The 115,343-nt window shown below is 71.5% G+C and carries 98 protein-coding genes and 2 pseudogenes (2 of these 100 cut by a window edge); 69 read left to right on the plus strand and 31 right to left on the minus strand.

Annotated features, from left to right (window positions below; all coding sequences use genetic code 11):
- The 8 genes from ACFY1L_RS15185 to ACFY1L_RS15220 form a co-directional block, all read left to right on the plus strand.
- A protein-coding gene (locus ACFY1L_RS15185) for an aldehyde dehydrogenase family protein (RefSeq protein ID WP_388823384.1) crosses the window boundary here: on the plus strand, positions 1 to 483 show its end. 918 nt of this gene lie to the left of the window's left edge; only the last 483 of its 1,401 coding nucleotides appear in the window; its start codon lies beyond the left edge, outside the window; the stop codon is at positions 481 to 483.
- A gap of 129 nt (positions 484 to 612) precedes the next feature.
- The gene (locus ACFY1L_RS15190; protein ID WP_388823386.1) at positions 613 to 1,614 is read left to right on the plus strand and encodes an Lrp/AsnC family transcriptional regulator; all 1,002 of its coding nucleotides are present in this window, start codon (positions 613 to 615) and stop codon (positions 1,612 to 1,614) included.
- A 385-nt stretch (positions 1,615 to 1,999) separates the two neighbouring features.
- Positions 2,000 to 2,815, plus strand: coding sequence for an SAM-dependent methyltransferase (locus ACFY1L_RS15195; protein WP_388823388.1), 816 nt, complete (start codon positions 2,000 to 2,002; stop codon positions 2,813 to 2,815).
- Positions 2,816 to 3,025: 210 nt separating this feature from the next.
- On the plus strand, positions 3,026 to 4,036 hold the full coding sequence (locus ACFY1L_RS15200; protein WP_388823390.1) for a substrate-binding domain-containing protein: 1,011 nt from the start codon (positions 3,026 to 3,028) through the stop codon (positions 4,034 to 4,036).
- A 151-nt stretch (positions 4,037 to 4,187) separates the two neighbouring features.
- Positions 4,188 to 6,530, plus strand: a complete 2,343-nt coding sequence (locus ACFY1L_RS15205; RefSeq protein WP_388823392.1) for a nitrate- and nitrite sensing domain-containing protein — start codon at positions 4,188 to 4,190, stop codon at positions 6,528 to 6,530.
- 14 nt (positions 6,531 to 6,544) lie between these two features.
- Entirely contained in the window at positions 6,545 to 6,976 is a 432-nt protein-coding gene (locus tag ACFY1L_RS15210) for a roadblock/LC7 domain-containing protein (protein ID WP_361260879.1), read from the plus strand.
- 1 nt (position 6,977) lies between these two features.
- A complete protein-coding gene (locus ACFY1L_RS15215) occupies positions 6,978 to 7,334 on the plus strand; it encodes a DUF742 domain-containing protein (protein ID WP_388823394.1) in 357 nt (118 codons plus the stop codon).
- Positions 7,321 to 7,932 carry an ATP/GTP-binding protein gene (locus ACFY1L_RS15220; RefSeq protein WP_361260875.1) on the plus strand — a complete coding sequence of 204 codons (612 nt, stop codon included), beginning with the start codon at positions 7,321 to 7,323 and terminating at the stop codon, positions 7,930 to 7,932. The genes ACFY1L_RS15215 and ACFY1L_RS15220 overlap by 14 nt, the downstream gene beginning before the upstream one ends.
- On the opposite strand, the gene ACFY1L_RS15225 is transcribed toward ACFY1L_RS15220, so the two are convergent.
- A complete protein-coding gene (locus ACFY1L_RS15225; protein WP_388823396.1) occupies positions 7,913 to 9,421 on the minus strand; it encodes a M81 family metallopeptidase in 1,509 nt (502 codons plus the stop codon). The genes ACFY1L_RS15220 and ACFY1L_RS15225 overlap by 20 nt on opposite strands.
- A 14-nt stretch (positions 9,422 to 9,435) precedes the next feature.
- Positions 9,436 to 10,632: an ROK family protein gene (locus tag ACFY1L_RS15230; protein WP_388823398.1), complete on the minus strand. Its 1,197-nt coding sequence runs from the start codon at positions 10,630 to 10,632 to the stop codon at positions 9,436 to 9,438.
- Between the two features lie 183 nt (positions 10,633 to 10,815).
- On the opposite strand from ACFY1L_RS15230, the gene ACFY1L_RS15235 reads away from it, so the two are divergent.
- From ACFY1L_RS15235 to ACFY1L_RS15260, 6 genes are all read left to right on the plus strand, one after another.
- A complete protein-coding gene (locus tag ACFY1L_RS15235; protein WP_388823400.1) occupies positions 10,816 to 12,570 on the plus strand; it encodes a peptide ABC transporter substrate-binding protein in 1,755 nt (584 codons plus the stop codon).
- A 3-nt stretch (positions 12,571 to 12,573) separates the two neighbouring features.
- A complete protein-coding gene (locus ACFY1L_RS15240) occupies positions 12,574 to 13,533 on the plus strand; it encodes an ABC transporter permease (RefSeq protein ID WP_388823402.1) in 960 nt (319 codons plus the stop codon).
- The gene (locus ACFY1L_RS15245; RefSeq protein WP_388823404.1) at positions 13,530 to 14,414 is read left to right on the plus strand and encodes an ABC transporter permease; all 885 of its coding nucleotides are present in this window, start codon (positions 13,530 to 13,532) and stop codon (positions 14,412 to 14,414) included. The genes ACFY1L_RS15240 and ACFY1L_RS15245 overlap by 4 nt, the downstream gene beginning before the upstream one ends.
- A complete protein-coding gene (locus tag ACFY1L_RS15250) occupies positions 14,411 to 16,054 on the plus strand; it encodes a dipeptide ABC transporter ATP-binding protein (protein WP_388823406.1) in 1,644 nt (547 codons plus the stop codon). Before ACFY1L_RS15245 ends, ACFY1L_RS15250 begins: the two co-directional genes overlap by 4 nt.
- On the plus strand, positions 16,051 to 16,995 hold the full coding sequence (locus ACFY1L_RS15255) for an ROK family protein (RefSeq protein ID WP_388823408.1): 945 nt from the start codon (positions 16,051 to 16,053) through the stop codon (positions 16,993 to 16,995). Before ACFY1L_RS15250 ends, ACFY1L_RS15255 begins: the two co-directional genes overlap by 4 nt.
- 122 nt (positions 16,996 to 17,117) lie before the next feature.
- Positions 17,118 to 18,500, plus strand: coding sequence for a glycoside hydrolase family 43 protein (locus ACFY1L_RS15260; protein WP_388823410.1), 1,383 nt, complete (start codon positions 17,118 to 17,120; stop codon positions 18,498 to 18,500).
- Positions 18,501 to 18,536: 36 nt separating this feature from the next.
- On the opposite strand, the gene ACFY1L_RS15265 is transcribed toward ACFY1L_RS15260, so the two are convergent.
- The gene (locus tag ACFY1L_RS15265; RefSeq protein WP_388823412.1) at positions 18,537 to 19,496 is read right to left on the minus strand and encodes an ABC transporter substrate-binding protein; all 960 of its coding nucleotides are present in this window, start codon (positions 19,494 to 19,496) and stop codon (positions 18,537 to 18,539) included.
- A 313-nt stretch (positions 19,497 to 19,809) separates the two neighbouring features.
- On the opposite strand from ACFY1L_RS15265, the gene ACFY1L_RS15270 reads away from it, so the two are divergent.
- From ACFY1L_RS15270 to ACFY1L_RS15285, 4 genes are read left to right on the plus strand one after another with little or no spacing between them, the layout of a single operon-like run.
- Positions 19,810 to 22,569 (plus strand): ATP-binding protein, encoded by a 2,760-nt coding sequence (locus ACFY1L_RS15270; protein WP_388823414.1) that lies wholly within the window; start codon positions 19,810 to 19,812, stop codon positions 22,567 to 22,569.
- Positions 22,566 to 23,045 carry a roadblock/LC7 domain-containing protein gene (locus ACFY1L_RS15275; protein ID WP_361260858.1) on the plus strand — a complete coding sequence of 160 codons (480 nt, stop codon included), beginning with the start codon at positions 22,566 to 22,568 and terminating at the stop codon, positions 23,043 to 23,045. Before ACFY1L_RS15270 ends, ACFY1L_RS15275 begins: the two co-directional genes overlap by 4 nt.
- A 47-nt stretch (positions 23,046 to 23,092) precedes the next feature.
- Positions 23,093 to 23,512, plus strand: coding sequence for a DUF742 domain-containing protein (locus ACFY1L_RS15280; protein ID WP_388823416.1), 420 nt, complete (start codon positions 23,093 to 23,095; stop codon positions 23,510 to 23,512).
- Positions 23,499 to 24,101 (plus strand): ATP/GTP-binding protein, encoded by a 603-nt coding sequence (locus tag ACFY1L_RS15285; protein ID WP_388823418.1) that lies wholly within the window; start codon positions 23,499 to 23,501, stop codon positions 24,099 to 24,101. The genes ACFY1L_RS15280 and ACFY1L_RS15285 overlap by 14 nt, the downstream gene beginning before the upstream one ends.
- Positions 24,102 to 24,165: 64 nt before the next feature.
- Here the strand turns inward: ACFY1L_RS15285 and ACFY1L_RS15290 are convergent, their stop codons facing one another.
- Genes ACFY1L_RS15290 through ACFY1L_RS15300 form a run of 3 tightly spaced genes read right to left on the minus strand, consistent with a single transcriptional unit; the run spans position 24,166 to position 26,671 of the window.
- Positions 24,166 to 24,834, minus strand: a complete 669-nt coding sequence (locus ACFY1L_RS15290) for an ABC transporter permease (RefSeq protein WP_388823420.1) — start codon at positions 24,832 to 24,834, stop codon at positions 24,166 to 24,168.
- Positions 24,831 to 25,544, minus strand: a complete 714-nt coding sequence (locus tag ACFY1L_RS15295; RefSeq protein WP_388823422.1) for an ABC transporter permease — start codon at positions 25,542 to 25,544, stop codon at positions 24,831 to 24,833. Before ACFY1L_RS15295 ends, ACFY1L_RS15290 begins: the two co-directional genes overlap by 4 nt.
- Positions 25,541 to 26,671, minus strand: a complete 1,131-nt coding sequence (locus tag ACFY1L_RS15300) for an ABC transporter ATP-binding protein (RefSeq protein ID WP_388823424.1) — start codon at positions 26,669 to 26,671, stop codon at positions 25,541 to 25,543. Before ACFY1L_RS15300 ends, ACFY1L_RS15295 begins: the two co-directional genes overlap by 4 nt.
- A 631-nt stretch (positions 26,672 to 27,302) precedes the next feature.
- On the opposite strand from ACFY1L_RS15300, the gene ACFY1L_RS15305 reads away from it, so the two are divergent.
- The 4 genes from ACFY1L_RS15305 to ACFY1L_RS15320 all read left to right on the plus strand — a co-directional run bounded on the left by ACFY1L_RS15305 (position 27,303) and on the right by ACFY1L_RS15320 (position 32,565).
- Entirely contained in the window at positions 27,303 to 29,411 is a 2,109-nt protein-coding gene (locus tag ACFY1L_RS15305) for an ArnT family glycosyltransferase (RefSeq protein ID WP_388823426.1), read from the plus strand.
- 149 nt (positions 29,412 to 29,560) lie between these two features.
- Positions 29,561 to 30,514, plus strand: coding sequence for an ATP-binding cassette domain-containing protein (locus ACFY1L_RS15310; protein ID WP_388823428.1), 954 nt, complete (start codon positions 29,561 to 29,563; stop codon positions 30,512 to 30,514).
- Positions 30,511 to 31,305, plus strand: a complete 795-nt coding sequence (locus ACFY1L_RS15315; RefSeq protein ID WP_388823430.1) for an ABC transporter permease — start codon at positions 30,511 to 30,513, stop codon at positions 31,303 to 31,305. Before ACFY1L_RS15310 ends, ACFY1L_RS15315 begins: the two co-directional genes overlap by 4 nt.
- Before the next feature lie 33 nt (positions 31,306 to 31,338).
- Positions 31,339 to 32,565, plus strand: a complete 1,227-nt coding sequence (locus ACFY1L_RS15320) for a cytochrome P450 (protein ID WP_388823432.1) — start codon at positions 31,339 to 31,341, stop codon at positions 32,563 to 32,565.
- Here ACFY1L_RS15320 and ACFY1L_RS15325 read toward each other — a convergent pair.
- The 4 genes from ACFY1L_RS15325 to ACFY1L_RS15340 all read right to left on the minus strand — a co-directional run bounded on the left by ACFY1L_RS15325 (position 32,555) and on the right by ACFY1L_RS15340 (position 38,813).
- The gene (locus ACFY1L_RS15325) at positions 32,555 to 35,695 is read right to left on the minus strand and encodes an ATP-binding protein (protein ID WP_388823434.1); all 3,141 of its coding nucleotides are present in this window, start codon (positions 35,693 to 35,695) and stop codon (positions 32,555 to 32,557) included. The two genes, ACFY1L_RS15320 and ACFY1L_RS15325, sit on opposite strands and share 11 nt — an antisense overlap.
- 271 nt (positions 35,696 to 35,966) lie before the next feature.
- Entirely contained in the window at positions 35,967 to 36,716 is a 750-nt protein-coding gene (locus ACFY1L_RS15330) for an FAD:protein FMN transferase (protein ID WP_388823436.1), read from the minus strand.
- Positions 36,717 to 36,721: 5 nt separating this feature from the next.
- Positions 36,722 to 37,456, minus strand: a complete 735-nt coding sequence (locus tag ACFY1L_RS15335; RefSeq protein WP_388823438.1) for an FMN-binding protein — start codon at positions 37,454 to 37,456, stop codon at positions 36,722 to 36,724.
- Between the two features lie 19 nt (positions 37,457 to 37,475).
- The gene (locus ACFY1L_RS15340) at positions 37,476 to 38,813 is read right to left on the minus strand and encodes a ferric reductase-like transmembrane domain-containing protein (RefSeq protein ID WP_388823440.1); all 1,338 of its coding nucleotides are present in this window, start codon (positions 38,811 to 38,813) and stop codon (positions 37,476 to 37,478) included.
- Between the two features lie 153 nt (positions 38,814 to 38,966).
- On the opposite strand from ACFY1L_RS15340, the gene ACFY1L_RS15345 reads away from it, so the two are divergent.
- The 3 genes from ACFY1L_RS15345 to ACFY1L_RS15355 are packed head-to-tail and all read left to right on the plus strand — an operon-like array spanning position 38,967 to position 42,153.
- A complete protein-coding gene (locus ACFY1L_RS15345) occupies positions 38,967 to 39,656 on the plus strand; it encodes a response regulator transcription factor (protein ID WP_388823442.1) in 690 nt (229 codons plus the stop codon).
- Entirely contained in the window at positions 39,653 to 41,110 is a 1,458-nt protein-coding gene (locus ACFY1L_RS15350; RefSeq protein WP_388823444.1) for a sensor histidine kinase, read from the plus strand. Before ACFY1L_RS15345 ends, ACFY1L_RS15350 begins: the two co-directional genes overlap by 4 nt.
- 53 nt (positions 41,111 to 41,163) lie before the next feature.
- On the plus strand, positions 41,164 to 42,153 hold the full coding sequence (locus ACFY1L_RS15355) for an NAD-dependent epimerase/dehydratase family protein (protein ID WP_388823446.1): 990 nt from the start codon (positions 41,164 to 41,166) through the stop codon (positions 42,151 to 42,153).
- 4 nt (positions 42,154 to 42,157) lie between these two features.
- Here the strand turns inward: ACFY1L_RS15355 and ACFY1L_RS15360 are convergent, their stop codons facing one another.
- Positions 42,158 to 43,270: a sensor histidine kinase gene (locus ACFY1L_RS15360; protein WP_388823448.1), complete on the minus strand. Its 1,113-nt coding sequence runs from the start codon at positions 43,268 to 43,270 to the stop codon at positions 42,158 to 42,160.
- A 2-nt stretch (positions 43,271 to 43,272) separates the two neighbouring features.
- A complete protein-coding gene (locus ACFY1L_RS15365) occupies positions 43,273 to 43,983 on the minus strand; it encodes a response regulator transcription factor (RefSeq protein WP_388823450.1) in 711 nt (236 codons plus the stop codon).
- 112 nt (positions 43,984 to 44,095) lie between these two features.
- On the opposite strand from ACFY1L_RS15365, the gene ACFY1L_RS15370 reads away from it, so the two are divergent.
- From ACFY1L_RS15370 to ACFY1L_RS15380, 3 genes are read left to right on the plus strand one after another with little or no spacing between them, the layout of a single operon-like run.
- Positions 44,096 to 44,824, plus strand: coding sequence for a glycosyltransferase family 2 protein (locus ACFY1L_RS15370; RefSeq protein ID WP_388823452.1), 729 nt, complete (start codon positions 44,096 to 44,098; stop codon positions 44,822 to 44,824).
- Positions 44,821 to 45,432 (plus strand): DUF2064 domain-containing protein, encoded by a 612-nt coding sequence (locus tag ACFY1L_RS15375; RefSeq protein WP_388823454.1) that lies wholly within the window; start codon positions 44,821 to 44,823, stop codon positions 45,430 to 45,432. The genes ACFY1L_RS15370 and ACFY1L_RS15375 overlap by 4 nt, the downstream gene beginning before the upstream one ends.
- Entirely contained in the window at positions 45,429 to 46,274 is an 846-nt protein-coding gene (locus ACFY1L_RS15380; protein WP_388823456.1) for a class I SAM-dependent methyltransferase, read from the plus strand. Before ACFY1L_RS15375 ends, ACFY1L_RS15380 begins: the two co-directional genes overlap by 4 nt.
- Positions 46,275 to 46,581: 307 nt before the next feature.
- Here ACFY1L_RS15380 and ACFY1L_RS15385 read toward each other — a convergent pair whose 3' ends face one another.
- A complete protein-coding gene (locus ACFY1L_RS15385; RefSeq protein WP_388823458.1) occupies positions 46,582 to 47,802 on the minus strand; it encodes a molybdopterin-dependent oxidoreductase in 1,221 nt (406 codons plus the stop codon).
- A 113-nt stretch (positions 47,803 to 47,915) separates the two neighbouring features.
- On the opposite strand from ACFY1L_RS15385, the gene ACFY1L_RS15390 reads away from it, so the two are divergent.
- Positions 47,916 to 49,232 carry a hypothetical protein gene (locus ACFY1L_RS15390; RefSeq protein WP_388823460.1) on the plus strand — a complete coding sequence of 439 codons (1,317 nt, stop codon included), beginning with the start codon at positions 47,916 to 47,918 and terminating at the stop codon, positions 49,230 to 49,232.
- Positions 49,233 to 49,239: 7 nt separating this feature from the next.
- Here the strand turns inward: ACFY1L_RS15390 and ACFY1L_RS15395 are convergent, their stop codons facing one another.
- A complete protein-coding gene (locus tag ACFY1L_RS15395; protein WP_388823462.1) occupies positions 49,240 to 52,080 on the minus strand; it encodes a SpoIIE family protein phosphatase in 2,841 nt (946 codons plus the stop codon).
- Between the two features lie 209 nt (positions 52,081 to 52,289).
- Here ACFY1L_RS15395 and ACFY1L_RS15400 point away from each other — a divergent pair, with 209 nt between their 5' ends.
- From ACFY1L_RS15400 to ACFY1L_RS15410, 3 genes are all read left to right on the plus strand, one after another.
- Positions 52,290 to 54,656: a beta-galactosidase gene (locus tag ACFY1L_RS15400; protein WP_388823464.1), complete on the plus strand. Its 2,367-nt coding sequence runs from the start codon at positions 52,290 to 52,292 to the stop codon at positions 54,654 to 54,656.
- 434 nt (positions 54,657 to 55,090) lie between these two features.
- Entirely contained in the window at positions 55,091 to 56,155 is a 1,065-nt protein-coding gene (locus ACFY1L_RS15405; RefSeq protein WP_388823466.1) for a LacI family DNA-binding transcriptional regulator, read from the plus strand.
- Between the two features lie 117 nt (positions 56,156 to 56,272).
- Complete coding sequence (locus ACFY1L_RS15410) at positions 56,273 to 59,359, plus strand: beta-N-acetylglucosaminidase domain-containing protein (protein ID WP_388823468.1); 3,087 nt, start codon at positions 56,273 to 56,275, stop codon at positions 59,357 to 59,359.
- 80 nt (positions 59,360 to 59,439) lie between these two features.
- On the opposite strand, the gene ACFY1L_RS15415 is transcribed toward ACFY1L_RS15410, so the two are convergent.
- Complete coding sequence (locus tag ACFY1L_RS15415; protein WP_388823470.1) at positions 59,440 to 60,204, minus strand: sugar isomerase domain-containing protein; 765 nt, start codon at positions 60,202 to 60,204, stop codon at positions 59,440 to 59,442.
- 170 nt (positions 60,205 to 60,374) lie between these two features.
- On the opposite strand from ACFY1L_RS15415, the gene ACFY1L_RS15420 reads away from it, so the two are divergent.
- From ACFY1L_RS15420 to ACFY1L_RS15445, 6 genes are all read left to right on the plus strand, one after another.
- Positions 60,375 to 61,259, plus strand: coding sequence for a MurR/RpiR family transcriptional regulator (locus tag ACFY1L_RS15420; protein WP_361260800.1), 885 nt, complete (start codon positions 60,375 to 60,377; stop codon positions 61,257 to 61,259).
- Between the two features lie 134 nt (positions 61,260 to 61,393).
- Positions 61,394 to 65,611, plus strand: a complete 4,218-nt coding sequence (locus ACFY1L_RS15425) for an NEW3 domain-containing protein (protein WP_388823472.1) — start codon at positions 61,394 to 61,396, stop codon at positions 65,609 to 65,611.
- Positions 65,608 to 66,234, plus strand: a complete 627-nt coding sequence (locus ACFY1L_RS15430) for a peptidyl-prolyl cis-trans isomerase (RefSeq protein ID WP_388823474.1) — start codon at positions 65,608 to 65,610, stop codon at positions 66,232 to 66,234. The genes ACFY1L_RS15425 and ACFY1L_RS15430 overlap by 4 nt, the downstream gene beginning before the upstream one ends.
- 129 nt (positions 66,235 to 66,363) lie before the next feature.
- A complete protein-coding gene (locus tag ACFY1L_RS15435; RefSeq protein WP_388823476.1) occupies positions 66,364 to 67,734 on the plus strand; it encodes an extracellular solute-binding protein in 1,371 nt (456 codons plus the stop codon).
- A gap of 2 nt (positions 67,735 to 67,736) precedes the next feature.
- Positions 67,737 to 68,753 (plus strand): carbohydrate ABC transporter permease, encoded by a 1,017-nt coding sequence (locus tag ACFY1L_RS15440; RefSeq protein WP_388823478.1) that lies wholly within the window; start codon positions 67,737 to 67,739, stop codon positions 68,751 to 68,753.
- A complete protein-coding gene (locus ACFY1L_RS15445; RefSeq protein WP_388823480.1) occupies positions 68,750 to 69,628 on the plus strand; it encodes a carbohydrate ABC transporter permease in 879 nt (292 codons plus the stop codon). Before ACFY1L_RS15440 ends, ACFY1L_RS15445 begins: the two co-directional genes overlap by 4 nt.
- Here ACFY1L_RS15445 and ACFY1L_RS15450 read toward each other — a convergent pair.
- Positions 69,618 to 71,885, minus strand: a complete 2,268-nt coding sequence (locus ACFY1L_RS15450; protein ID WP_388823482.1) for a glycoside hydrolase family 3 N-terminal domain-containing protein — start codon at positions 71,883 to 71,885, stop codon at positions 69,618 to 69,620. The genes ACFY1L_RS15445 and ACFY1L_RS15450 overlap by 11 nt on opposite strands.
- Positions 71,886 to 71,931: 46 nt before the next feature.
- Entirely contained in the window at positions 71,932 to 73,002 is a 1,071-nt protein-coding gene (locus ACFY1L_RS15455; RefSeq protein ID WP_388823484.1) for an N-acetylglucosamine kinase, read from the minus strand.
- Positions 73,003 to 73,010: 8 nt separating this feature from the next.
- Here ACFY1L_RS15455 and ACFY1L_RS15460 point away from each other — a divergent pair, with 8 nt between their 5' ends.
- Entirely contained in the window at positions 73,011 to 74,297 is a 1,287-nt protein-coding gene (locus ACFY1L_RS15460) for a glycosyl hydrolase (protein WP_388823486.1), read from the plus strand.
- 26 nt (positions 74,298 to 74,323) lie between these two features.
- Here ACFY1L_RS15460 and nagZ read toward each other — a convergent pair whose 3' ends face one another.
- The gene (gene nagZ / locus ACFY1L_RS15465) at positions 74,324 to 75,811 is read right to left on the minus strand and encodes a beta-N-acetylhexosaminidase (RefSeq protein WP_388823488.1); all 1,488 of its coding nucleotides are present in this window, start codon (positions 75,809 to 75,811) and stop codon (positions 74,324 to 74,326) included.
- Positions 75,812 to 75,905: 94 nt separating this feature from the next.
- Complete coding sequence (locus tag ACFY1L_RS15470; RefSeq protein WP_388823490.1) at positions 75,906 to 76,820, minus strand: LysR family transcriptional regulator; 915 nt, start codon at positions 76,818 to 76,820, stop codon at positions 75,906 to 75,908.
- 71 nt (positions 76,821 to 76,891) lie between these two features.
- Between ACFY1L_RS15470 and ACFY1L_RS15475 the strand changes: the two genes are divergently transcribed.
- From ACFY1L_RS15475 to ACFY1L_RS15495, 5 genes are all read left to right on the plus strand, one after another.
- Positions 76,892 to 77,779 carry an SDR family NAD(P)-dependent oxidoreductase gene (locus tag ACFY1L_RS15475; protein ID WP_388823492.1) on the plus strand — a complete coding sequence of 296 codons (888 nt, stop codon included), beginning with the start codon at positions 76,892 to 76,894 and terminating at the stop codon, positions 77,777 to 77,779.
- Between the two features lie 82 nt (positions 77,780 to 77,861).
- Positions 77,862 to 78,839, plus strand: a complete 978-nt coding sequence (locus ACFY1L_RS15480; RefSeq protein WP_388823494.1) for a YbhN family protein — start codon at positions 77,862 to 77,864, stop codon at positions 78,837 to 78,839.
- Between the two features lie 324 nt (positions 78,840 to 79,163).
- The gene (locus ACFY1L_RS15485; protein WP_388823496.1) at positions 79,164 to 79,571 is read left to right on the plus strand and encodes an ATP-binding protein; all 408 of its coding nucleotides are present in this window, start codon (positions 79,164 to 79,166) and stop codon (positions 79,569 to 79,571) included.
- Positions 79,572 to 79,670: 99 nt separating this feature from the next.
- Positions 79,671 to 80,285, plus strand: coding sequence for a haloacid dehalogenase-like hydrolase (locus ACFY1L_RS15490; RefSeq protein ID WP_388823498.1), 615 nt, complete (start codon positions 79,671 to 79,673; stop codon positions 80,283 to 80,285).
- Positions 80,286 to 80,412: 127 nt separating this feature from the next.
- Positions 80,413 to 81,609 (plus strand): hypothetical protein, encoded by a 1,197-nt coding sequence (locus ACFY1L_RS15495; RefSeq protein WP_388824017.1) that lies wholly within the window; start codon positions 80,413 to 80,415, stop codon positions 81,607 to 81,609.
- Here the strand turns inward: ACFY1L_RS15495 and msrB are convergent.
- The 4 genes from msrB to ACFY1L_RS15515 form a co-directional block, all read right to left on the minus strand.
- Complete coding sequence (gene msrB, locus ACFY1L_RS15500; protein WP_388823500.1) at positions 81,590 to 81,997, minus strand: peptide-methionine (R)-S-oxide reductase MsrB; 408 nt, start codon at positions 81,995 to 81,997, stop codon at positions 81,590 to 81,592. The two genes, ACFY1L_RS15495 and msrB, sit on opposite strands and share 20 nt — an antisense overlap.
- Positions 81,998 to 82,010: 13 nt before the next feature.
- Positions 82,011 to 83,399 (minus strand): UDP-N-acetylmuramate--L-alanine ligase, encoded by a 1,389-nt coding sequence (gene murC, locus ACFY1L_RS15505; protein ID WP_388823502.1) that lies wholly within the window; start codon positions 83,397 to 83,399, stop codon positions 82,011 to 82,013.
- Positions 83,400 to 83,476: 77 nt separating this feature from the next.
- A complete protein-coding gene (locus ACFY1L_RS15510) occupies positions 83,477 to 83,950 on the minus strand; it encodes an indole-3-glycerol phosphate synthase (protein ID WP_388823504.1) in 474 nt (157 codons plus the stop codon).
- Between the two features lie 133 nt (positions 83,951 to 84,083).
- A complete protein-coding gene (locus ACFY1L_RS15515) occupies positions 84,084 to 84,914 on the minus strand; it encodes a pyrimidine reductase family protein (RefSeq protein ID WP_388823506.1) in 831 nt (276 codons plus the stop codon).
- A 37-nt stretch (positions 84,915 to 84,951) separates the two neighbouring features.
- On the opposite strand from ACFY1L_RS15515, the gene zapE reads away from it, so the two are divergent.
- The 9 genes from zapE (at position 84,952) to ACFY1L_RS15560 (ending at position 92,866) form a co-directional block, all read left to right on the plus strand.
- Complete coding sequence (gene zapE / locus ACFY1L_RS15520) at positions 84,952 to 86,058, plus strand: cell division protein ZapE (protein WP_388823508.1); 1,107 nt, start codon at positions 84,952 to 84,954, stop codon at positions 86,056 to 86,058.
- 165 nt (positions 86,059 to 86,223) lie between these two features.
- Positions 86,224 to 86,616: a hypothetical protein gene (locus ACFY1L_RS15525; protein ID WP_388823510.1), complete on the plus strand. Its 393-nt coding sequence runs from the start codon at positions 86,224 to 86,226 to the stop codon at positions 86,614 to 86,616.
- Positions 86,617 to 86,700: 84 nt separating this feature from the next.
- Positions 86,701 to 87,279, plus strand: coding sequence for a carbonic anhydrase (locus ACFY1L_RS15530; RefSeq protein WP_388823512.1), 579 nt, complete (start codon positions 86,701 to 86,703; stop codon positions 87,277 to 87,279).
- Positions 87,280 to 87,287: 8 nt separating this feature from the next.
- A complete protein-coding gene (locus ACFY1L_RS15535; RefSeq protein ID WP_388823514.1) occupies positions 87,288 to 88,742 on the plus strand; it encodes a SulP family inorganic anion transporter in 1,455 nt (484 codons plus the stop codon).
- A 101-nt stretch (positions 88,743 to 88,843) separates the two neighbouring features.
- Complete coding sequence (locus ACFY1L_RS15540; RefSeq protein ID WP_388823516.1) at positions 88,844 to 89,680, plus strand: slipin family protein; 837 nt, start codon at positions 88,844 to 88,846, stop codon at positions 89,678 to 89,680.
- A 94-nt stretch (positions 89,681 to 89,774) separates the two neighbouring features.
- On the plus strand, positions 89,775 to 91,151 hold the full coding sequence (locus ACFY1L_RS15545; protein ID WP_388823518.1) for an alkaline phosphatase PhoX: 1,377 nt from the start codon (positions 89,775 to 89,777) through the stop codon (positions 91,149 to 91,151).
- Positions 91,152 to 91,184: 33 nt separating this feature from the next.
- A complete protein-coding gene (locus ACFY1L_RS15550; protein WP_388823520.1) occupies positions 91,185 to 91,739 on the plus strand; it encodes a YbhB/YbcL family Raf kinase inhibitor-like protein in 555 nt (184 codons plus the stop codon).
- Positions 91,740 to 91,816: 77 nt separating this feature from the next.
- Positions 91,817 to 92,659: a polysaccharide deacetylase family protein gene (locus tag ACFY1L_RS15555; RefSeq protein WP_388823522.1), complete on the plus strand. Its 843-nt coding sequence runs from the start codon at positions 91,817 to 91,819 to the stop codon at positions 92,657 to 92,659.
- Between the two features lie 18 nt (positions 92,660 to 92,677).
- Positions 92,678 to 92,866, plus strand: coding sequence for a hypothetical protein (locus tag ACFY1L_RS15560; RefSeq protein ID WP_361260748.1), 189 nt, complete (start codon positions 92,678 to 92,680; stop codon positions 92,864 to 92,866).
- Positions 92,867 to 92,875: 9 nt separating this feature from the next.
- Here the strand turns inward: ACFY1L_RS15560 and ACFY1L_RS15565 are convergent, their stop codons facing one another.
- Both ACFY1L_RS15565 and ACFY1L_RS15570 read right to left on the minus strand, forming a co-directional pair.
- Positions 92,876 to 93,550, minus strand: coding sequence for an ABC transporter (locus tag ACFY1L_RS15565; RefSeq protein ID WP_388823524.1), 675 nt, complete (start codon positions 93,548 to 93,550; stop codon positions 92,876 to 92,878).
- Positions 93,547 to 94,401, minus strand: a complete 855-nt coding sequence (locus ACFY1L_RS15570) for an ATP-binding cassette domain-containing protein (protein ID WP_388823526.1) — start codon at positions 94,399 to 94,401, stop codon at positions 93,547 to 93,549. Before ACFY1L_RS15570 ends, ACFY1L_RS15565 begins: the two co-directional genes overlap by 4 nt.
- Before the next feature lie 130 nt (positions 94,402 to 94,531).
- Between ACFY1L_RS15570 and ACFY1L_RS15575 the strand changes: the two genes are divergently transcribed.
- The 8 genes from ACFY1L_RS15575 (at position 94,532) to ACFY1L_RS15610 (ending at position 102,524) form a co-directional block, all read left to right on the plus strand.
- A complete protein-coding gene (locus ACFY1L_RS15575; protein ID WP_388823528.1) occupies positions 94,532 to 95,248 on the plus strand; it encodes a peptidyl-tRNA hydrolase in 717 nt (238 codons plus the stop codon).
- Positions 95,239 to 95,883, plus strand: coding sequence for a TetR/AcrR family transcriptional regulator (locus ACFY1L_RS15580; protein WP_388824019.1), 645 nt, complete (start codon positions 95,239 to 95,241; stop codon positions 95,881 to 95,883). Before ACFY1L_RS15575 ends, ACFY1L_RS15580 begins: the two co-directional genes overlap by 10 nt.
- 84 nt (positions 95,884 to 95,967) lie before the next feature.
- Entirely contained in the window at positions 95,968 to 96,576 is a 609-nt protein-coding gene (locus ACFY1L_RS15585; RefSeq protein WP_388823530.1) for a TIGR03086 family metal-binding protein, read from the plus strand.
- Positions 96,577 to 96,737: 161 nt separating this feature from the next.
- Positions 96,738 to 97,529, plus strand: a complete 792-nt coding sequence (locus ACFY1L_RS15590) for a DUF4142 domain-containing protein (protein ID WP_388823532.1) — start codon at positions 96,738 to 96,740, stop codon at positions 97,527 to 97,529.
- A gap of 124 nt (positions 97,530 to 97,653) precedes the next feature.
- Positions 97,654 to 99,006, plus strand: a complete 1,353-nt coding sequence (locus tag ACFY1L_RS15595) for a DUF692 domain-containing protein (protein ID WP_388823534.1) — start codon at positions 97,654 to 97,656, stop codon at positions 99,004 to 99,006.
- Between the two features lie 78 nt (positions 99,007 to 99,084).
- The gene (locus ACFY1L_RS15600; protein ID WP_388823536.1) at positions 99,085 to 99,864 is read left to right on the plus strand and encodes a DUF4142 domain-containing protein; all 780 of its coding nucleotides are present in this window, start codon (positions 99,085 to 99,087) and stop codon (positions 99,862 to 99,864) included.
- A gap of 106 nt (positions 99,865 to 99,970) precedes the next feature.
- A complete protein-coding gene (locus ACFY1L_RS15605) occupies positions 99,971 to 100,732 on the plus strand; it encodes a TIGR04222 domain-containing membrane protein (protein WP_388823538.1) in 762 nt (253 codons plus the stop codon).
- Positions 100,733 to 100,886: 154 nt separating this feature from the next.
- Complete coding sequence (locus ACFY1L_RS15610) at positions 100,887 to 102,524, plus strand: alpha/beta hydrolase (protein ID WP_388823540.1); 1,638 nt, start codon at positions 100,887 to 100,889, stop codon at positions 102,522 to 102,524.
- A gap of 60 nt (positions 102,525 to 102,584) precedes the next feature.
- Here ACFY1L_RS15610 and hemQ read toward each other — a convergent pair whose 3' ends face one another.
- Both hemQ and hemG read right to left on the minus strand, forming a co-directional pair.
- Complete coding sequence (gene hemQ, locus ACFY1L_RS15615) at positions 102,585 to 103,316, minus strand: hydrogen peroxide-dependent heme synthase (protein WP_388823542.1); 732 nt, start codon at positions 103,314 to 103,316, stop codon at positions 102,585 to 102,587.
- A 4-nt stretch (positions 103,317 to 103,320) separates the two neighbouring features.
- On the minus strand, positions 103,321 to 104,781 hold the full coding sequence (gene hemG, locus ACFY1L_RS15620; RefSeq protein ID WP_388823544.1) for a protoporphyrinogen oxidase: 1,461 nt from the start codon (positions 104,779 to 104,781) through the stop codon (positions 103,321 to 103,323).
- Positions 104,782 to 104,940: 159 nt separating this feature from the next.
- On the opposite strand from hemG, the gene ACFY1L_RS15625 reads away from it, so the two are divergent.
- Together ACFY1L_RS15625 and ACFY1L_RS15630 are read left to right on the plus strand one after the other, a co-directional pair.
- The gene (locus ACFY1L_RS15625; RefSeq protein ID WP_388823546.1) at positions 104,941 to 105,915 is read left to right on the plus strand and encodes a DUF4349 domain-containing protein; all 975 of its coding nucleotides are present in this window, start codon (positions 104,941 to 104,943) and stop codon (positions 105,913 to 105,915) included.
- A gap of 53 nt (positions 105,916 to 105,968) precedes the next feature.
- Entirely contained in the window at positions 105,969 to 107,357 is a 1,389-nt protein-coding gene (locus ACFY1L_RS15630; RefSeq protein ID WP_388823548.1) for an FAD-dependent oxidoreductase, read from the plus strand.
- Between the two features lie 37 nt (positions 107,358 to 107,394).
- Here ACFY1L_RS15630 and ACFY1L_RS15635 read toward each other — a convergent pair whose 3' ends face one another.
- Positions 107,395 to 107,715 carry a hypothetical protein gene (locus tag ACFY1L_RS15635; RefSeq protein ID WP_388823550.1) on the minus strand — a complete coding sequence of 107 codons (321 nt, stop codon included), beginning with the start codon at positions 107,713 to 107,715 and terminating at the stop codon, positions 107,395 to 107,397.
- A 125-nt stretch (positions 107,716 to 107,840) separates the two neighbouring features.
- On the opposite strand from ACFY1L_RS15635, the gene ACFY1L_RS15640 reads away from it, so the two are divergent.
- Positions 107,841 to 108,659, plus strand: a complete 819-nt coding sequence (locus tag ACFY1L_RS15640) for a rhomboid family intramembrane serine protease (protein WP_388823552.1) — start codon at positions 107,841 to 107,843, stop codon at positions 108,657 to 108,659.
- A gap of 1 nt (position 108,660) precedes the next feature.
- Here the strand turns inward: ACFY1L_RS15640 and hemE are convergent, their stop codons facing one another.
- Complete coding sequence (hemE, locus tag ACFY1L_RS15645; protein WP_388823554.1) at positions 108,661 to 109,737, minus strand: uroporphyrinogen decarboxylase; 1,077 nt, start codon at positions 109,735 to 109,737, stop codon at positions 108,661 to 108,663.
- Between the two features lie 126 nt (positions 109,738 to 109,863).
- Between hemE and ACFY1L_RS15650 the strand changes: the two genes are divergently transcribed.
- The 3 genes from ACFY1L_RS15650 to ACFY1L_RS15660 all read left to right on the plus strand — a co-directional run bounded on the left by ACFY1L_RS15650 (position 109,864) and on the right by ACFY1L_RS15660 (position 112,943).
- Entirely contained in the window at positions 109,864 to 110,532 is a 669-nt protein-coding gene (locus tag ACFY1L_RS15650) for a DUF3000 domain-containing protein (RefSeq protein ID WP_388823556.1), read from the plus strand.
- Between the two features lie 229 nt (positions 110,533 to 110,761).
- On the plus strand, positions 110,762 to 111,424 hold the full coding sequence (locus ACFY1L_RS15655; protein WP_030939825.1) for a response regulator transcription factor: 663 nt from the start codon (positions 110,762 to 110,764) through the stop codon (positions 111,422 to 111,424).
- Between the two features lie 202 nt (positions 111,425 to 111,626).
- Positions 111,627 to 112,943 (plus strand): HRDC domain-containing protein, encoded by a 1,317-nt coding sequence (locus ACFY1L_RS15660; RefSeq protein WP_388823559.1) that lies wholly within the window; start codon positions 111,627 to 111,629, stop codon positions 112,941 to 112,943.
- 22 nt (positions 112,944 to 112,965) lie between these two features.
- On the opposite strand, the gene ACFY1L_RS15665 is transcribed toward ACFY1L_RS15660, so the two are convergent.
- Both ACFY1L_RS15665 and ACFY1L_RS15670 read right to left on the minus strand, forming a co-directional pair.
- Positions 112,966 to 113,796 carry a carbohydrate ABC transporter permease gene (locus tag ACFY1L_RS15665; RefSeq protein ID WP_388823561.1) on the minus strand — a complete coding sequence of 277 codons (831 nt, stop codon included), beginning with the start codon at positions 113,794 to 113,796 and terminating at the stop codon, positions 112,966 to 112,968.
- Positions 113,793 to 114,002: pseudogene (locus ACFY1L_RS15670) on the minus strand (sugar ABC transporter permease); the annotation flags it as partial. The pseudogene ACFY1L_RS15670 and the gene ACFY1L_RS15665, both read right to left, overlap by 4 nt.
- On the opposite strand from ACFY1L_RS15670, the pseudogene ACFY1L_RS15675 reads away from it, so the two are divergent.
- Together ACFY1L_RS15675 and ACFY1L_RS15680 are read left to right on the plus strand one after the other, a co-directional pair.
- A pseudogene (locus ACFY1L_RS15675) lies at positions 114,000 to 114,575 on the plus strand (LacI family DNA-binding transcriptional regulator); the annotation flags it as partial. The pseudogenes ACFY1L_RS15670 and ACFY1L_RS15675 overlap by 3 nt on opposite strands.
- A 123-nt stretch (positions 114,576 to 114,698) precedes the next feature.
- A protein-coding gene (locus ACFY1L_RS15680) for a thiolase family protein (RefSeq protein WP_388823563.1) crosses the window boundary here: on the plus strand, positions 114,699 to 115,343 show its 5' portion. It continues 576 nt past the right edge of the window; only the first 645 of its 1,221 coding nucleotides appear in the window; it begins with the start codon at positions 114,699 to 114,701; its stop codon lies off the right edge, out of view.

Genomic DNA, 115,343 nt, shown 5'->3' on the forward strand with positions numbered 1-115,343 from the left:
GCCGAGCGGCTGGCGGCGGTGCCGAGCCTGCCTCCGGAGGATCCTGCGGCGGTCTTCCCCGTCCAGCCGCTCGCCACCGCGAAGGCGCTCGAGGCGCATCTGCTGCACCGGGCGGCCGGCACCCGGGCGTGGCTCGGTGGCGACGGCATCCTCGGCGACCTGGGTGACGGCAGCGCCGTACTGCGTGCCGCGGTCCACCAGCTGGGGAGCCCGGACGCGCCGCAGGCTGCCGCTGAACTGCCGTTCCCCTGTGTGTGGGTGGCCCCCTGGAGCCGCGAGGCCGGTCTCGGACCTCTCCGCAACAGCCTTGTCCTCACGGCGATCACGAGCGACGACCGGCTGGTGGCCGAGCTCGTGCAGGAGCCGTCCATCGGCAATGTGTACGTGGGGGACGTGCCGACGTACCGGATGGAGCCGGGGCTGCCGCACGACGGGTACCTCGCCGAGTTCCTGATGCGCTGCAAGTCGGTGATCAGGGACTGACCGACTGCCGTTGTCCGCGGCGGTGATTGCCCACCGCCCCCGCCGACGGGGAGATCCTGCGGGAGGGTCCTTCCCGTCGGCGGCCGTGTCCGCGCCCTGCCGGCAGGGCGCCCGAAGGATGGTGTGCGCATGCTCGACGACATCGACCGCGCCCTGATCCACGCCCTGCACATCGACGGACGCGCCTCCTTCACCCAGCTGGGCGCCGTGCTGGCGGTGTCCCCGCAGACGGTCTCCCGCCGCTACGAACGGCTGCGCGAGCAGGCGGCACTGCGCGTGGTGGGGCTGCCCGACCCGCAGCTCACGGGGCACGAGCAGTGGCTGCTGCGGCTGACCGCGGCGCCCGAGACCGCGCTCGACCTCGCGCACGCCCTGGTGCGCCGCCCGGACACCTCGTGGGTGTACCTGACCGGCGGCGGCACCGAGATCGTCGCCGTGCTGGAGACCCCGCTGGGCATGGCGCACGGCCACTCGCTGCTGCTGCACGAACTGCCGCCCAGCGTCGGCCTCACCGCCGTCTCCGCGCACCATCTGCTGCACACCTACCTGGGCTGGCGCACCCCGTGGCGGATGAGCGCCAACGCACTGACCGCGCGGCAGCAACGGATGCTGGGTGCACCGAGGTCCTACGGGTACGGCGGGCCGGGGCAGGACACGCAGGTGCAGCTGACGCCCGCCGACCACGCCCTGATGGACGCGCTGCGGCGGGACGGGCGGGCCGCCGTCGGTGAACTCGCCGCCGGCACGGGCTGGTCGCCGGCGACGGTCTCGCGCCGTCTGGACCATCTGCGCGCCTGCGGGGCGATCTTCTTCGACATCGAGCTCGACCCGGGCCTGCTGGGCGGCAGCGCCAAGACCCTGCTGTGGATGGCGGTCGCCCCGGCCCACCTCGACGAGGTCGCCACCACACTGGCCGGCCACGACGAACTCGCCTTCGTGGCCCACACCACCGGCCCCACCAACCTGGTCGCCCACGCCCTGTGCCGCGACACCACGGCCCTCTACCACTACCTCACCCACGGCCTCGGCTCGGTCAAGGCCATCCGCACCCTGGAGACCGCCCCGGTACTGCGCACCCTGAAGGCGGTGGGCACCCTCACACCCGCGGGGCCGCCGCGAGTGAGCCGGTGACCGCCGCCGTCGTCGCCGTCGCCCAAGCAGTTGCAACGCCGCGCTCAAGGCCATCCGCCCCGGGAACACGCCCGCGCTGCAGACAATGAAACCCATCGGCACGATCACACTCACGGGACAGCCGCGAGCGAGCGAGTGACCGCCACTGTCGCCCAAGCAGTTGCAACGCCGCGCTCAAGGCCATCCGCCCCGGGAACACGCCCGTGCTGCGCACAAGAAAGCCCGCCGGCGCGATCACACACGCGGGCTGACATCCCGCCGCGGGTGAGCCGGTGACTCGTGTGACTCCGGCGCCTTGGTGCTCAAGTGGTTTGCGGGGGCCGTGAGTTGGCGAAGGTGGTTGTCGAGGCTTCCGGGAGAGCGACGACGTGACGGGAGGGGCCACGTGCCCGAGGACAGTGCCCGGCCGACCGGCATCGACACCGGGACCGCGCACGCCGCGCGGATCTACGACTACATCCTGGGCGGCAAGGACTACTACCCCGCCGACCAGGAGGCGGGCGACGCCATGTGCCGCGAGTGGCCCGCCCTGCCCATCCACATGCGGGCCAACCGCGACTGGATGAACCGCGCGGTGCGCTGGCTCGCCGAGGAGGCGGGGATACGGCAGTTCCTCGACATCGGCAGCGGCATACCGACCTCGCCCAACATCCACGAGATCGCCCAGTCGGCGGCCCCCGCGTCCCGGGTCGTGTACGTCGACAACGACCCGCTCGTCCTCGCGCTCTCCCAGGCCCTGCTGAACAGCACGCCGGAGGGCCGGACTTCGTACGTCGAGGCGGACATGCGCGATCCGCAGGCCGTCCTCGACAGCCCCGCCTTCCGCGACACCCTGGACCTGGGCGAGCCCGTCGCCCTGACCGTCATCGCGATCGTCCACTTTCTGCTGGACGAGCACGACGCCGTCGGCATCGTCCGCCGGCTCCTCGAACCGCTGCCGTCGGGCAGCTACCTTGCCATGTCCATCGGTACGGCCGAGTTCGCGCCCGAGGAGGTCGGCCGGGTCGCCCGCGAGTACGCGGCCCGCGACATGCCGATGCGGCTGCGCACCTTCGCCGAGGCCCAGGAGTTCTTCCAGGGCCTCGACCTCGTCGAGCCGGGCATCGTCCAGGTCCACAAGTGGCGTCCGGACGGCGCGGACGCCGGGACGGTCCGCGACGAGGACATCGCGATGTACGGGGCGGTGGCCCGAAAGCCGTAGACACACCCCCTGCCGGCAGGAAAGGCATCATCACGATGCGGCAGCGAGAACTCACTCAATGTTGCTGATCACTTGACTACCGGCGGTCACACGCGATTGGCTCCGGCCAGCGAGAGTCACCCGCACGGCGTACGACACGTCGGACGTCGTCCGGGGGCTCCCTCTCGCCGTTCCTCCAGCTCGGCCGCACAGCGAGGTGCCGCTCCCCTCATGAACACTCCTCCCCCGCCCGCCGTCCCCCGCAGATCCCGGGCGGTCGCCGCCCTGGCCGTCGCCGGCTGCCTGCTCGCGGCCGGCTGCTCCGCCTCCGGCGGCACGTCCGCCTCCGGTGCGGACCCCCTCGGCAAGGCCGGAAACGGCCGGTTCAAGGTCACCCTGGTCACGCACGCCGACAACGGCGACACCTTCTGGAACCTGGTGAAGAAGGGCGCCGAGGCAGCCGCAGCCAAGGACGGCATCGACCTCACCTACACCAACGACCCCGACTCGGCGGGACAGGCCGAGCTGGTGCGCGACGCGGTCCGCGACAAGGTCGACGGCATCGCGGTGACCCTGGCGAAACCGCAGGCGATGAAGGCCCCGGTGGCCGCGGCGAAGGCGGCGGGCATCCCGGTGGTCGGCCTCAACTCCGGCATCGCCGACTGGCAGTCCGCCGGAATCCTGGAGTACTTCGGCCAGGACGAGAGCGTCGCCGGCCAGGCGGTGGGCGACAAGCTGGACGACCTCAGGGCCAAGCACGCCCTGTGCGTCATCCACGAGCGCGGCAACGTCGCCCTGGAGGCCCGCTGTGCCGGCGTGAAGAGGACCTTCGGCGGCCGGACCGAGATCGTCTACGTGGAGGGCAACGACGCGGACGCGACCGCCGCCGTGCTCACGGCCCGGCTGCGGCAGGACCCGACGATCGACGAAGTGGTCACCCTGGGCGCCCAGTTCGCGCTGACCGCGGTCAAGTCGGTGAAGCAGTCGGGCAGCAGGGCCCACGTGGCCACCTTCGACCTCAACCAGGACCTGGTGAAGGCGATCAAGGACGGCGGCGTGCAGTTCGCGGTGGACCAGCAGCCGTATCTGCAGGGCTATCTCGCGATCGACGCACTGTGGCTGTACCGGACCAACGGCAACATCAGCGGCGGCGGTGTCTCCCCCGTCCTCACCGGCCCGGCGTTCGTGACCAGGACCAACGTGGCCACGGTCGCGAAGTTCGCGGCGCGCGGGACGCGCTGAACGACACTTCGTACGTCAATGTCTCGAAAGATTCGCAGACCCGTGGCACGTGCGGTCACTTGTACGGATAGCATCCTGTGCACCCCATCTCTCCCCGCCCACGGCCACCCCCCGTGTTCCCCCTCCGCTCCGCTGACCGCCTAGGACGACGATGTCTCCACGGACAGGTGCCCGGCGCCGTCTCGGCTCCATACGTCTCTCCCTGATCCTGCTGGCCCTGGTGCCCAGCGTCACCCTCGCCGCCATGTGGGGCGTGACGACGACGCAGATGTTCACCGAGGGACTGCGACTGCGCGGGCAGACCGAACTGAGCCGGTCGACGGGTGCCATGGGCACGGACGCGACCCTCGCGCTGCAGCGGGAGCGCAGCCTGTCGGCGGCCTGGCTGGCCGATCCGCACGGCTCGCGGGACGCGCTGGACGCGCAGCGGAAGAAGACGGACCGGGCGGTATCCAAGCTGGTCGGCCAGACCGACGCGATCAACAAGGCACCCTCGCGCATCTCGGACCGGCTGTACTCGGTGCTCGGCTCGGTGAGCAGCCTCGAGTACTACCGCAGCCAGGTCGACGACCCGACCGACATCACCGCCGCGCAGGCGCTGGACCAGTACAGCTCGATCATCGACGACCAGATCCACGCCTTCCAGGAGCTCTCCCAGGTCGACGACGGCGACCTCACCTCGCAGGCCGGCCCGCTGGTCGCGCTGGAGCACGCGGCGGAGCTGGTCTCGCAGGAGGACGCCCGGCTCACCCTGGCCTGGCCGTCCGGGCATCTGGGCGCGAAGACGTGGGCCGACTTCGCGCAGCTGGTCAACACGCGGCGCTGGCTGGTCGAGGACCAGATCGTCCCCTCGCTGCAGGGCAGCGCGAAGACGCAGACCGAGCGGATCCTGCAGAGCTCCGAGTGGCAGACCCTCCAGGACGTCGAGGACAGGGTGCTCGCGGCCCGCGCCTCCGCCGCCGACGGGAAGATCCCGCTGCCCGCCATGCAGAAGCAGTGGACGGCCGCGCTGAACACGGTCGGCGACCGGTACACGGAGCTGATCGAGGACCAGACGACCGGCCTGCTGGACCGCAGCGCCGACAAGGCCGACAGCACGCTGCTCACCGCCGCCTCGCTGAGCGCGGGCGGGCTGATCGCGCTGCTGCTGTGCGTGGGCATGTCCTGGCGGATCACCCGCTCCCTGTCCCGGCGCCTGCGCGGCCTGAGGGAGGCCACCCTGAGCCTGGCCGAGGAGCGGCTGCCCGAGGTCGTGGCCCGGCTCGACCGGGGCGAGACGGTCGACGCGGACGAGGCGACCCCGCCGCTGGACTACGGCCGTGACGAACTCGGCCAGGTGGCGCGCGCGTTCAACAAGGCGCAGCGCACGGCCGTGCACACCGCGGTCGAACTCGCCGACACCCGGCGCGGCTTCCAGAAGGTCATCCTCGGCATCGCCCGGCAGAGCCAGAACCTGGTCAACCTGCAGCTCACCAAGCTGGACGCGCTGGAGCGCGAGCACTCCGACCCGGACGTCCTCAAGGGCCTGTACGAACTGGACTCCACGGCCAGCCAGTTGCGCCGCTACGAGGAGAACCTGGTCATCATCAGCGGCGAGCAGCCCCGGCGCAGCTGGCGGGAGCCGGTCGCGCTGATCGACATCCTGCGCAGCGCCGTCGGCGAGGTCGCCGAGTACCAGCGGGTGGACGTGCACACCGACGAGGACGTGTACCTGGCGCCGCCCGCGGTGGCCGACGTGATCCACCTGCTGGCCGAACTCATCGACAACGCGACCGCGTACTCGCCGGCGCCGGCCCCGGTCGGGGTGCGGGCCGCGATGGTCGCCAAGGGCCTCGTCGTGGAGGTCGAGGACCGCGGGCTCGGCCTGTCCGAGGAGGACTACGCCTCCTTCAACGAGCAGTTGGCGGTGGAGCCGCAGTTCGACGTGGTGGCGCTGGCCGGCGACCTCCGGCTCGGCATGTTCGTGATCGCCCGCCTCGCCACCCGGCACGGCATCGCGGTCACGCTGCGCCCGTCGCCGTACGGCGGCACGACGGCGATCGTGCTCCTCCCGCACGAGATCGTCGTACGGGAGGCACCGGTCCCCTCCGACTCCGCTGCCGAGGAGGAGCCGGCCGCCGCGGAAGAGCCCGCGGAGCCCGTACGGGAGCCCCGCCCCGCCGCCCCGGCACGCACCGCACCCGCACCCGCACCGGAGCCCGCCGCCCGGCGCGAAGGTCTCACGCCCCTCCCCCGCCGCGTCCCCCAGACCAGCCTGGCCGCCGAGCTGCGCGAGGACGCGCCGAGCGGTGAACACAACGGTCACGCCGAGGAGTTCACGGCGGAGCAGGCCGCCTCCTCGCTCGCGTGTTTCCAGCGCGGCACGCTCCGGGCGCGTGACGACGAGGCAGAAACGCAGTACGACCAGGAGGAAGCAGCCGTATCTCGGGAACCGGACGAGCACCTCCCCGCCGAAGGCACCACCGTCCCCTCGACTCCGCCCGCCGACCGCTGACGAAGGACACCGTCATGACACGCCCCATCCCCGCCACCCACACCCAGCTGGACCAGCTGCTGACCGGACTCGTGGAGCGGGTCGCGGAGGTGAACCACGCCGTCGTGCTCTCCGAGGACGGACTGGTCGTCAGCAAGTCCACCGGGTTCCTGCGCGACGACGCCGAACGCCTCGCGGCGACCGCGTCCGGTCTGATGAGCCTGAGCAAGGGCGTCAGCATGGACTTCCGCGGCGGCCCGGTGCGCCAGGCGCTGATCGAGATGGCCAACAGCTTCCTGATACTGACCTCAGCCGGTCCGGGCGCCCATCTGGTCGTCCTCACCAACGCGGGAGCCGACGTCGGCGTGGTGGCGTACCAGATGAACATGCTGGTGAAGAAGATCGGCGAGCACCTCAGCGCGGCACCGCGGGCAGGCATCGGCCCCACTGTCGACTCCGGCGCGTGAGGTGGGCGGAGGCGACACGGACGGCCGTCTGGTCCGGCTGTTCGCGCTGACCGGCGGACGGACCCGGCCCAGCCGCGCCGACTTCACGCTCATCACGACGGTGACCGCGGTGGACCCGCCGCCGACCTGGGCCACCCGGCCGCAGCCCGAACACCAGCGCATCCTGCGCAGCTGCGTCGAGCCGATCGCCGTCGCGGAGCTGTCCGCGCTGCTCGACCTTCCGGTGAGCGTGGTGGTGATCATGCTCTGCGACCTGCTGGAGGCGGGCCGCATCACCGCCCGTCCGCCGCACCCGGTCTCCCGGACCCCGGACCTGGACCTGCTGCAGAAAGTGAGGGACGGTCTTGGCCGCCTCTGACACCATCACCCGGTCGGCACCCGACACGGTGAAGATCCTGATCGCCGGCGGCTTCGGCGTCGGCAAGACCACCATGGTCGGCTCGGTCAGCGAGATCGTGCCGCTGCGCACCGAGGAACCGCTGACCGCCGCGGGCCTCGGCGTCGACGACCTCGACGGCATCGAGGAGAAGCACGCCACCACCGTGGCCCTGGACTTCGGCCGCATCACCATCAGCCGCGAACTGATCCTCTACCTCTTCGGCACCCCGGGCCAGCAGCGGTTCTGGTTCATGTGGAACGACCTCGCCCTCGGTGCCCTGGGCGCGGTCGTCCTGCTGGACGTGCGCCGCCCGGAGTCCAGCTTCGCCGCGATCGACTTCTTCGAACGCCGGAACATTCCCTTCGTCGTGGGCGTCAACGGCTTCTACGGCGAGCACCCCTATCCGCCCGCCGAGATCCGCGAGGCGCTGGCCCTCCCGGACGACGTGAAGGTGCTGCTGTGCGACGCCCGTGAGCGCGAGTCGTGCAAGGCCGTACTGATCGCCCTGATCGACCAGTTGATCGCTTCGGCGGTGCAGTCGAACGGGAACGGGCGGCTCACTCGTCCGGGCCGCTGAGCGGCTCGTTCGAGGGCGGGACGACCCGGGCCGTGAGATCGGGCTCCGGCATGTCCCGGTCGAAGGGGAACATGGGGCGACGGATGCGGTGATGGCCCAGGCGCGCCAGGTCCTGGTCGACCCCGCCCGGGGTGAGGGCCATCTTCCAGTCGGCGTGCAGGGCGAAGAGCTCGGGCTCGAGATAGCCGATCTTGACGACCACGATGTCCGCCGTGCGCGGGTCCAACTCCAGGTCGGTGAAGTCGCGTTCGAGGTGGTACGGCTTGCGCAGCCGGGTCAGGATCACGTGCACGCTCCCCACCCGCAGCACCACTTCGAGCTCGGCGTCGACGTCGCCGTGCCGGATCGCGTGGACCACGCCGGTCATGGTGAGCGGACCGGCGTCCCGGTCGTCGACCTCCGCACCGGCCGTGACGGTGACCGTCGCACCGACGCCGGCCTTCTCGGCGATCTCGACGGCGTCCGGCCCCGGCAGGGAGGCGTAGAGGACGGTCGGCCCCGAGGGGTCGGCGAACTCCGGGCGGGCCAGGATGTGTCGGAGGCTCCAGGTGACGTCGCCCGCGCCGCCCGCGGTGGGGTTGTCGCCGGTGTCGCTGATGACGTAGGGGCGGGCGGTGGAGGCCAGCGCCTCGTCGAGACACTCGTCGAGGGTCCCGGTCGGTGCGACGAAGTCGAAGTCGTGCCGGGCCGCCCAGAAGCCACGGGCGAGGTGCTCGGCGCCCGACTTCACGACGTCCGGCGAGTCCCCCGTGACCACGACCGCGGCCCGGTTGCGGGGTTCGTCCGCCCACGCGTAGCCGACCCAGATCGCGGCGTCGGTCACCGCGGGGAGCGCCTCCACGTCCTCGACCGCCGCGTACACGCTCTTCGCGGGTTCGATACGGGTCGAGGTCTGCTCCCCGGCCAGCAGCACCGGCACCGGGATCCAGGCCTTGACCGGGCGCGGCGCCCCGCTCGCCAGGAGGCCGACGAGGTTGCGGGCGGCCCGCTCCTTGGTGTCCATCGCGTCCTCGTGCGGGGCCATGCGGTAACAGGTGATCAGGTCGCTCCGGTGGACCAGTTCGCGGGAGACGTTGCCGTGCAGGTCCATGGAGGTCGACACGAGGACGTCCGGGCCGACGACCTCCCGGATGCGGTCCAGGAGTTGGACCTCCGCGTCGTCGAGGCCCTCGACGGTCATCGCGCCGTGGATGTCGTACCAGAGACCGTCGACGGGCCCCAGCTCCCGTAGCCGGTCGATGAGTTCACCCGACAGGTCGGCGTACGCGGCCGCCGTCACGATGCCGCCGGGCTGTGCCTTGCCGACCAGGGCGCCGCGCCAGTCGGCGGCGGCACGCAGCGGGGCGTCCGGGGCGAGGAACGGGTAGCGGGTGAGGACGTCGGCGCCGCGCAGGGGGTGGAAGGCGGGGGCCTCGGTACGGGCCGGGGAGAAGGTCGAGGACTCGATGCCGAGTCCGGCGACGGCGATGACGGGGCGCTGTGGCGACATGGCTGCTCCGGAGGTCAGGGGTGGTGGTTGCCGGTCACGGCGTGCAGTGCGTGCGCCAGCGCCCGCTGCAGCGCGAACTGGCCCGCGCCGGCCAGGCCCGCATCGGCGCCGAGGCTGGCCCGCTCGATCGCCAGATGCTCGGTCACCAGCGGATGGCAGCCCTCGTACAACTGGCTGCGTACGGCGGCGACGAACGGCTCCAGCGTGGAGAGGATGCCGCCGAGGTAGACGGCGTCGGGGTTGAAGAAGTTGACGTTGGCGGCGAGGACTTGACCGAGGTAGCGGCCGGCCTGCCGGACCGCGCGGGTCGCTTCCGGGTCGGCGTCGGAGGCGAGGCGTACGACGTCCTCGGTTGACGTCACCTCCAGGCCGCGTTCGCGCAGGATGCGGACGAGGGCCGCGCCCGAGGCGACGGTCTCCAGGCAGCCGGTGTTGCCGCAGGAGCAGGGGATGTCGTGGGCGGCCTCGACGCGGACGTGGGTGATCTCGCCGGCGGCGCCGGTGCCGCCGCGGTAGAGGCGGCCGTCGGCGATGACGCCGGCGCCTATGGCCGTACCGGTCTTCACCATGATCGACTGGCGGCGCCCGGCGGGCTGGACGGTGTGCTCGCCGACGGCCATGCAGTTGGCGTCGTTCTCGATGGCCGCGGGGACGCCGAAGCGGTCCTCCAGCCAGGCGCGGACGGGGAAGCGGTTCCAGCCGGGCATGCGGGAGGGGAGCGTGACGACGCCGGACGCGACGTCGACGGGGCCGGGCAGGGAGAGGCCGACTCCGCGCAGCAGGGCCCGCCCGTGCTTGTCCGCGAGCCCTTCCAGCGTCTCGGCGAGTCCGGGCAGCGCGGCCTCGGGGCCGTCGGCCGTCGGGAACGGCACCGTCGAGACGTCGGTGAGGCCGCCGCCGGGGAGCACCACGCCCACGTGCGCGTGTCTGCCGCCGAGTTCGGCCGCCACCGCGAAGCCGTCGCTGCCGCCGAGGCGGAGCACCTTGCGCGGGCGTCCGCCTGCGGAGGACACCGTGCCCTCCTCGGCGACCAGCCCGTGCTCCAGCAACTGGCCCACGGTGAAGGAGATCGTCGAGGGCGCGGCCCCGAGCAGCGCGGCGATCTCCGTACGCGTCGTGGCCTGTCCGGAGGCGAGGAGTTCGAGTACGCGCTCGGCGAGCGAGGAGACCCCGACGCCGCTCTTGCGACGTGGCGGACTTTTTTCGGTCATGGACGAAGTAACTTCCGTCGACGGCGTTCGGAGCGACGAGCGTAGGTCAACTCCGGCCTCCCCGCGCTTTTTTCAGAACAGCAGTAACAGGCTTTTTACAGCTGCACGCCTGTTTCTTCGAACACTCGGGTCGTTGACTGTCCTCGCCCCCGCCTGAGTTCCCCCCTTTCTGCGAGGAGAGCCATGTCCCCTGCCCGCACCAGACTCCTGGCCGCCGGTGTCGCCTTCTCCGCGGGCACGCTGCTGCTCGCGGGCTGCTCCGGGACGAGCGGCACGTCGTCCACGTCCAAGGACTCCATCAACTACGCGCTGCCGGCAAACTTCACGCCGAACTGGATCCTGCCGATCGGCACGGCCGCGCATCTGAACACCAACAACATCTCCATTGCGAACACGCTGTGGGAGCCGCTGATCGCGTACGACGGCTCGACCGGCAAAATCGCCTGGAACAAGGCCGGTTCGATCGCGACGGCCGCCGACTTCGCGTCCGACAACAAGAGCGTGAAGATCACCCTGGGCGACCGCCACTGGAGCGACTCAAAGCCCATCACCTCCGACGACGTGAAGTTCTGGTTCGACCTCATCAAGGCCAACAAGGCGCAGTGGGCGGGCTACACGCCCGGCAAGGCGCCCGACAACTGGACCTCCTTCAAGGCCGAGGACGACCGCCACTTCACGATCACCTTCGACAAGGCGTACAACCCGCAGTGGATGCTGGCGAACGAGCTGAACAGCATCACCCCGCTGCCCGAGCACGTCTGGGACAAGGGCAGTCCGAAGCAGACCTGGACGTACCTCAACAACGCGGCCAAGAACATCGGTAGTTACGCCTCCAACCCGCTCTGGAAGACCATCAGCGGCCCGTACACCGTGAAGTCCTTCTCGACGGCCGGCAAGGTCGTCCTGAGCGCCAACAAGAAGTACGACGGCGGCGAGAAGCCCGGCATCCCCACGGTGAACCTGCTGCCCTTCACCACGGCGGACGCCGAGAAGAACGCCCTGCGCTCGGGCAGCGTCGACTACGGCTACATCGAGGCGACCGACCTCGACCAGAAGGACAGCTTCACCGCACAGGGCTACGAGGTGAAGCCGTGGTCGGGCTGGGCGATCACCTACATGCCGTACAACTTCAACAACCCTGCCATGGGTGCCGTGTTCAAGCAGCTGTACGCCCGCCAGGCGGTCCAGCGGTCGATCGACCAGACGAGTCTCGCGAAGGTCGTCTTCAACGGGACGGCGGTACCGGGCTACGGGCCGATCCCGCAGGCCCAGACCTCCGACTTCCTCTCGCAGACGCAGAAGGACAACCCGTATCCGTTCTCGACGAGCGCGGCCAAGTCCCTTCTCACCGCCCATGGTTGGACGGAGCAGGGCGGGGTCATGACCTGCACGAGCCCGGGCAGTGGCGCCTCCCAATGCGGTGAAGGGGTCGCCAAGGGGACGAAGTTCGAGATGCAGGTGCTGTCGCAGTCCGGCTCGACCGTCACCGACAACATGATGAGCGCGATCCAGTCCTCGCTCGCGAAGACCGGCATCAAGTTCTCCATCAAGACCGCGCCGGTCAACTCGGTGCTGTCGCAGACCCCGCAGTGCACGGCGAGCCAGTCGATCTGCAAGTGGCAGCTGTCCTTCTTCGGCACGGCGGGCAGTTGGTACTTCAACGCCTTCCCGACCGGCGACTCGCTCTTCCAGTCCAAGGGCGGCTCGAACTTCGGCGGTTACTCCGACACGGCGGTGGACCAGCTCATCTCCGCGTCCACGACGTCGAGTTCGAACCAGGCGATCCAGGACTACAGCGCGGCCCTCGCCAAGGACCTGCCGGTGATCTGGCTGCCGGAGCCCGACTACCAGATCTCCGTCGTCAAGAAGGGCCTCGGCGGCTTCTCCCAGGACTCGCTCGCCAACTTCCACCCCGCACAGTGGAAGTGGACCAGCTGAGGCATGGAGACTCTCGCCTACCTGGCCCGGCGGGTCGCCCAGGCCCTCGTGGTGGTCCTCATCGTCACGGTCGTGGTCTTCTGCCTGCTGCACGCGCTGCCCGGGGGTCCCGCACGCGGGATCCTCGGCCCGCAGGCGACGGCCCAGCAGATCGCGGCCTTCAACCACGAACAGGGCCTGGACCGTCCGCTGCCGGTCCAGTACGTCTACTACCTGCGCACGCTGCTGCACGGTGACCTGGGGACGTCGTACACACTCAACGAGGCCGTGTCGCAGCTGATCGAGCAACGCCTCCCGAAAACCCTGGTGTTGACGGTCCTGTCCGCGCTCGTCGGGCTGCTGCTCGCGATTCCGCTCGGCATGTGGCAGGCGGTGCGGCGCAACAAGCCTGCCGACTATGTCATCACCACGCTGAGCTTCGTCGCGTACTCGACGCCGGTGTATTTCCTGGGTCTGATCCTGGTGCTGGTCTTCACGCAGACGCTGCGGTGGTTTCCGTCCCAGGCGCCGCAAGGGGACACCGTGGCCCAGGTGTTCGCGGATCCGGTGGCGCTCGTGCTGCCGGTCGTCACGGGGGCCGCGTCGATGGTCGCCGTGTTCAGTCGGTACATGCGGGCGGCGACGCTGGAGAACCTGTCCGAGGGTTACGTGCGTACGGCGCGGGCGGGTGGGGCGCGGCAGGGGGCGATTCTCTTCCGGCATGTGTTTCGTAACTCGCTGACGCCGGTTGTGGCGATGCTCGGGTACTACGTGCCGGTTCTGTTCGGCGGTGCGCTCGTGGTGGAGCAGCTGTTCAACTACCCGGGGATGGGGCTGTTGTTCTGGAGTGCCGCGCAGTCTTCCGACTATCCGGTGCTGCTCGGCTGTGTGCTGGTCATCTCCGTGGCGACCGTCGTGGGCACGCTGCTCGCGGACGTCGTCCAGCGGATCGTCGATCCCCGAGTGAAGGCGGCCAGGACATGAGCGCCGTACTGCAGACCACCACGCCGACGGTCGAGCCGGTCGCCAACTACCGGCTGTCCCTGAGAAGGTTCACCCGCAACAAGCTGGCGGTCGCCGGACTCACCGTCGTCGTCCTCTTCCTTCTCTTCTGCTTCATCGGCCCCCTCCTCCACTCCACCGACCAGACCCACACCGACCTCACCCAGGTCAACCTCCCGCCCGGCGGCTCCCATTGGCTCGGCACGGACGCCGTGGGACACGACGAGCTCGGGCGGCTCATGTACGGCGGGCGGGTCTCGCTGCTCGTCGGGCTTGCGGCCGGGATCCTCGCCACCGTCATCGGCACGCTGTGGGGCGCGGCGGCGGGGTACGCGGGCGGCTGGGTGGACGCGGTGATGATGCGGGTCGTGGACGCCGGGATCGCCATCCCCGCGCTGTTCATCCTGCTGGTGGTGTCGGCGATCACGACTCCGGACACGCTCGGGCTGATCCTCGTCCTCGGTCTGGTGTCGTGGCTGGTGCCGTCCCGGCTGGTGCGGGCGGAGACGCTCACGCTCAAGAGCCGCGACTACGTGCTGACGTTGCGCGCGACCGGAGGCACTCACGGCCGGGCCATCGCCCGGCACATCCTGCCCAACTCGGTGTCCACGATCGTCGTCGCGGCCACCTTCCAGGTCGCCGACGCGATCCTGCTGGTCGCCTATGTCTCGTATCTCGGCCTGGGTGTGCAGCCGCCGAAGACCGACTGGGGCGGGATGCTGTCCGCCGGTCTGACGGCGGCGTACTCCGGGCGCTGGTGGCTGATCGTTCCACCCGGTCTCGCGATCATCCTCGTCGTGTGCGCGTTCAACGCGATCGGCGACGGGCTGCGCGACGCCTTCGACGTGAGGGGGCGCGGATGAACGCGCGGGACAAGGTGCTGGAGATCGAGGGGCTCGAGGTCACGTTCACGACCGACACCGGTGACGTACCCGCGGTGTGTGACATAGCACTGCAGGTGCGGCCCGGCGAGACGCTCGCCCTGGTCGGCGAGTCCGGCTCCGGCAAGTCGACCGTGGCCCTCGCCGCGATGGGCCTGCTGCCCGGCAACGCGCGGGTGTCGGGCCGGGTGGCGATCGACGGCACGGACGTCGTCGGGGCCCGCGAAGCCGAACTCGCCCGTCTGCGCGGCCGTACGGCGTCGATGGTCTTCCAGGAGCCGGCCACCGCCCTCGACCCGCTCACCCGGGTCGGCGCGCAGATCGCCGAGGTCATCCGGAACCACCGTCCCGTCTCGCGGACGGAAGCCGCCCGTGAGGCGGTCGAGCTCCTGCGCCGCGTCGGCATTCCGGAGCCGGAGCGGCGGGCGTCCGCGTTCCCGTTCGAGCTCTCCGGCGGACAGCGGCAGCGGGTCGTCATCGCGATGGCGATCGCCAACTCGCCGGCCCTGCTGGTCGCGGACGAGCCGACGACCGCGCTCGACGTCACCGTGCAGGCCGAAATCCTCGATCTGCTACGGGAGTTGGCGGCCGACTCGGGCACGGGCGTGCTGCTGGTCACCCACAACATGGGCGTCGTCGCCGACTTCGCGGACCGCGTGGCCGTGATGCTGCAGGGCGAGATCGTGGAGACGGGCCCGGTGGACGAGGTACTGCTGCGGCCGACGCACGAGTACACACGGAAGCTGCTGGCGGCGGTGCCTCGACTGGTGTTCAGCGGCGAGGACGCTCCCCCGAAGGAGGATGCTCCGGTGGTGCAACTCCGGGACGTCTCCGTGCAGTTCGGCCGAGGCCCCCGGGCCGTACGGGCCCTCGACGGCGTGTCGCTCGACGTCCGGCCCGGCGAGACCGTCGGTCTCGTGGGCGAGTCCGGCTCCGGCAAGTCCACGGCGGCCCGGGTCGCCCTCGGTCTGGTCCCGGCGGACTCCGGCACGGTGTCGCTCTTCGGCACCGACCTGGGGCGTTCCCGGGGCCGGAAGCGGCGGGCCCTGCTGTCCCGCGTGGGCGTGGTGCTCCAGGACCCGGTCGCCTCGCTGGACGCCCGGATGAGCGTGGCCGAGTGTGTCGCCGAGCCGCTGCGGATGCATCGCCGGGGCATGTCGGCGGCCGAGCGGCGGGCCCGGATCGCGGAGGTGCTGGAACTGGTGCGGCTGCCACGGGAGTTGGCGGGACGCGGACCGCGCGAGCTGTCCGGCGGTCAGCGCCAGCGGGTGAGCCTCGCGCGCGCCCTGGCCCTCGAACCCCGGCTCCTGGTCGCGGACGAGCCGACGAGCGCACTGGACGTGAGTGTGCAGCGCACGGTCCTCGAAGTGATCGCCGAGCTGCAGCGCGAGCTCGGCTTCGCCTGCCTGTTCGTCTCCCACGACCTGGCCGTCGTGCAGGAGTTCGCCGGGCGGGTCGTCGTCATGCGGGACGGTCGGGTCGAGGAGGAAGGGCCGACCATGAAGACCCTCCTGCGTCCGGAGACCGAGTACACGCGCCGTCTCATCGCGGCCGTGCCCGTGCCGGACCCGGTGGTGCAACGGCGGCGACGCGCCGGTCACCGGACGGGGGCCACCGCGTGATCCGTGCTCCCGAGGTGGTCGTCGGCGTCGACATCGGCGGCACGACCACCCAAGTGGCGCTGTGCACAGAGGACTTGGGCATCGTCGACCGCCTGGAGGTGCCGACCCCGGCGGCCGAGGGCGGCACGGCGATGGTCGGCGCCGCCTTGGCCGCCGTACGGCATCTGCTGGACCGTACGCCCGGGCGGCCGCTCGGTGTCGGGGTCGGAGCGGCCGGAGTGGTGGACGCGCGGGCCGGGCGGATCCTGGTGGCGAGCGACTCCTTCCGCGACTGGGCCGGGTTCGAGGTGACCGCCGAGGTCGAACGGGTCCTGGGCGTACCGGCGTTCCTCGACAACGACGTCAACGCGTTCCTGCGGGGCGAGGCGACTGCCGGCGCGGTCGCGGGCGAGCCGGACGTGCTCGGCATGACGCTCGGCACCGGTGTGGGCGGCGCGCTGTGGCTGGATCACGCCCTTTACGACGGTCCGCACGGCGCGGCGGGCGAGATCGGGCACGTCCCCGGCTTCGGCGAACTGCCGTGCACCTGCGGCGGCCGCGGCCACCTGGAGACCCTCGCGTCCGGCCGCTCGATCGCCGCCCATTACGGCGAGCGCACCGGCCGGACGGTGACCGCCGAGGCCGTCGCCGCGGCGGCGGGGCTGGGTGACCCGGACGCGCTGGCGGTGTACGAGGCGGCGGGCGCGGGCGTGGCCCGGGCGGTCCTGATCACGGCGGGTCTGCTGGACGTCACCACGTTCGTGATCGGCGGGGGCGTCAGCCGGTCCTGGTCGCTCGTCGAGCCGTCGATCCGGCGGGCCCTGGCCGCCGAACCCCCCGTCAGCGGGCGCCCGGTCCGCGTCCTGCCCGCCGGGCTCGGCGGCGACGCGGTGGCGGTCGGGGCGGCGGCGCGGGCGCGGGCCGAGATCCACAGGGGAGCCGCACAGCAGACGGCAAGGTGAACGACTAAAACCAGCCAAGCGCGGCCGCATGATTGACGCGTACGCACCACTCTCCTTAGCTTCTGGTCGCTCGCTCGAACCTTGTTCGATTTACCGAACAGAGTCGCACCCCTGGAGAGCCGATGTCCCACCCCTCCCGCCGCCACTTCCTCGGCCTGGCCGCCACCGTTCCGCTGGCCACGACCGGCGCGCTGGCGCTCGGCGCCGGAACCGCTCGCGCGGCCACCAACTCGGCGTACGTGATGTGCTACTTCACCGAGTCCCCGGACATGCTGGCCGCCAACTACGGCCTGCACCTGGCCGTCAGCCCCGACGGCCTGCAGTGGACCCCGCTCAACCAGAACGACCCCGTCGCCACCCCGACCGCGGGCTCCACGGGCCTGCGCGACCCCTTCATCCTGCGCAAGCAGGACGGCACGTTCGTGGTGCTCGCCACCGACCTCAAGGGCACCGACTGGACGTACGTCAGCCAGTACATCCACGTCTGGGACTCCACCGACCTGCGCACCTTCACCGGCTACCGACGGATGAAGCTGCACGGCATGGACACCCACAGCTGGGCGCCGGAGGCCTACTGGGACGCGAGCCGCGGCCAGTACGGCGTGATCTACTCGGCCGTGAACTCCAGCGGCCACAACGTGATCATGGTGAACTACACCAGCGACTTCGTGACCGCGGGCAGCCCCCAGGTCTTCTTCGACCCCGGCTACGACGTCATCGACGGCGACCTGGCCATCGGCGTGAACGGCGTCAACTACCTCTACTTCAAGAAGAACTCGACGCTGGTCGGGGCTCGCTCCACCTCGCTGGACCCGGGCAGCTTCACGGAGTTCAGCACCGCGGTCTCGCACAACGGCACCGAGGCCCCGACCCTGGTCAAGTCACTGACGTCCAGCTCGACCTGGTACCTGTGGGGCGACACCTGGTCGCCGAACGGCGTCTTCTACGCCTGGCAGACCAGCAGCCTGGCCGCCGGCACCTGGACCGCGCTGGACCAGAAGATCTACACCCAGCCGCTCAACTCCAAGCACTGCGGCATCCAGCCGATCACCTCGACCGAGTACAACAACCTGATCGCCAAGTGGGGCACCCCCGCCTGGAATCGGCTGAAGTCCTACAACTACCCGGCCCGCTACGTCCGCCACTCCAACTTCGTCGGCCGGATCGACGAGTACGCCTTCGACCCGTACACCGACTCCCAGTGGAAGCTGGTGCCGGGCCTCGCGGACTCCTCGGGCGTCTCGTTCCAGTCGGTCAACTACCCGACCCGGTACCTGCGGCACTACAACTACGCGCTCCAGCTGGACGTGAACGACGGCACGTCGACGTTCGCCGCGGACGCCACGTTCTACAGGACCGCGGGTCTCGCCGACGCCTCCTGGTCGTCGTTCCGGTCGTACAACAACCCGACCCGCTACATCCGCCACTCCAACTACGTCCTGCGCATCGACCCGATATCGACCACCACCGAGAAGCAGGACGCGACGTTCTACGTCGGGTACTGAGAACGGGCCGGGCTCACCGCCCGGCCCGTACTCGGGTCAGCCCAGGCCGACCGACTTCAGCCAGGCCTTCGCGACGTCCAGCGGGTCCTTGTTGTCGAGCTGGACCTGGGAGTCCAGGTCCAGCAGGGCCTTGGTGTCGAGCTTGGCCGAGACCGCGTCGAGCGCCTCCTGGCCCGCCGAGGACAGACCGCTCTTGTATACGAGCGGCTGCACGTTCTCGAAGCCGAAGAGGTTCTTCGGGTCCTGGAGGACGACGTGCTGCTCCTTGACGATGGTCGGGTCCGTGGTGAAGAGGTCCGCGGCCTGCACGGTGTTCTTCTTCAGCGCCGCCTGGGTCAGCGGGCCGCCCGCGTCCAGCGCCTTGAAGGACTTGAACTCCAGGCCGTAGACCGACTTCAGGCCCACCAGGCCCTGCTGCCGGGTCTGGAACTCCGGCGAGGCGCCGATGGTCAGGTCCTTCGCGATGTCCTTGAGGTCCGCGATGCTGGACTCGGACGTCAGCTTGTACTTGTCGGCGGTGGCCTTGTTGAGCGTGACGGAGTCCTTGTCCTGCGCGGAGGCGGGCTTCAGGAGGGCCAGCTTGGAGTCCAGCTTGGCCTCGATCGCGGCCGTCGTCGCCTCGACCGTCTTCGGCGTCGCCTTGGGGTCGAGGTAGGCCAGCAGCGCGCCGTTGTACTCCGGCAGCACCGTGATGGAGCCGTTCTTCAGCAGGCCGTACGTGGTCTCGCGGCTGCCGATGTTCGGCTTGTAGGTGACCTTGACACCCTTGGCCTTCAGGGCCTCGCCGTAGATGTCGGCGAGCAGGATGCTCTCGGCGAAGTTGTTGGAGCCGACGACGACGGTCTTGCCGTCGGACTTCCCTCCGTCGAGCGGGTTGTCGGACTTGCTGTCGGAGGAGGAACCACATCCCGCCAGCAGGGCCGTGGTCGCGGCGAGCGCGACGGCCGTCGCGGAGTAGCTCTTGATGGACCTGCTGCGTGCGGCGTTGGAAGTCACGATTCCCGTTCCGGACTCGGGGGATTGATGAGAAACAAACTCTGGAACTGATCCAATCCAGCCAGTTCTCACTCAGTCAAGAGCAGCCTGGTCACCAATTGGCCTCAATGCGTGATCAGTTGTGAATGGAGCGTGAACAGGACGAGGTGGAAGCGGACGCGCTTTGTAATGGATTCTTGACTTAGGGCGACGTGCTTGATCATTCAATGTGGCGGTAGTCTCACGGCAGTTGACGTCGGTCACAGCGGTGTGCGGGGGCCGCTTCGGCGTCATGTGCACCTTTCCTCAGGTCCAGAATCGATCGGAATCAGTCATGCCCCAGACCAGGCGCGGTGGCATACGCGGCTTCGCCGACCGATGGCCGTTCCGGCGCAAGCTCAATCTCCTGGTCGGCGTGCCCCTGGCCGTGGTGGCCGTACTGCTCTCCTATCTCATCGCCGGCCAGGTCGGCCAGGCCCGGGACGCGGCGTCCGCGGCGGACCTCGTGCGCAACAGCGAGCAGGTGGCCTCGCTGGTCAACGAGATCGAGAGCGAGCACCAGCTGGCGATCCTGCTCTCGGTGCGCTACGAGGCGGGCAGCAAGGGCGTCCAGTCCACGCTGATCGCCTACCGCAAGGCGCAGAGGGCGGTCGACACGCAGATCGCAGACGTGCGCGCGGCCTTCGGCGACGGGCTGCCGGACAGTGAGGCGCAGGCGCTGAAGGAGGTCGAGGGCCTCACCAGCCTGCGCGGGACCGTCGAGCAGAGCTATCTGCCCGCGAGCAACATCGACCCCGCCTACGACAACGCCGCCAAGACCGTGATCGCCGGGCTCGGCCTGGACCGCAACCCGGAGCTGGCGGCCACCTTCACCGGCAACCTGCTGGACTCCCTGCTGCGCGCCGACGCCGCGCACGGTTCCTTCGAGACGGGCGTGTTCTCCGCGACGACCGGTGACACGAACGCGCAGATCGAGTTCACGACCGCCGTCGGTGCGTACACGCTCTACACCAACCAGGCCGAGCGCTTCGCCCGGTTCGCCACCGAGCAGCAGGCCGACGAGCTCGGCGGCATCGAGCACACCAGTGCCCAGCGGGACATCGCCAAGGCGTACGCCGAGCTCCAGGTCGCCCCCAGCACGCTCCAGGCCAGTACCCCGGCGGAGATCAAGGCGGCGTTCCAGGACGCGCTCGCCGACTACCCCGCCTACCCGAAGCAGGCGCAGGCCCGGCTGCAGATCACCTCGTCGCTCATCGACCAGATCGCCGACGGCGCCGACAGCGCGTCCACCGGCGCCTGGTGGCGCGCGGGCCTGCTGCTGGCCGCGGCCCTGCTCGGCTTCGTCCTCTGGCTCGCCTTCTCGGTGCTGGTGCGCCGGTCGGTGGTGCGGCCCGTGACGGCTCTGACCGGTGCCGCACAGGAGGTCGCCGAGGTGGCGGGCCGCGAGCTCGCCCGCGTGGCCGACGACGACGCCGAGGACGACAGCCCGCCCATGCTGCGCGAGATGCCGGTCACCGCGGACGACGAGATCGGTGAGCTCGCCCGGGTGTTCAACCGTGTGCAGACCACCTCGATCGCGCTGCTGGAACGCCAGGTGCTCAGCCGCCGCAACGTCGCCGAGATGTTCGGCAACGTCGGCCGCCGCGTCAGTAACCTGACGACGCGTCAGCTGGCGTTGATCGACGCGGTGGAACGCGGCGAGACCGACCCGGCTCTCCTCGAACGCCTCTACTCCATCGACCACATCGCCGTACGTCTGCGCCGCAACGCCGACAGTCTGATGCTGCTCGCCGGCATCCGCGAGACGGTCCTGGACTCCGGCCCGACGGCCCTCACCAACGTCGTACGCGCCGCGCTCGGCCAGATCGAGGGCTTCCAGCGGGTACGGCTGCACGCGCGCACCGAGGTCATGGTGGAGCCGGACATCATCGGCGACCTGACACTGATGGTGGCCGAACTCCTGGAGAACGCGGTGGCGTTCTCACCGGCGGGCAGCCCCGTCGAGGTGTACGTCCGGGACTCCGCCGAGGAGGAGTCCGCGGGCGGCGCCACGATCGTGATCGCCGACCACGGCCTGGGCATGGGCGCCGAGCGGCTCGCCGAGGAGAACGCCCGGCTGATCCGCCGCGAGCGCCTGGACGTGGTGCCGACGAAGGTGCTGGGCCTGTTCGTGGTCGGCGCGCTGGCGCGCCGCTGGGAGGTCGGGGTCACGCTGTCCCGCACGCCGGGTGGCGGTGTGACGGCCGAGGTGATGGTTCCTTCGTCGCTGCTGCTGGCCATGAGTCCGGTGGAGGCGGGGGCCTCCGGCGGTTCGGCGGCAAGGTCGACGGCGGGCTCGGCGGCGGGACCGACGGGGCGGGAGTTCGGTTCGCAGTCGGCACCGCTCACCGCAACGCGCCCCTCCGACGAGGCGGTCGGCGCCGCTTCCGGCCCGCGGTCCTCCGCCGAGGAAGACGCTGCCGCGCCAGGCCCGCGCCCCTCCGCCACCGCCCAGGACGCCGGCGGCCACCCCGGGCCGCTCCCCCGCCGGGTGCCGCGCCGGGAGGCGGACTCGACCGAAGCGCAGTCCTCGGAAGCGGCGGCCGCTCTGCCGTCCGAGCCCGGTTCCGAACCCGGCGCCGCGCAGACCCCGTTCATCCCGCAGGCCCGAACCGAGACGGATTCCGGCGTGACCCACACCCGGCCCGACGAAGCAGCCCCCGCCCGCCCGGCAGAGGTCGGCCGACCGGTATCGTCGTCCGAGGTCAGGCCTGGCGCGACAACGCCGTCCGCCCAGTCCCGGGCCGGCTCGGCCACCCCCGTCGCCGAGCCCGAAAGCGGCCCCCCGTCACCGGCTTCCCCGTCCCCCGGCGACCCCGCCGGCTCCCGCCCCCTGCGCCGCCGCGTACGCGGTGCCACCCTCCGTACGACCGCCGACGCCGCACGGCAGACCGCGTGGCAGGCACCGCGGCCCGCCGACGCGGACGCCGTACGGGACGCGCTCGACGAGTTCGAGGCGGCCGTGGAGCGGGCGCACCGCGACAGCGTCGGCGACCGGCCCACGACCACCGACCCGCACGACCAGAACCACCTCCCGGAAGGAGCCGAGCAGTGAGCACGTCGACAGGCGACACTCCCCCCGCGGGAGCCACCACGCCGGCCGAACTGCAGGCCGCCGCAGCCGACTTCAATTGGCTGCTCAACCGATTCGCCACCGAGACCGCGGGCGTCGTCGACGCCATCGCGGTGTCCTCCGACGGGCTGCTCATCGCCGTGGCGGAGCTGCACGAGCGCGCCCACTCCGAGCGGCTGGCCGCGATCGTCTCCGGCATGACCAGCCTGGCCGCCGGAGCCTCCGGCAACTACGGGCTCGGCGGGCTCAACAAGGTCATCATCGACCTGGAGGGCGGTCATGTCATCGTCTCCGCGATCGGCAGCGGCGCCGTGCTCGGCGTCGTCGCCGACAAGGAGGCCAAGCTGGGCAACATCGCCTACGAGATGACCCTGTTCGCCAACCGGGCCGGCAGCGCGCTCAGCCCCCAGCTCGTGCTCCAGCTCAAGAACAGCGTCGGCGTCGCTTCCGGACGCTGACCGGTCGCCGCCGCCGAGGGCGCGGTCGAGGAGGAAGAAGACAAGCCATGGCGGACGGCTCACCACCGCCGGACGGTCCGGAACCGGTCGGTCCCGCCTCCGCCGTGCGGCCGTTCCTGGTCACCGCCGGCCGGGTGGCGCCCACCGCGTCCGGTCGGCCGGTTCCGGTGGAGACCCAGGTGGTGGCCACCGCGGAGGGCCTCGCCGTGCTCGAAGGGCTCACCTTCGAGCAGTACGACATCGTCGCCGCCTGCCGTCGGCCGCAGTCCGTCGCGGAGCTCGCGGCCCGGCTGCGGCTGCACCTGAACGTGGTGCGGGTCCTCGCCGAGGACCTGCGCGGCGCCGGGTATCTGGCGGTGCACGTCCCCGACTCCGGCGTCACCCACGACGCCTCCGTCCTGCGCAGGGTGATCGACGCCCTGCGTGCCATCCCCGACTCCCGAGGGGTAATCCGTGACTCGGACTGAACCGGCCGCCCGCTACGCGGCCGCTCCGGTGGCCGCCGTATCGACGCCGCTGCCGGTCAAGATGGTGATCGCGGGCGGTTTCGGCGTGGGCAAGACCACCGCCGTCGGCGCGATCTCCGAGATCGAGCCGCTGACCACCGAGGCCGCCATCACAGAGGTCGCAGCGGGCGTGGACGACCTCAGCCACACCCCGGCCAAGACCACCACCACGGTGGCGATGGACTTCGGCTGCATCACCATCGACCCGACGCTGAAGCTGTATCTGTTCGGCACGCCCGGCCAGGAGCGGTTCGGGTTCATGTGGGACGACATCGTGGAGGGCGCGATCGGCGGCCTCGTCATCGTGGACACGCGCCGGCTCGACGACTGCTACGCGGCCGTCGACTACTTCGAGCACCGCCAGATCCCGTTCGCCGTCGCCGTCAACGCCTTCGACGGGAAGGTCGAGCACACCCTGGACGAGGTCCGCTGGGCCCTCGACGTCGCCGACCGCGTCCCGGTCGTCGTCTTCGACGCCCGCGAGCGCGGCTCGGTGCGGGACGCGCTGCTCGTCGTACTGGAACTCGCTCTGGCCCGTTCGGAGGGCTGAGCGCCGGGACAGGAGCGGGCCCGGGGCGGATGGAGGATCCGCCCCGGGCCCGCGGCTTCGGGGGTCAGTTGCTGCGGCGCACCCCGGGCGACACGGTGAACCGCGCCACCGCCCAGAAGAAGCCGAGCGTCAGCAGCGCGAGTACGGCCACCAGGGTCGCACCGCCCACCACCTTCTCGTAGTTGCGCTGGTAGAGGCCGTCGACGATGTACCGGCCGAGGCCGCCGAGGGAGACGTACGCGGCGATGGTGGCCGTCGACACGATCTGGATGGCGGCCGAGCGCAGGCCGCTGAGGATCAGCGGGAGCGCGACCGGCAGTTCGACCTGGAAGAGGATGCGCGGCTCGGCCATACCCATGCCGCGGGCCGCGTCCACCGGGGACGGGTCGACGGAGCGCACCGCCTCGTAGGTGGTGACCAGGATCGGCGGGACGGCGAGGACGACCAGCGGGATCATCACGGGCGTCAGACCGAGGCCGAGCAGCACGAACATCAGCACCAGCAGGCCGAAGCTGGGCAGGGCGCGCCCTGCGGTGGCAATGAAGGCGACCGTGTTGCCGCCGCGTCCGGTGTGGCCGGTGATCAGTCCGGCCGGCAGACCGAGGGCGGCCGCGATGGCGAGGGCGGTGAGCGAATACTGGATGTGCTCGCGCAGCCGGGTGGGGATGCCGTCGTAGCCGTGCCAGTGGGCGCTGTCGCTGAAGAAGGCGTTGATGAAGTGGAGGACGTTCATCGGACGGCGTCCTCCAGGGCGGCGGTGACGGGTTCGGGCTCGTCGACGGGGCGTTGCCTGCGCAGGCCGCCGCGCGGCATCCACGGCGTCACCAGGATGCGTACGACGACCAGCAGCGCGTCGGCGAGGATGGCGAGGACGGCCGTACCGATCACGGACAGCCAGACCAGGCGCGGCTGGTGGTAGATCATGCCGTCGTTGAGGAGGTTGCCGAGCCCGCCCTGGTTGCCGATCAGCATGCCGACGCTGACGAGCGAGATGCTGGAGACGGTCGCGACGCGCAGCCCGGCGATGATCGCGGGCGCGGCGATCGGCAACTGGACCTGGAAATAACGGCGTACGGGCCCGAGGCCCATCGCGGTGGCGGCGTCGAGCGTCTCCTGCGGCACGGACCGCACGCCGTCCACGATCGCCGGGACGAACACCACGAGGCTGTAGACGCCCAGCGGGATCATCACGGTGAGTTCGGTCTGGCCGGTGTAGTCGATGAGGACGACGAAGAAGGCCAGCGACGGAATCGCGTACAGGATCGTCGTCACCCACAGCACGGGCGGATAGAGCCAGCGCAGCCGCACGCACAACTGGGCGATCGGCAGCGCCACCACCAGCCCGGCCACGACCGGGATCAGGGCCAGCCGCAGATGCAGGCCGACCAGACCCCAGTACGTGTTCTGCAGGTCGCTCGGGATGTCGAAGATGCCGCTGTTCATCCGGCGACCTTCTCGTCGCTGCGTCCCTCGGCGTGCGCGGTGCGGATGGCCTCGCCGATGGTCTGCTGCGAGACGACGCCGGCGACCCGGCCGTCGGCGCCGACCGCGACGGCCCATCCGGTGGGCGAGAGCACGGCGCAGTCGAGCGCGGCGCGCAGCGACTCCTTGCCCTGCTCGAAGGGCCTTCCGTACGGCAGGAGTTGTGCGGGGTCGATGTCGCCGGCGATCAGGGCGGCAGGCTCGCTCCAGCCGAGCGGCTTGCCGTCCACGTCGGTGACGAGCACGTACGGCACGTCGTTGGCGCTGCGCTCGGCGATCTGCTCGGCGGTGGCGTCGACCGCGACGATCGGGGCGGTCAGCAGCTCGAGTCCGGCGGAGGAGAAGAACGACAGCCGCCGGATGCCGCGGTCCGCACCGAGGAAGTCCTCGACGAAGGCGTCCGCGGGGTCGGACAGCAGCTCGGCGGGCGGCGCGTACTGGGCGAGGTGGCCGCCGGTGCGCATCACGGCGACCATGGTGCCGATCTTCACGGCCTCGTCGATGTCATGGGTGACGAAGACGATGGTCTTGCCCAACTCCTCCTGGATACGGAGCAGTTCGTCCTGCAGCCCTTTCCTCACCACGGGGTCGACGGCCGAGAACGGCTCGTCCATCAGCAGCACCGGCGGATCCGCGGCGAGCGCCCGCGCCACGCCGACGCGCTGCTGCTGGCCACCGGAGAGCTGGTACGGGTACCGCTTGGCGAGCGCACCGTCGAGCCCGACCCGCCCCATCAGCTCCCGCGCCCGCTCCCGGGCCTTGTCCTTGCTCCAGCCGAGCAGCCGGGGCACGGTGGCGATGTTGTCGACGATCGTGCGGTGCTGGAAGAGACCGGCGTTCTGGATGACGTAACCCATGGACCGCCGCAGCGTGTTGACCGGCTGCTGCGTGATGTCCTTGCCGTCGATGGTGATCGTGCCCTCGCTCGGCTCGATCATCCGGTTGATCATCCGCAGGGTCGTCGTCTTGCCACAGCCCGACGGACCCACGAGGACGGTGATCGATCGGTCGGGTATCTCCAGGGAGAGGTTGTCGACCGCCACCGTGCCGTCGGGATAGCGCTTGGTGACTGAATCTATCCGTATCAAAACGCCGAATACCCTTCGGGTCTGGACTGTTGGAGGCCGAGTCTAGACCTGTTTTGTTTCACGACTCCTGCGGGAACTTGGCGGGATCCGATCGCCCCGTGGAACGGCCTTTCCGGGGGCCGAGCCTTGGGGTCCGGCATCACTCACCTATGGCCGACCTGTGAGTCCGCTGATTCTCACCCTTCGCTCAGAACCCGCTCAGTGATCCCACAGCCAAGCGCCCGATCGTCATGGTCATGAACGAAACGAACGCGGGAGGCGTCGGACCTGACCCTCCGCCTTCCGCAGGGCTTCCTGCCCCTGGTGGCCCCGCTGCTGTCCGGGCACAGCGACCTCGCCATCGGCAGCCGGCTGCACCGGCAGTCGGACGTGGTGCGCGGCGAGCTGCTGGTCCTGGCCCACCGCAACGGACTCCGCATCCACGAGGTCCCGGTCGACTGGGTCGACATCGTCCGTACCGCCCTCGACGACCTGAAGGGCGTGCGCCGGATGCTGCACAGCACGTCACCGGCCGTACCCGCATCGCCGTACCCCGGCAGGCCCGCACTCCGCAGGTGCCGGCCGCCCGAAAGTCCCCCGAAATCCTGCCCGCCCGGGCGGCCACCTCCCTGGACACCCTGGAGTACGCGTCATGACGACCCTCGCCCCGCCCCCCGCGCCCGCCCAGGAGGGCAGGCACCGGGCCGCCGCCCCGCCCGTCGCGTCCCGCGCGAGAAGGCTCTTCATGGGCGCCCCCGAGGACCCGAGCTGGGCCCGGCCCGCCCTGTGGGCGATCCTGGTCCTGGCCACGGCCCTGTACGCCTGGAACCTCTCCTCCATCACCGGCAACACCTTCTACAACGCGGCCGTCTACTCCGGCACCAAGAGCTGGAAGGCGTTCTTCTTCGGCGCCCTGGACGCCGGCAGCTTCATCACCGTCGACAAACCGCCGTTCGCCCTGTGGGTGATGGGCCTGTCGGCCCGGGTCCTCGGTTACGGCACCTGGCAGTTGATGCTGCCGATGGTGGCCGTGGGCACGGGATCCGTGGCCCTGCTGTACCGGCTCGTCAAGCGGGACTTCGGGGTCGTGGCGGGCACGATCGCCGCCCTGACGCTGACCCTCACGCCCATCACCGTCGCCATCAACCGCGACACCAACCCGGACCCGATCCTCGTCTTCCTGATGCTGCTCGGCGCGGCCGCGCTGCTGAAGGCCGTGCGCACCGGCCGGCTGATGCCGATGGTGTGGTCCGGCGTCGCGATCGGCTTCGCGTTCAACACGAAGATGATGCAGGCGTACGTCGTCCTGCCCGCGTTCTTCCTGGTCTACCTGTGGGCGGCTCAGTGCAGCCTGGGCAGGCGCATCCGCAACCTGGCCGTCGGCACGGTGGCGTTGATCGCCTCCAGCGCCTGGTGGATGGTGATCGTCGATCTCATTCCGGCTTCCTCGCGCCCCTACATCGGCGGCTCCACCGACAACACCGTCTGGGACCTCGTCATCGGCTACAACGGCTTCGGCCGTATCTTCGGGGCGAGTTCGTCGGTCGGCTCGCAGGGCAACGGCGCCAGCTTCGGCGGCAGCGCGAGCATCTACCGCATGTTCAACGAGATCATGGGCGGCCAGATCTCCTGGCTGATCCCCTTCGCGGCGATCGCCCTGATCGGCGGGCTGGCACTGCGCGGCCGGGCTCCCCGGACCGACGCCAAGCGGGCGGCGCTGATGCTCTGGGGCGGCTGGTTCGTCCTGCACTACCTGACCTTCGCCCTCGCCGAGGGCACCTTCCACCCGTACTACGTCACCGCCATGGCGCCCGGTATCGCTGCTCTGGCCGGCGCGGGCGGGGTCATGCTCCACAAGGCCTTCAAGGAGGGCTCGGCCGCGAAGTGGGCCTGGGTGCTCCCGGCGGCGATCGCCGTCAGCTCGGTCTGGGCGATCGTCCTGCTCCAGCGGGTCTCCGGCTCCGGGACGCTGTACACGGTCGCCGAGGTCGTGGTCGGCCTCGCGGGTGCGGCCTCTGTGCTCGGCCTGCTGGTCGGGCGGTTCATGAAGCGGCAGAAGCTGGTCGGCTTCGCCGCGCTGGCGGCGATCGTCGCCCTGCTCGCCGGTCCGGCCGCCTACTCGGTCTCGGCGGCGACCACCGCGAGCACCAACGGCACCAACCCGACGGCCGGCCCCAACACCGGTGGCGGCATGGGCGGCGCTCCGAGCGGCAGCAGCAAGGGCGGGGCGCCGAGCGGCACCAAGCCCAGCGGGACCGCACCGGGCGGCTCCAGCGGCTCCGGTAGCTCCAGCAGCCAGTCGATGGGTACGCCTCCGTCCGGCAGCTCCAACTCCTCGTCGAACAAGGGCTCTTCGTCCTCCTCTTCCTCCTCCTCGTCGAAGACCGGCGGTCAGACGGGCGGCGGTGGCGGCATGGGCGGTGGCTCCCAGGTCAGCTCCGCGATGATCACGTACCTGAAGAAGCACCAGGACGGCGCCACCTGGCTGGTGGCGGTGGCCACCGACCAGACGGCCTCCTCGATCATCCTGGAGTCCGGTCAGCCGGTGATCTCCATGGGCGGCTGGTCCGGCAGCGACAACGCGATGACCCTCGCCAAGCTGAAGAGCCTGGTGAAGTCCGGCAAGTTGCACTACATCGTCGTCAGCAGCAACGGCGGCCAGTCCACCAACTCCGAGATCTCGACCTGGGTCAAGAAACACGGCACGGCCGTGAGCGCCTACAGCGGCCTCTACCGCCTGGACGCCTCCGACGTCAGCTGATCCCCCCATCCCCCACCCACAGCGGGCGGGCCGCCGGATCCCCTACCGGCGGCCCGCCCTTCTTCATGCCACGACCGGTTTCAGCCCACCCGCCCCGCTGAAACCGCCGTGAAGCCGCCCTGAATCCGGCCCCCCGCAAGCTCTGCGGCATGAACCCGACGACAACCGCGATCGAGGCCACCGCCCTCCACAAGGCATACGGCGACAAGCTCGTCCTCGACGGCATCGACCTGCACGTCCCGCGCGGCACGGTCTTCGCCCTGCTCGGCCCGAACGGCGCCGGCAAGACCACCACCGTCCAGATCCTCTCGACCCTGATCCGCGCCGACGGCGGCGCGGCCCGGGTCGCCGGGCACGACGTGGCCGCCGCCGCACAGTCCGTACGGGCCGCGATCGGGGTGACCGGCCAATTCTCCGCCGTGGACAACCTGATCACCGGCGAGGAGAACATGGCCCTGATGGCGGACCTGCACCACCTGGACCGCGCCGAGGGCCGCCGTATCACCGCCGAGCTGCTCGAGCGCTTCGACCTCGTGGAGGCCGCGAAGAAGCCCGCCTCCACCTACTCGGGCGGTATGCGCCGCCGCCTCGACATCGCGATGACACTCGTCGGCTCCCCCGAGGTGATCTTCCTCGACGAGCCGACGACCGGCCTGGACCCGCGTTCCCGGCACACCATGTGGCAGATCATCCGCGATCTCGTCGACGGCGGCGTCACCGTCTTCCTCACCACGCAGTACCTCGAGGAGGCCGACCAGCTCGCCGACCGCATCGCCGTCCTCAACGGCGGCCGCATCGTCGCCGAGGGCACCCCGGACGAGCTCAAGCGGCTGGTCCCCGGCGGCCATGTCCGCCTCCGCTTCCTCGACCCGGCCGAACTCACCCGCGCCGCCCAGGTGTTGGACGTAGGAATGCGGGACGACGAGGCACTCACCCTCCAGGTCCCGGGCGACGGCAGCGTCCACACCCTGCGCGCCCTGTTCGACATCCTCGACGGCGCCTCCATCACCGTCGACTCGCTGACCGTCCACACCCCCGATCTCGACGACGTCTTCTTCGCGGTCACCGGCCGCCCCGACCACGAGAAGGTGCAGGCCCGATGAGCACGAACATCCAGACCCTCCACACCCGCGACTCGCTCACCATGCTGCGGCGCAACCTGCTCCACGCCCGCCGCTACCCCTCGATGACGCTCCAGGTCGCGCTCATCCCCGTCTTCCTGCTGCTCCTGTTCGTCTACGTGTTCGGCGACGCGCTCGGCACCGGGATCGGCCAGGGCGGAGGCCGTACCGCCTACCTCGCCTATCTCGTCCCCGGCATCCTGCTGATGACCGCCGGCACGGGCGCCGTGCCGACCGCGGTCGCCGTGTGCACGGACATGACCGAGGGCATCGTCGCCCGCTTCCGCACGATGGCGATCTCCCGGGCGTCGATCCTGGTCGGCCATGTCGTCGGGTCGGTCATCCAGACGGTGATCAACCTGGTGCTGGTGACCGCGGTCGCCCTCGCCATCGGCTTCCGCCCGAACGCGGGCTTCCTGGAGTGGTCGGCGGCCATCGGGCTGCTCGTCCTCTTCGTCCTCGGGCTGACCTGGCTCTCGGTCGGCCTCGGGCTGGTCAGCAAGACGCCCGAGGGGGCCAGCAACGCCCCGCTGCCGATCTCGTTCCTGCTGCCGTTCGTCAGCAGCACCTTCGTGCCGGTCGACTCGATGCCGTCCTGGATCCGCTGGTTCGCCGAGTACCAGCCCTTCACCACGGTCATCGAGACCGTACGCGGACTGCTCACCGGCACGGAGATCGGCCACAACGGCTGGATGGCCGTGGCGTGGAGCGTGGCCATCGCGGTCCTCGGGTTCGTGTGGTCGCTCCGCCTCTTCGACCGCGACCCAAGCTGAAACTCACGCCAACCACCAGGAAAGGCAAGCGACATGACCTCCGACGCCCTCCACCTCACCCCCGAACTCGTCGAGAACCCCGTCGGCGCCTACGCCGAGCTCCGCTCCCGCCCCGGCCTCGGCCACGTCGTCCTCCCCGGTCTGAACACCCCCGTACGACTGGTCACCCGCCACGAGGACGTGAAGGCCGCACTCACCGAACCGCGGCTGGTCCGGGACAGATCGACCGTCCCCGACTCCGAAATGCCGGATCCCCAGGCCGAGTTGCTGGCCCAGGGCACAGACGGCCTCCCGCCCGAGTACGCCCAGTACCTCTCCGGACACCTGGCCCTCTTCGACGGCGACGAGCACACCCGCCGCCGGAGCCCCCTCACCCGCGCCTTCACGGCCCGCCGGGTGGCCGCGCTCCGCCCCTTCGTGGAGAGGACGGCACGAGAGCTGATCGAGGCCCTTGCCGAGCGCGAACAGGCCGATCTGCTGGCCGAGTTCGCCTACCCGCTGAGCACGGCCGTCATCTGCGCGCTCGTCGGCGTGGACGCGGCCGACCAGGACAAGGTCTGCGGCTGGATCCGCGACTTCGCGTACGGCGACGGCAGCCGCGTCCTCGAGGGGCTCGGCGGAGTCGTGGAGTACACGAAGGACCTGGTCACCCGGCGCCGTACCGAACCCGCCGACGACCTGGTCTCCGCCCTGCTCGCGGACGGCGGGATGACCGACGACGAGATCGTCACCGTCTTCTTCCTGCTGATCAACACCGGCATCACCCCGCCCGCCCTGTTCCTCGCCCACGCTCTCCTCACCCTGCTGGACCACCCCGACCAGCTGTCACGACTGCGTGCCGAGCCGGCACTGCTCGGCCGCGCGGTCCCGGAACTCCTGCGCTACGTCACGCTCGTCCGCATGGGCGCCACCCTCTACGCCACCGAGGACTTCGTGTTCGCCGGCACCCGGCTGCGGAAGGGCGAGGCGGTGACGGTCGCCCTGTTCGCCGCCGATCACGACCCGGCGGCCTACGACAACCCCGAACGCCTCGACGTGACAAGGGAGTTCGGCCGCGGCGACGGCCATCTGGCCTTCGGTCACGGCCCGCACTACTGCATCGGCGCGGCGCTCGGCCGCCTGGTGACGAGCGTGGTCCTCGAGGAGCTTCTCGTACGGCGGTCGGCGGCACCGGAGTTGGCCGTGGACCGTGCCGACGTGCGGTTCGGGCACTGGCCCGGCGACGGCTTCCACCTGCTGAGCCTGCCCGTCAGGCTGTGACCCGCACCAGGCTGAGGGCGGCTTCCCGGAGCCCCTCCGCATCCAGGGCGGCGTACGAGGACACCGCGTCCTCGTACGCCGCCTTGTCGGCGTTCTCGGCGTCCTCGCGGGCGCGGGCCGAGGACATCGTCGGCTGGAAGTTGCGCAGGGCGCGGAAGCGTTCGGCGAGGGCGGTCAGACGGGCACCGCGAACGCCGTCGCCGTCGGCCAGCGCGACCGTTCCCAGGGCGAGCAGCAGCGCCCCGCAGACCGGGAAGTCGACGGTCACGTAGTGCGGGGCGGCCGTCGGGCGGGTCAGCAGGGCGGCGAGACGTCCGGGCAGCGCGGCGGCGAGCGGGGCGAGGAGGTGGGTGCGGCCGTGCCGGGCGTGCGCGATGAGGGCGACCGACTGGAGCTCCAGCACCCAGCCCTCCATGACGAGTTCGTCGCCGAAGACCGGGCTGGAGGTGCGCTCGATCCGCTCCAGGGCCCGGCGCCACAGGCCGAGTCCCGTCTCGACGTCGCCGCGCGCGAGGGCGATCTCGCCACGGGCGCCCAGGTCGGGGGTGAAGGCGTCGGCGGCGTTGCCCTCCGGCTGGTTCCGCAGGGCCTCCTCCAGCCAGTGCTCGGCCGCGTCCAGGTCGCCGATCTGCAGGTTGGCGAGCATGAGGCCCCATCGCATGCCGATCGTGTCGCTCCACTCGCCGAGGCCCTCCAGGGTGTCCAGCGCGCGCTCCATGTGCACCAGGGCCTCGCCCCCGCGCTCGGTCTGCAGGCACAGTTCGGCGAGTCGGGAGGCCGGCCAGATCCGCAGCAGCGGGATGTCCCCGTCACCGAGCGCCTCGACCATGCGGCGGGCGGCGGCGAGGGCGAGGTCCGGCCGGTGCTCGCTCTCCCACACATAGCCGGCCACGCAGTTGGCCACGCCCGCGAGCAACGGCCTTTCGCTGTCGCAGAGTTCGGCCAGCGCGTCATGGTCCGCGAGCACCCGCGGGAAGGCGCACAGCACCGTCGCGATCGCCCGGACCAGCGTGTCCGGTTCGGCGGGCGGCAGTCGGCGCAGGGTGACCAGGGTGCGGACGGCGCCCGGTCCGACGCCCAGGAACAGGTTGGCGGTCAGCAGGGCGGCGGCGGTGCGGGTGGGCTCGACGTACTCGGGGCCGGGCCGGTAGTGGGACAGGGGCCGGGCGGTGTCCTCGGTGAGGGCGATCACCCGGGGGTAGTTGGTCTCGGTGGTCCACAGGCCGCCGAGTACGGCGGTGACCGTGGCGACGGTGTCGAGGTCCTCGCGGGCGAGCGCGAGCCGTAGTGCCTGGACGAGGTTGTCCTGCTCGGCGCGGACGAGCCGCCAGGACGCGAAGGGGTCGGTGCCGAAGGGGGCGTCGTGGTGGGCGACGCCGAACTCCCTCGCCCAGTCCAGGAATCGCCCCGTGACCGCCGCCTCCTCACCGGTCCGCTCGCGATGGGCGGCCGCGAACTCCCGTACGGTCTCCAGCATTCGGAAGCGGGTGCCGTACGGGGTGTCGGTCACCTTCAGCAGGGACTGGTCGACGAGATCCTCCAGGACCTCCAACGCCTCGATGCCGCCGACGAGTTGCTCCGCCGCCTCGGCGGTGAAGCCGTCCGGGAAGACGGACAGGGCGCGCAGGGCGGACTGCCCCGGTTCGTCGAGGAGGTTCCAGCTCCAGTCGACGACTGCGTGCAGGGTGCGGTGGCGCCGGGGTGCGTCGCGGGGGCCGCCCCGCAGGAGCGTGAACCGGTCCTCCAGGCGGCGGGCGATCTCGGCGACCGACATCACCCGTATCCGGGCGGCGGCGAGTTCGACGGCCAGCGGCAGCCCGTCGAGGCGGCGGCAGAGGGCGGCCACGGTGTCGGCGGGCAGGTCGGCGTCCGGGCGGGCGGCACGGGCGCGCTGCTCGAACAGCTCGACGGTGGTGGGGAGATCGAGCTCGGGCAGCGGGTAGACGGTCTCGGAGGAGAGGCCGAGCGGGGCACGGCTGGTGGTGAGGACGCGTACGTCCCGGGTCCGGGACACCAGTACCTGCACGAGGTCGGCGACCCCGGCCACGACCTGCTCGCAGTTGTCCAGGACGAGCAGCGCGGGTCCGGAGCCCAGCGCACCCACGATCCCGGCGACCACGTCGCCGCCCGTACCCGGCCGCAGGCTCTCGCCGACGCCCAGCGCCGAGGCGACCTCGGCGGCGACATCCGCGTCGCGGCGGACACCGGCGAGCGGCACCAGGTGCACGACCCGCAGCTCGGCGTCCCGGGCGACGGCACTCGCGAGCCGCGTCTTGCCGAGGCCGCCGGGTCCGACGACCGAGGTGACGCGGGCGCTGTGCAGCAGCCGGGTCACGGCGGCGACGTCGGCGTCCCGGCCGAGCAGCGGGTTGGGCTCGTGCGGTACGCCGCGCCGCACGACCGGCGCCTCGCCGCGCAGGAGCTCCTGGTGCAGTTCCTGGAGGGCCGGTCCCGGGTCGGTGCCGAGCTCGTCGCGCAGGCGGCGCCGATGGGTGTCGTACGTGGCCAGGGCGACGGCGGCTCCCGCGGAGGCCGACTGGCAGCGCATCAGCTCGAGCAGGAGCTCCTCGTCGCGGGAGTGCGCGGCGGCCAGTTCGGCGAGCGGGCCGACGGCCTCGTCCCGGCGGCCGGTGCGGGACAGCGCAAGCGCGCGGGAGCGGGCGAGGGCGTGGTGGGTGACGGCCCGCTCGGCGCGGAGCTCGCCGACGGGATCGCCGAGGGTGCCGGCTTCGTCGACCGCCGCGCCGTCCCACAGGGCGAGCCCCTCCTCGGCCTCGGCGAGGGCGCCCGCGTGGTCCCCGGCCCGTGACTTCTCGGCGGCCGCGGCGGCGAACAGCAGGACGGCACAGGAGTCGACCTGGTCCTCGCGCAGGGTGAGCCGATAACCCGTGGGCGTACTGGCGATGACCTCGGCGCCGAGCTGCTTGCGGGCCCGCGACACCAGGATCTGCAAGGCCTTCGTCGGGTTCTCGGGCTGCTCGTCCGGCCACAGCCCGTCGACCAGCCGCCCGGCACCGCACCCCGCCCGCAACTCCCCCGCCAGCAGCGCGAGCAGCCCGCGCAGCCGGGGCGCGGTGATCTCCTGCCCCCGGTGGGAGACGGACGACAGCAGCGTCAACTCGATGGTCACCGCGCCAGGTTAGTCAGGCGCGGGAGGCTCGGGGCCGCGCCCTCGCCAGGGGACCCGCCCGGGGCAGGCCCGGCGGGCGAGTCGACCCCGGGGGCCCAAGGGGAAAGCCCGCCGCGCGGGAAACACCGGCCGGCGCCCCGCCGCCGGGAGCCTCACGCGGCTACGTGGGGCGCCGCGGCGAACGGGAACGCAGGCGGTCGGGCGGACGCCGGCTCCCCGGCCGCGCAGGCAGTCGAGCAGACGCCGGCTCCCCGGCCGCGCAGGCAGTCGGTCACGCGGCCGCCGAAGTCTCGCCCGCGACCGGAAACCCCTCCGTCCGCAGCACATGCCCGCCGGCGTCCACGGCGAACACCTCGCAGCCCGGCAGTGAGGCGGCCCACTCGATGCCCTGCACGCCCATCGCGAAGGCCGCCGTCGCGACCGAGTCCGCCTCCGTCAGGGTGGCGGCCACGACGGTCATGCTGAGCAGTCCGGTCGCAGGCTCCCCGGTGCGGCCGTCGATGATGTGATCACCGCGCTCGTAGCGCGCGGAGGTGGCGACCGCCCCGTCGGTGAGCTCGAGGACGGTGCACAGCTTGTCGGCGTGTTCGGGGTGCCGTACGCCGACCCGCCAGGGGCCGCCGGCGGCGACCACGTCACCGCCGGCGTTCAGTACGAACCTCTTCGCGCCGGCCGCCTTCAGCAGCTCCGCGGCCCGCTGCACCGACCAGCCCTTGACCACCGCGCAGGGGTCGAGGCGCCGGCCGGGCAGCCGTACGTCGAAGGCGCCGCCCGTCGCGATCCGGTAGTGCTCGCACAGCTCGAGGATCTCGACGAGGTCGTCGCTGAGCTCATGGGCCGCCAGGTCGCCCCGGTCGTGGCGGGACACCTCGCTGTCCGGCTTGAACGGGCTGAACCGGGCGTCGACCTCGCGCAGCCACGCGAAGACCGCGTCGGCGGCCGACGCCCCGCTTTCGTCGAAGCCCTCGTCGTCGACGCGGAGCGAGACGGGGAAGCTCATGACGTGTTCGACGCGGTGCATTCCGGTCAGCCCTTCGCGTCGATCGCGGCCTGGAGGGACTCCTTGTAGCCGTCGCTCGTGATCGTCGCACCCGACACGGTGTCGATGTCGGCGCTCTGCGCCTTCAGCGTCTCCGCCACCAGCTTCGGCACCGCGGCCGTCGTCTGCGGATGGTTCGGCTGCTGGAGCATCTTCACGGCCGTGATCTCGTCGCCCGTGAAGGTCACCTGGACCTGCACGGCGCCCTTGGAGGTGTTCACGGTCGAGCCCGCCACAGTCTGCTCGGCGGCGGCGGACGAAGTGGCGGAGGCCGACGGCGAAGCCGGCGAAGAGGAGGAAGACGAGGACGACTTCGCGTTCTTGTCGATCGCCGCCTGCAGGGACTCCTTGTACGCGTCGCTGGTGATCGTCGCACCGGACACCGTGTCGATGTCCGCGCTCTGCGCCTTCAGCGTCTCCGCCACCAGCTTCGGCACCGCGGCCGTCGTCTGCGGATGGTTCGGCTGCTGGAGCAGCTTCACAGCCGTGATCTTGTCGCCGGAGAAGGTGACCTGGACCTGCACGGGGCCCTTCTCCGTCTTGATCGTCGTGCCCTTGACGACCGTGCCGGAGGAGGTTCCCGAGGAGCCCGACGAGGCGGACGCGGACGGCGTCGACGCGGGTTCGGCGGTGGACGTCGTACCGCCGATCGACGGCTCGTAGCGCCAGACCGGGACCAGGCCCGCGATGCTCAGGACGACGACAGGTATGGCTCGCTTCACGATGTTTTCCCCGTCTCCCTCATCCAGCCAGGCTGAAGCGCTCGAAGTGGGTCTGCTGCTTGGGCACGCCCAGGTCGGCCAGGCTGCGCAGCACCGCGTTCATCATCGGCGGCGGCCCGCACAGGAAGACGTCCCGGTCGGCGATGTCCGGCACCAGCCGGGCCAGCTCGCGCGGCGCCAGCCGGTCGGGGACCGGCGATCCGGTGACCAGATGCAGCTCGGCACCCTTCGCCACCGCCAGCTCGCGCAGCTCGTCGTAGAGGACGGCGTCGCGGTCGGAGGAGACGCGGTAGATGACGACCGCGTGGCCCTCGATGTCCTCCAGGATGGCCCGGATGGGGGTGACGCCGACGCCTCCGGCGATGAGCAGGGACTCCGGCTTCGTGCGGTGCAGGGTGGTGAAGGCGCCGTAGGGGCCCTCCGCGAAGACGCGTGTGCCGACCTGCACATGGCGCAGGGCGGCGCTGCCGTCGCCGGCCGCCTTGGCGGTCAGGCGCAGGGTGCGGCCGTCGGGGGCGGCGGAGAGGGAGAAGGGGTTGGCCTGCCACCAGCGGTCGCGGGTCAGGAAGCGCCACATGAAGAACTGACCGGCCTTGGCGGGCAGCTTGTCGAGGTCGCGGCCGGTGATGTAGATCGAGACGACGTTGTCGGACTCGGGGACGACCGCGGAGACACGGAACTGGTGGCGGGTGTTGCGCCACAGCGGCAGGATCAGCCGGCCCAGGACGACCGCGCCGAGGGCCACCCCCCACACGCCGTACCAGTACGTCTTCGCGGCGGACGACGAGGTGAAGGTCGTACCGACCGCGACCTGGTGCGTGAACGCGAGCACCACGGCGACGTAGGTGTACAGGTGGATGAAGTGCCAGGTCTCGTAGGCGAGGCGGCGGCGGGCGTAACGGGCCGAGACGGCGCCGACCACGATGATGATGCCGAGCGCGACGATCGCGCGCAGCACGCCCTCGGTGGTCTCGGCGAGGTCGACGAGCTCGCTGATCGGGCCGACGCCCGCGCCGTCGGCGTAGCCGAAGCTGATGAAGACGGCGTGCGCGAGCAGCGTCCACAGCAGGGCGAAGCCGGTCCAGCGGTGCCAGGAGGTCAGCCGGTCCATGCCGATGCGGCGGTCGAGCCAGGGCAGCCGGGCCACCAGCACCAGCTGGAAGGCCATGACGAGGGCGCCGTAGAGGCCGGTGAGGCGGCCGATGACGATCAGGGCGTTGGAGGCGAAGCCCGCTTCGGCGAAGAAGTAGGCGACCACGGCCGCGTTCGCGGCCAGTACGGCGTAAAGGCCCGTGCGGGCCACCACCCTGGGCCGTATCGCCGTGGGGGGCGCGGGGGGCGATTGGACGGTCGTCACGGGTCGGCAGCTCCTTGATCGGGTCCTGTGAGAACCGAGCTTGGCGGGCGGGAGCTGTCGAGAACCTGTCGGACTACTTACAAGTACTTATCGATGTGCCGGCTGTGTGCCGGACCACATGGCCTCACCAGCCATGTGACGCACTATGAGCGGGTGGAAAAAGTACGCCTCCTCGTCGTGGACGACGACCCGCCCATCGCCGATCTCGTCGCGACCGTCGCCCGCTACGAGGGCTGGGACGCGGTCACCGCGAACTCCGGTGAGGAGGCGCTGCGGCTGGCCGGCGACTTCCATCCGGACATCGTGGTGCTCGACCTGATGCTGCCGGACGTGGACGGCTTCGGCGTGCTCGACCGGCTGCGGCGCTCCGGGACGATGGTGCCCGTGGTGTTCCTCACGGCACGGGACGGCGTCGCCGACCGGGTGGCCGGGCTGACCCGGGGTGGTGACGACTACCTGGTCAAGCCGTTCGCGGTGGAGGAGCTGATGGCCCGGCTGCGCACGGTGCTGCGGCGCAGCGCCGGACCCGCGTTCCAGCGCTCGGTGCTGCGGGTGGCGGATCTGACGATGGACGAGGACACCCGCGAGGTGCGCCGCGGCGACAAGCTGCTCACGCTCACGCCCACCGAGTACGAGGTGCTGCGCTTCCTGATGCGCAAGTCGCCGACCGTGATGACCAAGGCGCAGATCCTCGACCATGTGTGGGAGTACGGCTTCGGGGGCCGCTCGAACGTGGTCGAGCTGGTCGTCAGCCGACTGCGCCGCAAGCTCGACGACACGGGCGAGCCGCTGATCCAGACGGTGCGGGGCTTCGGGTACGTCATCCGGCAGGCGGCCGAGTGATCCGCCGGCTGCTGCGGTCGTACCGCAGGCTGCGGCTGGGCACCCGGCTGGCGCTGGGGCTCGGGGCGCTGGCGCTGGTGGTGTTCGCCGTCGTCGGCACGGCCCTGACGACCTATATGCGGGACTACCTGTCGAACCAGCTCGACGACCAGCTGGGGCTCGCCCAGGTCGCGCAGTCCAAGAGCATCGCGGAGAACGGCACGCTGCAGGGCAAGAAGTACTACCGCTGGTACTACGCCGTGTACGACGTGTCGGGCGGCACCGCCGTCCTCCGCAAGCCCGAGGAGACCGGCGACCTGCCCAAGGACATCGCCCCGCTGACCTCGCTGGCCAGGGCGCAGGCCGCCACGGACACCGAGATGCTGCGCACCGCGCACCTCACCGGCGAGGGCGAGTACCGGCTGCGTGCCTGTGAGGTCGAGCCCGGGGTGGTGCTGGTCAGCGGGGCGCCGACGGACAACATCGACGACACGGTACGGCGGCTGATCACGGTCCAGGTGGTCGCGTTCGGGCTGGCGCTGCTGGCGCTGGTGGTGTTCGGCCGCCGGTTGCTGCGCCGCGGCCTGAACCCGCTGAGCGACATGGCGCACACCGCGCACGGCATCGCCTCGCACGACCTCAGCGAGACGGCGTCCCGGCTGCCGCTGCGCGCCGACAAGCGGGGTGGCGGCCCGGAGGTCGAGGACCTGCGCACCGCCTTCAACACCATGCTGGAGCACATCGACGACTCCCTCGCGGTCCGCGCGGAGGCGGAGCAGCGACTGCGCCGTTTCGTCGCGGACGCCTCGCACGAGCTCCGTACCCCGTTGATGTCCGTACGGGGCTACGCGGACCTCTTCCAGTACGCCGCCGCCAACGCCCCCGAGGAACGCGACAAGCACCTGGCCCGGCTGCGCGCCGAGGCCGCCCGCATGGGCGTGCTCCTGGACGACCTGCTGCTGCTCGCCCGCCTGGACGCGGCCGAGGTGGACGCGCCGCTGCGGCCGGCCGACACCGATCTGGTGGACCTGGTCGAGCAGGCGGCCGACGCCTTCCGTGCGAGCCACTCCGGCCACCCCCTGACGGTGACGGCGAACCCGGACATGCTGCGGCTGCGCGTCGACCCTCAGCGCATCCGCCAGGTCCTGGACAACCTGCTCACCAACGCGGCCGTGCACACACCGGTCGGCACGAAGGTGTCGGTGACGGTGTCGGCAGGCAAGGACTCCGCCTCGGTCCGGGTGGCCGACGCGGGTCCCGGCATCCCGGCCGCCGACCGCGAGCGCGTCTTCGACCGCTTCTACCGCGTGGACAAGGCCCGCAGCCGCGACCGCGGCGGCAGCGGCCTGGGCCTCGCGGTGGCCAGCTCCCTGGTCTGCGCCCACGGCGGCACGATCGAGCTGAGCAGCGAGCCCGGCGCGACGGTGTTCACGGTGTCCCTCCCCCTCGGCGCGGCAGGTCTTACGGACCGGTGACGTGCCGGGCGCGGACCGCCGGTCCGCGGGGTGTGCGGCCCTAGCGTGGGCGCATGCGCGTACTGGTCACCGGCGGTGCCGGCTTCATCGGATCCCAGGTCGTGAGGACGCTTCAGGCCCACGGACACGAGCCCGTGGTGTACGATGTCCGCGCCGACCCCGGCTCGGACGTGCGCAACCCCGTCGCCGTCCGCCGTGCGCTGACCGGCGTGGACGCCGTGTGCCACCAGGCGGCGATGGTCGGCCTGGGCGCCGGTTTCGCGGACGCGCCCGACTACGTCTCCCACAACGACCTCGGCACCGCCGTCCTGCTCACCGCCATGGCGGAGTCGGGCGTACGACGGCTCGTGCTGGCCGGGTCGATGGTGGTGTACGGGGAGGGCCGGTACGAGTGTGTGCGTCACGGCGTCGTACGACCGGGTCCGCGCGCCGTCGCCGAACTGGACGCCGGCCGCTTCGAGCCGCCGTGCCCGGTGTGCGGCGCACAGCTGTCGCCCGGTCTGGTCCGGGAGGACGCTCCGGTCGACCCGCGCAACGTCTACGCGACGACCAAGCTCGCCCAGGAACACCTGGCGGCGGCATGGGCCCGCGCGACGGGCGGCTCGGCGGTGTCGCTGCGCTACCACAACGTGTACGGGCCGGGCATGCCCCGCGACACCCCCTACGCCGGCGTCGCCTCCTTCTTCCGCTCGGCGCTGGCGCGGGGTGAGTCGCCGCGGGTCTTCGAAGACGGCCGTCAGCTCCGGGACTTCGTGCATGTACGGGACGTGGCGGCAGCCAACTCGGCTGCGCTGGAGGCCAGTTCGCGCGAGGGTGCGTTGACCGCGTACAACACCGGCAGCGGTGAACCGCACACGGTGGGCGAGATGGCACAGGCGCTGGCGTCGTCCTACGGCGGACCGGCGCCCGTCGTCACCGGCGAGTACCGCCTGGGCGACGTACGGCACATCACGGCGGACTCCTCGCGGCTGCGGGCGGAGTTGGGGTGGAAGGCGGAGGTGGGGTTCGAGGAAGGGATGCGGGAGTTCGCGGAGACCGACTGACAGATCATGCCTCTGCCCTCGGCAACATCACCTCGAACCGGCACCCGCCGGGGACGTTCCGTACGGTGGCCGTGCCCTGGTGCGCCTCCACGATCCCCCGCACGATCGCAAGCCCAAGTCCGGCCCCCGCAGGCGGAGTTCGAGCGTGCGTACCCCGCCACCCGGTGTCGAAGACGCGCGGCAGGTCCTCCTCCGGGATGCCTCCGCAGCCGTCCGTCACGGACAGGACGACACCGTCCGGCGAGCGCTCGGCGGCGATGGCGACCGTGCCGTCGGCCGGGGTGCGCCGGATCGCGTTGACCAGCAGGTTGCCCAGCACCCGGCTCATCTCCTTGCCGTCCACCTCGACCGGCACCGGCTCGACGAGGTCACCCACCAGCCGTACACCGCACTCGCGCGCCAACGGATCGGCGCCCGCGAGCGCGTCACCGACGAGGTCGTACAGCGAGATCCGGCTCGGGCTCAGCGCCAGCGCGCCGGCGTGGATGCGGGAGAGTTCGAAGAGGTCGCCGACCATGTCGTTGAGGCGTTCCACCTCCGTGCGCATCTGTCTGAGGTAGCGGTCGGGGTCGGTGGCGACGCCGTCCTCCAGGGCCTCGGACATGGCGCGCAGGCCGGCCAGCGGGGTGCGCAGGTCGTGGGAGATCCAGGCGACGAGTTCCCGCCGGGAGGACTCCAGGGCGCGTTCCCGCTCCCGGGACTCGGCGAGCTTGACGCTGGTGGCCTCCAACTCCCGGCTGAGCGCGGCGAGTTCGGCGGCCACGGGGCCCTGCGGTGACGTGAAGCCACCACCGTCGCCGAAGGAGCGGGCGGCGAGCGCGAGGGCCCGGCTGCGGGCGACGACCCACCGGCCCAGCAGCAGGGCGGTGATCAGGGAGACCGCGGCGGCCATCGCGACGACCGTCGTGACCACCTTCAGGTCGTGCGCCGACAGGAACATCGCCCGGGCGACCGCGAGCGTGCCCGCGAGCATGGCGGCGACGCCGACGGCGGCGACCACGGCGAGGTGCAGGGCGAGCGAGCGCCGCCGGATCAGCAGCAGCACACAGGCTCCGACCAGCCCGGCCGCGGCGGCGCCGAGGAAGGCGAACAGGGCGATGAGGAGGTTGTTGCGCATGCTCACGCCTCCGCTTGCGAGCCGTCGAAGCGGTAGCCGACGCCCCACACGGTCTGGATCAGCCGGGGTCTGCCCGGGTCGTCCTCGACCTTCCCCCGCAGGCGTCGCACATGGACGGTGACGGTCGACAGGTCGCCGAAGTCCCAGCCCCACACCTCGCGCATCAGGTCCTCTCGGCTGAAGACCCGCCCGGGGTGCCGCAGGAAGAAGGCGAGCAGGTCGAACTCCCGGATGGTGAGGGCGAGTTCGGCGCCGTCCTTGAGGGCGCGGCGGGCCGCCGGGTCGACGGAGAGCCCGGCCGCGCGCAGGTGGCCGGGCGGCTGGGCCGGGCGGGTGCGGCGCAGTACGGACTCGACGCGCAGGACGAGTTCGCGGGGGCTGAAGGGCTTGGTGACGTAGTCGTCGGCACCCACCTCGAGGCCGAGGATCCGGTCGTCCTCGTCACCGCGCGCGGTCAGCATGATGACCGGCACCGGCCCGCGCCCCCGCATCCGCCGGCACACCTCGAGGCCGTCCATGCCGGGCAGCATCAGGTCCAGCACGACGAGGTCGGGCCAGTGCGCGGCCGCCCGGGCGAGCGCGTCGGGGCCGTCGCCGGCCCGGTCGACGACGTATCCGGCCCGGTCGAGATATCCGGTGACGACCTCGGCGACGGTGGGGTCGTCGTCGACGACGAGCACCCGGGCGCCGGTCTGTCCGTGCTGCTGCTCCATGAGGCCAGCCTCGCACCGCGCACGCGCATACGCGGCCGACGGCCTCCGACGTCCCTGTTTCGTAAGGAGCCGAAGTCCGGTATGCCCTTTTCGCGCTCGTAGGGTGAGTGCCGTGACAACCCCTTCCGACGAAGACGTATCCAACGAAAGAGAGCTGGTCACGGCGTCCGTGGACGTCGTGCTCCCCTGTCTCGACGAGGCCGGTGCCCTGCCCTGGGTCCTGAGCCGCATCCCGTCCGGCTGGCGCGCGCTCGTGGTCGACAACGGCTCCGTGGACGGCTCGGCGGACATCGCCCGGGCCCTCGGCGCGACCGTCGTTCAGGAGGAGCGGCGCGGCTTCGGTGCCGCCTGCCACACCGGCCTGGCCGCCGCCACGGCCGACATCGTCTGCTTCTGCGACTGCGACGCCTCGCTCGACCCCGGCGACCTGGTGCCCTTCGTGCACCGGATCCTGGCCGGCGAGTCCGATCTGATGCTCGGCCGACGGCGCCCCCAGTCCCGTACCGCCTGGCCCGCGCACGCCCGCGCCGGCAACCTCGCCCTCTCCCGCCTCCTCCGCCGCCGCACCGGCCTGCGGCTGCACGACCTCGGCCCCCTGCGCGCCGCCCGCCGCGAGCCGCTGCTCGCCCTCGGCCTCACGGATCGCCGCAGCGGCTACCCCCTGCAGATGGTCGTCCGCGCCGCCGACGCGGGCTGGCGCATCGCCGAGTCCGACGTCCCGTACCGCCCGCGCACCGGCGCCTCCAAGGTGACCGGCACCTGGCGCGGCACCTGGCAGGCGGTGCGGGACATGAGCCGCGTACTGGCCGAGCCGCCGGTCCAGGAAGGAGCCCGCCCGTGACCACCACCCTGCTGGTCATCGCCAAGGAGCCGCTGCCCGGGCGGGTCAAGACCCGGCTGACGCCGCCGTTCACGCCGGAGGAGGCCGCCGAGCTGGCGGAGGCGTCCCTCGCGGACACCCTGGACGCGGTCGCGCGCACCCCGGCCGGCCGCCGGGTCCTGGTCCTGGAGGGCGAGCCGGGCCCCTGGCTGCCGACCGGTTTCGAGGTCGTACGGCAGTGCGCGGGCGGCCTGGACGAACGGCTGGCCGCCGCCTTCGCGCATTGCGACGGCCCGGCCCTCCTCATCGGCATGGACACCCCCCAGGTCACCCCCGACCTCCTCACCATCGACTTCGACGGCTGCGACGCGTACTTCGGCCCCGCGGAGGACGGCGGCTTCTGGGCGCTGGGCCTGGCGGCCCCGGACCCGGGGTTGTTGCGCGGCGTCCCGATGTCGACACCCCACACGGGCGCCGCCCAGCGCGCCCGGCTGGCGGGGCTACGGGTACGGGACCTGCCCCGACTGCGGGACGTCGACACGGCGTACGACGCCGAACTGGTCGCGAAGACGGCACCCGAGGGCCGCTTCGCGGCCCGCCTTGCACACCTGACGACGGCACGCCGGTGAGCGGCACGCAGCAGACGGCGACGCGGATCGGACGACAGCCGGCTGCTCCGTCGGACACCGGCACCTGGTCCGCCGACCCCTACACCCACGCCCTGCGCACCGGCCGGGGCCCCCTGTTCCTGCGCCGTGCCGACGGATGGCTGCTCCCGCTGGAAGTGGAGCGGTGGTGCGCAGCGGCCGACGCCGCCGACCTGGAGGTGCTACGCCGCTGCGAGGGCGCGGTACTCGACGTCGGCTGCGGGCCAGGCCGCCTGGTAGCGGCGCTGACCAGATCGCCCCATGGCCATGACGGCGCCGCAGAGGACCGACGACGTACAGAGCCGTTTCCAGCAGCGCGCTCAGCGCTCGGTATCGACGTCAGCGAAGCTGCCGTCACCCGCGCCATCGCCCTCGGCGGCCACGCCCTGCGCCGCTCCGTCTTCGAACCGCTCCCCGCCGAGGGCCGCTGGGGCACCGCCCTCCTGATCGACGGCAACATCGGCATCGGCGGCGACCCGCAGGCTCTGCTCGCCAGGATGTCCCAACTCCTCGCCCCGGGCGGCCTGTTGATCGCCGAGACCGCCCCCGAGCCGGACATCGACGAGCGGGTCCAGGTGCACGTCACCGACGCACGAGGGGCCCAGGGCAGCCCGTTTCCCTGGGCCCGGCTCGGCACATCCGCCCTGCTGCGGCACGCGAACCGCTGGCGTGCCGTCGATCAGTGGACGACCGGCGGCCGCTGCTTCGTCGCCCTGCGCAGCCGCAGCACGAGCAGCACCGCCGAGCCGCCGAACAGCACTGCGGTCACGAGCAGCCAGCGGGCGAGGAAACCGTCCGTGGACAGGGCGGTGGCGGAGGCGTAACGCCCGGCCACCCGCCCGCCGATCAGCGGGAACCACACGAGCAGCAGCAGCCCGGACAGGGCGGCGGGCACACGGACGTACATCACCAGGCCCCGGTGCCGGCCCGCCGCCTTCACCAGGGCCCGGTCCGCCGCCGCGTACAACGGCAGCAGCACCAGGTCGTGCAGCAGAGCCGCCCCCACGAACCACAGCGCGACCCCGAACCAGTCCCCCGCGAGCAGTTGCACTCCCGCATAGGCGGCGAGCGCGAACGAGCAAGCGAGCAGCAGGAGTTGAAGCGGGCTGCCGATGACGATCCCGGTCCGCATCACAGGTCTCCGAACGTCATCCGCGCCACCCACTTGGTGTTGAGCACACCGGGTGCCGCGGGCACGATGACCCGGGCCGGGTGGCCGTGGTCGGGGGTCAGCTCCTCGCCGTTGACGAAGAGGGCGAGCAGGGAACGCGGGTCGGCGACCTGGTTGGCGCGCAGGGCGGCCCGGCGGAAGGCGCCGTGGCGTTGCAGCGACTCGACGAAGAGGTCCGGCGGATCGCCGTCGTACCCGACGAGCGCCGCGAGGTCCCGCAGCCGTACACCTCTCCACCACTGGTCGGAGGTCGACCAGCCCTCGACGCAGGCGATCGGCAACGCCGAGCTGTGCAGGGGCAGTTGAAGCAGCTCGGCTCGGCTCAGCCGCACGGTCCGGCCCGGCCCCTTCACCACCAGCCGCCAAGCTTCCTCGCCGGTCTCGGCCGGCCGGATCCCGGCGTACGCGGCGGTCTTGTTGATCTGGAAGCCGCCGGGACCGGTTCCGGGGTCGCGACGGCCGTGCGGGGCGAAGAGCGCGGTCCAGCGCAGTCCGTCGAAGTTCTGGCCGACCGTCGTGCCGAACAGCAGCAGGGAACCGCCCCCGACCAGCCCGAGGGCACCGCGCCGGGAAACGGTGGGCGGATCGGGATCGGGAGACACCAACTCACCTGGCTCCTCACGCAGTTGACGCAGATTACGCAGGGCCATGGGCGTCTTCAGCACCGCGTGCGCGACGAAGGCGGCGAAGAACACCCAGGCGCCGTAGAAGTGCAGCGGGTAGAAGGAGCCGGGGAAGACGTAGTCGAGCTGGACGTTCAGGATGCCGGTGACGAACTCGAACAGGCCGCCGCCGACCAGCAGCAGGAGCGAGATCCGCTCCAGGGCGTGCGCGAGGGAGCGGGCGGGCGGCAGGGTGAACAGCTTCGGCACGACCGACCACAGCTTGGCCAGCAGGACGGGCACGAGGGTGATCCCGAGCGTGACGTGGGTGCCCTGGGTGAGCCGGTACAGCCAGTGCGGGTCGGTGGGCCAGGAGAAGAGGTAGAAGCCGAGGACGCCCTTGTCCGGGGTCTTGTCGTTCACCGGCGACAGGTCCGGGTTGTAGGCGGCGTAGGACAGCAGTCCCGTCACGAACAGCACGGTGATTCCGCCGAGCAGGACGACGCCGAGCACGGAGGTGAACCAGGGGCCGCGCAGGGGGCTGCGCCAGAAGGAGGGCGAGAAGGGGGTCCGTCGCATGCCCCGACCGTAGGTCCGAACCGCCCCCGGAACGGGTTCGCGAACCATGACGAAAGTCTGACGTCCTCGCATGTCAGCCGTCCGGAGGAGACGCGGCGACCTAGCGTTTCCGCGTGAACCGCGACCTCCTGCGTGACCTCTACGCGGCCGCGGCCGCCGCGCTGCTCGTCGTGGCGGCCGTCCTGATCGGCACCGGCATCGAGCACCGCGACGGCACCCTGCGCGTGGGCCGGCCTCCGCTGCTGGCGACTTGGGACCCGCACATCGGCCCCGGCACTCCCGCCGCGATCGCCGTCGCGGCCGCAGTGGTGGCCTACGGCCCGCTCCTCGCCGCCCGCCTGCCCTGGCGCCCTCTGCTGCTCGCGACCTGGGCCACGGCGCTGGCCTGGACCTGGTCCCTCGCCCTGGTCGACGGCTGGTACCGGGGCATCGCCGAGCAGCTGACCACCCGCAACGAGTACCTCCGGGTCGTCGACCGCTTCCACGACATCCCCGGCACCCTGCGGGACTTCAACCACCACATCCTGATCGACTCCCCCGCCAACTGGCCCGCGCACGTCGCCGGCCATCCCCCGGGGGCCACCCTCGCCTTCGTCCTCCTCGACCGCATCGGACTGACCGGCGGCGGCTGGGCGGGCACCTTCGTGATCACCGTCGGCACCACGGCGACGGTCGCGGTCCTGGTCGCCGTACGAACACTCGCCGACGAGCAACTGGCCCGCCGCGCGGCCCCCTTCCTGGTCCTGGCCCCGGCGGCGGTGTGGGTGGGAACCTCGGCCGACGGCTACTTCGCGGCGGCCGCCGCCTGGGCGATCGCGTTCCTGGCGCTCGCGGTGACGGGCCACCACCCGCGACGGACCGGCTTCGCCGCGGGCCTCCTGCTCGGCCTGACCGCCTACCTCTCCTACGGCCTCACCCTCTTCGCCCTGATCGCCGCCGCCGTCCTCCTGCTGGGCACCCGCCCCGCCCCTCCCCTGCCCTTCCTCCTCGCCGGACTCGCCGTAGTCCCGGCCGCATTCACAGCCCTGGGTTTCAACTGGTGGGAGGCGTACCGCCTGCTGGTCACCCGCTACTACCAGGGCGCGGGCGGCGTCCGGCCGTACGGCTACTGGGTGTGGGCGAACCTGGCCTGCACGGTGTTCATCGTCGGCCCGGCGACGGCGGCCGGCCTGCGCCGCACCGGCACGACCCTCGCGAGCCGCGCCCCGGCATCCGCCTTCCGCCTCGCCGTCCTCGTGACCGCCGCCCTGCTCGCCCTCCTCGTCGCAGACGTGTCCGGCATGAGCAAGGCGGAGACGGAACGCATCTGGCTCCCGTTCGCGATGTGGCTCCTGCCGAGCTGCGCGTTCCTGACGGGGGTGCGCGGTTGGCTGGCCGCACAGGCAGCCCTTGCCCTGCTCGTCAACCACCTGTTGCTGACGGGCTGGTGACGGCCGTTCAGGAACTCGGCGGAAGCGGCTGCTCCGTCCAGATCACCTTCCCGTACGGCGTGTACCGCGTCCCCCAGCGCTCGGTGAGCTGGGCGACCAGGAACAGGCCGCGGCCGCCCTCGTCCTCCGTGCGGGCTCGGCGCAGGCGGGGGGAGGTGCTGCTGCCGTCGGAGACCTCGCAGATCAGGGCGCGGTCGCGCAGGAGGCGCAGCTGGACGGGGCCGGTGGCGTGACGGATGGCGTTGGTGACGAGTTCGCTGGCGACCAGTTCGGTGGTGAAGGCGAGGTCGTCCAGGCCCCAGGCGGACAGTTGCCCGGTGACCGCGGTGCGGGCCCGGGAGACGACCGCCGGGTCGCTGGGCAGGTCCCACTGGGCGACCCGTTCCGGGCCGAGGACGTGCGTACGGGCGACGAGCAGGGCCACGTCGTCGCTCGGCCGGGACGGCAGCAGCGCGTCGAGGACCGCCTCGCAGGTGTCCTCGGGCGGGCGGCCGGGCACGGCCAGGACGGTGCGGAGCCGGTCCAGGCCGGAGTCGATGTCGCGCAGCCGGTCCTCGACCAACCCGTCGGTGTAGAGCACCAGTTGGCTGCCTTCGGCGAGTTCCAGCTCGACGGTCTCGAAGGGCACTCCGCCGAGGCCGAGGGGCGGTCCGGAGGGCAGGTCGACGAACTCGACGGTGCCGTCCGGCGCGACGACCGCGGGCAGGGGGTGCCCGGCGCGGGTGAGGGTGCAGCGCCGGGACACCGGATCGTAGACGGCGTAGAGACAGGTCGCCCCGACTATGCCGGAGTCGGCCTGGGTGCTCTCCACCGCCCAGCCCTCGCCCCGGTCGAGCCGTCCGACCAGGTCGTCGAGGTGGGTGAGGAGGTCGTCCGGAGGAAGGTCCAGGGAGCAGAAGTTGTGCACCGCCGTGCGCAGTCGGCCCATGGTCGCGGCCGCGTGCAGGCCGTGGCCCACGACGTCGCCGACGACCAGCGCGACCCGGGCGCCGGACAGCGGGATCACGTCGAACCAGTCGCCGCCGACGCCCGCCTGCGCGGGCAGGTAGCGGTAGGCGGCCTCGACGGCGCTCTGCTCGGGGCGGCCCTTGGGCAGCAGGCTGCGCTGCAGGGCGAGGGCCGTGTTGTGCTCGCGGGTGTAGCGGCGGGCGTTGTCGATGCAGATCGCCGCGCGGCCGACCAGTTCCTGGGCGAGGGAGAGGTCGTCGTCCTCGAAGGCGGCGGGCCGCTCGGAGCGGTAGAAGCTGACCACGCCGAGCGTGGTGCCGCGGGCCCGCAGCGGCACGGTGATCAGGGAGTGGACGCCCGCCGCGAGCACTCGTTCCATCCGCTCGGGGTCCTGTGCGAGCCAGCCGCCCGCCTCGGCCAGGACGGGTTCCATGACGGACTGCGTGATCTCCAGGCTGCGGGCCTGCGGCGTGGACGGGACGTACTCGATGGTGTCGCCGACGTCGTACAGATTGGCGGGCTGCTTGCGTACGGCACGCATGGCCACCCGGCGCAGCGCGGTCCCGCCGCCGAGCGTCTCCGGCTCCTCGCCGCGCAGCACCGCGTCCGGCAGGTCCACGGCGGCGAAGTCGGCGAACCGCGGCACGGCCACCTCGGCCAGCTCCTCCGCGGTCCGGGTGACGTCGAGCGTGGTCCCGATCCGCACTCCTGCGTCGTGCAGCAACTCCAGCCGCCTGCGTGCCAGTACGGCCAGCCGGCCCACCCCGGGCTCCCCGACGAGCAGCAGCCGGCTCTCGGCACCGCCGAGGATGTCGCCGACGGTTTCGGCGGACTGCGGCGCCGACAGCGGAGTGGGAGGCGGTGGCGGTACGACGGTTCGTACGACGACGGGCGGTGTGGTGGTCGGGGCCGCGGGTGCTGCCGGGGTCGCGGGTGCTGCGCGGGTCGCCACCGGCACCGGCCCGGCGACCGGTGGCGACGTCGTCAGCTGGAGGTCGCTGAGCCGTGGCCCGCCGAGAATGCGTGCCTCGACCGCCGCGCCCGTCTCCCCCGTCGCCCCCATGACCTGACGGCGCAGCAGCGTGGCGAAGCGGCCGCCGGACAGCGCGACCTCGTCGAGGGTGCGGTTCGGGGAGGCGATGAGTTCCTCGGCGCGCTCGCGCAGCACCGCCAGATCGATACGGCCGAGCTCGTCGCCGTCGCTCCCGTCGCCGTGGCCCGGCGCCGGCCGGCCGGACCGCCGGTACGCGGCGAGCAGCGCCTGCTCCCGCTGCGTGGCCTGGTCCAGCAGCCGGGCCTCGATGTGCCGTGCGGCCTCGCGGACCATGCGCAGCATGGTGGGATCGCCGTCGTCGCGCAGACAGGTGAGGTCGAGAACGGCCTCGATGCGTCCGCTGAGGGGGTCGCGGACCGGGGCGCCCGCGCAGGCGAAGGGCTGCAGACAGTCGGCGAAGTGCTCACGCCCGACCACATAGATGGGGCCGCGCTCGGCGAGCGCGGTGCCCACGCCGTTGGTGCCGACCACCGGTTCGGAGGCGTCGTAGCCCGGGGCGAAGTTCACCTCGTCGAGCCGGTGGCGCAACTGCGGGTCGCCACCGAGCCGCTGCACCATGCGCCCCTGTGCGTCGCACAGCGCGATCGCCATTCCCACCTCGGCCAGCGAGGCGGTCAGCCGCTCGAGCACCGGATCGGCCGCGCGCAGGAACCGTTCGTCCAGGGTCAGATCCGGCGCGTAGGGGACCAGCAGCTGGTGCGGTTCGAGCCCCGCGGAGCGGCAGCGCTTCCAGGACTCCAGCACCGAGCCCCGGACGTCCGCCTCGACTCGCGCACCGGCCAGAAAACGTTCATGGGCATCGACGAGCCCGCCGATGTCGTCCCAGGCGACGGACAACGAGATCACTTCCCTTGCCCGGAGCCGAGCCTCCGGGCGGTTTCACCCTAGACCCGCTGTGACCCACACCACAACATCGAACACTTGTGGGGCAACATCCCGTCGCAGCCCCCTTCTCGGCCCCGCCCCGCGCCCGTCGCACGACCCTTCCCAAAGATCCCGGCGAGGATCTATGTTACCGGTAACATTGCATCCCTCGGCCGTCCGGAGAAGCCCCGATGACCCGACCGCACCACCTGCGCGTCCCCGTCCCCTCCGCACCCCCGCTGACCGGCCATCTCCCCTTCGCCGACGCCCCCGGCGTCCCCGACCCGATCGAGGTGACGAGCCGCTGGCTGACCCGCGGCGGCCGCCCCTGGTTCCCGGTCTCCGGCGAGTTCCACTACTCGCGCCACCCGGCCGCCGCATGGCCGGAGGAGCTGCTGAAGATGAAGGCGGCCGGAGTGACGGCGGTCGCGAGCTACGTCATCTGGATCCACCACGAGGAGGTCGAGGGCCGCATTCGCTTCGACGGCGACCGCGACCTGCGCCGCTTCGCCGAACTCTGCGCCCGCCACGGCCTGGACTTCATCCCCCGCATCGGCCCCTGGTCCCACGCGGAGGTCCGAAACGGCGGCCTCCCCGACTGGCTGCTCGCCCGGGACTGCACGCCCCGCACCGACGACCCGGCCTACCTGGAGCCCGTACGCACCTGGTTCACGGCGATCGCCGAGCAGTTGCGCGGCCTCGACCGGGCGCACGGCGGCCCGATCGTCGCCGTCCAGATCGAGAACGAGCTCTACGACCAGCCCGGCCACCTCCTCACCCTCAAGCGCATGGCGCAGGAGGCCGGCCTGAGCGCGCCCCTGTGGACGTCGACGGCCTGGGGCGGAGTCCACCTCCCGCCCGACGAACTGCTTCCGCTCTACGGCGGCTACACCGAGACCTTCTGGACCGAGGCGGACGGCGGCTGGCCCGACACCTGCCGCAAACACTTCTTCTTCACCCACCAGCGCGACGACGAGGGCATCGGCGCCGACCTGCGCCCGACCACCGTCCGGGGCGGCGACCCGGACGCCTTCGCGGACCGGTTCCCGTGGGCCACCTGCGAGTTGGGCGGCGGCATGATGGTCTCCTACCACCGCAGGCCGCGCGTGGACGCCGCCGACATCGGGGCGCTCGGCCTCACGAAGATCGGCTGCGGCTCGGTGTGGCAGGGCTACTACATGTTCCACGGCGGCACGAACCCGCCCGGCGAGCTGACCACCCTCCAGGAGTCCCACGCCACCGGCTACCCGAACGACCTGCCGGTCCTGACCTACGACTTCCAGGCACCGCTCGGCGAGCACGGCCAGTACCGGCCCTCGTACCACGAACTCCGGCTCCAGCACATGCTGTTGGCGGAGTACGGCCATCGGATCGCGCCCATGGAGTCGGTCCTGCCGGAGCGCCGGCCGACCGGGCAGGACGACCGCGACACCCTGCGCTGGGCCGTGCGCGCCGACGCCGCCTCGGGCTTCCTGTTCGTCAACAACCACCAGCCGCACGAGCCGCTGCCGGACCACCCGGACACCTCCTTCACCGTCGAACTCCCGGGCGTGGACCTGGCATTGACGCTGCCGAGCACACCGGTCACCGTCCCGCAGGGTGCCTACTTCTGCTGGCCGCTGCGGCTCGATGTCGCCGGTCTGCGGCTGGAGTGGGCCACCGCGCAGCCCGTGTGCACCGTGGATGTCGACGGCCGTACGGTCCTGGTGCTGGCCGCCACCGACGGCATCGCACCCGAACTCGCCCTGGACGCCGACACGTTGACGTCCGTGACCGCGCCCTCCGGGACTGTCGCCCACGTCGACGGACGGGTCCTGGTCACCGGCCTGCGCCCCGGCACCGACGCACTGGTGGAGGTGGACACCGCGGACGGCGGCCGGGCCGGTCTGCTGGTGCTGGACGCGGCGACGGCGCGCACCCTGTACCGGGGTGTGGCCTGGGGCGCCGAGCGGCTGGTGCTGTGCGCGGACGGTGTCGTCTTCGACGAGGAGGCGGACGAGCTGCGGGTGCACAGCCGCGCCGGCCGACCGTCGTTCGCGGTGCTGCCCGCTCCGGAGCGGGCACCGGCGGCGGCAGTGCGGGAGGCGGCCGACGGGGTGTTCACGCGCTACCGGGTGGAGGCCGGCGAGACCCGCGAGCTCCCGGAGGTGCCCCTCACCCTGACGCGGCCGGCCGGCGCACCGCCCGCGACCGTGACGGGCGTACTGGACCGGGCGAGCGCGCCTGCGGACAAGCACTTCGACACCACGGCGGCGGAGTACCGCGTGGACGTACCGGAGGACCTCCCGTCGGGGACGCTCCTGCGGATCCGCTGGACCGGCGACGTGGCCCGCGCATACGCGGGAGACACCCTGGTCGCCGACCAGTTCTACTCGGGACGGGTCTGGGACATCGGCCTCGACCGACTGCCGCCCGGCCCGCTGCACCTACGGCTGCTCCCGCTCGCCACCGACGCTCCGGTGTACGTACCGGACCGGGCACGCGGGGGCACGGGGACGGCCGCGGTTGTGGGGGCCGAGTGGGTCGCCGTACGGACGTGGGCGGTACGGGAGAGCTGAAGCGCCGGCCGAGGTCGCGGGGGTCGAGTAGGTCGCCGTACGGACGCGGACGGTACGGGAGGGCTGAAGCGCCGGCCGCGTTCGCGGGGCACGAATAGGTCGCCGCACGCACGCGGGCGGTACGGGAGGGCCGAGGCACCGACCGCGGTCGCCAGGGCCGAGTAGGTCGCCGCACGGACATGGCCGGCGCGGGAAGGCCGAGGCACCGACCGCGGTCGCCAGGGCCGGCGAGTTGCCGTACGGACATGGCCGGCGCGGGAGGCGCCGGCCGCGGGCGGGGCGACGGCCCGGGCACTCGACCTCGGGGCCCGGCCCGCGGCTCCGGCTCCCGGCTCCCGGCTCCCGGCTCCCGGCTCCCGGCTCCCGGCTCCCGGCTCCCGGCCTATGCTGTGGGCCCCGCCCGCCGAACACGATCCGCCGAGGAAAGCGCCGCCATGACCCCCAGCTCCGCCGACGGCCCCGCCCCCAAGGCGCGTCGCCGGCGGAACTTCGCCGGAGCGCGTCCCGTGATGGATGACGTGGCCCGGCTGGCCGGTGTCTCGAAGCAGACCGTCTCCCGGGTGCTGAACGACCATCCGTCCGTGCGGCCCGAGACGCGGGAGGCGGTCACGGCGGCCATGAGTTCCCTCGGTTACCGCCCCAGCCGTAGCGCGCGCTCGCTGGCCAGCGGCCGTACCCGGATGCTCGGCGTCATCTCCTTCGACGCCGCCCGCTACGGACCTGCCTCCGTCCTCACGGCGATCAACACCGCGGCGCAGGAAGCCGGTTACCTGGTGAGCTCCATCGCCCTGGACACGGCCGACCGGGAGACCGTCGTCCGGGCCGTGGACCGCCTGTCGGCCGAGGGCGCGGACGGCGTCATCGCGATCGCCCCGCAGCGATGGGTGGGCCGGGCGCTCGCGGAGGCCCGGCTCGACACCCCGCTGGTGGTACTGGAGAACGACGTCGCAGGCGGCGCCTCGGTCGTCACCGCCGACTCGCGCACCGGCGCCCGCAAGGCCACCGAGCACCTGCTGAGCCTGGGCCACCACACCGTCCACCACATCGCGGGCCCGCGCGGCTGGACCTCCGCCGACCAGCGCGTGGCGAGCTGGCGCGAGACCCTGACGAGGGCGGGCGCCGAAGTCCCCGAACCCCTCTTCGGCGACTGGAGCGCGGACTCCGGCCACGAACTCGGCCGCCGACTCGCCGAACGCCCCGACGTCACGGCGGTGTTCGCCTCCAACGACCAGATGGCACTTGGCGTCCTGCACGCCCTCCACGAGGCCGGCCGCTCCGTCCCCGCCGACGTCAGCGTGGTCGGCTACGACGACATCCCCGAGGCCGCGCACCTCCTGCCGCCGCTCACCACGGTCCGCACGGACTTCACCGAGATCGGCACCCGCTCCCTGCGCCTCCTGCTCAACCGCGTGGAGGGCGACACCGAGCCGGTACCGGTCGAGCCGCTCGTCCCCGTGGAACTGGTCGTGCGCCGCAGCAGCGGGCCTGCGCCCCAATAGCTCTCATCAGCTCTTCAACAACTCCCGCGGACTTCCGCAACACGCGCCATTGAATGCTCCATTCAGCATCTCTAGCATCATCCGGTGGATGCATTCACCCATGGCTCAGGAGAATCCATGTCCCCTGCCAGACGTCCATGGCGCCTCATGGCGGCCGCGCTGCTGCTGACCGCCGGTCTCACCGTCCCGACCCTGTCGACGGCGGCGGCCGCCACCCCGGCACCGTCGCCCCCGATATGGCCGACCCCCCGGCAGCTCGACACCAAACCGGGTCAACTCCCCATCCCCCAGCGGGTGGTGGAAGTCGTCGGCCCGAAGACCGACCCCTCCGCCCGCCGCCTCGTCGAGTCCGTCCTGCGTGACGCCGGAGCCAAGCGGATCACGACGGTGAACGCCGACGACAGCCCCCCGCCGGCCGGCCTCACGGTCTACCTCGGCGGACCCTCCGAAAACCCGGCCACCGCAAGGGCGTTGAAGCACCTGCACGCCAAATCCCCGACCGGCCTGCCCTCCGGCGGCTACACCCTCGCCTCAGGCCGCAGCAACGGCCGCACCCTCCTCGCACTCTCCGGCGTCGACACCACCGGCACCTTCTACGCCGCCCAGACCCTGCGCCAACTGGTCGCGGAGAAGCGCGAGTTGCCGGTGGCAACCGTGCGGGACTGGCCGACCGCCGCTCTGCGCGGAGTGGTGGAGGGCTTCTACGGCACCCCCTGGACCCACGCCGAGCGACTCAACCAGCTCGACTTCTACGGCCGTACAAAACAGAACGTCTACGTCTACTCCCCCAAGGACGACGCCTACCTCCGCGCCCAGTGGCGCGACGAGTACCCACCCGCGGAACTCGCGAAGCTCAAGGAACTGGTCGACCGCGCAGACGCCAACCACGTCCGCTTCACCTACGCCCTCTCCCCCGGGCTGTCGGTCTGCTACTCCTCCGAGTCCGACATCGCCGCCCTCACCCGCAAGTTCGACTCGCTCTACGACATCGGCGTGCGGTCGTTCGCGATCCCGCTGGACGACATCAGTTACACCAAGTGGAACTGCGACGCCGACGAGAAGGAGTTCGGCACCGGCGGAGGAGCTGCGGGCGCGGCCCAGGCGCATCTGCTCAACCGGGTCTGGCAGGACTTCTCCGCCCACCACACGGGTCTGCAGCCCCTGGAGATGGTCCCCACCGAGTACTCCGACCTCGCCGACTCCCCGTACAAGAAGGCCCTGCGCGAGCAGCTCGACCCGTCCGTGGTCGTGGAGTGGACCGGTGTCGGCGTGATCGCGCCGACCATCACCACCGAGCAGCTGAAGCAGGCCCGCACCGTGTACGGCCACCCGATCCTGGTCTGGGACAACTACCCCGTGAACGACTACGTCACGAGCCGTCTCCTCCTAGGCCCCTACACCGGCCGCGAACCGGGCGTCGCGAGCGAGGCGGTCGGTGTGACCGCCAACCCGATGATCCAGGGCGAGGCCAGCCGAATCGCCCTGTTCACCTCGGCCGCCTACCTCTGGAACCCGGACGCGTACAACCCGCGCACCGCTTTCCTGGCCGCCGTCCGCGACCTGGCCGGACCCACCGCCGCCAAGTGGCTGCGCATCTTCGCCGAGAACAACTACTCGTCCCAGCTGGACGCAACCGAATCCCCCACGCTCACGAAGCTCATCGCAGCCTTCCGCAAGGCATACGACGACAACAGCGGCCTCGACAGGGCGTCCGCCGCACTCTCCGCGTACTTCACCGACATGGCAGCCACGCCCGGCCAGTTGCGCAGCCACCTCTCCAACTCCTCCTTCCTGGACGAGACTTCGGCCTGGCTGGACAAGCTCGGCCGATACGGCACGGCGGGACAGACGGCCGTGGACCTGCTGCTGGCGAACAAGAAGGGCGACACCGAAGCCGTATCGACGTACTGGAACCGCCTCAAGTCCGAGCGCAAGGAGCTCGACGCGATACCGCAGCAGGTCTCGCCGGGTGTGATGGACCAGTTCCTCTACAAGACGATGCTGGATTCCGCTCCCGACCCGGGTGTGGACGCCTCCTTCACCCCGGGCTCCCTCAGCCTGAAGCCGGGCGCGACCGAGACCCTCACCCTCGATCTCTCCGACAAGCGCTCCACCGCCGCCCGCACGGTCTCCTGGAAGCTCGAGGTGCCCGACGGCGTCAACGCCTCGCCCACCGAGGGCACGGTCACCGTCCCGGCGGGGGGCAGCGCCTCGGCCACCGTCGAGGTCACCGCCGGGACGGCACAGGGAGTCCACTCCCTCGTCGTGTCCGGGACCGGCATCCTCACCAGGGCGCTCCCGGTCCGGGTCACCGACGGCACGGGCACGTCCAGGGCACTGACGGCCGACTTCAGTGGCGCATCGGTCAGTTCGATCGACCTGGCGTCCGGCAAGAGCACCGCCATCACGGTCGGCGCCAACCCGGGCGAGGTGGTCGCGAGCACCGACGGCCGCACCGCGTACGCCGCCAACCAGGGCTCCAACACGGTCAGCGTGATCGACGTGACCGAAGGCAAGGTGACCGCGACGGTCCCGGTGGGCCGCGTCCCTGCCGGACTGGCCCTCACCCCGGACGGCCGTACGCTCTGGGTCGCCAACTACACGGACGGCACGGTCCAGCCGATCGACACGGACACCCTGAAGACGGGCACGCCCGTCACCGTCGGTTCCGGCCCCGAGAACATGGCGATCACACCGGACGGCAAGACGCTCTACGTGGCGAACATCCACGACAACACGGTCTCGCCCGTCGACCTCACCACCGGGAAGGCCGAGACCGCGGTCCCGGTCGGCCCGAGCCCCTTCAACGTGGTCGCCGCCCCCGACGGCAGGACGGTGTACGTCGCCAACTCCGGCGGCTCGACAATCACCCCGATCGACACGGCAACGAACGACACCGAACCAACACTGCTGGTCACAGGTCAGGCCTACGGCCTGGCCCTCTCACCGGACGGCCGCACCCTGTGGGTGAGCCCGAGCAACGGCGACACGGTCACACCGATGGACACAGTGACCGGCGCCCCGGCCAAGCGGATAACGGTGGGTAAGTCGGCCTTCGACATAGCCCTGAACTGGAACGGCACCAAGGCCTACGTGACAACAGCTGACGCAAACGCCTTGGTACCAGTCGACGTGGCCACCGGGCAGACGGAGACCCCCTACACCACGGGCGCCTATCCACTGGCGGCAACATTGACCCCCTGAGGGGCGCGGGGCTGTGTCGATATGCGGCTACCGCCGCGTGAGCGCGACCAGCCCCCACCGACCCGCAGATTCACCGAGACCTAACTGGCGGTACGCCGAATCCTCCCGGCGTACCGCTTCTCCAACTCCAAGTTGCCCTCAAACCCACCAGGCACATTGGCCGAGACATAGACCGGCGGCCGATCACCGGACTCGAGCAGCAACCTCGACGCCTCGGCAACAGCCATCTGTACCAACATCACCCCGGTCAGCGTGGACAGCGCACACACCGCGCCGCCACCCGGAAGCTCCAGCAGCGCATCCCCCCGCGGAGCCCGGTTGTCGAGCACGACGTCGGCGATGTCGACAAGCTTCTTCCCGCTCGAATGCCCGGCCGGAACAGCTCGGGTATGGGTGAGCGAGGTAATGCCCAGAACCCGATGCCCGCGCTCCTTGGCCCGCAGCGCCATTTCCACGATGACGTTGTTGACACCGGAGTTGGAGATGATGACGAAGAGATCCTGGACGTGCGGACCGGCGAGGTCGTAGAGACGGCCGGCCACCCCGGGCTCGCGCTCCAGGAGCGGATCGTCGAGGACGCTCGGGGCGTCACCGCCGTACAGGACGAGGTCGGCGATCTGGAGCCGATTGGTCGGCACCAGCCCACCCGCCCGCCCGGCGACTTCGAGGACCATCGCCTGGGAGTGCCCGGTGCCGAAGGCCTGGATCACGCCGTCGGCGCGGACACAGTCGGCGATCAGTTCGGCGGCGGCCGCCACCTCGGCGTGTGCAGAGGCGGTGATGTCCTGGAGGACGGCCAGGCTCTCCCGCGCGAAGCCCTCGGCGCTCACGGACTCGACGGACACGCGACACTCCCCACTGGTGGATTGAACCACCCCGTACGACTTCACAGGTGAATCAATAAATCACATGGCTCATGCAGCGAGCAATGCGTGGGCATGGCCCGTTCCGGACCACCGGTATGTGGTCCTGGTATTCAATCCAAGCCTCAAGCGGTGGCTGATACCTTCTCCACATGCCCTCGACGGACGTCACCACACTGATCCGCACCGAGCTGCCGCGGCTGGCCGGATCCCTCCGGAAGGTCGGCGAGCTGATCCTGGAGGATCCGGCCGCCGTCACCCACTGTTCGGCCGCCGAGCTGGGCCGCCGTACGGGCACCTCGCAGGCGACGGTGACCCGTTTCTGCCGTGCCATAGGGCTCGACTCCTACCAGCATCTGCTGATCGAGCTGGCCCAGGAGCGCGGCCGCGGCGAGGTCTCCGAGTGGGGCTCCACCGAGATCGACACCGACATCTCGCCGGACGACAGCCTGGAGCGGGTCGTCCAGGTCGTCGGCGTCGCGGACCTGCGCGCGATCCAGCAGACCATCGACCGCATCGACCTGGACGCACTCGAACGCGCGGCCCAGGCCCTGGCCAAGGCCCGCCGCATCGACGTCTACGGCGTCGGCGGCAGCGGCGCGGTGGCGCAGGAGACGGAGACCCGGCTGTTCCGCATCGGCTGCGCGGTCCGCGGCTGGACCGAGGTGCACGGGGCGGCCACCTCCGCGGCCCTGCTCACCCCGGCCGACGTGGCCATCGGCATCTCCCATTCGGGGGCCACCCGGGAGACTCTGGAACCGTTCGAGATGGCCAAGGAGCGTGGCGCCACCGCCATCGCCATCACCACCGACCCGCGCTCGCCGCTCGCCAGGGCCGCCGACGTCCGACTCATCTCGGCCACCTCGGAGACCAGCTTCCGCACGGGCAGCATCGGCGGCCGGCACTCTGTCCTGATGCTTGTCGACTGCCTCTACGTCCGGGTCGCGCAGCTCTCCTACCAGCGCGCGAGCGCCTCCCTGGCGCTGACCGACCACATCACCCCGCAGCATGCGGTGAAGTCGCGCCGGACGAGGTGAACGAGTCCTCGCCTGCACGGATGCCTGCACCCATTCTGCATGGATGAACCACCGAAGAAACATGAAGATGGTTGTTTGAATCATCCCGGCGATGCCAGGATGGGGTCTCCGCCGAGCATCCTCGTAGGAGACCCATGCGCGTCACCTCTGCCGAGTCGACCGAGCTCTTCGTCGGGACGACCGAGCACCCCCACCAGGTGATGGCCGTCGAACTGAGCCATGCCCCGGGCCGCACGGTCCGCCTCACCGTCGACGGCCCGGGCGTCTCCGGCACGACGGACGCCACCACCGGCGACGACGGGACCGTACGCGCCGAGATACCCGTGACCTGCGACCTCGCACCGGGCGAGCGCCGCGAGGTCACCGTCACGGCGGCCGACGGCACCGACACCGCCCGGCTCACGGCGGGCTTCACGGCCGCCGAGCCCGGCTGGACCATGTTCATGGTCAGCCACTTCCACTACGACCCCGTCTGGTGGAACACCCAGGCCGCCTACACCGAGACCTGGGACGTCGCCGACGACCCGGCCACCACCGGCCTGCCGGCCCGCACCTTCGACTCGCGCGGCCAGTCCGGGATGAGCCTGGTCCGCGCCCACTGCGACCTGGCCCGCCGCGACCCGGCGTACACCTTCGTGCTCGCGGAGGTCGACTACCTCAAGCCGTACTGGGACGCCTTCCCGGAGGAACGCGCCTTCCTGCGCGAGCTGATGCGCACCGGCCGCGTCGAGATCATGGGCGGCACCTACAACGAGCCGAACACCAACCTCACCGGAGCCGAGGCGACCGTACGCAATGCGCTGTACGGCGACGGGTTCCAGCGCGGGATCATGGGCGGATCGCCCGAGACGGCCTGGCAGCTGGACGCGTTCGGGCACGATCCGCAGTTCCCGGGGCTGATGGCGGACGCCGGGATCAGCTCCAGCTCGTGGGCGCGGGGTCCGTTCCATCAGTGGGGCCCGACCCTCTCCGTCTTCGGCGAGGAGCCACGCGACCCCCAACGCATGCAGTTTCCGGCCGAGTTCAGCTGGATCGCACCGAGCGGACGCGGGCTCCTGACCGCCTACATGGTCAACCACTACGGCGCCGGCTGGGCGATCGACAACGCACCCACCCTCCCCGAGGCGGAGGCGGCCGCGCTCAAGCTGTTCAAGGGCCTGAAGAAGGTCGCGCTCACGCGCAACGTGCTGCTCCCGGTCGGCGGGGACTACGCGCCGCCGTGCCGCTGGGTGATGGCCATCCACCGGGACTGGAACGAGCGGTATGTCTGGCCGCGGTTCGTCAGCGGCATCCCGCGCGACTTCTTCGCCGCGGTCCGCGCCCAGCTCGACGCCGAGGGCCGCAAGGCCTCCCCGCAGACCCGGGACATGAACCCGGTCTACACCGGCAAGGACGTCTCCTACATCGACACCAAGCAGGCCCAGCGCCACGGCGAGACGCTCCTCGCCGACGCGGAGGCCTGGGCGACGCTCGCCTCGCTGGTCACCGGGCACCCGTATCCGGACGCGGCGCTCGACAAGGCCTGGCGGCAGCTGATCTACGGCGCCCACCACGACGCCATCACCGGATCCGAGTCGGACCAGGTCTACATCGACCTGATGACCGGCTGGCGCGAGCTGTACGACCTCGCCGGGACCGTGCACACGGACGCGACCCAGGCGCTCGCCGACCACGTGACGCCGGGTGACGGCACCGACCTGGTCGTCTTCAACTCCGCGACCTGGCAGCGGACGGACGTACTGACGGTCGACGACCCGGGGCTCGTGCCGCTCGGTCTGCCCGCCGTTCGCGAGGACGGCCGACTGCACCTCGTCGTACCGGAGTTGCCGGGCATGGGCCTCAAGGCCCTCCCGCTCGTGGAGGGTTCGGTCCCCGAGTGGGCACCCGGCGCGGGCACCACCATCGCCAACGAGTTCTACGAGGTGACGGTCGACCCTTCGCGCGGCGGCGGCGTCAGCAGCCTGCGCGCGCTCGCCGAGGGCGGCCGTGAGCTGCTGCGCGCCGACGACATCGGCAACGAGCTGGTCGTACAGGAGGAGTACCCGCGGCACCCGCGCTTCGGCGAGGGCCCCTGGCACCTCACGCCGACCGGCACCACCGCCGCCCGCAGCCGTGATGTGCGGGCCGACATCGATGTCGATCACTCGCCGGCCGGATCGCGGATCACCGTCCGCGCGGACCTCGGGCTCTTCCGGTACACACAGCGGCTGACCCTGTGGAAGGGCATCGACCGTCTCGACGTGACCACCACCATCGACGGTTACGACGGCTCCGACCGGCTGATCCGGGTGCGCTGGCCCTCCGACGTGCAGGGCGGGGTGCCGGTGCACGAGGTGGCGGACGCGGTGATCGGGCGCGGGTTCGGGTTCGTGGACGTGGACAGCGAGCAGTTCCCGTGGACGCTGGACAACCCGGCCAACACCTGGTTCGGGCTCGGCTCGACGGCACGGGTCGAACTGCGCGGCGACACGGGCGAGTTGATCGGCCGACGGTCCATCGGGGTGGCCGAGCTCGTGTACTCCGACTGGGACAGGGCCGGTGAGCTCGGCACCGCGCTCGCGGCGGCCCTCGTGCGCGCCGGGGTCACGGCGACCTCGACGATCGCCGGCGGACCGCGCTACGGCGACCTGGAGGTCGACTCCAACCTGCCCGACATCCGGATCGCCGTCGGCGGCCCCGACCGCAACTCCCTGGTCGCCGAGGCGCTCGGCTGGGACCCGGCGGCAAAGCGCGAACTCCGGCGCCGGCTGGCCGAGGGCGGTGTGGCGGCCGTCTGGGTCGCGCCGCGTGCCTCGCTGCGCGAGGAGTGGGTGCCCGGGGCCGACCTGCGGGACCTGGAGCGGCTGCCGCTGCTGGTGGTCGCGGGCACCGACGCCGAGGGCGACGCGAAGGCGGTCGACGCGCTGATCGCCGACCTGGACGACGCGACGGTCACGGCCACGGCGGCGGGCGGCGGCGAGGCGCTGCCGCCGGGCGACGCCTGGGACGGGCGCGGCTTCGCCGTCCTCAACCGGGGCACGCCGGGCTGTGTCGTCACCTCCTCGGGCGACCTCTACATGTCGCTGATGCGCTCCTGCACGGGCTGGCCGTCCGGCATCTGGGTCGACCCGCCCCGCCGCACGGCCCCCGACGGCTCGGCGTTCCAGCTCCAACGCTGGTCCCACACCTTCGAGTACGCGGTGGTCGCGGGCGAGGGCGACTGGCGGGAGCAGCAACTTCCGCGCGTGGGGCATGAGTTCAACCATCCGCTGAGCGCGCGAATACGGGGGCACGTGGAATCGCCCTCCCTGCCACGGGAGTCGACCCTGCTCGCCGTGGAGCCCGCGGGTGAGGTCCTGCTCGACGCCCTCAAGCCCGCCGGGTCGCCGCTCGCCCGCGGCAGCGTGGCTCCCGCGGATCCGGAGCGCGGGGTCGTCGTACGGATGCACGAGGTCAACGGGCGCCCGGTGCGGGTGAGGGTGCGCGGACCGAAGGAGTGGGTGCGGGGCGCCCGGGCGGACGTACTGGAGACCCCCGGAGAGGCGCTGGCGCCCGACGGCCAGGGGGCGCTCGACGTTGGCCTGACCGGTTTCGAGGTGGCGACGCTCCTCGCCACACCGCCCGAGGGGACCAGGCCGCCGTACGACCCCGGAGTCGCCGCCCACGAGCCCGCGCAGCCGATCCACACCCGCTACTGGCTGCACAACTCCGGCCCGGCGCCGCGCGGCAACATGCCGGTGACCGCGTACGTCTCCCCGACTGTGCTGACCGCCTCCGGCGGCCCGGTCACCGCGACCGTCCGGATCGCCTCGGAGCTCACCGACGCGCCCGTCTCCGGCACCGTGGCCATCGGCGTCCCGCCCGGCTGGCGGGCCGAGCCCGCCGAGGTGCCGTACGCACTGGGCCCCGGCGGCTTCACGCTCGGCGAGGTCACGGTGACGCCGCCCGGTCAGGCCCCGCCCGGTCGGCACTGGCTGACCGCCCGTCTGACCTACGAGGGGCAGACGTACGAGGATGTCGTGGCGCTCGACGTTCCGGGCGAGCGCCACGCAGCACCAACTCTCTCCGCAGACCTGGGAGTTGAGCAGATCAGCGTGCGAAGGGGCGAGCGGGCCCGCGTCCCGGTGACCCTGCGCAACAACACCCTCGGCCCGGTCAACGGCACCCTGTGGACCGTGTCCTCCTGGCACACATGGGGAGGGGTCGACCCGGGCTGCCAGGGCTTCACCCTGGCCGCCGGGGAACAGCTCGACGTCCTCGTCGACGTGGACGGCAGCGCGATCGAACCGGGCTCGTACTGGCTGATGGCGAAGATCGCCTGGCACGGCCGGGTCGCCTACACGGAGGCGATCGTGCTGGAGGTGACGCCATGACGGAACACGCGGCGGTCGTACGGGGCGAACCGGTCCCGAGACATCGTGTGGACGCGCTGCTGCAGGCCGTGCCGGCCCGGGACCGGGAGACACACCCCGAGTCCCTCGCCCGCGCCGAACGGCAGCGGCGGCGCTGGGCCACCCAGGTAGTGGTCGCGGACGAACTGGCCCGACGGGCCTGCGTGGAACGGGGGTTGGAGCCACCGGAAGAGGTCTCGCCGTCCGGCGTGCTCGCCATCGCCGGGACCGACGTCGCCGACCTCGGCAGCATCGTCGCCGCGACCCTCGCCCACTCCCCGGCCGCCCGGCTGCTGCTGACCGAGCTGGAGCGGCAGCAGGAGGTCCCCGAGGCCGCGGTACGGGACTACTACGACCGCAACCGAGACCGCTACCTCACCGCGGACGCGCTACGGCGTGGAGTCGACCCCTTCGGCCGACCCGCACCCGAGGACTTCCTGCCGTACGAGCAGGCCCGCGAAGGCATCGCACGCGAGCTCACGCAGGCCGCGGGCCGTCGCGCCTTCTTCGACTGGTTCGACCAGGCTCGGGCCTCGGTGGTGTACGCCGCCGGCCACGAGCACCCCGGCGATCCCTCGCACCCGGACCACGAACACCGCCACTGAACACGGGCGGAACCGAAACGCAACACGGCAACCCATTGACCTCCGATGAATTCTGGTCCACCTTTTCATCAATCGGAGTCGAAGTTGGTTGATTGAACCAGCCTCTCGGCTGGTCCCAGGAGGGTGGACATGCGCGCTGGAAGACTCACCGCATCCATGGCGGGAATCATCGCCCTGACGCTCACGGCGGCCGGCTGCGGCCTGTCCGGCAGCTCCGGCGGCGGGGACAGCACCGCCGGGGGCTGCAAGGTCGACAAGGGCAACGTCGGCTCCGGAAAGCTGACGGGAGACGTCAAGGGACAGATCACCTTCCAGACGACGAACTTGAAGAAGGACTTCGGGGACTTCTTCAACGGGGTGATCAAGTCCTTCGAGAAGGCCCACCCCGGCGCCAAGGTGAAGTGGATCGACGATCCGGGCGACAACACCTTCACCCAGCGCACCGTCGCCGACGCCCAGGCCTGCACCCTGCCGGACGTGCTCAACCTCAACGCCGAGACGGCCACCGCCCTCACCAAGGCCGGCTACCTGCTCAACCTGGGCGTCAAGGACCCCGACGTCGCCAAGCCCTTCGTCCCGGCGTTCTGGAAGTCCAGCACCTTCAAGGACGCCTCGGGCTCGGCGATCCACACCACGCTCCCCTGGTACACCGGCGGCGTCCTGCTGACGTACAACAAGGACCTGCTGGACAAGGCCGGGATCGACCCGGCGAAGCCGCCGACGACCATGTTCGGCCTGTTCGCCGATTACGAGAAGATCGCCAAGGCGGCCAAGGGCAAGTACTACGCGACGATGGCCAACCCGGTCTGGCGGATCCCGGCGGACTTCGACCAGATGAACATCAAGACGCTGTCCGCGGACGGCAAGTCGGCCGTGTTCGCCAATGATCCGAGGACCACGCAGTGGGTGGCCTGGATGGCGAAGCTGTACAAGGAGGGCGCGATGCCGAAGGACTCGCTGTCCTCCAGCAACGACCCCTCCACGCTGTACAGCCAGGGCAAGGTCGCCTACGGCTCGACGAACCCGAGCTTCGTGCGCTTCGTGAAGCAGAACAGCCCGTCGATCTACAACAAGACGGCCGTCGGCCAGCAGCCCTTCGACGCGCTCGGCCACACCACGGGCGCCCCGCAGTACATCTCGGTCGCCGCGACCAGCAAGCACGCGCCGGTTGCGCTCGCCTTCGGCGAGTACCTCACCAACGCCGAGAACCAGACGGCCTGGTGCAAGGACCCGAACGTCGTGATCTTCCCGACGACCACTGCCTCGCTGGAGGACCCCTTCTTCCAGAAGGTGACCGGCACCGACCCCTTCTCCCAGGCCCGCAAGCTCGTCGCCGAACAGCTGAAGACCACCACCGCCTACCAGACCAACCTCTCCCCGGCCGTGCAGAACGCGATCGTCGGACAGGTGCAGCTGGCCATGCAGGGCAAGAAGAGCCCCGCGCAGGCCGTGAAGGACGCCCAGGCGAAGGCCAACGAGCTGCTGAAGCAGGCGGGCTGAGCGTGGCGACCGAAACCGCGAGGCCGGTGACCGTGCCCGGTACGGAGCGCACCTCCGTGCCGGGCCCGGCCCCGTCCCGTACCCGCCGCATCGCCCGGGCGCTGCTGCCGGGCCCCGCTCCGGGCGCCAACGGAGCAGCGCTGTACCGCCGTTGGTGGCTGCCCTGGCTGTGGACCCTGCCCGCGATCGTGTGCGCGGTGGTGTTCGGGGTGTTCCCGTTCCTCAACACGGTCCTGCTGTCGTTCACCAACGCCAAGCCGCTGGGCGGCGCCGCGAGCTTCGTCGGGCTGGACAACTACACCCGGATGCTGGACGACTCGGACTTCTGGCTCGCAACACGCAACAGCCTGCTCTACGCCGTCATAGTCGTCCCCCTGATGGTGCTGCTGCCCCTCATGCTCGCCGTCCTGGTGGAGAAGAACCTGCCCGGCATCGGCTTCTTCCGCTCCGCCTTCTACACCCCCGTCCTCGCCTCCAGCGTGGTCGTGGGTCTGAGCTGGCAGTGGCTGCTGGCGGACGACGGGCTGGTCAACACCTGGCTGCAGAAAGCCCACTTGATCAAGTCGGCCATCCCGTTCCTGTCCGACTCGTGGCTGATCCTGCTGTCCGCGATGGGCCTCACCCTCTGGAAGGGCCTCGGCTGGTACATGATCTTCTATCTGGCCGCGCTCGGGAACGTCCCGAAGGAACTCCACGAGGCGGCGCAGATGGACGGCGCCGGCGCGGTCCGCCGCTTCTGGCACATCACCATGCCGGGCGTACGGCAGGCCATGATGCTGGTCGGCACGCTCACCGGCATCGGCTCGCTGCGCGTCTTCACCGAGATCTACATGCTGGGCAGTTCGACCGGCGGCCCCGGCGGCGCCGACCGCACCCTGCCCTTCTACATCCGCGACGTCGGCCTGGATCCGCTCACCGGTAACGCCGGTTACGGCTCCGCGGTCAGCGTCGCCCTGTTCGTGCTGACCCTCGGCCTGACCCTGCTGGCGCAGCGCCTGACGAAGGAGGACGAGGCATGACGACCGCCGTCGACAAGCCCCGGCGCCTGATGCCGCGCTGGCGGGACTACGGCCGCCCCCGCGAACTCGTCGTCCGCTACCTGCTGTTGCTGTTCGTGCTCGGCATCACCGTCGGCCCGCTGGTCTGGCAGTTCCTGGCGTCGTTGAAGGGCGTCGGCGAGGACGTCTTCGGCGCGAACGCCTCCCTGCTGCCGCACCACCCGACCCTGCGCGCGTACCGGCAGGTCTTCGACCAGGTGCCGGTGGCCACGTACATCCGCAACAGCGTGATCGTGGTCGTCCTGTCGATCGTCAGCCAGCTGCTGTTCTCCACGACGGCCGGCTACATGCTCTCCAAGCCCGGCTGGAAGGGCCGCAAGGCGGTCTGGGTGGTGCTGGTCGCCTCCATGATGTTCCCCTTCGAGTCGATCATGGTGTCGCTGTTCCTGAGCATCCGCGACCTGGGCCTGGTCGACAACCTGGTGGGCGTGTGGCTGCCGGGCTTCGTCGGCGCCATCAACGTCCTGCTGATGCGCGGCGCGTTCCTCGCGGTCCCGCGCGAGATCGAGGACTCGGCGATGCTCGACGGGGCGGGCGAGTGGCAGCGCTTCCGCCACCTCTATCTGCCCTCCGCCTGGGGCGCGATCATGGTGGTCACCATCAACACCTTCATCAGCGCCTGGGACGACTTCCTCTGGCCGCTGATCGTGCTTCGCTCGGAGAGCCACATGACCCTGACGCTGGGCCTCTCCCGGCTGCAGAGCTCGTCGTTCGGCTACGACCAGCGGGTGGTCATGGCCGGTTCGGTGATCTCCGTGATCCCGGTACTGGTGCTCTTCGTGATCACCCAGCGGTGGTTCTACCGGGGCGTCTCGGCGGGAGCCGTCAAGCTCTGAGATCCAGCAGGACGGGTACGGCGGTGAGCGCGGCCCGAGCGGACTGCGCGACCCGGATCTCCACGGTCCTGGTCCCGGCGAGTCGGTCCCCGTCGAGCGGCAGGGTGACCGTACGGCACTCGCCGGGCACCAGGTCGACACCCTCGAACGCGAACAGTTCGAGGGTGCGCGGCCAGGTGGCCGTGATCAGCCGCCGCACATAGACCTGCACGACCGAACGCCCGCGCCGCTCACCGGTGTTGGTGACATCGACGGTGACGGTGTGCCCGTCCGTCCTCGGCGTTCCGTACTCGAAGCTCGTGTACGACAGCCCGTGCCCGAAGGAGTGCAGCGGCTCGGCGCTCTCGTCCACATAGCCGCCGTACTCGGTGTCCTTGTGGTTGTAGTGGACGGGGAGTTGGGCCGCCGAGCGCGGGACGGAGACGGGGAGCCGGCCGGAGGGTTCGGCGTGTCCGAGGAGCACCTCGGCGATGGCGTCGCCACCCCACGGGCCCGGGTACCAGGCGGTGAGCACGGCGGCCGCCGTGTCAGGGACCACGTGCGGGCGGCCCTGCAGCAGCACGACCACCGTCGGCGTGCCGGTCGCGACGACGGCGTCCAGCAGCGCGTACTGGGCCGCGCCCAGCCGCAGTCCGGCGAGGTCGACGCCCTCGCCGCAGGTCATCTCGGAAACCGCAGAGACCGCGGCCCCGTTGGCGGCGAAGTCCGTCTCCGGCGTACGGGCGCTGCTGCCGCCCAGCACCAGCACGGCGAGGTCGGAGGCGGCGGCCGCGGCTATCGCCTCGGGGATGCCGGAGAGGTCGTCGCCGGTGAGCGCGCAACCGCGGGCGTGCCGGATGTCGGTGCCGGGCGGGGCGAGCTTGCGGAGCCCGTCGAGCACGCTGCTGCCGGTGCCGGGACGCTGCGGGGCGGTGTAGTCGCCCAACTGGTGGGCGGTGGTGGCGGATTGGGGTCCGAGGACGGCGATGCGGGAGACGGTCGGCCGGATCGGGAGGGTGTCGTCGCTGTTGCGGAGGAGGGTGACGGACGCCCTGGCGAGATCGGCGCTCAAGGCCCGGCCCTGCCGAGGTGAAGGCAACTCGCCTGCGCTGAAAGGCTGTTCGAAGAGACCGAGACGGAACTTGAGACGCAGGACGCGGGCGACGGCGGCGTCCAGGACGGATTCATCGACAAGCCCGCGCTCCACCGCAGCCTCGAGATGCGTGAAGCCGTCGTCCCAAAGGCTCAGATCCACACCGGAGTTGAGGGCGAGGGCGCCCGCGGAGACCTCGTCGCCGGTGATCCGGGCCAGGCGGTCCACGGCGAGACCGTCGGCCATGACCAGCCCGTCGAAGCACCACTGCTCCCTCAACACCTCGGTGAGCAAATGCCTGTTGCCCGAGCAGGGCATGCCGTCGACCTCGTTGTACGCGGCCATGACGGCGGCGGCCCCGGCGCGGATGCCGGTCCGGGCGGCGAGCAGGTGGATCTCGTGGAGTTCACGCAGCCCGAGCTCCGACTCGGCGGAGTTGCGGCCGCCGACGGTGGCGCCCTGCCCGGCGAAGTGCTTGAGGACGACGGGAGCCTTGTCGGCGGCGAAGGTGTCCGCCGGGGTGCCCTGCATGCCGCGCACGAGGGCCTCCGTCAGACGGGCGGCGAGGTACGGGTCCTCGCCGAAGCACTCCTCGGTGCGGCCCCAGCGGGGGTCGCGGACGATGTCGAGCGCCGAGACCAGCGCCAAGTGGCCGCCGCGGGTGCGGAGTTCGGCGGCGGCGTGGGCGGCGGCGCGCTCGTACAGCGCGGGGTCCCAGGTGGAACCGACGGCCAGGTTGACGGGGAGGACCGTGCCGTCCAGGGCCATGTGGCCGTGCGGCACCTCCTCGACGAACAGGGCGGGGATGCCGAGGCGGCTGCGCTCGAGGACATGCCGCTGCACGAGGTCGGCGAGGGCCGCGCTGTCGTCGGCGCCGGGCCCGTTGGTGTGGTCGACACCGGACCAGGCGTCGGCGCGCATCAGCCCGTACAGGGCGCCGAGTCCCTCGAAGCGTTCGGTCTCGGCGTACAGGGCGTCGGTGAGTTCGAAGCCGCCGTCAGGGTTGCGGCGGTAGGCGTTCCAGCCGTACATGCGCTGGTTGAGCTGGCCGGTCTTCTCTCGGAGGGTCATTCGGGAGAGGAGATCGCGGACTCGGGCGTCGAGCGGGGCGGAGGGGTCGCGATAGAGGGGGCGGTTCCCCTGTGGGCGTTCGGCACGGGCGGCCGCGGGCTCGGGAGTCGGCATGCGGCCGGTCCTTTCGTGCGTGCTGGTCGGACTTCGTGCGTGCTGGTCAGACGAGGAGGCGAGCGAGGGCCACGGCTCCCGTGCAGCCGTCGGCGACCCAGTCGAGGGTGAGGCCGAGGGTCTGGAGGCGGGCGGTGAGGGGTGCGGTCAGGGGGCCGTCGGGGCCGAGCAGCCCGCCGGTCGCGACCACCGGCTCACCCGGCCGCGGCTCCAACGCCCTGATCGTGTGCGTGAGTTGATCCACTGCCTCGTCGAGGATCCGCAATGCCACGGGGTCCTTCTCGCGGGCCGCCTCGGCCACCAGCGGGGCGAGGCGGGCGAGCCGGGTGGGGGGCTGGGCCATGACGACAGGGAGCAGATGCATGCGGTAGGCCTCGCGGCCGACGCGGGACCAGTCGGAGGCGACGGGGGTGGCGGAACCCGCACCGGCCCCCTCGTCCCGCCCACCGGAACCGACCCCCGGCAGACATTCCGCCGGCAGCCCCAGGGCCCGCCCCACCGCCTCCGCCAGCACCGTCGCCCCACCCCTCCCGTCCGCCATCCGCAACGCGGCCCGTACCGCCTCCCGCCCGATCCAGAAGCCGCTGCCGTCGTCGCCGAGGAGCCAGCCGTCGCCGTCGACCGTGGCCGTGCAGCGGCGGTCGGTGATGCGCATGGCGACGGCGCCGGTGCCGGCGACCAGGGCGAGACCGTCCGCCGGAGTGCCCGGGGCGGAGGCGAAGGCGGCCTCGATGTCACTGCTGACGGCGATCGAGTCGGCGCTGATGCCCAGTCGGCGCAGGGCGGCAGTGAGCGCGGTCAGAGCGTTGAGGCGCCCGGGGTCGCCCTCGTCGACGCCCGTCGCACCCGCGAAACCGCCGCCGACGGCGACGACCCTGCCCCGCACACCCTCCGGGACCGCCCCGGCGACCGCCTCGGCGAGGTGCTCGGTGAGCTGGGCCGGCGGGACGGTCAGGGCGTTGCCCGGACCGGCGGCGCCCTCACCGAGGAGGCGGCCGTCCGTGGCACCGGCGAGGACGGCCCGGGTGCGGGTGCCGCCGGCATCGATCCCGACGACCAGTTCCGGATCCGGCCCGGCCGCCGGTTCGCCGGAAGCTTGGTTCAAATCGCTATTCATTACCGACCATGGTGGTTGATACATTCAGCGAGGACAAGCCCCCGACCCACGAGGGTCGGCGACCCGAGGAGGATCCCATCCCTACGCTCCGCTTCGGCGTCAACTACACGCCCCGCCGCGGCTGGTTCCACTCCTGGCACGACTTCGACCCCGAGCACGCCCGCGAGGACCTGGCCCAGATCGCCGGGCTCGGCCTCGACCACATCCGGGTCTTCCACCTCTGGCCGCTGCTCCAGCCCAACCGCACGCTCATCCGCACCGCCGCCGTCGACCAGCTGGTGCGGCTGGTGGACCTCGCGGCCGAGGCCGGTCTCGACGTCATGGTGGACGGTGTGCAGGGCCATCTGTCGAGCTTCGACTTCTACCCGGAGTGGACCCGCAGCTGGCACCACCGCAACGTCTTCACCGACCCTGAGGCCGTCGAGGCACAGGCGGAGCTGCTGCGCACGCTCGGCCGCGCCCTGGCCGACCGCCCGAACCTGATCGGCCTCCAGCTCGGCAACGAGCTGAACAACCTGGTCGAGCACAACCCGGTGACCGCGGCCGAGGTCGACCGCTACCTCGACACGTTGCTGGCGGCGGCCCACGAGAACCTGCGCGAGGGCCAGTTGGCCACGCACTCCGCCTACGACGCGGCCTGGTACGGCGACGACCACCCGTTCACGCCGGAGGCCTCGGCCCGCAAGGGCGACGTCACGACCGTGCACCCCTGGGTGTTCTCCGCGGACTGCGCCCGCCGCTACGGCCCCCGCTCCCCCGAGGTGCTGCACCTCGCCGAGTACGGCACCGAGCTCGCGAAGGCATACGCCGAAGATCCGTCCCGTCCGGTCTGGGTCCAGGAGACGGGCGCACCCGAGCCGCACATCCCGGCGGCCGACGCACCGGGCTTCGCCCGCGCCACCGTCCTCAACGCGGCCGACTGCGAGGGACTCTGGGGCGTGACGTGGTGGTGCTCCCACGACGTCGACCGCTCACTGGCCGACTACCCGGAACTGGAGTACACCCTGGGCCTGTTCGACTCGGTGGGCGGCACCAAGCCGATCGCCGGGGCTCTCGCCGAGACGATCACCGAACTGCGCGCGAAGCCGGTGTCCCCCCAACCCCGCGACACCGCCCTGGTGTTGGACTGCACACCGGCGACCCGCTCCGTGTCCGGTCCCGGCGGCGCGTACTTCGAGGAGTGGATGCGGCTGCGCAAGCAGGGCGCGCGACCGGCGGTGGTGCTCACCGAACGGGCGGACGACGCCGAGTACTTGGCGGCGCGCGGGATCGCGGAGACCGTAAGACTGCCCTGACGGCCGTACGCCTGCGGTGATGGCCGTCAGGCGCCGGCCAGCACCTCGGCCACGGCCCGCAGGTTGACCCGCCCGCGCCCGTACGAGCACAGGTCGCCGCCCTCCGGCAGCCCGGTGTCCACGCGTACCGCGTCCGGGCGCCGGGCCAGCAGGGCGTCGCGGAAACGGGCCTGCCAGGGATACAGCCCGGCGTCACAGGTGGCCACGACCAGCGGCGAGCCGGCGGATATCCGCAGGATCCCGTCGACCAGGGCGGCCGGATCCGCCGGCTCCCCGCTCACCGCCGTGCCGCCCGCCTTGACGTCGAGCGGGCGCAGCTCGCTGAGCAGGTCCTCGCCGCCCCAGTTGAGGGCGGGGTGCGGTGGCGGGAAGAGGTCGACGACGTGGGCGCCGCGCACGGAAGGCGGCACGCCCCGGCTCCGGACGGCGCGCCGCGCAGCTTCCAGCCCGGCCTCGCCGTCCCAGCCCGCCACGACCGCGGCCGGGGTGGCGTACCGCTCGGCGAGCCGCCGCACCCGCCCCGCGGCCTCCCACACCCGCTCCTCCGACAGCCGGCCGGAGTCCAGGGCGTCCAGCACCGCGTCCCGGCAGGCGAGCGTGACCTCCAGGTCCGGTACGGCGACGATCACCTGGTCCGCGCCCGCGGCGAGGGCGATCCGCGCGCCTGCCGCCTCGCCGTACCGGTCGGCGATGGCCTTCATCTCCAGGGCGTCGCTGACCAGCACCCCATCGAAGCCCAGGTCGTGGCGGAGGATGTCGCCGAGTATGCGACGGCTGAGGGTGGCCGGACGGTTGGCATCCAGCGCCGGGAAGACGACGTGCGCACTCATCAGCATCGGCACACCCGCCGCGACGGCCGCACGGAACGGTTCGAGATCGACCCGCAGTTCCTCGTACGGCCGCGGGTCGACGGCGAGGTCGTGGTGGCTGTCGGTCTCGGTGCCGCCGTGGCCGGGGAAGTGCTTGGCGCAGGAGGCGATGCCGCGGGCCTCGGTGGCGGTGATCCAGGCCCGCAGATGGCGGGCGGCGAGCTCGGGGTCGGCGCCGAAGGAGCGGGTGCGCACGATCGGGTTGTCCGGCCGGCGCTGCAGGTCGGCGACCGGGGCGTAGGAGGCGGTGATGCCGAGCGTGGCCAGGTGCCCGGCGAGCGCGTCGGCGCAGCGGGCGGTCAGGTTCGGGTCGTCGGCGACGCCGAGGGCGTAGGAGCCGGGGACCTCGGGGGCGCCCGCGCCGACCAGGTGGCCGATGCCGCCGCCCTCGTTGTCGATGGCGACCAGCAGATCGGGGCGTATCGCCCGCAGCGCGTCGGTGAGCTCGCGGACCTGCTCTGCGTCGCGCACGTTGCGGGTGAAGAGGATGACGCCGCCCAGCCCGCGGTCGACGAGCCGCTTGAGGGTGTCGGGGAAGGTCGTGGTGCCGTCGAACCCGGCGACCAGACAGCGGTGCACCGCCTCGTCCAGGTCGGAGGAGACGGATGACAGGGCCGGGCCCACGGACACGCGCTCGGAGGTCACCCCAGGATTCTTCTGGCTTAATCAGCCGAAAGTCAACACTTCACTGGCTGAATGATTCATCGGATGGGTGCGGATCAATGGCCGTCGCAGCAGGTCAGCCCGCGTCGAGGGCCGCCGCCCGCAGCGCCTCGGCCACCCGCACCGCCGGTTCCGACGGCGCCTGGGGCAGCCGTGCCAGCAGCAGGCGCCGCTGCTCCTGCGGACCGCCGCGCACCGGGAGGACGCGTACGCCCTCCGGCACGGCATGGACCAGAGCCGCCGGCACGGTGGTCAGTCCGCACCCGGCCGCGACGAGGTGCAGCTTTGCCAGCCAGTCCCGCGCGGTGTGGGCGATCTCGGCCCGCTCGTCGAGCCCCGGCCACACCCCCATCAGCAGGTCCCCGCCCGACGCCGGCCCGGCGATCCACCGCTGCCCGCGCAGATCGGTCACGTCGACGAAGTCACCGCGGGCCAGCGGATGCGCCGCCGGGATCGCCAGACGCAGGCCGCGTTCGGTGAGCGTCTCCAGGACCAGCGCGGGCGACTCGGCGTCCGGCGGCCGGAAGGGCGGCGCCGCGGCCAGCAGCGCAAGGTCCAGGCTGCCCGCGCGCAGCGCACGCACCAGCGCCGGGGTGCTGCCCTCGCGGGTCTCGACCGTGATCGCCGGATCCGTGCGGTGCAGCGCGGCCAGGGCGCGGGGCACCACGAAGGCGCCCGCACTGGGGAACCAGCCCACCCGCACCACACCGGCCTGCGCGGGCAGACCGGCCAGCTCGCGCGCCGCGCCGTCGATCTGCTCGAGCACGGCACCGGCCCGGCGCAGCACGACCCGCCCGGCCGCCGTCAGCCGTACGCCGTCGCGCCGCCGCTCCAACAGCCGTGCGCCCGCGGCTCGTTCCACGGAGGCGATCTGCCGGGACACCGCGGACTGGGTGTAGCCCAGCGAGGCGGCCGCCGCGGTGAAGGTGCCCTGCTCGGCCACGGCCCGGAAGACCCGCAGCGCGGTCAGCGAGACGTCGGTGAAGTCCATGACATACACGCATACCAGGAGTGCGTAACTTTCGTTGGACGCATGGATGTGCGGATTCCTAGCGTGGCCGTATGACCTCTTCTCGCATCGCCCTCGTCACGGGGGCCAACCAGGGGCTCGGCCGCGCACTCGTCGAAGGGCTCGCGGCCCGGCTGAACCCGGCCGACGTCGTCCTGCTGACCGGCCGCAACGCGGGCCGCGTCGCCGAGGCCGCCCAGGAGGTGGCGAACGCGCCGGGCACCCGCGCCCGGGTGGAGGGCAGGGTCCTGGACGTCTCCGACACGGCGGCCGTCAGCGCGCTGGCCACCGAACTCCACGACCGCCACGGTGGAGTGGACGTGGTGATCTCGAACGCCATCGCCCCGCTCCTGCCCGACCGCTCACAGGCTGCCCAGGCCGACGAGTTCATCACCGTCTCCAACACGGCCACCCACGCGGTCCTACGATCCTTCGGCGCCGTCCTGCGGCCCGGCGGCCGCCTGATCGTGGTGGCGAGCACCCTGGGCACGCTCGGTCATCTGGACGCACGTTTCCACCCCCTCTTCGACGGCGCGACGCTCGACGAGGTGGAGCAGACGGTGGAGTCCTGGCGCAGGTCGGTCCGCAACGGCACGGCACAGCAGGAGGGCTGGCCCCTGTGGCTCAACGTCCCCTCGAAGGTGGCCCAGGTCGCCGCCGTACGCGCCGTCGCCGCCACCCGCCGCGACCACGACCTGGCGACCGGCACCCTCGTCGCCGCCGTCTGCCCCGGCATGATCGACACCCGCGCCTCCCGCCCCTGGTTCAGCGACTACAGCCACGCCCAGACCCCGGCGCAGGCCGCAGCCCCGGTCCTCGACCTGATCCTCACCGACCACGTGGACCCGTCCGCATACGGCGAACTGATCCGCTTCGGCAAGGTCCTCCCCTGGCACGACGGCACACCCCCGACCGAACAGGACCGACTGCTGGTGCCATGACCGCCGGGCACGTCGTCCACCCGCCCGCGCCCCTTCGACTTCCGGACACCGCGGCGTCACACCGGGCGGGAACGGTTCCGCCGTGTCCCTGCTCCCGCTCGAAGACGCCCCCGCACCACCGCTCCCCGCGGCCCGAGTCGCCCGCCGGGCCCTGGTCCTGCTCCCCCTCCTCCTGATCGGCGCATGGGCCGCGATCGACTGGCGCACCATGTACGACGGCACCGCCCGGCTGGCCTCCGCCGATCCCTGGTGGCTGCTGGCCGCGATGCTGTTCAACTGCCTGGGCTGGGTGTGTGCCGCATGCATGCGGCAGGGCGCCGTGCCGGAACGGCTCCCGCCGGGGCCGCTGCTCGCCTCGCAGTTCGCCGCCGGCGCCGCCAACCAGCTGCTCCCGGCGAGCATCGGCGCCCACGCCGTCACCCTGCGCTTCCTGCAGAACCGCGGCATCCCCCTCGCCCGCGCCACGGCCTCCCTCGCGCTCTACTCCCTGGTCAAACCGATCGCCAGGACAGCCGTACTGCTGGTCTTCCTCGCGGCCTTCCCCGACCTGCTGCGGATCGGTGAACTCGTCCCGGACAAACAGACGTCGACCATGCTCGCGGGAGGCCTGGCCCTCGCCCTGGCCGCCGTGACCGCCCTGCTGACCGCCGTACGACCGCTGCGCCGCCCCCTCCTCACCGCCGTACGCTGCGCCCTCACCGACGCACGGCGGCTGCACACCCGCCCGGCCCGGGTCCTCGCCCTCTGGGGCGGAGCCGTGGCCGCCCCGCTGCTCCAGGGGAGCGTGATCGCCTCGGTGGGCGCCGCGCTCGGCCTGTCGCTGTCCTGGGCCGAGGTGACCTTCGCGTTCCTCGCCGCGAGCGCGGCAGTGGGTGCCGTACCCGCACCCGGCGGCATCGGCCCCGTGGACGCGGCGGTGGTGTTCACCCTCGTCGCCTTCGACGCCCCGCTGGACCTGGCGGCGGCGACCGTCATCGGCTACCGCGTCCTGACGGCCTGGCTGCCCCTGCTGCCGGGGGCGCTGGTGCTGTCGGCACTGGTGCAGCGGAAAGTGCTGTGAACCCACCGTCGGGCTTCGGCCGTTCTGCATGTGACGTACTGATGTCCGACTGGTCAAACGTAAGAGGTGACAGCGCGGACGGTCCTGTCAGGTGCATATTCGGCCGACCCCGCAGCGGCCCTCTGACCTGCACGGTTCCCGGCGTCGACATCCCTCGGCCGGTGCGACGAGCAGATGTCGTACCGCCAGATGAGACGGAACCGACTGCTTCCGGCCTGATCCGGACTGGCGCAATGCCGTACGACGGTCATGGCCGAAGCGACATCAACCAGTCACGCTGCGCTTCTGTGTGTGTCAAATCCGTGCACAAAACGAGGAGCTCCCGTGCTGAGACGTGACGCCTTCCGGCTGCCCCGGCATCCGGCATCGGTCTCCGGCGCCCGGCGCCGCGTACAGGACCATCTGACCGCGTGGGGGCACAAGGCCGACGACGAGATCACCGAGGAGACCGTACTGGTGGTCTCCGAGCTCGCGGCGAACGTGGTGCGCCACGGGCCCGTGCTGGAGCGGGAGTTCGAGATCGCCGTGACGGTACTCGCGGACGACTCCTGCTTCGTCGAGGTCTCCGACGACAGCCCCGCCCCGCCCGTTCCGCAGACCCTCCGCTCCTGGGAACCGGAGAGCGGCCGCGGCCTGCGCCTCGTCGACGCCCTCGCCCGCACCTGGGGAGTGCACCACCGCGGCCGGGACGGCAAGACCGTCTGGGCCCTGGTGACCTCCGGACACCCATAGCCGCATGCCCACAGCCCCGAACACGGTTCGGACCCCTCCCGCCCGACAAGTCCGAACATCAGGAAGGACCAGACCATCAAGTCCCACCGCCCCGCCCCCGTGATCGCATTCTTCGACGTGGACGAAGCGCTGTTCACCACCCCCGCCCGGTACGACTTCCTCCGCTACCGCCTCGGCGAGTCCCAATACGCCTACGAGGCCGACCAGTTGGGGGCCCTCACCGCCCTCGGGATCGACCCTCCCGACACCCTGCGGGCGTACTACCGTCTCTACGCCGGAACCCCGCTGACCGAACTGATGGAGCAGGGCCGCCACTGGTACGAGGACGTCCGCGGGGGCCGCCGCATAGGCCCTCCGTTCGTCGCCCAGACCCTCACCGCACTGCGCGCCCACCAGGACGCCGGGCACCTCACCGCCCTGGTCTCCGAAGCCTTCGCCCCCTGTCTGGCTCCCCTGCGCAAGGACATGGGCGCCGACCTCGTCGTCTCCACCGAACCCGTCCTCGACGCCAGGGGCTGCCTGACCGGCGAGGTGCGTCACCCGATGACGGCGGCGGCCAAGACCCGGGCCGTCGTCCGCGCCGCGGCCGAGCACCGCGCGGACCCGCGGGACTGCTTCGGCTACGGCACCCGCACCGACGGTCTCGGCGTGCTGGGTTCCGTCGGCAACCGCACCGTCGTGGATGCCCGTACGGCCCTCGTGTCCCTCGTGTAGCGGTCCCGCTCACGGTCGCCACAAGCAACCCACGGCGCCGAGCCCCCCTCTACAGGGATGACGCAGCGCAGTGCCCGCGATCCCGGCCGTCCCGACGCCGGACGCGGGCGGAGGGGGAGGACCGAAGGTGCTGAACCGGGAGACGGCGTCGGCCGTGCCCAGGGACGGGGCGCGGATCGGCCGGATCGGCCGCTATCCGGTGCGGTGGCACAACGCGCTGCTGGCCCTGTGGACGGTCGTCTGGTTCTTCGTGGCCGAACGTCATGGAGCGGTGTCCTGGCACTATCTGAGAACCGGTCAGCAACTTCTCTTCAACCAGATCCCCGGCGGCGGCCTCGCCCTCTACGCCAACCACCCCGAGCTGCAGATCGGCCCGGTGAGCTTCCTGGTCGCCGGCTTGTTCGCGCCGTTCCCGGCCGGGCTGGGCGAGAAGCTCGCCGACGCGTTCATGTCCGGCCTGGGCCTGTACATGCTGGTGCTGGTCGGCCGTGCCGCCGCCGACCACTACCGGGGCACGGGGCTCAACCACAAACGTCTCCAGCAGCGCGTGCTGATCGCCGGAGCGGCCTTCATCCCCATGTGGGTGGAGGTCGCGGTGCGTTTCGCACACCTCGACGACGTCCTCGCGCTGTTCTTCACCACCCTCGCCGTCCGCGCACTGGTCCGCGGCAAGGCAACAGCCGTGGGCGTCTTCCTCGCCCTGGCGGTGGACTCCAAGCCCTGGGCGGTCGGCTTCCTGCCCCTGCTGCTGGCACTGCCGCGCACCGTACGCCTGCGCTCGGCAGTCTGGGCCGTAGGCCTGGTGGCCGTGGCCTGGCTGCCCTTCTACCTCACCCACCTGGACACCCTGGCCGCCGCCCGCTTCACGATCCCCAACCAACCCGCGTCGTCCCTGCGCTGGTTGGGCGTGCACGACGCCACGCCCTGGTGGGACCGCCCCGCCCAGATGGCCCTCGGCCTCGCCCTGGGCGCCCTGGCCGTCCGTCGGCACCGCTGGCCGGCGGTGGTGCTGCTCGCCGCCGACGCCCGTATCGTCCTGGACCCGAGCGTGTACACGTACTACAACGCCTCGGTCCTCCTCGGCACCCTGATCTGGGACTCCATCGGCCAACGCCGTCTGGTCCCCTGGGTCAGCTGGCTCGCCCTGATCTCCCTCTACGGCAGCGCCCTCTTCGTCCCCTCGGCGTCCACCCAGGGCTTCATCCGCCTGGCCTTCGCAGTGGGCTCCGCCGCCTACGTCCTCTTCTGGCCCCAGCGCCCGCCCCGCAACAGACGTCACGGCCGGCGGGCACCGGACGACAGACTCAGCCCTCTTCCGGCGTGAGCCGCAGCGAGATGCTGTTGATGCAGTACCGCTGGTCCGTCGGGGTCGGATAGCCCTCGCCCTCGAAGACGTGCCCGAGATGCGACCCGCACCGCGCACACCGCACCTCGGTCCGCACCATCCCGTGCGACCGGTCCTCGATGAGCTCCACCGCGTCCGTGTCTTTCGGGTCGTAGAAGGACGGCCAACCGCAGTGCGACTCGAACTTCGTGGTCGAGGTGAACAGTTCGGCACCGCAGGCGCGACACGAGTACACGCCCGTCGTCTTGGTGTTGGTGTACTCACCGGTGAAGGCAGGCTCCGTGCCGGCCTGGCGCAGCACCGCGTACTCGGCCGGAGTCAGCTCCGCGCGCCACTGCTCGTCCGGCTTGTCGACGTCGTACGACATGAACCTCAGCCCCTCACTGCGAAAGTCGGTCCAGGATGCGCGGCCCGAGGTCGGTGACATCGCCCGCGCCCATGGTGAGAACGAGATCACCGGCCTTCGCCATTCCCGCCACCACCGCGGGCACCTCCGCCTTGTCGTGGACCGCCGTCACGTCCGCGCCCGCGGCCCGCGCCGCCTCGATGATCAGCTCGCTCGTCACACCCGGGATCGGGTCCTCGCGCGCCGGGTAGATGTCGAGGACGACCGAGGCGTCGGCGAGGGCCAGGGACTGGCCCATCTCCTTGCCGAGCTCCTGCGTCCGCGAGAACAGGTGCGGCTGGAAGACGACCAGGATCCGGGCATCGCCCGCCGCGGAGCGCATCGCCTCCAGGTCGGCCGTCATCTCGGTCGGGTGGTGGGCGTACGAGTCGATGACCTGCACGCCCGCTACCTCGCCCTTCAGCTGCAGCCGCCGCTTCACGCCGGTGTACGCGGCCAGGGCGGGCGCCAGCTCGGCGGCCGGGACGCCCAGCGCGACGCCCGCGGCGAGCGCGGCCACGGCGTTGTGCGCGTAGTGGCGGCCGGGGACGGAGACCGTGAAGGTGAGCGGCGAGCCGTCCAGCTCGACGGTCACCTCGCTCTTCAGACCCTGCGGGACGACCGACAGCACCCGTACGTCGGCGTCCTCCGCATCGCCGTACGTCACCGTCCGCACCGAACCGGACACCCGCCGCGTCAGCTCGCGCGCACCCTCGTGGTCCGCGTTGATCACCAGCGTGCCGCCGGGCACGATCCGTGCGGCGAACGTCTCGAAGGACTCGTAGATCTCGTCCATGGACGCGTAGTTGGCGTGGTGGTCGAGCTCGACGTTGAGGACGATGGCGACCTCGGGCGCGTACTTGTGGAAGCTGCGGTCCGACTCGTCGGCCTCCGCGACGAAGATCTCGCCCTCGCCGTGCAACGCGTTGGAACCGGGAGCGTCCAGATCGCCGCCGATCGCGTACGACGGGTTCAGCCCGAGCTCGCTCAGCGACACCGCCAGCATCGAGGTCGTGGTGGTCTTGCCGTGCGTGCCGGCGACGGCGATCGGCCGCAGGCCGTCCATCAGCGCGGCGAGGGCGTCGGACCGGTGCACGACGGGGATGCCGAGCTCGGCGGCACGGGCCAGCTCCGGGTTGTCCTTGCGGATCGCCGACGACACGACGACGCAGCCGGCGTCGTCGGCGAGGTGCTCCGCCGCATGCCCGATGTGCACGGTCGCCCCCAGCGCCCGCAGCGCCTCGGCGGTCGCGGACTCCTTGGCGTCACTGCCGGCCACCTTGGCCCCACGCTGCGCAAGAATCTTCGCGATCCCCGACATCCCGGCCCCACCGATGCCGATGAAGTGCGGTCGGTCCATGGCGGGAGGAAGGCCGGGTGCCATGCGTGTCTCCTGGGATGGTGCGGCGAACGTCGAATCACCCAAACCCTATGACACACGGAATGGGGCAGGGCTACTGCTCAAGCCTTGCTGTGCGAGAACAGCTTCAGCACCGGCACCCCCACCTTGTGCCGCGCCCTGGACGCCCAGTCCCGGTGGAAGAACTCCTCCACGTAGTGGGGATCGGTCAGCACGATCACCTCGTCCGCGCCGACCTCGTCGACCAGCGTCTTGAGGGCGTCCAGCGGATGGTCCTCGATGAGCCGCCCCTCCGCCTCGCTGCCGGTGGCCTGCAGCGCCTGCAGGGACACCTCGAGTGCGCGCTCCCCGAAGTCCTTCGCCGCCGCCCCCTCCGGTACCTCCCGCTCCCGCGCGGCTTCGTCCAGCTCGCCGAGCGCGACGTCGTCGATGGCCCGCAGCAGGCGGTCCGCCTGGTCGCCGCGGGGCTGGAGCAGGACGTGGAAGGAGACCTCCTCCTCCCCGTGCAGGCTGGTGACGAACTCCACGTCTGCGGACGTCAGGGCCTTCTCGATCATCAATACGCTTGTGAACACCGGGCGCCCCTTCTGCGGAAACCATCCTGCCCCGTGATGTCACGGGGACTGCGAGATTCAGTGTGCCCGCCGAAAGCCAAGCGGAATGGTAGATTCCGCCGTTTTCGGGACCTGCGGTACCGCTGAACGATTTTCAAGTCCGCTGGTAGCGGCCGAACAGAAACCCCTCCTCCTCCAGCAGTGACACAAGCCCGAACCGTTGCGGAACCGCGACAGTCGGTCCCCCGGCGATCCGCTGCGCGTCCCCCGCCGTGAGCATCGGCGCCACGGTGAGGCACAGCTCGTCCAGCACCCCCGCCGCCACCAGCTGCCCGAGCAGCCGCGGACCGCCCTCGGTCAGCAGCCGGGTGTGCCCGAGCTCCCCGAGGGCCTGTACGGCACGGACGGGCTCCACACCCATCCCGTCACCGGCGATCACGACCCGCGCGCCCGCCTTCTCGGCGGCGGCGATGCGGTCGGGGGCCGCGGCGGCACCCGTGAGAACCAAGGTCGGCACCAGCGGCGAGGTGAACAGCGGAAGGGAGAAGTCCAGGTCCAGGCTCGCGGTGACCACCGCGACGGCCGGCGCCGCCTCCTGCCCGGCCGCCTGCCGCGCCTCGGCGAACTCCGCACGCGCGCGTGCGGGCCGGTATGCCTCCTGACGTACCGTTTCCGCACCGACGATCACCACGTCCGCCAGCGCCCGCAGCGTCCCGAAGATCCGCATGTCGGCCGCGTTGGAGATGGGCTGCGACTTGCCGTCGTGCTGCGCGGCGCCGTCCAGCGTGGAGACCATGTTGGCCCGCAGCCAGGGCACGCGCCGCCCGCCGGCGGTCGGCTCGGGACAGGCGTAGGCGGCGGCGAGCTCGGCGAGGCTCCACTCCCGGTCGGTCAGGGCGCCGGGAACACCGCCCCCACCGGCCGCACCCTCCTCGTCGGAAGCTGCCGGCACTGTCTGGTCGGTCACAGGGAACAGGCGTCGCATGTCGTGCAGTGTTCCACGACGCTTAGCATGGGTAACCGTGTCGTCCTCGCCTTCCGCACCCGGTATCGGTCCGATAGCCACCGCGGCCCCGCTGTCCCTGTGCGCCCGCACTCCGCACGTCCCCGCGGACCGCCTGGTCGCCGAGATGGTGCCGCCACCGCGCTTCGACTCGGTCCGGTTCAGCACGTACATACCGGACCCGAACCAGCCCAGCCAGACCGAGGCCGTACGCGTCCTCGATGGCTTCGCGGCCGGACTCGGCGGGGCGCACGCCGTCGGCGGCGGCAAGCGCGGCTTCTTCGGATTCGGCAGGCCCAAGGCGCCCAAGACCCCGGCCGGCCCCCGCGGCGTCTACCTCGACGGCGGCTACGGCGTCGGCAAGACCCACCTGCTCGCCTCCCTCTGGCACGCCACCCCGGCGGAGCCCGCACTCAAGGCGTTCGGCACGTTCGTCGAGCTGACCAACCTGGTCGGCGCCCTCGGCTTCCAGCAGACCGTGCAGACCCTCAGCGGCCACCGGCTGCTGTGCATCGACGAGTTCGAGCTCGACGACCCCGGCGACACCGTCCTCGTGTCGACCCTGCTGGGCAAGCTCGTCGATGCCGGCGTCGCCCTCGCCGCCACCTCCAACACCCTCCCCGGCAAGCTCGGCGAGGGCCGTTTCGCGGCGGCTGATTTCCTTCGGGAGATCCAGGGCCTGTCCGCCCGCTTCCGCACCCTGCGCATCGACGGCGAGGACTACCGCCACCGCGGTCTGCCCGAGGCGCCGGCGCCGTACTCCGACGAGCAGGTGACGAAGGCGGCGTACGCCACCGCGGGCGCCTCGCTCGACGACTTTCCGCACCTTCTCGACCACCTCGCCAAGGTCCACCCCAGCCGCTACGGCGCGCTGACCGACGGGCTGAAGGCGGTCTGCCTCACCGACGTCGAGGCAGTGCCCGACCAGTCGACCGCCCTGCGGCTCGTCGTCCTCGCGGACCGGCTCTACGACCGTGAAGTACCCGTCCTGGCCTCCGGGTTGCCCTTCGACAGGCTCTTCAGCGAGGAGATGCTGAACGGCGGCTACCGGAAGAAGTACTTCAGGGCGATTTCCCGGCTCACGGCTCTGGCCCGGGACGGCAAGCGGCTCGCCGAGAGCGACTAGATCAAGCCACCCCACCAGCGCATTTCAGGCTCTCTTCAGCTCGAAACGTTAAGTTAACCCTGCAAACAACTTTGCAGGGTTAACGTGTTTCTTGACCAGTCATTGACCCGCCCTTGGTCAATGGGTGGTCAATGCGAGAAGTGTGAATCACCTGGAGGGGGGCGCATGTTCCGACGTACGACGATCCGGACCACGTTTGCGCTCCTCGCCGCCGTGCTGCTCGCCTTCCAGTTCTTCGCACCCGCGGAGTCCTTCGCAGCCGCGCACACGGTCCGTCAGGTCGAGGCCAAAGCCCAGCCCGGAATTAAGCTGTCCGGCAAGGCGCTGCGCGACGAGACACTCACGCACCGTCACTGCGACCACTCCGGAGGCCCGACGGGCCCCCTGCGCACCCGAGACCGCCACCGCGCGGTCGACTTCGCCCCCGAGGGTCCCGAACGAGGCCTGCCGGCCGAGGACCCCGCGGCCGTACACCAACCGGCCGTGCCCAGGGCGCCGCGCACGTCGAGACCCTCGACAGCGCACTCTCCGGCAGCACTTCAGGTCTTCCGCTGCTGACAGCAGAGCAGTTTCTCTCTCCCCCACATCTGTCCTGCCCACACCGACGCGCCATTGCGGCGCGCCAGGAGGAGTCACCACATCATGCAGCCCCTCATCGACAACGCCCGTACGTTCGGACAGCGCCCTGAGGAGTTCGCCAAACTCGCCGAAGGCCAGTCCCCGCAGGTGCTGTTCATCACCTGCTCCGACTCCAGGGTCGTCCCGGCCCTGATCACCGGCGCCCGCCCGGGCGAGCTCTTCGAGCTGCGCACCGCGGGCAACATCGTCCCGCCGTACGCCTCCGAGCACCCCACCAGCGAGGCCTGCACCATCGAGTACGCCGTGGAGGTGCTCGGCGTCAGCGACATCGTGGTCTGCGGCCACTCGCACTGCGGCGCCGTGGGCGCCCTGGTGCGCGGCGACGACCTGACCGCCGTACCGGCCGTGCGCGACTGGCTGTCCAACGCCACGCCGCGTCCGGCGGGCACGGTCGAGGACCCGACCGTCACCGAGGGCGTGCAGAGCCACGTCCTGACGCAGCTGCTGCGGCTGCGCTCGTACCCGTACATCGAGAAGAAGCTGAAGGACCGTCAACTGACCCTGCATGCCTGGTTCTACGAGGTCCACACCGGCGCCGTCCTGGCGCACGACGCCGGGTCCGACACCTTCCAGGGTCTGTGAGCGCCGCGATGACCAAATACCCTCACCTGCGGCAGGACTTCGCCGCATCGCTGGTCGTCTTCCTCGTCGCGCTCCCGCTGTGCGTGGGCGTGGCCGTCGCCTCCGGCGTCCCGGCCGAACTCGGTCTGGTCACCGGCATCGTGGGCGGCATCGTCACCGGGCTCATGCGCGGCAGCAGCCTGCAGGTCTCCGGGCCTGCGGCCGGTCTGACCGTGCTGGTCTTCGAGGCGGTGCAGGAGTTCGGGCTGCCGGCCCTGGGCGTGATCGTCCTCGCCACCGGTGTGCTCCAGCTCCTGATGGGCGCCCTGAAGCTGGGGCGTTACTTCCGGGCCATCTCGGTCTCGGTGGTCGAGGGCATGCTGGCCGGCATCGGCCTCGTGCTGATCGCCGGGCAGCTGTACTCGATGGCGGACGCCAAGGCGCCCGCCTCCGGCCTCGCGAAGATAGCGGGCATCCCCGAGGCGCTCGTCGAGGCCTTCGGGAACACGGGCGCGCTGGCCTCCCTGGGGCTCGGCGCGGGCACCATCGCCGTACTCGTGCTGTGGAAGCGCATGCCGAAGCAGGTGCGCACGGTCCCCGGGCCGCTCGCCGCCGTCGGTCTCGCGACCGTCGCCGCGCTGGTGTTCTCCCTGCCGGTGGCCACCGTCGAGGTGCAGGGGCTGCTGGGCTCCGTCCAGCCACCCCCGCTGAGCGCCTTCGGCGACCTGGCGAACATCGGTCTGCTCGGCACCATCGTCGCGTTCACGCTGATCGCGTCCGCCGAGTCGCTGTTCAGCGCGGCGGCCGTGGACCGGCTGCACGACGGCCCGCGCACCGAGTACGACAAGGAACTGATGGCGCAGGGCGCGGGCAACGCGATCTGCGGTGTGCTCGGCGCACTGCCGATGACCGCGGTCATCGTGCGCAGCGCGGCGAACGTCCAGGCGGGCGCGAGGACGAAGGCGTCCCGTGTGCTGCACGGCGTGTGGCTGCTGCTGTTCGCGGCCCTGCTGCCGGGCGTCCTCGCCTACATCCCGATCCCGGCGCTCGCGGGCATCCTCGTGTACTCCGGCGCCAAGCTGATCCCCGTCCGCGAGATCGTGTCGCTGTGGCGCGAGCACCGCGGCGAGGCGCTGATCCTGGTCGTCACTGCCGTGTCGATCGTCGCGGTCAGCATGTTCGAGGGTGTCCTGATCGGTCTGGCTCTCGCCGTCGTCAAGACCGCCTGGGAGGCCTCGCACATCAAGCTCGAGGTCATCGACAAGGGCGCGGGCCCCGTCCAGGCGTACCTGTCGGGCAACGCCACCTTCCTGCGGCTGCCGAAGATCCTCGACAGCCTGGAGGCGCTGCCCCAGGACCGCCCGGTGGAGCTGGACCTCTCCGGTCTGCACCACCTGGACCACGCCTGCCGTACAGCGCTGGAGAACTGGGCCGAGCGGCACAGCGCGGTCGGCACCGAGCCGGTGCGGGTCACGACGCCGTAGCGCATGGGTGGCTGGTCCCGGGTCCGTCGTGGCCCAGGACCAGCCACCGGGCATATCGTTACAGAAGCAGACATACGAGGCCTCTGACAGAGGAGGTCGTGATGGTCCCTGAGCTGGTGACGGCGGCCGTGGCGGCCGGTACCGCCGGGCTCGTCTACCTCGCCGCGGCGGCGAAGGTCGTCAAGCAGTACGAGCGCGGAGTGGTCTTCCGGCTCGGGCGGCTCACCGGTGCCGTCCGAGAGCCCGGTTTCACGACGATCGTCCCGTTCGTGGACCGGATGAACAAGGTGAACATGCAGATCGTCACGCTGCCGGTGCCGGCCCAGGAGGGCATCACCCGGGACAACGTGACGGTGCGCGTGGACGCCGTCGTCTACTTCCGCGTGGTCGACGCGGCGAGCGCGCTGGTCAAGGTCGAGGACTACAAGTTCGCGGTCTCCCAGATGGCGCAGACGTCCCTGCGCTCGATCATCGGCAAGAGCGAGCTGGACGATCTGCTGTCCAACCGCGAGAAGCTCAACGAGGGACTGGAGCTGATGATCGACAGCCCGGCCGTCGGCTGGGGCGTGCAGGTCGACCGCGTCGAGATCAAGGACGTGTCGCTGCCGGAGTCGATGAAGCGCTCCATGGCCCGCCAGGCCGAGGCCGACCGCGAGCGCCGGGCCCGCATCATCAACGCGGACGCCGAGCTCCAGGCGTCGAAGAAGCTCGCCGAGGCCGCCGCGCAGATGTCCGATCAGCCCGCCGCACTCCAGCTGCGGCTGCTGCAGACGGTCGTCGCGGTCGCCGCCGAGAAGAACTCGACGCTGGTGCTCCCCTTCCCCGTAGAGCTGCTGCGCTTCCTGGAGAGGGCGCAGGAGCATCCGCCGGAGCACCCGCACGACCATCAGTCCGATCACCGGCCCGATCAACAGGGTCATCACGAGATCGAGAAGTGACACGTGCTACGCGCGTGGTTCCCGCACCGCGTGACGGGTGATAGACACAGCGGCGTCACAGTTCCTGTCCGCCAGCAGGAAGGTTGCACCCTTCATGTCTGCAACACGACGTCAGATCCTTGCCCGCAGCGGTGCCCTGGGAGCCGGCATCGCCTTCACCGGGGCTCTCTCCGAACTCTTCGCCGGAACCGCCGCCGCCCAGCCCCTGGGCCACACGGGCTACGGCCCCCTGGTCCCCGACCCGAACGGCCTGCTCGACCTCCCGAAGGGCTTCCACTACAAGGTCCTCTCCCGCGAGGGCGACCAACTCCGCTCGAAAGAAGGCACCGTCCCCTCCAACCACGACGGCATGACCGCCCTGCCCACGAGAGGCGGCAGTGCCGGTCGCGTACACCTGGTCCGCAACCACGAGAACCGCCCCACCGCCAAGTACGCCGTCCCGACCGTCGCGGGCCTCACCTACGACCCCGCGGGCAAGGGCGGCTGTACGGCCCTCACCCTCGACTCCCGCAACAACGTCCTGTCCGAACGGGTCGCCATCGCCGGTACGGCCGTCAACTGCGCGGGCGGGCCCAGCCCTTGGGGCACCTGGCTGACCTGCGAGGAGACCGAGGACAAGGCCGGCACCAACGGCTACACCAAGGACCACGGCTTCATCTTCGAGGTCGACCCGTCCGACCCGCACCGCACGGGCGCCGTACCGCTGACCGCGATGGGCCGCTTCCAGCACGAGGCGATCGCGATCGACCCGGGACGCGGGATCGTCTACGAGACCGAGGACGCCTTCCTCAAGCCCTTCGGCCTCTTCTACCGCTTCCTGCCCAACAGGCCCTTGGGAGGCGTCGGTTCACTCCGCGCGGGCGGCCGTCTCCAGGCGATGCGCGTGCCCGGCGTACCCGACCTGTCCACGATCCAGGAGCCCGGCGCCACCTTCGACGGCATCGAGTGGATCGACGTACCGGACCCTCTCGCCGCCCAAACCCCCGTCCGCCTGCAGGACTTCGGCCCGAAGGGCATCACGCACGCGCAGAAGCTGGAGGGCTGCTACTGGGGCGGGCGGTGCGTGTACTTCGTGTCGTCGTTCGCGCACAGCGCCGACGGCTCGGCGGCCGACCACTACGGCCAGATCTGGCGCTACGACCCCTCGTCGCACCGCCTGACCCTGGTGGTCGTCTTCGGTCCGGACACCGACGTACAACTCCCCGGCGAGTCCCCGGACAACATCTGCCTCGCCCCGAGCGGCGGCCTCATGGTCTGCGAGGACGGCAACGGCGCCCAGCACGTCTTCGGCGTGACGAGGAGCGGCGAGGTGTACGCGATGGCACGCGGAAGGCAGAACATCGGCACCCCGGACGCGCCGGAGTGGGGCGAGTTCGCGGGCGTCACCTTCTCCCCGGACGGCGGCACGATGTACGTCAACTGCTACACCCCGGGCACGACGTTCGCGGTGACGGGTCCTTGGCGCAGGTAGCGGGGACCCGGGGGCGCGACTAGCGTTCCGCCCATGGACCGCAGGCTCGTGATCGTGGCCCTCGCGGCCGTGACGGGGCTCGCGTCGGGCTGCGGGGACGACGGGAAGGGTTCCGCCGTCCCCGCACCCAGCGCCTCGCACCGCATCGCCGTGTCGAGCGCCGCCTTCGCCGACGGCGGCACGATCCCGCGCCGGTACACCTGCGACGGCGAGAACGTCTCCCCTCCCCTGGCCCTCTCCGGCATCCCCGCCACGGCCACCACCCTGGCCGTCCTGGTCGAGGACCCCGACGCCCCGCACGGCACCTTCACCCACTGGCTGCTCTGGAACGCGGACGCGAAGGAGACACGGTGGGCAGCAGGTCGAGCACCTGAGGGAGCGACGCAGGGCCGCAACGGCTTCAAGAAGCAGGGCTACGGCGGCCCCTGCCCGCCCAAGGGCAGCGAACCCCACCACTACGTCTTCTCGGTCTACGCCACCGACCGCACCCTCGACCTCCCCTCCGACGCCTCGGCCGACGATCTGAAGCGGGCCCTGGCCGACCACACCGTGGCCTCGGGCACCCTGACCGGCCGCTACGGCCGCTGACCGGAAGGGACCAGCCGCGGGGGAAGGGAAGCGCGCCGGTCCACCATTCGACCTATTTGTACGGTTATGTTCATGCGGTGATCATTCGAGTACGACAAGTCACCGCCGCCTGCGCACTCGGCGCCGTCCTCACCGCCTGCGGCGCTCCCGACGCGCCCCACGCCGCCCGCCCGGCACCTTCCGCGACCTCCGCCGCGCCGTCCCGGCCGCCGACCCTCGCCCCGGGGCCCGCCGGACTGACCCCCGTCTTCAAGAACGGTCCGCGCACGCAGGGCAGGACGGTCGCGCTCACCTTCGACGCCGACATGACCGCGGACGAGGGCGCGCGGGCGGCACGCGGTGAGAGGTTCGACAATCCGCAGCTCATCGCGACGCTGCGGGCGTTGAAGGTGCCGGCCACCGTGTTCATGACCGGGCGGTGGGCCGAGCAGTACCCGGTGCAGGCCCGGTCGATCGGGCGGGACCCGCTCTTCGAGGTCGCCAACCACTCCTACAGCCACTACGCCTTCACCGGTGACTGCTACGGACTGCCGACCGTCGCCGGGGACCGGATGCGCTCGGACGTCGAGCGGGCGTACACCGCGTTCCGCAAGGCCGGGGTGCCGGACGCGATGCCGTACTTCCGCTTCCCCGGCGGCTGTTACGACCGGCAGGCCCTGAAGTCGCTGGCCGCGACCGGCGTCACCGCCGTGCAGTGGGACGTGGTGAGCGGGGACGCATTCGCGACGGACGCCGACGCGGTGGCCCGGCAGGTGCTGGAGGGCGTGCGGCCGGGCTCGGTCGTCGTCATGCACTGCACGCGCAGCGCCGCCCCGGCGACCGAGCGGGCCGTGCGGACCGTCGTGCCGGAGCTGCGCAAACAGGGCTTCCGGTTCGTGAAGGTCTCCGAGCTGATCGGGGCCGAGGACCGCCTGCGATGACCGGCTTACGCTGGTGGCATGAGCGACGACAGCGACGACGCGTACTGCCTGATCGACGCCACCCGGCCGCCGAAGGCCGACGGGCCGCCGTACGCGGAGTGCGTGCTGTGCCGGGAGCCGACCGAGTATCCCGAGTCGTACAAGGGGATCACGATGTGCCCGGTCTGCGAGTGGCAGGAGGCACAGCGCACGGCCTGTTCAGGGTGAACCGCCTGGTCAGGGTGACCGGCGGGACGTCAGCGCGCAGGCCGCCGCGGTGGCCGCTGCCGCAAGGACGGCGGCCGCCGCGAGTGGCAGCAGGGGTACAGGGACCTTGCCCGACTGAGAGCCGGTGACCAGGCCGCTGACCGCCGCCTGCGCCGGGGAGCCCGTCGCCACCACCGACAGGAGCGCCGTCAGCAGCATCGCCGGGACCGCCCGGCCGGGTGAGCGCAGCACCGGCCAGTTGGTGAGCGCGCCGACGGCCGTGCCGAGCAGCGCGCAGGCCAGGGCGGCGAGCAGTCCGGCCACGGTCGCCGGGAGCAGCGCGATGCGGGTGCGGTGGTCGGTGCTCGTCGGACTGCTGATCAGCGCCACGACCACGGTCGCGGCCACGCCGAGCGCCGCCGACGCAATCAACGCCACCAGCAGCCGGGCCAGATGTGCCTGCCCCGGCCCTACGGGCGCCGCCACGCACGCGCGTGCCGCGGGCGGCTCGACCGTGACGCAGATGCGTACCAGCCACGCGGCGACGGGCAGCAGGGCGGCGGCCGCGTAACCGAGCGAGTCCAGCACCGGCTGCCCGCTCTGCACGCCGATCCCCAGGAAGGCCGCGTACAGGATGATCGGCGGCAGCCAGCGCTGCGAACGCACGAGGAGGGCGGCCTGGTAGCGGAGGAGGGCGGTCGTCATCGGTCGCTTTCCTTGTCGAGGGGGCGGACGCTGATCACATGCCACGGCGGGCGGGCCGTCAGCAGGGCGCGCAGCACGACGTCCGAATGGGAGGCGGGGACCGTGAGCCGGTACCTACCCGCCGAGGTCCTCGTCACGTCCGCCGACGGATGCGCCGGCGGCCGTCCGTCCGCCGGTCCCTGCACCTCGACGGCGACCCCTGGGCCGGCCGGTGCGGGAGTGATTTCCTGCGTACGGCGCTCGAGGCCGCCGTCGCGGACGGTGTACGTCGCCTCGGGCGCACCCGCCAGGCGGCGCGGGTCGTGGTCGACGAACACCACGGCGCCGCCCGCCGCGGTGCGCTCGGCGACGGCGCGCTCCAGCTCGGCGCGGGCGGCTTCGTCCAGGCCGGTCCATGCCTCGTCGAGGACGAGCAACTCCGGCTCGGCGAGCAGGGCCTGCGCCACGGCGACCTTCTGGCTGCTGCCCTTCGAGAGCTGGGCCATGGGGGTGCGGGCGTAGGCGCCGGCGCCGAAGCGCTCCAGCCAGGTGCCGGCGGCGCGTTCGGCGGTGGGGCGGGACAGGCCGTGCACCGTGCCGAGGTGGGTGAGGTAGCCGAGGGGGGTGAAGGGAAGGGCGGACGGGAAGCGTTCGGGGACGTACGCGGTGCGGGGACGGCCGGTGATGCGGCCCTCGCTGGGGGCGTCGATGCCGGCGAGGAGGCGGAGGAGGGTGGACTTGCCGGTGCCGTTCGGTCCTTCCACGCGGGTGAGGGTGCCCATGGGGACGGCCAGGTGGACGCCGCGTAAGACCCAGGGGCCGCGGAAGCCGTAGCGGCGGCCGACGTTGTCCAGCCGTAGATCGCGTTGCATGAGGGTATTTTGGTTCGATCTCGTCGCGGGGGTGATGATCGTCTCGGTCTGCAGGACGTCTGTGGCCGGTCGCGCCCACGCGGCGGAGCCGCAAATTGACACCGCCCCGCGCCCCTTAAGGTTGGCTGCCGTGAGCCTTGATTCGAACGCCCCCGGCGACAGCCCCTTCCAGTCCGAGGCGAGCGCCCGCGACGACGCGCCCCAGTTCGTGCTGCCCCTCGTCGTGCGGATCGAGAAGGCGGCGCCGCCCGCGCGTACCGATGCGCTGGAGACGGCCGCCCGGGCCGTGCTCGCGATGCTCAGCGATGAGCGGTCCGTCGGGGACGGTGAGTGGGCGCAGGTCATGAGCGACTGGCAGGACGCGCGGATCCGGAAGGTCGTGCGGCGGGCCCGTGGTGCCGAGTGGCGGCGGGCCGAGGCGTTGCCCGGGATCACCGTGCAGGGGAAGTCGGCCGAGGTGCGGGTCTTTCCGCCCGTGCCGCTCGACGGATGGCCCAGGGAACTGGCCAAGTTGCAGGTCTCCGGCACCGACCTCGACGACCCCGAGCCGCCGGTGGAGGCGGATCCCGCGCAGCCCGTGCTGTGGCTGAACCCGGACCTCGACATGTCGGCCGGCAAGGCCATGGCCCAGGCGGGGCACGCTGCCCAACTGGCCTGGTGGGAGCTGTCGGACGAGGAGCGGGCCGCCTGGCGCGACGCCGGTTTTCCGCTCGCCGTGCGGACCGCGGACCCGGCGCGTTGGAGTCGACTGACCGGCAGCGGGCTGCCGTTGGTGCGCGACGCGGGGTTCACCGAGATCGCCCCCGGCTCCTGCACCGTGGTCGCCGACCACCCGGCATTGCGATGACCCGCCTCGACGGCAGGGTCGAACGGGGCAACCGCACCCGGCAGTTGGTGCTGGGCCGTACCGTCGAGATCGCCTCCGTCGAGGGGCTGGAGGCCTTGTCAGTGGGGCGGCTCGCGACGGAGTTGCAGCTCAGCAAGAGCGGGGTGTTCGCGCTCTTCGGATCGAAGGAGGAGCTGCAGCTCGCCACCGTGCGCGAGGCGGGCCGCATCTTCGCCGAGCGGGTGGTCCGTCCTGCCGAGGAGGAGGCGGCCGGGGTCGGCCGGGTGTGGCGGTTGTGCGAGCTGTGGCTGGAGTACTCGCGGGGCCGGGTCTTCCCGGGCGGCTGCTTCTTCTACGAGGTGATCGCCGAGTTCGACGCCCGCACCGGGCCGGTGCACGACGCCGTGGTGCGCTCCCAGCGCGGCTGGACGGCTCTTGTGGAGCGCACGATCGGCGAGGCGTGCGCCGCGGGAGAGCTGCGCGCCGACACGGATGTGCCCCAACTCGCCTTCGAGGTCGTGGCGTTGATGGAGACGGCCAACGTGGTCTCCGTGCTGCACGGCGAGGAGAACGCGTACAGGCGGGCCCGGGTGGGCATCGCGGCGCGGTTGAGGGCGGCTGCGGTGGATCCGGAGCGGGTTCCGCAAGTTCCCTGAGCCGCTTGTGTGTTGACCGGTACCTGGATGGCGGGTCGCGGAAAACAAGTAGCACGACCGTTCGCATAGTTTTAGGCTCGGGTCATGACTGTCACCGAAGCGGACATCGTCGAGCTGGACCGGGCCGCCGTGCGCGAGGCGGTTCGAGTGGTGGATCTGGCGCAGGGCGAGGACTGGGAGCGGGACACCCCGTGCGCCGGGTGGACCCTGCGGCGGCTGGTGGCGCACATGGCGGCGCAGCATCACGGGTTCGCGGCCGCCGCGCGAGGTGCGGGGCGGGAGGCGGCGCACTGGCGGGAGCCCGAGGACATGAGCGAGCCGGCGCGTGTGCACCGGGCGGCCGCGGCGGCCGTCCTCGACGCCTTCGGTGAACCCGGCGTCCAGGAGCGGGAGTTCGCGCTGCCGGAGCTCGGTGGGAGCTTTCCGGGGCGGATGGCGATCGGCTTCCACTTCATCGACTACGTGGTGCACGCCTGGGACGTCGCCGCCGCGCTCGGAGTCCCGGTGGAGCTGCCGGACGAGGTGCTCGACGCGGCACTCGCCGTCGCCCGGCGCGTCCCGGCCGACCCGGCGCGGCGGGGACCGGGCTTCGCGTTCGCGTCCGTGATGGAGGGGCCCGCGGGTGCGGGGCCGCTGGAGGAGGCGCTGCGGCTGCTCGGGCGGGCGCCGGAGCAGTGGCCGACGCGGACGTGAAGGTCGTACGAATGCGCAGGTGAGAGTCGTGCGACTTTGCCAGCCGTTTAATTCTTTACCCGTTGTTTGAACAACGGTGATGTCCCCCGCGTACCTCCTGGCACGGCGCCGGCCAAGCCCCTTGCGCCGATGACCAGTTGGTTTCACCCCGGGAGGCACCTTTGAGTGTGCGCATCAACGGCACGGCACTCCTCATCGCGGCCCTCGTCGCCACCCTCGGCGCGCTCGCGTTCCCCGTGTGGTCGTACGCCGACCGTTCGGGCACCGGTCAGGCGAACGTGGCGGCGGGGACCGTGAACACCCAGTGGGGTCCGCTGACCGCCGCCGACCGCGATCTGATCGTGCGGGTGCGGCTGGCCGGGCTGTGGGAGCTGCCGGCCGGGCAGCAGGCGATCCAGCGCGCGCCCAGCCAGGCGATCAAGGAGGCCGGCGACCATCTGATCGTCGGCCACACCGACCTCGACAAACGGGTCCGTATCGTCGCGGCGAAGCTCGGCGTCGAGCTGCCGAACCAGCCGAACGAGCAGCAGCAGGGCTGGCTGCAGGAGATGACCGCGGCTTCGGGCGCCGAGTACGAGTACAAGTTCGTCAATCTGCTGCGCGCCGCGCACGGCAAGATCTTCCCGGCCATCGGCACCGTCCGGAACTCCACCCGCAACACGCTCGTACGGCAGCTGGCCTCGGACACCAACCAGACGGTGCTCGACCACATCACGATCCTGGAGAAGACCGGGCGGGTCGACTTCGACGCCATCGCCAACGACTCCGTGTCCGGTACGACCGCCAGCCCGACCGGTCCGTCGGCGCCGGTCCCCGGCCAGGTCGCGCCCTCGGCGCCGGCAGCCGAGGCCACCGGTGACATCGGTACGACCTCCCGGCCGTCGCCGGGCGCACCCGGCACGGTCAACACCAGCCGGCCGGATCCGGTGGACTCCGAAGGCGTGCTGCAGTGAACCGCGCGAGCCGGACGGAACCTCAAATGTTGCTCTGAAGGTTCCGGGGACGGGATTCGGGCCCCTGCGGTGGGGCCATACCCCCGTCACGTTCTTCGAGGAGACGGCAGGGAGGGGACGGACCATGGAGCGACTGGGAACGGGCATCGGGTGGCGGCCGGAGATCGCCGACGCCGTGGAGCGCATGCCGGGCATCGACTGGGTCGAGGCCGTGGCCGAGAACGTGTGCCCCGGGCACCTCCCCGAGTCGCTGCTGCGGCTGCGCGAACGCGGGGTGACCGTGATCCCGCACGGTGTCTCGCTCGGCCTCGGCGGCGCGGACCGGCCCGACGCCGGGCGCCTGGCCGCGCTGGCCGAGCGGGTGGAGGCGCTGGGCGCTCCGCTGGTCACCGAGCACATCGCGTTCGTACGGGCAGGGGGACCGCTGACGGCGTCCCCGCTCCTCGAGGCCGGGCACCTGCTGCCCGTGCCGCGCACCCGGGACGCGCTCGACGTGCTGTGCGAGAACATCCGCATAGCGCAGGACGCCCTGCCGGTGCCGCTCGCCGTCGAGAACATCGCCGCGCTGATCTCCTGGCCGGGTGAGGAGATGACCGAGGGGCAGTTCCTGTACGAACTCGCCGACCGGACCGGCGTACGGCTGCTGATCGACGTGGCCAACCTGCACACCAACCACGTCAACCGTGGCGAGGACCCGGCCAAGGCGCTCGCCGAGCTGCCGCTGGAGGCCATCGCGTACGTCCATGTCGCGGGCGGCTTCGAACGCGACGGCGTCTGGCACGACAGCCACGCCCACCCGGTGCCACAGCCGGTCCTCGACATCCTGACCGACCTCGCGTCCCGGGTCGCACCGCCCGGGGTCCTGCTGGAGCGGGACGAGAACTTCCCCGAACCGGCGGTACTGGAAGGGGAGTTGGAGGCGATCCGGGGGGCCGTGCAGATGGGGCGGGCTGCCCGGGCGGAGGCAGTGGCGCAGGAGACGGCGGACATGGGCACCGCCACACCGTCCGCAACGCCCGCTTCCGCCCCGACGTCCGCCGCCACCCCCGCTCCTTCCACCGATGCCGCCCGTCAGCGGCTCGGCCTCGCACAGGCCGCGCTGTTGTCCGCGCTCGTCGCCGGGACGCCCGTGCCGGAGGGGTTCGACCGGGTGCGGCTCGGCGTGCAGGCGCGGGCGCTCGCCGGGAAGCGGGCCGATGTCGTGGGCAAGGTCGCGCCCGAGCTGCCGGAGATCCTCGGCGAGGCGTACCGGCCCGCCTTCCTCGCGTACGCCCACGGGCACCCGATGACCGGCGGCTACCGCCGCGACGCCCTGGACTTCGCCGAGCATCTGCTGCTCGGCGGGCGGCCGGCGGAGGGCCGGGCCCGGCAGGAGCTGCGGGAGTGGTGGCTGGAGCGGTCGGGTCCTGTGCCGCGGTCGCAGCGGCCGGGGATGGGGATAGCGCGGGCCGCGCGGAGGGTGCTGCTGCACCGCTGAGTGTGCGCGGGACAACAGCCCGCCGGACTGGGCCCTCCTGAACCCCGCAGTAATATTCGGTGCCGTACAGGAGGCACCATGCGACCGCGACCACCCGTCACCGGCCGAGGCATAGTCAGCGGCACCGGGGTCATCATCATCGGCCTGACGGCCACCCTGCTGGCGTTGATCTTCCCGATCTGGTCGTACGCCGACCGGTCCGGGACCGGGACCGACGCCGATGTGCTGAACGCCCAGACCGTGTCGACGCAGTACGGCCCGCTGTCTGCCCTCGACCGCGACTTCATCACGAAGGTCCGGCTGGCGGGGCTGTGGGAGCTGCCCGCCGGCCAGCAGGCCGAGCAGAAGGGCACCACCGAGGCCGTACGGACGGCGGGGCGGCACCTCGTCGAGGGGCACACCTTCCTGGACCAGCGGGTACGGGACGTCGCGGCCAAGCTCGGGCTCGAACTGCCGGGCGAGCCCAACGCCCAGCAGAAGGACTGGCTGGCGACCCTGAACGCGGCCCAGGGCACGGACTACGACCGCAAGTTCGCCAACATCCTGCGGCTGGCGCACGGCAGGGTGTTCTCGGTCGTCGCCCAGGTCCGTGCGAGCACCCGCAACTCGCTGGTGCGGGCGCTCGCCGACGACGCGAACACGACCGTCCTTGACCACATCAAGGTCCTGGAGGCCACCGGGTACGTCGACTGGGACGCCCTGGCCCGGGACCTCGCCTCCACGAGCACTCCGCCGCTCAGCAACTCCTCTGCCCCGCCCGGCCCGACGACCGACCCCGGCCAGGTCGTCCCGGTCACGCCCTCGGTGGCCGGGACCTACACGCTCCCGCCGGCCGCCTCCAGCCCGCCGCCGCAGTAGCGAGGGTCCGCTTCAGGACAAACGGAACGTCACATGCAGGCAACGCTCCGTCCGGATTGTGAACAGGCCATGGCGTTTCACTGGGCCTTTGGCATAGAAACGCGGCATGTTCTGGGTACTTCTCCTGCTGCTGGCCTGGGCCGTCGCCGGCACAGCGTGTACGCGGCTGTGCCTGGCCGCCGTACGCGCGGCGGCCGTCGACGAGGACTCCCGGGATCACGACCTGACGCTCTACGAAGCCGCGTTCCTGTCCGGCGGGCCCAGGCGGGTCGCCGATCTGACCATGGTCTCCATGGCCCGGCAGCGGCGGCTGCTGCTCGCCCACACCGGGTGGGCCACGGTGGTCGATCCGCGCGGGCGGGACGACATGGAGCGGTCCGTCATAGGGGCCATCGGGCCCGAGGGGCAGAACCGTATCGAACCGGTGCGGGCGGCGGCGGCCTCCGCGGACGCGGTCGCCGGTCTCGCCGACCGGCTGGTCAGCGCGGGGCTCGCCGTGCCCGCCGGCGCCCGGACCACGGTCGCGGCCGGGGTGCGCCAGGTGCAGCTGGCCGCGGTCGCCGTCCTCGCCCTGGGCGCGATCGCGCTGCTGGTGCCGGCCCAGCCGGACATGCCCCGCGGCCTGGTCGCCCTGTGGTTCGCGCTGCCGCTGGCCCTGACCCTGAGCTGTCTGGCCGTCGCGCGGATCGAGGTCCATCCGTACTCGCGCTGGGCCTCCCCCGCCGGACAGCGGCTGCTCGGCACCCTCGCCAGGCGCGCCGGGAACGGCGACGACCGTACCTACCTCACGACCGTCGCCGTACGAGGCATCCGCGCAGTCGGCGAACCCGACGTGCGCGCCGCCTTCGCGCACCGGGAGCACACCTGAGGCCTGCCGATCGCCGAGGCACATCCTGGCGCGAACCGCAACCCGGGGGCGCATAGGAGGCATTGGCGCCGACACCGCCGGGGCGGTGCTTGCCTTCGACGATCATCGAACGAAACATCCCTTTTGTCGCCGCCGTGCACCGAAGGGATACGTCATGCGAGCTGCCGTCCTCTACTCGGCCGCCGGATCCTTGCTCCTGGCCACCCTCACCGCCGCTCCGGCCGGCTCCGCACCCGGCGCCCCCGGCGCGGCCGAGTCGAGAGGTACGGCGGCGGCCGCCGCACGTGCGCGTGCCGCCGGCATCGACTTCGGGAAGTGCACCGACATGCAGGACATGCCGGGGACCATGGAGTGCGGCACGGTGTCGGTTCCGCTCGACTACGCGCACCCCGGCGGCAAGCAGATCAAACTGGCCGTCAGCCGGGTGCGGGCCACGCACAAGGATCCGGGCAACAGCAAGCACCGGGTGCCCCGGCAGGGCTCCCTGGTCTACAACCCGGGCGGCCCGGGCGGCGACGGTCTGTACTTCCCGCTCGTCGGCCTGCAGCCGAAGTGGAAGCGCCTCGCGGCGGCCTACGACCTGATCGGCTACTCCCCGCGCGGCGTCGGCCGGTCCGCGCCGCTGTCCTGCGAGGATCCCAAGCGCTTCGTCAAGGCGCCCTCGGAGGCGCCGTCGTTCCCCTCGGAGTCGTACAAGAAGGAGCGCATCGCGGAGGCGCAGGCCTACGCGCGCGGGTGCGCCAAGCGGACGGGCAGCGCGCTGCGGTTCTACAACTCCCTCAACAACGCCCGCGACCTGGACGTCCTGCGGGCGGCGCTGCGCGAGAACCGGCTGACGTTCATGGGGGCGTCGTACGGCACCTACTTCGGAGCGCTGTACGCGACGCTGTTCCCCTCGCATGTGCGGCGGATGGTCTTCGACTCGGTGGTGAACCCGTCCCCGGAGCAGATCTGGTACCGCAACAACCTCGACCAGTCGGCCGCGTTCGAGAGCCGCTGGGCGGACTTCCGGGAGTGGGTGGCCCGGCACGACGACGTCTACGGGCTGGGAAAGACGGCCACCGTGGTCGAGCACAACTACAAGAAGGTGAGCGCGCAGCTCGCGGCCGAACCGGCGGGCGGCAAGGTGGGGCCGGCGGAGCTGCAGAGCGCGTTCCTGCAGGCCGGGTACTACGACGACTACTGGCCCCTGCGCGCGCAGGCGTTGTCGGCGTTCGTGAAGGGCGACCCGAAGCCGCTGATCGAGCAGGCCGGGCCGACCACGGAGGCCGCGGCCGAGGCGGAGAACTCCAACGCGGTGTACACGGCCGTCGAGTGCAACGACGCGCCCTGGCCGACGGACTTCAGGGTCTGGGACCGGGACAACACACGGCTCGCGCGCATTGCGCCCTTCGAGACCTGGGACAACGTGTGGATGAACCTGCCGTGCGCCTACTGGCCGGCGCCCCGGCAGCAGCCCCTCGATGTGCGGACCGGGCCGGGTGAGCTGACGCCGACGCTGATCCTTGCCGCCGAGAGGGATGCGGCGACGCCGTACGACGGGGCGCTGGCGCTGCACCGGCGGCTGTCCGGCTCGGTCCTGGTGACGGAGCGGGACGCCGGCACGCACGGCATCGGAGGTGGCCCGAACCTCTGCATCAACGGCTTCCTGGACGCGTATCTGCTGGAGGGCCGTCTGCCGGAGCAGCGCGCGGCCTGCGCCCCGCACGCGGAGCCGGAGCCGAAGACGGCGGACGACCGTTCCCAGCCGGCGCCCCTGAAGGAGTCGCCGAAGGGGAAGGCCCGAGGCTGAGAGCGAGTGTCCGGACCCGGCCGGGGTCCGGACACGGCCGGGGTCCGGACACGGCCTTGGCTACGCCAGGCCCGCGACGAGCTCCGCGATGTCCTTGCGGCGCCCGGTGTAGAACGGGACCTCCTCGCGGACGTGCATCCGGGCCTCGGAGGCACGCAGGTGGCGCATGAGGTCGACGATGCGGTACAGCTCGTCGGCCTCGAAGGCCAGGAGCCACTCGTAGTCGCCCAGCGAGAACGACGCGACCGTGTTGGCACGCACGTCCGGGTAGCCGCGGGCCATCTTGCCGTGGTCGGCGAGCATGCGGCGGCGGTCCTCGTCGGGCAGCAGGTACCAGTCGTAGCTGCGCACGAAGGGGTAGACGCTGACGTAGTTGCGCGGCGTCTCGTCGGCGAGGAAGGCCGGGATGTGCGAGCGGTTGAACTCGGCGGGGCGGTGCAGCGCCATGTTCGACCAGACCGGCTTCAGAGCACGGCCCAGCTTGGTGCGGCGGAAGAGGTTGTACGCCTCCTGCAGCTGGTCGCTGGTCTCCGCGTGCCACCAGATCATGAGGTCGGCGTCGGCGCGCAGACCGGACACGTCGTACGTGCCGCGGATCGTCACGTCCTTGGCGGCGAGCTGGTCGAACAGCTCCTGGACCTCGTCGGCGTAGCCCGCACGGTCCTCGGGCAGCACGTCCTTCAGCTTGAAGACGGACCACAGGGTGTAGCGGATGACCTCGTTGAGGTCCTTGGCCAGCTTGCCCTTGTTCGCGATCCGGTCAGGGGCAGTGGTGGGGGCGTCGTCACTCATGCGGCTATTCTCCCGCTCCGCCGTGCAGACTCTGCACCGGGTTGGCGGTGAGCTCGTCCACACCGCTCAGGTCTCCCCCGATCTGGTCCACGGCCGCGTACGCGCTCGCGATACAGGCCGGGATGCCCACGCCGTCGTACTGCGCACCGCACACGGCGAGGCCCGGCAGCTTGGCGACGTGCTCGCGGATGCGGGCCACGCGCGCGTGGTGGCCGACGGGGTACTGGGGCAGGCCGTCGGTCCAGCGGGTGACACGGGTTTCGAGCGGGGTTGCGTCCAGTCCGGTGGCCTCGCGCAGGTCGTGACGGGATACATCCACCAGGCCGGCGTCGTCCCGCTGGAGGATCTCGGTCTCGCCGTACCGGCCGACGGAGGTGCGCAGGACGACCGTGTCCGGGTTCTCCTCGGCGATCCAGCCCCACTTCTGCGAGGCGAACGTCGACGCCTTGATGGTGCGCCCGTCGACCGGCGGCACCAGGAATCCGCTGCCCTCGGGGAGTGCGGTGTCGGAACGGCGGTAGGCGAGTGTGACCAGGGCCATGGACGCATACTCGACGGCGGCGAGCTCGGTGGCGGCCTCCGGTGCCTCGGGGCGCAGGAGGCCGGCGGCCGCGGGGGCGGGGACGGCCACGACGACGGCGTCCGCCTGCAGCACGCGGTCACCGGCGACGACACGCCAGCCGCCGGGTGCCTCGCGGCGCAGCTCCGTCACCGGCGTCCCGGTAAGGATCTCGCCGCCGCGCGCGCGGACCGAGTCCGCCACCGCGAGCGGCAGGCTGCCGACGCCGCCCCGGATGCCCATGAAGACCGGGCCGGTCTGCTGGGCCGCGGCCATCCTGGCCTGGATCTCCCGGACCCCTTCGGTGAGCGAGTCGTGGGTCTTCGCGACCTGGTAGAGCTGCGGGACCGCCGAGCGCATCGAGATGCGGTACGCGTCGCCCGCGTAGACGCCGCCGAGGAGCGGCTCCACCAGGCGGTCGACGACCTCGCGGCCGAGCCGCGCCGCCACGTACTCCCCGACCGCCACGTCGTCGCCGACCTCCGTGCGGGGCAGGTCGGCGTCGCGCTCGATGCGGGCCAGGCCCTCGTCGGAGAGGACCCCGGTCAGGGCGGACGCGGTGCCGGGGACGCCCATGACATGACCCTTGGGCATGGGGCGCAGGGCGCCGCGGGTCCAGATCGAGGCCGTCGCGGTGGCCGGCGGCTGCAGGCGCTCGTCGAGGCCCACCTCGCGCGCGAGGGCGACCGCTTCGGGCCTGCGGGCCAGCATCGACTCGGCGCCGAAGTCCACGCGCGCGTCGGCGATCCCACCGGGCAGCAGCTTGCCGCCGACCCGGTCCGACGCCTCCAGCACGGTCACCCGCGCACCGCGCTGCAACAGCCGGTGGGCCGCGGCCAGCCCGGCGATCCCGGCTCCGATGACGACGACCTGCCCCGTACCCGTACGAGTCTCCACTTCGCGCATGTCGTCAAGCCTCTCAGACCCCACTGACAGTCAGCCCGCGCCTCGGTGTCCTTCACGAGTCCTGACCGTGACCGCATCGGGACCGCCCGGGCCCAACGTCCCGGCCCGTCCCGGCGTCGAAGGAGCGTCAGTCGTCACGACCCTCGGGGGTACCGCCACATGCGCGCACTTCATTCCGTACGACCGGTTCAGGCCCTGGCCGCGCTCCTGCTGGCCTCGGCCCTCGCGCTGGCCGGCTGCAGCGGCGCCAACGACTCCTCCTCCAGCGACGCCGGCGGGGGCGCGGCCGACAAGGCCGCCGCACCGGGCGCCCAGCAGGAGGGCGCGTCGGGCCGCGGCAAGGCGAACGGCAGCAGGAAGGCACCCAAGCTCACCGCGAACCACATCATCCGCACCGCCTCGCTGACCGTACAGGTCAAGGACGTGCCCAAGGCCCTGGACGAGGCCCGCACGACCACCGAGAACGCGGGCGGCTACGTCGGCGACGAGACCACCAGCCGGGACGAGAAGGGCCACGAGCGCACCCGCGTGGTCCTGCGTGTGCCCGTCGACAAGTACGACGAGGTCCTCGCCGACCTCCAGGGCACCGGCAAGCTCCTCGACCGCACCGCGAAGGCCGAGGACGTCACCGACCAGGTCGTCGACGTGGACAGCCGGATCAAGTCGCAGCGGGCGAGCGTGGCCCGGGTGCGCGAGCTGATGGACCAGGCCACCAAACTGAGCGATGTGGTGGAGCTGGAGGGCGAGTTGAGCAGCCGGGAGGCCGATCTGGAGGCGCTGCTCGCCCAGCAGGCGTCCCTCAAGGACCGCACGAGCCTTGCCACGATCACCCTGTCCCTGTCGGAGACTCCGGTGAAGAAGGCCGCCGAGGACGACGACCCGGGGTTCGTGGACGCGCTGGCCGGCGGCTGGGACGCGTTCGTGACGATGCTGCGCTGGCTCGCGGTGGCGTTCGGCGCGGTGCTGCCGTTCGCGGCGGTGGCGGCCCTGGTCGTGTTGGCGTGGCTGCGGCTCGTCCGGCCCCGGCTGCCGCGCCGCCCGGCCCCCGCACCGGCGACGAGCGCGCTGGGCCCGCTGCCCACGGCCCGTCCGGCGCCGCAGGCGCCGAGCCCGCGGGAGAACGACGAGGACTGAACCGCAAGATCCGTCAGCGGTCCTGAAATGCCCTGCCCCCGTAGCCTGTTCACATGGACATGAGCGCTGCGCGGGAACGACTGGTGGTGATCGGCGGCGACGCCGCGGGGATGTCCGCGGCGTCGCAGGCACGGCGGCTGAAGGGCCCCGACGAGCTGGAGATCGTGGCCTTCGAGCGCGGCCACTTCACCTCGTTCTCGGCGTGCGGCATCCCGTACTGGGTCGGGGGCGACGTCGAGGAACGGGACGAGTTGATCGCCCGTACGCCCGAGGAGCACCGCGGGCGGGACATCGACCTGCGCATGCGGACGGAGGTCGTCGAGATCGACGTGGCGGGCGGTCGGGTACGCGCGCGTGACGTCGATTCCGGCGCCGAGTCCTGGACGTCGTACGACAAACTCGTGATCGCGACCGGTGCCCGCCCGATCCGCCCGGACATGCCCGGCGCGGACGCGCCCGGAGTCCACGGCGTGCAGACCCTCGACGACGGCCAGGCGCTCATCGACTCGCTCACGCGCACGCGTGGCCGTCGCGCGGTGGTCGTCGGGGCGGGCTACATCGGCGTGGAGATGGCCGAGGCGCTCATCAACCGCGGCTACGAGGTGACGGTCGTCAACCGCGGCAGCGAGCCGATGTCCACGCTCGATGCGGACATGGGCCGGCTGGTGCACGAGGCCATGGAGGGCATGGGCATCACCATGGTCAACGACGCCGAGGTCACCAAGCTGCACACCGGCGACGACGGTCGGGTGCGGGCCGTGGCGACGGAGGACGCCGAGTACCCGGCGGACGTGGTGGTCCTGGGCATCGGCGTACGCCCGGAGACGGCGCTCGCGAAGGCGGCGGGTCTGCCCCTGGGCACCCACGGCGGCCTGCTCACCGACCTCGCCATGCGGGTGCGCGGGCACGAGAACATCTGGGCCGGCGGCGACTGCGTGGAGGTCCTCGACCTGGTCTCCGGCCAGGAGCGCCACATCGCCCTCGGCACCCATGCGAACAAACACGGCCAGGTCATCGGCACCAACGTCGGCGGCGGTTACGCCACGTTCCCCGGTGTCGTCGGCACAGCGGTGTCCAAGGTCTGCGACCTGGAGATCGCCCGCACGGGCCTGCGCGAGAAGGACGCGCGCAGGGTCGGCCTCCAGTTCGAAACGGTCACCATCGAGTCGACGAGCCGCGCGGGCTACTACCCGAACGCCTCCCTCATGACGGTGAAGATGCTCGCCGAGCGCCGGACGGGCCGCCTGCTGGGAGTACAGATCGTCGGCAGGGAGGGCGCGGGCAAGCGCGTCGACATCGCAGCGGTGGCTCTGACGGCCGGGATGACGGTGGAACAGATGACGGCCCTGGACCTGGGCTACGCACCCCCGTTCAGCCCGGTCTGGGACCCAGTGCTGGTCGCCGCCCGCAAGGCGTCAAAGGCAGTGCAGCAGCTGCCCTGAAGGGGCGCGGGGAACCCGCACCCCTTCGGCGAAACCGCTACGCCGAGCCGTTGATCCGCTCGATGGCCTGCCGCGCCTGCTCCGTCGGAGGCCGCGGCGGCAACGACGACACGGACGCCGTGGACGTCACCGCCGCCGGCTGCTCCCCCGCCGGCTTCGCATGCGCGGCGCTCCGCACGGACCGCAGCCGCTGGCTCACCGCCTCGTCCAGTGTCACCGGCCGCTGCATCTGTGCAGCCAGCCGTCCGGCCTCCTGGCCGAGCCGGGCGACGTCCTCCCACGGCAGCTTCACCACCAGGGAGATCTCCGCCTCGCCGTCGGGCGTCGCGTGCATCGCAGGAGTAACTCGGTCGTTCATCGCCTGTTCCTCACGTCGTCCCCGCGACCCGCCTTCCCCGTGCCGCGGGCGGTTGAGGAGTCATACGCACGCGCGCGTGCAGGTGTTCACCGATTCGCCCGGCGCATCGGGGGCACTAATTCCTTGTGGTCATCCCCGTCCATGACGTGAACCCGGTGCGCCGCACCCCCTGGGTGACGTACGCACTGATCGCCGCGAACTTCTACGTCTTCCTGTCCACGCCCGGCATCGCCGGTTCCGTGACGGGTGAGAGCAGCCTGTCCCAGCTGTGCCACCTGCAGGCGTTCCTGGACCACTATGCCGCGGTGCCAAGGGAGTTGATCCACCATCAGATGCCGCGGGTGGTGCCGACCGGCGACGTGGGCCCGCACGGCGCGGGCTGTGTGGTGGCCCCGCCGGGCTACGACAAGTCCCCGGCCGTCAGCGTCTTCACGGCGATGTTCCTGCACGGCGGCTGGCTGCATCTGCTGGGCAACATGCTGTTCCTGCTGATCTTCGGCAACAACGTCGAGGACCGCATGGGCCACATCAGGTTCGTGCTGTTCTACGTGGTCTGCGGCTACGCGGCGTCGTACGGCTTCGCGCTCCTGAACGACGACTCGGGCGAGCCGCTGATCGGCGCGTCCGGCGCCATCGCGGGCGTCCTGGGCGCTTATCTGGTGCTGTATCCGAAGGCCAGGGTGTGGGTCCTCGTGCCGTTCCTGATCTTCCTGCCGCTGAGACTGCCGGCCTGGCTGGTGCTGGGCTTCTGGTTCGTACTGCAGGCGTTCTACTCGTCCGGCGAGGGCGTCTCGAAGGCGGGCACGGTGGCGTACGCGGCGCATGTCGTCGGCTTCCTCGCCGGCATGCTGCTCGCCTGGCCGCTCAAACCGGGCACCCCACCGCCACCGGAACCGCGCGGCCTGCTGTTCGGCAGGAAGGCGCGGCCCCGGCACACCTGGTGAGTCAGCGGGCCGTCTGCGTGTGGACGTACTCCACGAGGCGGGTCAGCGCGTCGGGGTCGGTGGACGGCATGACGCCGTGGCCGAGGTTGAAGACATGGCCCTCGAGGTCTGCGGCCGAGTCGAGGACCTCGCGGGTCTTGGCCTCGACGGCCTCCTTGGAGGCGAACAGGACGGCCGGGTCGAGGTTGCCCTGGAGCGCCTTGCCGGGGCCGACCCGGCGGGCCGCCTCGTCGAGGGGGACGCGCCAGTCGACGCCGACGACGTCCGCGCCGGCCTCGCCGATGAGCTTCAGCAGCTCGCCGGTGCCGACGCCGAAGTGGATGCGCGGGACGCCGTACCCGGCGACGGCCTCGAAGACCTTGGCGGAGGCCGGCATCACCGAGCGGCGGTAGTCGACCGGGGCGAGGGCGCCGGCCCAGGAGTCGAAGAGCTGGACCGCCGAGGCGCCCGCCTCGATCTGCACCTTCAGGAATGCGGTCGTGATCTCCGCGAGACGGTCGAGCAGGTCGGCCCAGAGCTCGGGGTCGCCGTACATCATCGCCTTGGCGTTCTCGTACGTGCGCGACGGGCCGCCCTCGACGAGGTAGCTCGCAAGGGTGAAAGGCGCACCGGCGAAACCGATGAGCGGGGTCGGGCCGAGCTCGCGGGTGAGCAGGCCGATCGCCTCGGTGACGTAGGAGACGTCCTCGGGGGTGAGGTCGCGCAGCTGGGCCAGGTCGGCGCGGGTGCGGATCGGCTTCTCGACGACCGGGCCGACGCCGGGCTTGATGTCGAGGTCGATGCCGATGGCCTTGAGCGGGACGACGATGTCGCTGTAATAGATCGCCGCGTCCACGTTGTGCCGGCGCACCGGCTGGAGCGTGATCTCGGCCACCAGCTCGGGCCGCGTGCAGGACTCGAGCATGGGGATGCCCTCGCGCGCCTTGAGGTACTCGGGCAGCGAGCGGCCGGCCTGCCGCATGAACCACACGGGCGTGTGCGGCACGGGCTCGCGCCTGCACGCCTTCAGGAAGGCTGATTCGTACGTGGCTGCCGGCTGCGTCTGGGCCTGGCCCGCGGGGCTCTCGTTCGCACTCACGACGGCAAGTCTCGCACGGCGCCACGGGGACGGGAGCAGGGGTTGGCGGGGCACGATCCGGACAGGCGGCCCCCGCACGGGTGTCCCTCCCTGCACGGAGCCCCCGTTCCCCTTAATCTTCCCCGCATGGCTGCGGCTCAGGGACGACTGTCGGACGGCGCTGACGGAATGGACGACTCCAAGGAGGGGGACCGGAATGGGAGCAGTACTCCCCCGGCGCCCTTCCGGGCTGCCGTCGACGCGCTGAGGGCCGCGCGGCTGCGGCCACAGATCGAGGTCGAGGCGACGCGCCCACCGCAGCGGCTCGCCCCGTTCGCGTACGCGCTGGAGGCCACCGTCGTCGACGGCGACCAGGACCTGGCCGACGGCCGTCTGGTGCTGCTGCACGACCCGGACGGGCACGACGCCTGGCGGGGCGCCTTCCGGTTGGTGACGCTGGTGCGTGCGGAGCTGGAGCCGGAGATGGCCGCCGACCCGCTGCTGCCCGACGTCTGCTGGTCCTGGCTGACCGGCGCGCTCCAGGCGCGCGGACTGTCGTACGGCGAACCGAGCGGCACCGTCACGCGCGCCAGCTCCCACTACTTCGGCGGTCTGTCGGACCGCCCGGCCGCCTCGCAGATCGAGATCCGCGCCTCCTGGACGCCCCGCGAGGGCCTGGGCGGCGTTCCCGACACGGCGGCCCATCTGGCCTCCTGGTGCGATCTGCTGGCCCAGGTCGCGGGCCTGCCGCCGGCCGGCCCGGGCGACGCGTCGGTGGTGACGCTGCCGCAGCGACGGGACCCGCAGTCCCGCTGACCGTCACACCGTCTGCACGGCCACCTCCCTGACCGTCACTTTGTCGATACGGCCACTTTCAATCACGAATCGCATCTCGAACGAACCGATTCGTTCACCGAACGATCGATCGCATGTCCGAATTGACTGATTGTTACTCACTAAATCGTGATCTTTCTCTAAAGGACTTCGGGTTTGGTGCCGAAGACGACTGTGACCTTGAAAGCCGTCCCGCACCCCAGGAGGCCTGGTGTCCGTTCTCCTCGAGCAGCCCGCAAGCCTGGTCGCCTACCGCCCGAACAAGCCGACCGCAATGGTGGTCGTGGCCGACCCGCGCGTCCGCTCCACCGTCACCCGCCACCTGTGGGCGCTCGGTGTGCGCGATGTCATCGAGGCCTCGTCCATCGCGGAGGCTCGTCCCCGCATCGGCAACCCCCGCGACATCTGTGTCGCCGACGTCCACCTGCCCGACGGCTCGGGCCTGACCATCCTCTCGGAGACCCGCGCCGCGGGGTGGCCCAACGGTCTCGCCCTGTCCGCCGCCGACGACATCGGCGCGGTGCGCAACGCCCTCGCGGGAGGCGTGAAGGGCTACGTCGTCACCGGCACCCGTACGAACGTCGGGCTCCCCACCCGGCCGGGCGCCGCCCCCATCGGGTCCGCCGCCGCCCGTATGCACCGCCGCCCCCCGGGTGCCCCGAGTCACCCGGGTGGCTACCGCGAGCTCTCCGGCCGCGAGGTCGAGGTGCTGCGACTGGTCGCGGAGGGGCAGTCGAACAAGGCGATCGGCGTCTCGATGGGCCTGTCCGCGCTGACCGTCAAGAGCCACCTCGCCCGCATCGCCCGCAAGCTCGGCACGGGTGACCGTGCCGGCATGGTCGCGGTGGCCCTGCGGACCGGCATCATCCACTGAGTCCGGTCGCCGCCTCTTGCCCCGGTCGTTCAAATCCCCACTATTCACGGACGTGAACCGAATCGGCCTCCGGTCCTCCCGCCCGTACCCCACCTGTCGTGAACCGGATGTTTCACCGACCTGACTGGTTTACGACCCTCAAGCGCCCGTCGACGGAACGTTACGTCGGCGGGCGCTGTCCATACACAGATACCCTTGACAGGTGACCGACGCCCAAGAGACCGCAGCAGACAGCCCACTGCGAACCACCGGAGGCGCCCCTCCGGAAGCCGGCGGATCTTCTGTTACGGGGGCGCCCGACCCAGAGCCCAGCGCGGAACCCGGCCCTGAACCCATCCCTTTGCTCGAGCCGCGCGAAGGCATTCCGCCCGTGATCGTCGACGCGGACGCGCTCGCCGAGGTGATCGCCGCGTTCGCCGCCGGCTCCGGGCCCGTCGCCGTCGATGCCGAACGTGCGTCGGGGTACCGATATGGCCAACGTGCATATTTGGTCCAGCTGCGCCGCGAGGGCGCGGGGACCGCGCTGATCGACCCCGTGGCCTGCCCCGATCTGTCCGGGCTCGGCGAGGCGCTGTCCGGCGTGGAGTGGGTGCTGCACGCGGCCACTCAGGATCTGCCCTGTCTGCGCGAGATAGGCATGGTGCCGACGCGGCTGTTCGACACCGAGCTCGCGGGTCGGCTCGCCGGATTCCCCCGGGTCGGTCTCGGCGCCATGGTCGAGAGCGTCCTGGGCTTCGTACTGGAAAAGGGGCACTCCGCGGTCGACTGGTCGACCCGGCCGCTGCCCGAGCCCTGGCTGCGGTACGCGGCGCTGGACGTCGAGCTCCTCGTCGACCTGCGGGACGCGCTGGAGAAGGAGCTGGACCGGCAGGGGAAGCTGGAGTGGGCGCGGCAGGAGTTCGACGCGATCGCCTCGGCTCCGCCGCCCGAGCCCCGCAAGGATCCCTGGCGGCGGACGTCCGGGATGCACAAGGTGCGGCGGCGGCGGCAGCTCGCCGTGGTGCGGGAGCTGTGGCAGACGCGGGACCGGATCGCCCAGCGGCGGGATGTGTCGCCGGGCAAGGTGCTCGGGGACGCCGCCATCGTGGAGGCGGCGCTCGCCCTTCCGGCCAATGTGCATGCGCTGGCCGCGCTGAACGGGTTCGGGCATCGGATGGGGCGGCGGCAGCTCGAGCAGTGGCAGGCCGCGGTGGATCGTGCGAAGGCTCTGACCGAGGCGCAGTTGCCGGCGCCCGGGCAGCCGGTTACGGGGCCTCCGCCCCCGCGCTCCTGGGCCGACAAGGATCCCGCGGCTGCGGCTCGCCTCTCGGCGGCCCGGGCGGCGGTGTCTGCATTGGCCGAGCGGCTCAACATGCCTCAGGAGAATCTGATTACGCCGGACACGGTACGGCGGGTTTGCTGGGAGCCGCCGAAGGAAGTGGGTGCGGAGTCCGTTGGGGCCGCGCTGGCAGGGTACGGTGCCCGGCCCTGGCAGGTTGAGCAGGTGACGCCGGTTTTGGTGGCGGCGCTTTCCGCCTAGCCCCGCACCCCTCAGGAACACCTCACCTGGTCGCACCTCGGGTGAAACCGTTGTAGATGTACCGCTGCAGGCTCAGGAAGACGATCAGGGTCGGCAGGATGACGAGGATCGCTCCTGCCGAGATCGTTTCCCAGTGGGCGCCGAAAGGGCCCTTGAAGCGGAACAGGGACGTCGAGATCACGCCAAGATCCTGGGACGGCATGTAGAGGAAGGGTATGTAGAAGTCGTTGTAGACGGTGATCCCCTTCACGATGACCACCGTGGCGATCGCCGGTTTCAGGAGCGGGAAGATGATCTTTCGGTAGATCGTGAAGGCGTTGGCGCCGTCGATGCGGGCCGCCTCGTCGAGGGACGTCGGGATGGATCGTACGAACTGCAGGAAGATGTAGATCGAGACGATGTCCGTGCCCATGTAGAGCGCGATCGGCGCCCAGAGGGTGTTGAACATTCCGAAGCTGTTGACTATCTGGAAGGTCGCGACCTGGGTGGTGACGCCGGGGACCAGGGCCGCCAGCAGGAAGAGCGCCACCACCAGCTTTTTGAACCGGAACGTGAAGCGGTCTATGGCGTACGCCGTCATCGAGCCGATCAGGACCGTGCCGCCGATGGCGAAGACCAGGATGAAGGCCGTGTTGCCGAAGGCCGAGAGCATGCGGCCGTCCTGGAACGCCGTCACGTAGTTGTGGAGGTTCAGCAGGTCGTCGGGGGGTGTCAGGGCTCCGCTGTCGTTCGCCATCTCCTTGTCCGACTTGAGGGAGGTGAGGAGGACTACGCCCAGCGGGAGCAGGACCACCACGGCTGCGGTGATCAGCGACAGGTACATGAGCGTGCGGGCCACCGCTCTGCGTGTCATACGAGGTCCACCTTGTCGTCGGGGACGAGGCGGCGCTGCAGCCAGGTCACCGCCAGGATGATCAGCAGGAGCACTACCGCGGCCGCCGAGGCGAGGCCCGTCTTGTTGAACTGGAAGGCCAGCTTCACCGTCTGGATCACGAAGGTCTCGGTACCGGTCGCGCCGCCGGTCATGATGTACGGGATCTCGAAGGCAGACAGGGAGCCGTGGGTCATCCCTCGCTGACCGGCTCCCTGACCTCGGTGTGGACCGATGACGCGACCGCCACGACGGAGGCCGTGCGGTATCTGGCGGCGCTGGGGCATCGGCGGATCGCGCGGGTGGGGGGTGCGGCGGCGCTCGGGCACACGGCGATGCGGACGGCCGCCTTCGACGAGGCGGCACAGGCGCTGGAGCTGGCAGGGGCCTGGCAGGTCACCACGGACTACTCCGGCGAGGCGGGTGCGCGCGCCACTCGGTCGCTCCTTGCGGCCTCGGCGGCCGACCGGCCGACGGCGATCGTCTACGACAACGACATCATGGCGGTCGCGGGGCTCTCGGTGGCCGCGGAGATGGGGCTGAACGTGCCGGGCGACGTCTCGCTGCTGGCGTGGGACGACTCCCAGCTCTGCCGGCTCACCCACCCGACCCTCTCCGCCATGAGCCATGACGTGCACGGATTCGGTGCGGACGTGGCCAGGACGTTGTTCGGGGTGATCACAGAAGAGGGGCCGGGATCACATCCCGTACCCACCCCGGTACTGACTCCCAGGGGATCGACGGCCCCTCCTCGGATGTGACCTTCGCCGCTCCCCCCTCCAGGACTGTGCAGCTACGTTACCCGTAAGTAGCATGGGACCTGAGCGCGCGCTCAGCGCTTGCGTGCCGCAGCAGTGCCATCCCGCATCTGGAGGAGAGCCATCGTGCCTCGTACCGTCAGGGACGTCGTCTTCGTCGACGGCGTCCGTACCCCGTTCGGCAAGGCGGGCCCGAAGGGCATCTACCACGAGACCCGCGCCGACGACCTCGTCGTGAAGGCGATCCGGGAGCTGCTGCGCCGCAACCCGGGTCTCGACCCGAAGCAGATTGACGAGGTCGCCATCGCCGCGACCACGCAGATCGGTGACCAGGGCCTGACCATCGGCCGTACCGCAGGCATCCTCGCCGGTCTGCCGCAGTCGGTGCCCGGCTACTCGATCGACCGCATGTGTGCCGGTGCGCTGACCGCCGTCACCACCGTCGCCGGTTCCATCGCCTTCGGTGCCTACGACGCCGTCATCGCCGGTGGTGTCGAGCACATGGGCCGCCACCCGATGGGCGAGGGCGTGGACCCGAACCCGCGGTTCGTGAGCGAGAAGCTGGTCGACGAGTCCGCCCTGTTCATGGGCATGACCGCGGAGAACCTGCACGACCGCTACCCGCACATCACCAAGCAGCGCGCCGACGAGTACGCCGTGCGCTCGCAGGAGAAGGCCGCCAAGGCGTACGCCAACGGCAAGATCCAGGCCGACCTGGTGCCGATCTCCGTGCGTCGCACGAACCCGGAGGCCGGTGAGACGGGCTGGGGC

Source organism: Streptomyces sp. NPDC001663, from assembly GCF_042893105.1.
Lineage (GTDB): Bacteria > Actinomycetota > Actinomycetes > Streptomycetales > Streptomycetaceae > Streptomyces.

Bases quoted from the DNA above. Each gene is read 5' to 3' on its own strand.
- ACFY1L_RS15190 (WP_388823386.1), top strand. From the start codon at position 613: ATGCTCGACGACATCGACCGCGCCCTGATCCACGCCCTGCACATCGAC.
- ACFY1L_RS15200 (WP_388823390.1), top strand. From the start codon at position 3,026: ATGAACACTCCTCCCCCGCCCGCCGTCCCCCGCAGATCCCGGGCGGTC.
- ACFY1L_RS15205 (WP_388823392.1), top strand. From the start codon at position 4,188: ATGTCTCCACGGACAGGTGCCCGGCGCCGTCTCGGCTCCATACGTCTC.
- ACFY1L_RS15210 (WP_361260879.1), top strand. From the start codon at position 6,545: ATGACACGCCCCATCCCCGCCACCCACACCCAGCTGGACCAGCTGCTG.
- ACFY1L_RS15225 (WP_388823396.1), bottom strand. From the start codon at position 9,421: ATGTCGCCACAGCGCCCCGTCATCGCCGTCGCCGGACTCGGCATCGAG.
- ACFY1L_RS15230 (WP_388823398.1), bottom strand. From the start codon at position 10,632: ATGACCGAAAAAAGTCCGCCACGTCGCAAGAGCGGCGTCGGGGTCTCC.
- ACFY1L_RS15235 (WP_388823400.1), top strand. From the start codon at position 10,816: ATGTCCCCTGCCCGCACCAGACTCCTGGCCGCCGGTGTCGCCTTCTCC.
- ACFY1L_RS15240 (WP_388823402.1), top strand. From the start codon at position 12,574: ATGGAGACTCTCGCCTACCTGGCCCGGCGGGTCGCCCAGGCCCTCGTG.
- ACFY1L_RS15245 (WP_388823404.1), top strand. From the start codon at position 13,530: ATGAGCGCCGTACTGCAGACCACCACGCCGACGGTCGAGCCGGTCGCC.
- ACFY1L_RS15250 (WP_388823406.1), top strand. From the start codon at position 14,411: ATGAACGCGCGGGACAAGGTGCTGGAGATCGAGGGGCTCGAGGTCACG.
- ACFY1L_RS15260 (WP_388823410.1), top strand. From the start codon at position 17,118: ATGTCCCACCCCTCCCGCCGCCACTTCCTCGGCCTGGCCGCCACCGTT.
- ACFY1L_RS15270 (WP_388823414.1), top strand. From the start codon at position 19,810: ATGCCCCAGACCAGGCGCGGTGGCATACGCGGCTTCGCCGACCGATGG.
- ACFY1L_RS15280 (WP_388823416.1), top strand. From the start codon at position 23,093: ATGGCGGACGGCTCACCACCGCCGGACGGTCCGGAACCGGTCGGTCCC.
- ACFY1L_RS15290 (WP_388823420.1), bottom strand. From the start codon at position 24,834: ATGAACGTCCTCCACTTCATCAACGCCTTCTTCAGCGACAGCGCCCAC.
- ACFY1L_RS15295 (WP_388823422.1), bottom strand. From the start codon at position 25,544: ATGAACAGCGGCATCTTCGACATCCCGAGCGACCTGCAGAACACGTAC.
- ACFY1L_RS15305 (WP_388823426.1), top strand. From the start codon at position 27,303: ATGACGACCCTCGCCCCGCCCCCCGCGCCCGCCCAGGAGGGCAGGCAC.
- ACFY1L_RS15310 (WP_388823428.1), top strand. From the start codon at position 29,561: ATGAACCCGACGACAACCGCGATCGAGGCCACCGCCCTCCACAAGGCA.
- ACFY1L_RS15315 (WP_388823430.1), top strand. From the start codon at position 30,511: ATGAGCACGAACATCCAGACCCTCCACACCCGCGACTCGCTCACCATG.
- ACFY1L_RS15320 (WP_388823432.1), top strand. From the start codon at position 31,339: ATGACCTCCGACGCCCTCCACCTCACCCCCGAACTCGTCGAGAACCCC.
- ACFY1L_RS15330 (WP_388823436.1), bottom strand. From the start codon at position 36,716: ATGCACCGCGTCGAACACGTCATGAGCTTCCCCGTCTCGCTCCGCGTC.
- ACFY1L_RS15355 (WP_388823446.1), top strand. From the start codon at position 41,164: ATGCGCGTACTGGTCACCGGCGGTGCCGGCTTCATCGGATCCCAGGTC.
- ACFY1L_RS15360 (WP_388823448.1), bottom strand. From the start codon at position 43,270: ATGCGCAACAACCTCCTCATCGCCCTGTTCGCCTTCCTCGGCGCCGCC.
- ACFY1L_RS15365 (WP_388823450.1), bottom strand. From the start codon at position 43,983: ATGGAGCAGCAGCACGGACAGACCGGCGCCCGGGTGCTCGTCGTCGAC.
- ACFY1L_RS15385 (WP_388823458.1), bottom strand. From the start codon at position 47,802: ATGCGACGGACCCCCTTCTCGCCCTCCTTCTGGCGCAGCCCCCTGCGC.
- ACFY1L_RS15400 (WP_388823464.1), top strand. From the start codon at position 52,290: ATGACCCGACCGCACCACCTGCGCGTCCCCGTCCCCTCCGCACCCCCG.
- ACFY1L_RS15405 (WP_388823466.1), top strand. From the start codon at position 55,091: ATGACCCCCAGCTCCGCCGACGGCCCCGCCCCCAAGGCGCGTCGCCGG.
- ACFY1L_RS15410 (WP_388823468.1), top strand. From the start codon at position 56,273: ATGTCCCCTGCCAGACGTCCATGGCGCCTCATGGCGGCCGCGCTGCTG.
- ACFY1L_RS15420 (WP_361260800.1), top strand. From the start codon at position 60,375: ATGCCCTCGACGGACGTCACCACACTGATCCGCACCGAGCTGCCGCGG.
- ACFY1L_RS15425 (WP_388823472.1), top strand. From the start codon at position 61,394: ATGCGCGTCACCTCTGCCGAGTCGACCGAGCTCTTCGTCGGGACGACC.
- ACFY1L_RS15430 (WP_388823474.1), top strand. From the start codon at position 65,608: ATGACGGAACACGCGGCGGTCGTACGGGGCGAACCGGTCCCGAGACAT.
- ACFY1L_RS15435 (WP_388823476.1), top strand. From the start codon at position 66,364: ATGCGCGCTGGAAGACTCACCGCATCCATGGCGGGAATCATCGCCCTG.
- ACFY1L_RS15445 (WP_388823480.1), top strand. From the start codon at position 68,750: ATGACGACCGCCGTCGACAAGCCCCGGCGCCTGATGCCGCGCTGGCGG.
- ACFY1L_RS15450 (WP_388823482.1), bottom strand. From the start codon at position 71,885: ATGCCGACTCCCGAGCCCGCGGCCGCCCGTGCCGAACGCCCACAGGGG.
- ACFY1L_RS15455 (WP_388823484.1), bottom strand. From the start codon at position 73,002: ATGAATAGCGATTTGAACCAAGCTTCCGGCGAACCGGCGGCCGGGCCG.
- ACFY1L_RS15460 (WP_388823486.1), top strand. From the start codon at position 73,011: ATGGTGGTTGATACATTCAGCGAGGACAAGCCCCCGACCCACGAGGGT.
- ACFY1L_RS15470 (WP_388823490.1), bottom strand. From the start codon at position 76,820: ATGGACTTCACCGACGTCTCGCTGACCGCGCTGCGGGTCTTCCGGGCC.
- ACFY1L_RS15475 (WP_388823492.1), top strand. From the start codon at position 76,892: ATGACCTCTTCTCGCATCGCCCTCGTCACGGGGGCCAACCAGGGGCTC.
- msrB (WP_388823500.1), bottom strand. From the start codon at position 81,997: ATGTCGTACGACGTCGACAAGCCGGACGAGCAGTGGCGCGCGGAGCTG.
- murC (WP_388823502.1), bottom strand. From the start codon at position 83,399: ATGGCACCCGGCCTTCCTCCCGCCATGGACCGACCGCACTTCATCGGC.
- ACFY1L_RS15515 (WP_388823506.1), bottom strand. From the start codon at position 84,914: ATGCGACGCCTGTTCCCTGTGACCGACCAGACAGTGCCGGCAGCTTCC.
- ACFY1L_RS15525 (WP_388823510.1), top strand. From the start codon at position 86,224: ATGTTCCGACGTACGACGATCCGGACCACGTTTGCGCTCCTCGCCGCC.
- ACFY1L_RS15530 (WP_388823512.1), top strand. From the start codon at position 86,701: ATGCAGCCCCTCATCGACAACGCCCGTACGTTCGGACAGCGCCCTGAG.
- ACFY1L_RS15535 (WP_388823514.1), top strand. From the start codon at position 87,288: ATGACCAAATACCCTCACCTGCGGCAGGACTTCGCCGCATCGCTGGTC.
- ACFY1L_RS15540 (WP_388823516.1), top strand. From the start codon at position 88,844: ATGGTCCCTGAGCTGGTGACGGCGGCCGTGGCGGCCGGTACCGCCGGG.
- ACFY1L_RS15545 (WP_388823518.1), top strand. From the start codon at position 89,775: ATGTCTGCAACACGACGTCAGATCCTTGCCCGCAGCGGTGCCCTGGGA.
- ACFY1L_RS15550 (WP_388823520.1), top strand. From the start codon at position 91,185: ATGGACCGCAGGCTCGTGATCGTGGCCCTCGCGGCCGTGACGGGGCTC.
- ACFY1L_RS15560 (WP_361260748.1), top strand. From the start codon at position 92,678: ATGAGCGACGACAGCGACGACGCGTACTGCCTGATCGACGCCACCCGG.
- ACFY1L_RS15565 (WP_388823524.1), bottom strand. From the start codon at position 93,550: ATGACGACCGCCCTCCTCCGCTACCAGGCCGCCCTCCTCGTGCGTTCG.
- ACFY1L_RS15570 (WP_388823526.1), bottom strand. From the start codon at position 94,401: ATGCAACGCGATCTACGGCTGGACAACGTCGGCCGCCGCTACGGCTTC.
- ACFY1L_RS15585 (WP_388823530.1), top strand. From the start codon at position 95,968: ATGACTGTCACCGAAGCGGACATCGTCGAGCTGGACCGGGCCGCCGTG.
- ACFY1L_RS15595 (WP_388823534.1), top strand. From the start codon at position 97,654: ATGGAGCGACTGGGAACGGGCATCGGGTGGCGGCCGGAGATCGCCGAC.
- ACFY1L_RS15600 (WP_388823536.1), top strand. From the start codon at position 99,085: ATGCGACCGCGACCACCCGTCACCGGCCGAGGCATAGTCAGCGGCACC.
- ACFY1L_RS15605 (WP_388823538.1), top strand. From the start codon at position 99,971: ATGTTCTGGGTACTTCTCCTGCTGCTGGCCTGGGCCGTCGCCGGCACA.
- ACFY1L_RS15610 (WP_388823540.1), top strand. From the start codon at position 100,887: ATGCGAGCTGCCGTCCTCTACTCGGCCGCCGGATCCTTGCTCCTGGCC.
- hemQ (WP_388823542.1), bottom strand. From the start codon at position 103,316: ATGAGTGACGACGCCCCCACCACTGCCCCTGACCGGATCGCGAACAAG.
- hemG (WP_388823544.1), bottom strand. From the start codon at position 104,781: ATGCGCGAAGTGGAGACTCGTACGGGTACGGGGCAGGTCGTCGTCATC.
- ACFY1L_RS15625 (WP_388823546.1), top strand. From the start codon at position 104,941: ATGCGCGCACTTCATTCCGTACGACCGGTTCAGGCCCTGGCCGCGCTC.
- ACFY1L_RS15630 (WP_388823548.1), top strand. From the start codon at position 105,969: ATGGACATGAGCGCTGCGCGGGAACGACTGGTGGTGATCGGCGGCGAC.
- ACFY1L_RS15635 (WP_388823550.1), bottom strand. From the start codon at position 107,715: ATGAACGACCGAGTTACTCCTGCGATGCACGCGACGCCCGACGGCGAG.
- ACFY1L_RS15650 (WP_388823556.1), top strand. From the start codon at position 109,864: ATGGCTGCGGCTCAGGGACGACTGTCGGACGGCGCTGACGGAATGGAC.
- ACFY1L_RS15665 (WP_388823561.1), bottom strand. From the start codon at position 113,796: ATGACACGCAGAGCGGTGGCCCGCACGCTCATGTACCTGTCGCTGATC.